Raw genomic sequence first — 109,596 nt, forward strand, 5'->3', positions numbered from 1 at the left:
GACGAGGATCAGGAGGATGCGCCCGAGCGCCTTGCCGAAGGTTTTCATGTGGTTGCGTCCAGAATATCGGTGATGGCGTCTTCGATCAGGCCGAGGCAGGGGCCGTCGGAGAAGCGGTGGTCGGCGTCTTTGACCAGGTTCAGATGCATGTCTGGACAGTCGGCGTGGTTCAGAAGGCGGATGGCGGTTTCGGTCGTGACCGCGGTGTCGGCGGTGCCTTGGAGGCAGCGGACAGGGAACGGCAGCGGCAGCCGGCCGCGTAAGACGAGGTTGTTACGTCCGTCTTCGATCAGGCGTTTGGTGATGATGTAGGGTTCCATGTAGTCCGAGGGCATGGCGATCTGGCCTTCAGCTTCCAGAGTTGCCTTCTGCGCGTCAGTAAACGAGGCCCAATAGCCGTCCTCGGTGAAGTCGGGGGCGGCGGCAATGGTTACCAGTCCCACCACCCGCTCCGGGTGAGAACGTGCGTAGAGCAGAGATTGCCAGCCGCCCATGGAGCTGCCCACCACGATCAGCTTGCCGTTCGTCAGGGTGTTTAGAGCGTGGGCCGTATCCTCGGCCCAGTCACCAATACACCCCTCTTCGAAGGTGCCGGAGCTTTCACCGTGGCCGGAATAGTCGAACCGCAGGAACGCGCGGCCTTGGGCGCGACACCAGGCTTCGAGGTGGATGGCTTTGGTCCCTTCCATATCAGACTTCAGCCCACCTAGGAACACGACCCATGGCCCTGTTCCCTCGCTCCGATGATAGGCGAGCCGCCGCCCTTGTGGCGTGTCGAGATAGTCTGGTCCGCTCATGTCCCCTCCCCTTCGTTTGGCGGATCATCTGCAAGCACGCCGCATCTGTCCATCCTGACGCTGGGGGATTTTTATAAGTGACTATCTTGTCACGTGACTAAAGAATCACATATAGAACTCCCATGGATGATCTGTTCAAAGCCTTGTCAGACCCCGCCCGCCGCACGCTGCTGGACAGCCTACGGGATCGAGACGGTCAGACCCTACAGGATTTGCAGGGGCTGCTCGACATGACCCGGTTCGGGGTCATGAAGCATCTGGGTGTTCTGGAAGAGGCCGGATTGATCACCACAAAGAAGGTGGGGCGCTTCAAGCACCACTACCTCAACGCCCTGCCCTTGCAGGAAGCGATTGACCGTTGGATCGACCCGTATCGGGTGAAACCTGCGGCCCGAGCGGTACTCGACCTCAAATATCAGCTTGAAGACGAAGGAGACCCCGAGATGTCGAAACCCGATTTCGTGATGGAGACGTATATCAAGACCACGCAGGACCGTTTGTGGGACGTGCTGCTGGATGAAGATGCAATCCCGCATTACCACTTCATCTGCAGCAAGGCGACGCGCAACGGCGATGCCATCACCATGCACTTTCCCGACGGTTCACCCATGCTGACCAATCGGCTGCTGTCATCCGACCCCAAAAGCCGTCAGGAATGGACATTCGAGCCGCATTGGGATCCGACAACCGACATTCCAGCCAGCCGCGTTATCTATCTGCTGAAAAACGAAGGCGAGTTCATCCGCCTGACAGTCGAGCATTATGAACTGGGTGAACCTGCCGTACCCGGCGAGGGTGTCGCCGATGGGTGGGTGCGTTGGGCCGCGGGCCTCAAAACCTGGATTGAGACGGGTGAAGACGCCCATATCGGCCCGATGGACGGGGCGGAGGCGTAGAACATGCCAACCGAGCTTGTCATTCTAGGTGTGTTGGCAGTGATGGCCGTCTCGCTCTGGATTCCATACATCGTTGGGGTCAACACAGCGCCCGAGGGTTCAATCCCCGCAGACGCGCCGGACGGGTTCATAATACCGCCTGATCCGAATGTGCACCGTCCCTGGGTTCGGCGTGCGTACCGGGCACATCTGAACCTTCTGGAACAATCCGTACCCTTCGCCATCTTAGTGTTTCTGGTGGACCGGGCGGACGGGTTCACGGCGCTCACCCTTTGGGCCAGCATCGCCTTTCTGCTGCTGCGTATCGCTCATGCCGTGGGTTACATCACCGGAACAGCCCGTTTCCCAGCGCGCCCATTGATCTTTACCGCCGGATGGATCTGTTGCCTGTTGATGGCGTGGGCATTTTTTGCCGCTTGATGCCAATCCGCGCCCTTGACGGGCGCGGATTTGCCGGTTTCAGTGTGCACATGAGCAACCGCATTGCACATCGCTATTACTTTGGCACGCATTCCTTGCGTGCTTTTGGTGTGCCTGCATAGACCACCCAAAGCCGCGTTCGAGCGGCTTTTCCCCTGCCTCCCCGAACGCGGCGCGTTTGAAAAAGGAGGCAGAGATGCCCATCACCATACGAAAGATGACCGAGGCCGACGTGCCGCAGGTCGTGACGATGATCAACGGATTGGCCGCGTGCCACGATGACGTGCCGGATATTGATGCTGAACGGTTGGCACGTGATGCGTTGGGGCCCCATCCCTGGGCCACTGTTTTGGTGGCCGATGGTGGATCGCAGCTGTTGGGCTATGCCGCTCTTTTGCCCATGGCGCAGCTGCAATTCGGGGTGCGCGGGATGGACATGCACCATCTGTTCGTCTGTCGGCATGCGCGTGGCAACGGCGTGGGTGCGGCCCTTGTGCGCGCCTGTCAGGCAGAGGCACGGGCGCAAGACTGCAGCTTCATGACCGTGGGCACACATCCCGACAACCGGAAGGCTGGCAAGTTCTATGAACGAGAAGGGTTCCTGCGCCGCAGCGGCACGGGGCCGCGGTTCAGTCTGCGGCTGGATCAGCCGCCGACATAGGGCCCTTTGGCGGGGCGGTAGAACGTCTTTTGATTGTGCAGCCGCCCCAGCAGATCATGGATCTGGCGAACATTGTCATTGGCGGCCTTTTCGGCAAGGTCGTCATTGATGGCAGCGTTTTTGGACGCGCGCAGCGCATCCTCGATCAGGTCCAGGTCTTCAACGGACAGTTCAAACGTCTTGTTGTACTTGGGCACTGCGCGTTCCTCTCGCGATCAGAAGTTTCCGATAGTGAACACCTCTTTAATTATGGATTCGCGCGGGCGCGTCCAGTGCAAATAGTCGCAAATCGACAGTTTTTTGTCGCTTTTTCGGCATGCCTTTGTATGCCGGACAATGGGCGCCTCAAAATCTGGCAACGCATGTGCCATGCGCCTTGACGATATGGGTCCGCCCTGTCACATCGCACGTACACATACCCTAGCAACCGGGCGTTCCGTGGGCGCCAAACTGACGAGGATGCCGATATGGCCAAAGATCAGCACCAGATTTCCCTTACTTTTCCCGACGGCAATGCGCGCGCCTTTGACGCGGGCATCACCCCTGCCGCCGTGGCAGAGAGCATTTCCAAGAGCCTGTCCAAGAAAGCCATCAGTGCGACCGTAGATGGCCAGCACTGGGATTTGCAGTGGCCCATTGAGTCCGATGCACAGATCGCCATCCACACCATGCAGGATGAGGAACAGGCCAATGAGTTGGTCCGCCACGATCTGGCCCACATCATGGCCCGCGCCGTGCAGGAGATCTGGCCCGACACCAAGGTCACCATCGGCCCGGTGATCGAGAACGGCTGGTATTACGACTTTGACCGGGAAGAACCGTTTACCCCCGAAGACCTCGGCCTCATCGAGAAGAAAATGAAGGAGATCATCAACAAGCGTGATCCAGTCACCACCGAGGTGTGGGACCGCGATGTGGCGATCAAGTGTTATGAGGACCGGGGCGAGCCGTACAAGGTCGAGTTGATCGAGAGCATTCCGGGTGACGAGCCGCTGCGCATGTACTGGCATGGCGACTGGCAAGACCTGTGCCGTGGTCCGCACCTGCAGCACACCGGACAGGTGCCGGGTGATGCGTTCAAGCTGATGTCCATCGCAGGTGCCTATTGGCGCGGAGATTCAAAGCGCGCGATGTTGCAACGAATCTACGGCGTGGCCTTTACCGGCAAGGAAAAGCTGCGCGCGCATCTGAACATGCTGGAGGAAGCGGCCAAGCGCGACCACCGCAAGCTGGGCCGCGAGATGGACCTGTTCCACATGCAGGAGGAGGCGCCCGGCCAGATCTTTTGGCACCCGAACGGGTGGACCATCTACACCGAGCTGCAGGACTATGTCCGTCGCAAGCAGAAGGTTGGTGGTTATGTGGAGGTGAACACCCCGCAGGTGGTGAACCGGAACCTGTGGGAAAAGTCGGGGCACTGGGAGAAGTACCAGGAAAACATGTTCATCGTCGAAGTGGACGAGGACAATGCCCGCGAGAAGGCCGTCAACGCGCTGAAGCCGATGAACTGCCCTTGCCACGTGGAAATCTTCAAGCACGGGCTGAAGTCCTACCGCGACTTACCGCTACGCATGGCCGAGTTCGGGTCCTGCGCGCGCTACGAGCCTTCTGGCGCGCTGCACGGCATCATGCGGGTGCGCGGCTTTGCACAGGATGACGGGCACATCTTTGCGGAAGAAGGCCAGATCGGCAGCGAATGCGCGCGCTTCATCACCTTCCTGACCGACATGTACAAAGACCTCGGGTTCGAAAGCTTCTCGGTCAAGTTCTCGGATCGCCCCGAGACGCGTGCGGGGTCGGACGAAGTTTGGGACAAGGCCGAAGAAGCCCTGTTGACCGCAACCCAGGCGGCGGGCGTCGAGCCCGAGTTAAACCCCGGCGAGGGCGCCTTCTATGGTCCGAAGCTGGAGTTTGTTTTGACCGACGCGATCGGTCGCGATTGGCAGTGCGGCACCTTCCAGGTGGATTTCGTGCTGCCCGAGCGGCTGGACGCAACCTATATCGGTGCGGACGGGGCCAAGCACCGCCCCGTGATGCTGCACCGCGCAACCCTTGGGTCGTTCGAACGCTTCATCGGCATTCTGATCGAGGAACACGCGGGCAAGCTGCCCTTCTGGCTGGCCCCGCGCCAGGTGGTCGTTGCATCGATCACATCGGAAGCTGATGACTACGTGGCGGAGGTTGTAGAGACCCTGCGCGCCGCGGGCGTGCGAGCCGAACCAGACACGCGGAACGAAAAGATCAACTACAAGGTCCGCGAACACTCGGTCGGCAAGGTGCCGGTCATTCTTGCCGTCGGCGCGCGCGAGGTCGAAGAAAAGACAGTGTCCGTAAGGCGCTTGGGTGAGAAGCGGACAAGTGTGCATCCTCTCACAGAGGTTGCGGCAGAGCTTGGCGTTGAGGCCACCCCGCCGGACCTGCGCTGACGCAGAGCTTTGCAACATCTGCACACTAGTTTGCAACAATTGGGCCGAAATTCGCGTGGATTTCGGCCCTTTTTCTAACAACTGATAACGGCTCTGTGACACACGCGCTCGTGGGTGGTAACTTACCATCAGGCCGACCTATGTAAGGCTCACGACCGTACTGTAACCGATATCCGAAAGGGACGTTGAAGATGTCGAAGACCATGAAATCCGTTGCGATTGTTGGCGCAGTTGCCGCTGCAATGACCGCACACTCCACAACCACTGCATCCGCTGCGGGCAAAGAGAAATGCTATGGCATTTCGTTGGCTGGTGAAAACGACTGCGCCGCAGGCGCTGGCACCACCTGCGCCGGCACGTCGACTGTAGACTATCAGGGCAACGCCTGGACACTTGTTGACGCAGGCACCTGCGCCGAGATCGAACTGCCCGCACTGGCGGACGGCACGCCGCGTCAGGGTTCGCTGGAAGAGCTCGACCGCGACCTGCCCTCTGCATAAGGCGACGTCACACGCCTGCGCCGGACCCCACGCGGGCCCGGCGCACTATTTCCCAAAGACGCCCCGGAGGGCAAGACATGCTCGATGCGACATTGACACCGCCTCGCCTGCCGTCAGCCCCCGGCGTTGGGTACAAAGCCCAGCATTTCACCGAATTGCGGGCCGATCCCGGTCCGGTCAAATGGCTGGAAATTCACGCAGAAAACTACATGGGCGACGGTGGTCGACCACACGCGCAATTGGGCGCGCTGCGTGATGATTTTGCCATTTCTGTGCATGGCGTCGGTCTGTCGATCGGTGGCGAAGGTCGCCTTGATCCGGATCACCTTGCCCGTTTGCAGCACCTTGTTGGTTGGCTGGAACCCGCCAGCTTTTCCGAGCATCTGGCCTGGTCCACCCATGGCGCCGAGTTTCTGGATGACCTGCTGCCCCTGCCCTATACCGACGCGACCCTGACCCGCGTTGCGGATCACATAGACGAGGTGCAAGAGGCGCTCGGTCGTCGGATGCTGCTTGAGAACCCATCAAGCTACCTGGCTTTTGCCGAAAGCACGTGGTCCGAGACGGATTTCCTGGCCGAATTGGTGCGCCGCACAGGCTGCGGCCTATTGCTGGACGTGAACAACGTGTTCATCTCGGCCACCAATCTTGGCTACACGCCGCAATCCTATCTGGATGCCTATCCCCTGTCCGCCGTCGGTGAAATCCATATTGGCGGCCATGACGAGGATGAGGATGACCATGGCGCGCCGCTGCTGATCGACAGCCACGGGCGCGAAGCGGCCGAGCCCGTCTGGGCCTTGCTGGATCATGCGCTGGCGGGCACCGGTCCTGCCCCCGTTCTGGTCGAATGGGACAACGATGTTCCAGACTGGCCCACCCTGCGTGCCGAAGCTGATCGCGCTGCGGCCGCGCTGGCCACGATCAACGCCGGATAGCGCCATGGCAGCCTCGCAATCCGACTTTCGCGCGGCCCTTCTTGACCCCGACCGCCCCGTTCCGGACGGCCTGACGGACGGAGACGGAAACCCCACGACCCGCCGATTTTCTGTCTACCGCAACAATGTGACGGTCGCCCTGATCGACGCGATGCGCACAGGCTTTCCAGTTTTGGCGAAACTGTTGGGCGATCAGAATTTTGATCAGTTGGCCCGGCTTTTTGCGCGCGCCCATCCGCCTGCATCCCCGCTGATGATGCACTATGGAGAGGCGCTGCCTGCCTTTCTCGACGGGTTCGAGCCGCTGGCCCATATCGGCTATCTTTCGGATGTCGCACAACTGGAATTGGCGGTGCGCCAATCCTATCACGCGGCAGACAGCACACCGCTGGATGCGGCCCGGCTTGGCGCAGTTGCCCCCGATGTGTTGATGCGCACCCGCCTTCGGCTGGCCCCTGCCGTGCAATTCTTGTCGTCCCGCTGGCCGATCGTGGATATCTGGCGGTACAACATGGAAAACGGCGCGCAGAAGCCGCGTGGGATTGCGCAATCTGTCTTGATCACCCGCACGGAATTCGACCCCGAGCGCCATGCTATCTCGGACGCACAATTTGCATGGCTCAGTGCCATTCTTGCTGATGCCACATTGGAAGAGGCCGGAGATGCGGCCACGGAGATGGACCCCGAGTTTGACCTTGGCCCGTTGCTGACACTTCTGATCCAGCACAACGCCCTTACTGACATGATCACCCCAAAGGAATGACCCAATGACCGCCCTTTCCCGTGTGCACACCGCAATCTTTGGCCCAATTGAACGCGCTGACTGGTTGCTGCCGACCCTTGCCCGTTTTCTGTTTGCCGCAGTGCTGGCGGTCTATTTCTGGGTGTCCGGCATGACAAAGCTGGGTGACGGGATCTTTGGCGTGTTCCAACCGTCGTTGGGGGCCTATGCACAGATCTTTCCCAAGGTGATGGAGAATGTGGGCTATGACGTTACCCAGCTAAGCCTGTATCACTGGGCGGTTGTCACCGCCGGGACTGTGGCCGAGTTCATCCTGCCCTTGTTGATCATCATTGGTCTGTTCACGCGCCTCGCTTCGCTGGGCATGATCGGCTTCATTGTGGTGCAGTCGCTGACCGACTTGAACGGGCATGACAAATGGGGTGATGGGCTTGTTTTGGGCGCGTGGTTCGACGCGCCGTCCAACAGCCTGATCATGGACCAGCGTTCGTTGTGGGTGTTCCTGCTGCTGGTGCTGGTGGCCAAAGGGGCCGGGCCGCTGTCTTTTGACCGTGCCCTTGCCCCGAAACCTGCGTCTGACGCCGCTTAGGTCACGCCAAGCGCGGTCTGCACGTCCTTGGTCCAACCAAGATGCAGGCTGTCGCCATCCGCAACCAGCGGCCGTTTCATCAGTGTGGGGTGCACTGCAAGCAAATCCTGCGGTGCGCCTTGCCGCTCAGCATCGGAGAGGCCGCGCCACGTGGTGGACCTTGTATTCACCAGTTTGACGCCAAATGTCGCAAGGGCCGCGGCCATCACATCCGCGGGTACACCATCGGCCCGAACGTCCACAAAACGCGCCTCTGGCAACGCCTTGATTGCCTTGCGACAGGTGTCGCATGTTTTCAATCCGTATATTTCCATATCCACCTCTGCCGTTTGCGTTGAATTAAGCGGCAACCCGCGCGGATTACACCCCCCAACCTTGAATTTCGCGCCATAAGTGCAATCTCATTAAGTGGCGGCAGCGTCTGGATATTGCTGGCGTCATGACGGCCCCTGGCACGACGTTCCGCGTCGGGGGAGACTGCAAGGTAAAGGAGGCACGGGAACATGCCAACTGGCACCGTGAAGTGGTTCAACACCACTAAAGGCTACGGATTTATTGCTCCGGATGAGGGCGGCAAAGACGTTTTTGTACATATTTCAGCCGTCGAACGGTCCGGGCTTACCGGGCTGGCCGACAATCAAAAAGTCAGTTTCGAACTGCTGGAAGGCAGGGATGGGCGCCAGATGGCTGGCGAACTGAAACTGCTCTGACCCCCTGAGACACGCGATAAAGCGGCGCACGACCTTATCCTGCGCCGCTTGCATTGGTGAGCGTGGTGATCAGTTGAACGAGCAGCCCTTGGCGCCGACCGGGCAGCTGCTGTGGCGCGCGCGATGCCGTTTCTTGGCCGCTGCGTGAGCCAGTGCCTGTTGATAGCTGATGCCTTGGTTGGGACGACCACAGCAGATGGTGCCATCGATTGTCACGGGTTGCAGCCCGGTCGGGCAGTAATTGTGCTTGCTGTGAAAGGCGTAGATCTTGGGACCCGCCTGATCCTGCGCCAAGGCCGCCCCAGCCCCGAGAAGCGCAAAGGCCGCAGCGGCCGTCATCACTTTGGTGAATGGCATATCTTCCCTCATTCCTTCAACACACCACGAAATCTATGCAAACGATGCCGTTTGGCTGGTCACAAGTCCAGTTTTTTTGGCGGATCACACCACCGCACGCATGATTTACTCGGAATTTGCCGGTTTGTGGCTAGGCTGGAAACAGTCACCACAACCCACGGGTATACCGATGACCGAATTGATGCGCCTGCTGTCCCTCTACTACGCGTGCGAAGTGTCGGCGGAAACACAGTTCCCGTCGCCCAGCGAGTGGGCGCGCTGCATGGGGCATTACCACGCAGTGAAGGCGCATTTCGCGGGTGATTTGACGGGTCCACAGGCGCAGATCGAAGGGTACCGGGCGTGGAAAATGTGGGAAGAGGACAACGGCGCGCTGGTGGCCCAATTGCGCGATCGCGCAGCGCCCTAGGCCGGGTTTTTCACCTCGGACCAATGTTCGCCCATGGCCACGATGCACGACGTGCCGCTGGCATAACGGACCACCATGGTCCAGTCGCCACGGCTGTCCGTCCACACCTCCATCATCTCTTCGGGGCTACGCATGCCAGTTGCGGTGCGCGTGGTGCCGAATTGCTGTTTCAGCCTGGCTTGCATCTGGTCGGTTGGGGCGCAGATCACCTCGGCAATCGGGCTGGCGGCGAGGGGTGCGCCGAGCAGAAGACGAGGGATGATTTTCCACATATCCCAAAGATAGCAGCTTTCAGGCCATGTGACAGTTTTATGACGTGCTGTGGATAAACCGCTTTCAGCCGCGCGTGCAATCGAGACAGCGTGGAATGGTCGGATCCGCCATCAGGCGCTTTGCTTCGACGGGCTCACCACAATCGGTGCAATAGCCATATTCATAGTCATCGAGCCGTTTGAGGGCGGCAAGGATGCGCTGGCGTTCGGCATTGCGCATCCGGGCTTGGGCCTGCGCCATGGCCTGGTTCTGGAGCGCATCCATGCGGGAGAGACGCCCGACGGCCTGCTGGTCGAGTTCCACGGTGGCCTGGGCGTGTACGCCTGCGGCGTCCTCGGCATCGAGGGTTTCGAGGCGGGCGTGGAGTTGGGTGCGCGGGTCCATGGGGGAGCGTAGGCTTTGGAAGGTCCATGGCGCAAGGCCATCCCCCGTGGTGTGATATGCAGCGCATTTTGTGGAAGGTGCGAACGAGCGGCGCCCCGGGGCGCATTTCAATTGAGCGCTGAGCCGTGACAGCGCCGGACCGCGGGTTGGCGCGGCGACGGTGCTGCGGCGCGGTTTATGGTTGTCGTGTGAGTGAGTTTGGTGGGGCGGTGCGCTGGTGGGGATGTAGCGCCGGCCCGGGGGGCGGTCCGGCGCTGGCACGGCGGCCTTTGGCCTTGATTCCGTGCTTGGGGCGTTGATGGCGTCACAACATGATGCGGTACGACACGCTGTGTGCACCCTCCCTAGATGCGGCAGCTTGACGCAGCGTGAGGTATGTGTTACTCTTACTCAAAGCAGGGAGGAGGAAAATTTAGCGAGGAACAAAGCGTGAAAGGCGTTTTGTTCTCTCTTTGGACTCGAAAGGTTCATTGTTGAAGTCTGCATCTGCAAATACAGTAAGCAAAACTGACACCGTAACACTCCGGGACAAACCGTCTCCCAACATGATAGCTTCGTTTAAGGATCATGTCAGGAAAACTGGGCAACCCGAGACATATAGCCTGATTACCACCAAACAAGCCTTTGACTTAGACAACGCAGAGATCCTTGCTGAATTTCAAGTTGATCGGAAAAAGCGCGAAGACCTGCGGGCCGTTCCTTGCCCGATTTGTTCACCAACCTCCCCAAAGTATTTGGCCGGATACCTAGTTTGGTTCCCTCAGGAAAGGGTTATTCGTGCTATTGGCCGTGAGTGCGGCAAGCGAATAAATGAAAAATGGGATAGAGAGCAATACGCTTTCAAGAAACGACAGCAACAGGAAGCTCGAGAGGAGTACTTAGAAGCCAATCTTCATTTACTTCCAAACCTGCTGTTGGACTATTCCGCTGAATTAGCGCGTGCTGATGCACAAGAAACAGTTTGGCTCGCGATGCGCCGCGAAAATCCGGCGATAGCTCAGTACCTACGTTCGGGAATGCGTTCAGGTTACTTGTCGGTATCGGAAAGGTTAAATTCACGTTCCGGAATAGCGATGACGACCAGTGCGGGTGCGTCGAAATTTCGCGAAGTTCGCATCGGTTTTTGCGTTGGTCAGAGCTTCGTCGCATCCAAGAACGAACTAGCAAAAAAGCTTAAACAGCAATTGGAGATGCTTAGTCTCTTTGATTTTGGGAATGAACCAAACCGCTGTTTTCTGGCAATTTGCGATATGACAACGGCAGAAATGGAAAAAGCTGAGCGCGCGATTAAGCGGTCCAAAGTTGTGCTCGATCAGGCAAGAAGCAGACTCGATGACTTCGAAAGCTTTTTTTCTTCCCAAAACATTGATCTGATCAATCAATGGGCTGGGCATCCGAGTTCCGAGCTAAACTTTCAATTGGAGATCGCCAATAACGGGAACCGCTTTAAGGTTCGGAGTCATGAGTTTGGATATACAGAGATCGACTTGACAACAATCTCACTCACCCAATAACCCCTATAAACTCCCGCCATTCCCCCTTGGACATGCCGGAATTCTCCTGCGTGACCTCTTCACCTTTCAACATTCTCTGAATACACGCAAGAGCTGTGGCGCTTAGCGTCGCACCACCCATACGGTAATCCTCGAACGCCTTATACGCCGCAGGCACCCAATCCTTGACCATTTCGCAGATCGCATCCGCATAAACGCGGATTTCGTATTGCGCGTGCGCATCCGCCCGCAGCCGCAGGAAATGGAACAGATTGTGCAGGTCCACTTTCCAATACCATTGGGTATAGATGTTCGCGGGCAGGTTCATGCGGGCGAGTTCGCGGGCGAGGCCGGATTGACCGTCCTGACTGATCATCGCCTCGTAATTGTCATAGGCGCGGGTGCTGTCGGCCTTGAGGATTTCGAGGACGCGGGCGGCTTCTTCGCCCTGCAGCATCTCTCCCCTGCCTTGGTTGTTGACGACCGATTGGGCGGCGAGCGCGTCGGGCTCGGGGATGTAAAATTCGCGGTCGAGGATCGAGTAGCGGGCCGAGTATTCGTTCACGTTGGCGGTGCGGTGGCGGATCCACTGGCGTGCAACGAAGACGGGCAGTTTGACGTGCAGCTTGATCTCGCACATCTCGAAGGGCGTCGAGTGCCAGTGGCGCATGAGGTAGCGGATCAGCCCTTCGTCGTTCTGGACGGATTTGGTGCCCTTGCCGTAGCTGACGCGCGCGGCCTGGCAGATGGCGCTGTCGTCGCCCATGTAGTCGATGACGCGGACAAAGCCATGGTCGAGCACGGGTTGGGCTTTGTAGAGATGCGCCTCCATCCCCGGGACGGTGGCACGGAGCGTGGGCTGCGTGTGGCTGCGCAGCTCTTCGATTTCGGCAAGCTGTTCGGGGCTGAGCGGCATGGGGCGCGTCCTTTATCCACAGAATCTATCAGGACTACACCTTATATTGTGGATTGGCCGATGAGAACCGCTAGATCGGGGTCGTTTTTTGGCAACGGTTCACGGGCGGCGCGAATCAGTACGGTCACGAAAGCGTTGACTTTTGGGGGGTTACGGCGCTTTCTTACCACAAAAGAGGCAGGACATAGACCGCAAAGGTTTTCAGGCATGAAACGGATAGTAGCAGTGTGCACACTGACCGCTCTGGTCGCGGCGTGTGGCAATGGACCCCGTAGCGACGAACCGGATTCGGGAGGCGACCCGGCCCCGGAAGACAACACGCCGGATCCAAACACCGGCACGCGGTCGGTGTTTTTTGGCGACGGCACCAGCAGCAGTAACTTGACCGTCAACAATGTCGTGTTTGATCCAGCGTCGGACACGTTGGTCATCAACAACATTCCCTTTGATGACCCAGACAACCAATATGTCCGGATCACAACGGAGAATTTCGTTGGCAGCGGCTTTGACGCTTATCAGAGTGACCCTGCCCCGGGCACTGGTGAACAACAGTATTTCGCGATTTTCCGCAGGTCAGATACAGGCAACTCGCAGGTCACCGCGGCCACGTCGGCCGAATTCATAGGCTTCGGATTTGGTGGCGCGGGCGCTCAACGTTTGGGCGCGGATCCGACACTGCCCTTGAACGGTATCCTCACTTACAATGGCGAATATGGTGCCGTGCGCACGGTATTGAATGGTGTCGGGAATGGGGACCGCGTGGAATACGTAACCGGTGATGCGCAGTTGACCGCAGACTTTGGCGACTTTGACGAAGTGGGGGCTGTCGAGGGCCGCGTTACGAACCGAGTTCTTTATGATGATACCGGCGCTCAGATTGCCACTCTTTCGGATTCGATCAGCTTGGCGAACGGTGAAATCGACTTTGACAACGGTCTTATCCTGTCTACCGACGCGGTTTTGCTAGATGCCACAGGTACAATCGCTGGAAACGGCAACTGGGAAGGCGTATTCGCTGGCCCCAATGGCGAAGAGATCGCAGGTATTGTCGTATTGGAGACGACGGACAATACCACACGTGAGATCGGCGGCATCGTCGCGAACCGGTGAACCGCGCCCTTGTGCTTTCAGTTGCGGTTGTTGGGGCCTTTTATGCACAGGCCCCTTCGACCGCACAAACGGTGGTCAAGCCGGATGAGGCGCGAGTACTTGCTTCGCGTCTGATCAACTCTGGCCAACCTGGTGCAGCGCTGTCTGTTCTGGACGCATTGATCGAGCGCGACGGCGCGGACGCGCAGTCGCATATCCTGAAGGCACATGCCTTGCGCGCAGCCGGAGACTATAAAGAGGCCCATGCATCCGCCCGTGAGGGTTGGAAACATGCGGATACGCCTGAATTCAAATATCACGCGGCCATTGCAACGGCACAGGCCCTGTCCAAGGACAACAAGAAGTCGCGCGCACAGCTCTGGCTGAGACGTGCGGCGCATGTGGCACCGAACGACCACGCACGCGCGCGGGCCATTCGAGACCATAGTTTTGTCCGCAAAACGAACCCATGGTCAGTGCGGTTCAAATTTGGGATTTCCCCCAGCGACAACGTCAACAACGCCCCCCGAGACAACAGTGTCATTTTGGGTGGCTTGGTGTTTGTTGATGAGGCTGCAGTGCCGCTGTCTGGCATTGAAATCACATCTGGGGTCGATTTGCGCTACAACTTCAGCATCAAAGCACAGAGTCAGAATTTTGCATCCTTCGAGTTCGACCAAAAGAACGTGGTTCTGACCGAAGAAGATGCGAACATCCCGGCAGGTGTCGAAGATTCGGACTTTGCCTTTACACGCGCTCAGGCATCGATTGGACGAGATTTCCAATCGGGTCCGAATGCGCCAAAACACACTGTCAAACTCAGCTTTGGACGTGTTTGGTATGGCCGCGACCACCTTTCGGACGAAACAACCCTTCGGTATCGACAGTCACGCGTTTTGCAGGGCAAGTCTCGCCTCATCTGGCACGGCAGCGTGGGTTATGCGGATCGCCAAGATTCCGAGACACGATCCGGTTTCACAACCGGTGTCGGTGCAACCTGGATCAAGCCGCTGGCGAGAGGTGACTATCTTTCGCTTAATGCCAGCCTGTCGCGCAGCGAAGCAGACAGTGCATTTGTCACCCACACAGGTCTACGGGTCGGGGCAAGCTACACGTTGGGCAAGCCCATCATGGGGGCAACTGCAACATTCTCGGCTTCCGGCGTGATAAGGCGCTATGATGATACACTGTTCGGGTTTGACGAAGCCCGTGACGACGAAGGTGTGACACTCTCGACATCGTTACTGTTCAAGGATTTTGACACCCACGGCTTTGCGCCTAAAGTCTCTTTCACGGCTGAACGTACAAACTCGAACATCAGCCGATATGAAACGCAAAATTTTGGGGTCAGCATCGGATTTCAATCCTTGTTCTGACCCAGTCAATCAAGGACAAACAGCATGGGCTTAACCTATCTGCACACAATGGTTCGCGTGAAGGACCTGGATGCCTCGATGGCATTCTACAAACTGCTGGGACTTGAGGAGACACGGCGCCATGACAGCGAAGGCGGGCGGTTTTCGCTGATTTTCATGGCACCACCGGACCAACCGGAATGCCCTGTTGAGCTGACATATAACTGGGATGGCGATGAAGGTTTGCCGGATGACAGCCGCCATTTCGGGCATCTCGCCTACCGCGTGGATAACATCTATGAGACATGCCAGCATCTGATGGACAATGGCGTGACGATCAATCGTCCGCCGCGTGATGGGCACATGGCCTTTGTCCGATCCCCCGACAACGTGTCGATCGAGTTGCTGCAGGCGGGCGATGCCCTGCCCCCGGCCGAACCCTGGGCCAGCATGGAAAACACAGGCCATTGGTAAGAACTGCAGCCGTTCTGGCCGCCTGCGTCGCCGCATCCCCTGCGGCGGCGTGTCGGTTGGCACTTTTGCTGGCGCTTGATGTGTCATCATCCGTCGACGCGACCGAGGACCAGTTGCAACGGGGTGGCCTTGTCGCCGCCTTGACAGCGCCCGAGGTCCGCGCCGCCTTCTTTGCTGTGGATGCGCCCGTTGCGCTGGCCGTGTATGAATGGTCGGGGCGCTACAATCAGGAGGTCGTGTTGGACTGGACCCTGATTGACAGCCCTGGCGCTTTACTCGACGCGGCAGAGACTGTCGCCGCCAGCAAACGCTCCCACAACGAGTTCCCCACCGCAATGGGCTATGCCTTGGGTTTCGGGGCCGAGATGTTCGAGCGAGCGCCATCATGCCTGTACCGGACCATTGATATGGCGGGAGATGGGCAGAACAACGAAGGCTTTGGACCCCAACTGGCCTATCGCGAGTTTGCTTTTGACGAGGTGACGGTGAATGGTTTGGTTGTGAATGCAGCGGAATTTACGTCGGAGACCATGTTGATCGAGTTTTATGAACACGAGGTATTGCGGGGCCCCGGTGCATTTTTGGAGGTTGCGCAAGGTTTCGAGGATTATGAACGCGCGATGCGCCGGAAGCTTGAACGGGAGCTGACGCCGCCAATTATTGGTGCGCTTGACGTGCACATCGGCGGCGGATGATCCGTGCGCTTCTGATCTGCGCCGCGTTATTGGCGGCAACAACTGCAAGGAGCGAATCCGCTTGTCGCCAAGCTTTGGCCTTGGGGCTGGACGTGTCCGGGTCTGTCGATGTCCGGGAATACCGTTTGCAGATGGATGGGCTGGCGGCCGCCTTGGACAGCGGAAAGGTTCGACAAGCCTTATTGCAGGTGCCATCGGCGCCTGTGCACCTGCTTGTATACGAATGGAGCGGCCCGGAAGACCCGGAAGTGATCCTGCCGTGGACGGCGATAGATAGTGCGGCAGTGCTCAACGGCGTGATTGGTCAGTTGCGAGCGACCGAAAGACGACAGGCGAGTCCCGGCACCGCCCTTGGTCTGGCGATGCGTGAGGGCGCGGCGCATTTGGCACAGCGTTCGGATTGCTGGAAGCTCACTTTGGACTTGTCCGGAGATGGCAAGTCGAACCTGGGTATCCGCCCAATAGATGTAAAGCCGGAGTTGGAAGATACCGGGATCACGATCAACGCCCTTGTGATCGGTGCGGACACTGTTGGCATGGGGGACCTACAGCAGGGCGAAATTTCAGCACTGTCCGCCTATTTTCAGAATAATGTGATTGTCGGATCAGACAGTTTCGTTGAAACCGCGCTGGGGTTCGAGGACTACGCCGCCGCCATGGCGCGCAAGCTAGAACGAGAGTTGGAGACGCTGATCCTTGGAGAAGTGTTTCCTGCGCCGAACCCTGGGCTTCCAGCCAGTGCTGATCAGTAGATATAGCGAATTTGGTCCGTCCAATACCGTTCCATACGCTTGAGTGATGCGGTGATATCGATGATACCTTCAGGTCCCAGCACACCTTTGGATTGCAATCCATCTGCATGGCGCAGGAACAACTCGTTCACCACGTCGCGGATCTTGCGCCCCTTCTCCGTAAGGCGCACGCGCACCGACCGTCGGTCAATCTCGCATCGCTGGTGGTGCATGTACCCCATTTCCACCAGTTTCTTGAGATTGTAACTGACATTCGAGCCTTGGTAGTAGCCGCGGCTTTTCAACTCGCCCGCTGTCACCTCGTTGTCGCCGATGTTGAACAGGAGCAGCGCCTGAACTGCGTTGATTTCCAACACGCCTACCCGTTCAAATTCATCTTTGATCACATCAAGCAACAAACGGTGCAGCCGTTCGACGAGCGACAGCGCCTCAAGGTAACCCAACATGAAACTGGCGTTGGCGGTCGATTTATCGGCCATGCCTGGGACCTGGCCAATAGGGTCCTGAATGCTCATCCGTTTTCTCCGACGTCATCTGTTCTTGCCAGAAGATGCGGTTGATTCGGAAATATTCAGTTAAATGCGCCGAAGCAGCTAGTTTTCGGGCTGAAACGTGCGTGAGACAGCGTGAATCAGTTCGGAAAGGTGGGCTGGAGGCGTTTCTTGCCCCGTCACCCACCGATACAGATCCTGATCGTTTTCATTAAGCATCGCGTCGTACACGTCCAGTTGGGCATCCGTCATGTCCACAAGATGCCGCCCGGCATAGGTCGACAGGATCAGGTCCATTTCTTTGATCCCGCGGCGCATGGATCGCATATGCAGCCGCTTTAGCCGATGTTCGCGCGGCTCATCAGACATCGGTTGGAGTCTGCATGGCGACGCGCAACTTTTTCTCGAGCCGCCCCAGTTGTTCAGCGCGCGCCAACATGTCCGAACGCATGTCACGCACCTCGGTCAATAGATCGCGCATGTCGGCGGTCAAAGGTTCCTCGGTCACGGGGGCATCAAGGCCTTCGCCCTCGCCATTGATCAGCCACATCATTGAAACGTTCAACAATCCGGCCATCATCGACAAACGGTTGGCACGCGGTTCGCTCAGATCGTCTTCCCAGGCGCGCAGTGTTGCCAGCCGCACTCCCAAACGCTTCGCAAGTTGTTTCTGAGTCATCCCGGCCTGTTCGCGTGCGCCCGCCACACGGTCGCCGAATGTCGCCGCTTCTGCGCTGTACCAGTCTTGCAGATCATCCATGGGATTGCTCTCCTTCTCGGCGCTGGCGCTTGATCGCGCGAGGTACGCCGCCTATGAGGGTCTGGATACCGTTCTAACGCCCCGAGGCCAACATGACATTCCTTTCCGCGACACTCGACCGCGTCAAACCGTCCCCGACTGTTGCCCTGACAGGACAGGTCGCTGCCCTCAAAGCGCAGGGCAAGGACATCATCGGCCTGGGTGCTGGTGAGCCAGATTTCGACACGCCGCAGAACATCAAGGATGCCGCCGTGGTTGCCATTGCACTTGGTAAGACGAAATACACCCCGGTTGACGGAATTCCAGAACTGAAGCAGGCCATCGTTGAAAAATTCAAGCGCGACAACGGCTTGGACTACAGCCCGGCACAAGTCACCGTCGGAACTGGTGGCAAACAGATCCTGTACAACGCGCTGATGGCGACGCTGAATGAAGGTGACGAGGTTGTAATCCCTGCCCCCTATTGGGTAAGCTATCCGGACATGGTTCTGCTGGCAGGCGGCACGCCTGTGATCGCCGAGGCGTCGTTACAGACCGGGTTCAAGCTGACCGCAGATCAGCTGGAATCCGCCATCACCGACAAGACAAAGTGGCTGATTTTCAACTCTCCATCGAACCCGACGGGCGCTGGTTACACCCGAGAAGAGTTGAAAGAGATCACCGATGTGCTGATGCGCCACCCGCATGTCTGGGTGATGACGGACGATATGTACGAGCACCTTGTATATGATGATTTCGAGTTCACAACTCCTGCACAGATCGAACCACGTCTCTATGACCGCACACTGACCGTCAACGGCGTCAGCAAGGCCTACGCCATGACCGGTTGGCGCATTGGCTATGCGGCGGGACCCGAAGAGTTGATCAAAGCAATGCGCAAGGTGCAGTCACAATCGACATCGAACCCCTGCTCCATTAGCCAGTTTGCTGCCCTTGAGGCAGTGAACGGCACGCAAGAGTTCATAGCCCCCAATAACGAGATATTCAAACGTCGCCGCAACCTGGTGGTCGAGATGCTGAACGCGGCAGAGGGCATCGCATGCCCGGTGCCGGACGGTGCATTCTACGTCTATCCATCGATCGCGGGCTGCATAGGCAAGACTTCAGCCGGCGGTACGAAGATCGAAAATGATGAGGATTTCTGCACGGCCCTGCTGGAAGAGACCGGCGTAGCCGTGGTTTTTGGCGCCGCCTTTGGGCTATCGCCAAACTTCCGCGTCAGCTACGCTACGTCAGACGAGGCCCTGAAAGAGGCCTGCACCCGCATCCAGTCCTTCTGTGCGGGGCTGACATAACGAGGGTGGTTTACTATGGGCGCGGAGCTTCCTGACTATTACTTCCGTGTGCGTGAAAACGGTGCGGCCGTGTTTCGAGTGGATACCGAGAACCGGCAACGCCGGATCGAGATGGACCAGATCGCGGTCGTCAACATTCGGAACGGCGAAATCAAACCGCACGGTGATCGGACCTTGTCCGCCGATGATCTCGCGCGGATTGAAGCATGGATGGAAGAACGCGCAGAAGTGCTGGCCCATCGTGACATCGACGATATTCACCGGGCGATCGACTACCTGAACCTTACTACGCATTGGGCGCAAAGCCGCGCGACAGAAGATCAGTTGGAAGACGTGACGGACGCCCTTCTGCTGGCCATGCACGACTTACGGTCCGTGCTCGTGCGCAAGAAGGCTGACCGCCTGATGAAGGGGGCAAAGGGCTGATACCCTCTTGAACACCAGTCGGCGGATGGGCACTCAAGTTATGTGATTTTTCGAGACCGATTTGTTCACTTTCCGCCTATGACATGCGGTGGTGTACGTCGTGCTAGGCAATGAGGCGGCTTAGCGGCACTGGCTGAAGTGATCAAACAGCCAGGAGACATGCAGATGCCCCAGCCACCCATTGCACCCATCACACCAAACGGATTGGAGACCATCGCAGAACTGGTCGAAACCGAACCGGGGCTCATTGCCAATATCTATCCAGCCGATATCGAAGGCGGCGCCGCTGCGGCGCGCCAAATGAACCAAGTATTCGAAACGGCCATGTCAGCCACCGGTGTCAACAACGAAGGCCTGCTGACACCAGGCGACATGTATGTGCTGTCGTCGTTCATCCAGAACGACCCAGCTCTGTATGAGACCTTTCTTGAAGGTCACGGCGACGATGAGGGCAATGAGGAAACCGGGTTCCACCTTGTGCAGGGTGATGGCGGCGCACTTCAATTCCGCGGTCGCGACTTCATCGATACGGTCGCGGATGCGATTTATCACCTCGGCTTCGACATCGTGGACGGGCGCTTTGAAAACGAGGACGGCAATGAAAACGAGCGTGTAACTGATGTTGCCGGTTGGATGAATTACTTCGTCAACGGCGAAAGCCGGGTTTACGGCACGAACGAGAGCGAAACGCTGCGTTCAGGCAACTACAGTTTCGTTTTGGCCGGGGCCGCCAACGAAATTTTCAACGCAGGTGGCGGTGATGACCAGATCTGGGCCGGGATCGGGAACGATACTGTGTTCGGGGCCACGGGCAACGACACCGCAGGAGGCGGTGAAGGCAATGATTACCTCAACGGTCAGGCTGGCAATGACCGTATGTGGGGCGAAGAAGGTGATGACACCGTTATCGGTCAGAGCGGAAACGACACGCTGAGCGGCGGCGAAGGGCACGATTTGGTGAATGGCGGAGGCGGCCATGACACCCTGTATGGCAACGAAGGGAATGACACGTTGTGGGGTGGCGCGGGCAATGATCGACTGTCTGGCGACATTGGAAACGATGTAATGCGCGCAGACAACGGTGATGACACGCTGTGGGGCGACGAAGGAAACGACGCTCTGTTTGCTGGTGCAGGCGCTGACGAAGCATATGGCAGTGCGGGCAATGACACCGTGTTTGCCGGTGCCGGAGACGACAGTACAACCGGCGGTGACGGCGATGACGCATTACGCGGCGAAGACGGCAATGACACGCTGCGCGGCGATGATGGCGATGACACGTTGAATGGCAATGCGGGAGACGATTCAATCACTGGCGGCGCAGGCAACGACTTCATCATGGGCGCAGATGGCCAGGACACGTTGCGCGGCGAAGACGGCAATGACACGGTGTTTGGCCATGATGGCAATGACAGCCTGCGAGGTGGCGGTGGAGAGGACCGCCTGGTAGGGGGCGCGGGGATGGATGACTTGCATGGTGGCGACGATGCAGACTACGTGTTTGCCGGGGACGGTAACGACACAGTGTCCGGCGGAAACGGCGAAGATCGTGTGATCGGAGGCGCAGGTGCCGACGAGATTCTCGACTACGAAGACATCGAGGCCCGGGACGTCTTTGTCTTCAACCCAGGTGACAGCGGGACAACCGTAGCCACTATGGACGTGATCCGCGGCTTTACGTCGATCATCGACAAGCTCGATTTGCGAGGGTTTGGCGGGCTGACCTATGTTGAAGGTGCCTCATTCTCCGGCACGCAGGCAGAAGTGTTGTTCGACGGCGACTTTGTGCAGATCGACAGTGATGGCGATGGCGCCGTTGACGAAATGATCGAGTTGGTCTGGGTGAACGCGGTCGAAGCCGGGGACTTCATTCTTTAGAAATGACCATGGCTTGGAACGGGCGGGACAGTCCCCTGCCCGTTCTTTGTCATATCGCGGACGCAGCGCCCTGTCCGGCGGTGCGCCCCAGTTTCGGCACCGACACCATCCAGAACCGCAGCATGAGTGCCACCCCGGCGCAGGCGAGTCCCAGCACAAGGCCGAGCCAGATGCCCGGCGCGCCCCACTCCAGAACGAACCCGAGGACATAGGAGGCGGGCATTCCAACCAGCCAATAGGACACTCCTGCAAGCACCATCGGTATCGTTGTATCCTGCACGCCGCGCAACAAGCCCAACGCGATAACCTGTGCCCCGTCCACCAGCTGGAACAGTGCCGCCAGGGCCAGCAGCAATACACCAATTTCGAGTATCTGATCCCGGGCCGGTTCGTCCTGATCCATGAAAAGGGAAATCAGCGGTTCCGGAAGCGTTATGAACAAGATGATTGTGGCAACAGCCATCGCAAGGCTCATCGCAATCACCGTGCGAGCGCCGCGCAGCATATGATCCAGATCTCCGCGACCGTACGCATTGCCCGCCCGGATCGTTGCGACATTGCTGAGCCCGAGATGTACCATGAAGGTGATTGCGGCCAGTTGCAGCGCAATGTTATGTGCAGCCAGCGGAATGGTTCCGAGCCAGCCCATCATGACGGCGGAGGCTGCGAACAATCCGACTTCGCTCAGGTTGGTCAGGCCGATCGGCAGACCGAGCCGGAACACTTTGCCCAGCATCTCCCAATCCGGACGCCAAAGCCGCCTGAGCAACTGGTGTTCAGGCAGCACGATCAGGGCATAGCTCACGACACCGATCAGCATGACAAGTTGCGTTACAACCGATGCAACAGCTGCACCCGCGATACCCCAGGCAGGGGCGCCCCAATTCCCGAAGATAAACGCGTAATTTGCAAGCCCATTGGCCAGTGCCGCCGCCAGAGTGATCCAAAGTACAATCTGGGTGCGTTCAAGCGCCGCCAAGTAGCTTTTGAAAGTCATCACCAGCAAGGCCGGAAGGATGCCCCAGCCCGCGATTCTCAGATAATCGGCTCCAAGCGCTGCAATCTCTTCGGTCTGTCCCAGCGCCAGCAGCACGCGTTCGGCCATCACCATGAGAGGAATCGCCAGAAATGCGAAGCCGAGGCTCAACCACAATCCCATGCGCGTTGCCCGACGGAGGTTGGTTTCGTCCTGTTCAGCATGGAATGATGCCACCATGGGCATCACGGCCCAGGCAAAGCCTGACCCCATCAGAAACAGAACAAAGAACAGGCTGCCTGCAACCCCCTGGGCCGCCAGCTCCTCGATTCCATACCAGCCCAGCATGACCGTGTCGGTCACGCCGATCGCAATCTGTCCGAGATGCCCGCCAATCAACGGCAGACCAAGCGAAAGGATTGCACGCGCATGCGCGCCATATGACATTTTACGGGTGGACATTCCCCACCCTTACGCCTGCTTTTTGAGCAAGAAAAGCCCCAGTGTACTCCGGGCGGCGAGATGCCACCCGGACCCGCTAAAGCAGGGGCAGAACGAGGGTCGTTGCCACCAGTGCAATCAATGCACCGGCCATGATCTCGATAACACCCATGGCGCGGACACTGCCCGCCCCCGACCAGCCGGAGAACGCTGTTTGCCGGGCTGTCACTGCAACAAGCGCAACAAGGACCGTCACGCTGGCTGTGCCCAACCCCATGACAAACGCACCTGCGACGCCCGCCCAGGGAATGCCGAAGCCAAAGCAAAGAATCAGCAGGAACACAGCACCGGTACAGGGCCGCATGGCGATCGAGCCAATTATGGCGATCGCATCCCGCCAGGACGATACCGATGCCGCTTGCTCGACACTTGGTCCATGCGCGTGACCACAACTGCTGCAATGTCCTTTCTCGTCCACATCATGGACAACGACATTCCGCGTACGGCGCACCCCTCTCACTATGAGCCAAAGGCCCAAGAGCGCTATTGCAATATAGCTGGCGGGTGCCAGCACCTTCTCAGCTGCATCGGTCAATTCATTGCGGCCCCACCCAAGAACCCATGCCCCAAGGGCAACCAGCAACACCGCTGTAAATGCCTGTGCGAGGGAAGATGCGATGGCGAGCCATGACAAACGCCACGCGGTCACCTGTTCTGCTGCGCCGTAGCCACCAATCACGAGCTTGCCATGGCCCGGCCCGGCAGCGTGAAAAAACCCGTATGCAGCGCAAACTCCCATCAAAGCGAACCACGCGCCCGGCTCGCCTGCCCGCACCGCGCGTAGGCCACTTGCAAGAGCCGCCTGGGTTTCACGCTGCTGGGCAGCAGCCCATTGGCCGATATCTGTCACCCCGCCAAAGCCAAAGAGCCACAGCGTTGCTGCGGCAACAGCCAGAAGGACGCCAATCCTTAGCCCGCGCATGACAGCGTGACAGTATCCGCAAAGGATTCGCCCACTTCCGGATAGGAGTCTTCTGCCTCCGCCGCTGGCGTGGCGTAAAGCAGCTCTTCGACCAGGGTGTAGGCCGCATCGAGATCGGCAGGCTGGATCGTGGCAGAGCAAGGCCCGTCTGTAGCGACCGGACCAATCAAATGATAGGCCGTGTAAAAGGTCGGATCATATGCCTTGATAACGACACCCGCCGCAGGTCCCTGCGCACGTCGGAAATGCGCCGAGGTGATCCGACCATCCTTGACCGAGATCCCCCGTCCAGAGGGTTTGCCAAGCGCAACAGGTTTGCCGTTGCGCGCGACATAACTATCCCCTTCAAACCCTTCGATCCATTGCAGGTCGAAGCCATTCAACCGGGCCAGTTCGCCGTCCGTCAGTTCGCCGTCACCATCGGGGTCCAGACCGAGGTCAGCCATCAGGAGCAAGGAATAGAATTCATCATAGGTCCAATGCACCTCGACCCCTTCGAGCGTACCATCCGGGCTGACAACGACCTTCAGCTTTGTATCGACGAACACGTGCGGATGGGCAGACGCCACGTGGGCTGACAGCGCCACAGCTGCAATAGCAATTAGAGATCGACGAAAGGACATTGCCAAGATTTAGGCAAGCCATCGCGTTGCCTCAACCCCGATCTTCATTTTGCGCAACCGCCCGCCCGAAGAGAAGGCGTTGCGACACAGATCAACACTTGCACCTCCGGGCGGCTCTGTCACAGTAGGGGATGCATTACCATAGGTTGAATCTATCCAAAGGATGCCGCTATGACTGTCTCACGTGCACTCGGTCCGGCACTTGCCGCAACCCTGACCGCAGCAGGTGCTTGGGCGAACTCGATTGACCAAGTTCGCCCGGATGCGCCAGAATTGGCAAAGTACGGTGCCTTCCCAATCGGTGTGCAAACCCTGGAAGTCACGATTCCCGACAGCATCGACGTCGTAAATGTGAAGGGCAAAACCATGCCCACTTATGATCGCCCGCTGACCCTGGAAGTCTGGTACCCGGCTGCGGAGGGAACCGAACCGGGCGGCACATACACCGCCATTCTGCGTGACGGTACAACCGAAGTAACACTGAACGGTCGTGCGGCGCGAGATGCGCAGCCTGCAAGCGGCAGCCGGTTTCCATTGGTGATCATCAGCCACGGGTATCCCGGGAACCGCTTCCTGCTGAGCCATTTGGGCGAAAACCTGGCATCCAAGGGCTATGTCACCGTATCGATTGATCATACGGACAGCACCTATTCCAACCAAGCCGCTTTTGGGTCGACCCTGTACAACCGTCCTTTGGATCAGGCTTTTGTCTTAGATCATATGGCCGAATTGCAGGGGTCACTGGGTGAGATCGTTGATGCGGATCACACCGGCGTCGTGGGCTATTCCATGGGTGGCTATGGTGCGTTGATCTTTGGCGGTGCCGGAGTCACGCAGGCCTCGACCGAGTTCAGCTGGGGTGCTCCAAATGATCTGCTGGAGGCACATCTGGCCATGTCCGAAAGTCACGAGGCACTAATGGACGATCGTGTCAAAGCGATCATCGCCATCGGGCCTTGGGGAAACAATGCAGGGTTCTGGGATACAAGCGGGGTAGCTGGCCTGCGCGTACCTACGATGTTCATGGCCGGCAGCGATGACGATGTGTCGGTCTATGATGCCATGCGCGAGCTCTTTGTTGGTGCTGTGGGTGCGGACCGTCATCTTTTGACGTTTGACTACGCCAATCACAACGCTGCGGCGCCCATCCCTGCCCCAAAGGAAAGCTGGGAGCCTGTTGACGGGCTCGATTTCCACCCCTTCGAGCACTACGCTGATGCGGTGTGGGATACGACCCGGATGAACAACATCGCGCAGCACTTCGCCACCGCGTTCTTTGATCTGCACCTCAAGAGTGATACGGCAAAGGCGGAGTATCTGGAGCTGGTACCGGATTCCCGCAATGGGCTGGTTGATCTTGATGAGGCCGGCAACCCGACCGAGGATCACACCTATTGGAAAGGCTTTGCGCCGCGCACTGCCAAGGGTCTGCGCTTCGAAACGCTGCCAAAGGGTCAATGATGGACGTTACCACACGCGATTTGGGCGGACATGACTTCACGGTGCGGTCATGGGGAGACCCAGCGCATCCGATGATTTTGATGCTGCACGGGTTTCCCGAATATGGCGGCGCGTGGGACGAAATCGCCACGCGCCTGTCCGACCGCTACTACTGCGTTGCCCCCGATCAACGCGGATATGGCGCCAGTTACGCCCCGAACGATATCGGGGAATACGCGACATCGAAGCTGGTTGGCGACATGGCGCACCTGATCGGGGACCGCGGTTCGGTCATCGTGATGGGCCATGATTGGGGCGCATCCGTTGCTTATGGTCTGGCCATGTTCCGGCCCGAGTTAGTGGCGCACCTGATCATTGCCAACGGTGTGCATCCAGTCCCCTTCCAGCGGGCGATGGCGGCAGGTGCTGCGCAGTCAGAGGCGTCGCAATACATCAACTTCCTGCGCAGCGCGGGGTCCGAGGATATGTTGTTGGCTGACGATTTCGGCAAACTTCTCAAGATGTTCTCGGCCAAGATGGACATGAGCTGGCTGGCAGGTGAGCGGCTGGAGGCCTACAAGGCTGCGTGGCGGCAATCCGGGCTGCGTGGCATGATCAACTGGTATCGCGCTTCCCCCCTGATCGTCGCCGATCCTGGCAAGCCGGTAGACATGCCAGACCTGCCCCTGGACCGGCTGCGTGTGACCTGTCCGCATCTGTTGATCTGGGCGGATGGCGACACGGCGTTGCTGCCCGTGTCGACCGAGGGTTTGGAAGAGTTTGCCCCGTCACTGACCCGCGCCCATGTGTCGGATGCTGACCATTGGCTGCTGCACCAACAGCCCGACGCCGTTGTGGAGATCGTAAACAACTGGCTTGGCTGATGTCTTCCCAAGTGGCTTTGACCGCGGCATAGTTGTCGCATTTCAAAGTACGGAGACATTTTCATGACCCATAGATATGATATCAAGCTGGCCGCAAAGATGGCCGAAGCCTCCTATAAAGGCAGAAGCAACGCCTCATTGGCGAACGCTTGGCGGGACGGTCTGGACGAAAATGATGTGCAGGCGATCTTCCTCAAGGGGGACATTCTGCTGATCCCCGGCTCCAATTCGGTGATGGACTACCTCAAGTACAATTTGCGGGTTCTGAACATCGGCGGCAAACGGTACCGGCTGGCTGACGATGACACTGAAAAAGGTGCGTCCGGCACGGTTTGGCATCAGGGTTTCCTGGCCCACGCCAAGGTGATCTTTGACTGGTTGGAGCGGAAAAACCACCGCCCGAAATACGTCATTGGTCATTCGTTGGGGGCCGCTGCGACGCAAATCCTTGTGCGTACCTATGGTGTGCCGGGCATCGCGTTTGCTGCCCCGCGCCCGCGACGTAATCGCGGTGCCATCAAGCATTCGAACCTGTGCCTGTGCATCAATCGGGACGATGACAGCGTGTGCGATCTGCCAGGATCGTTTCACCACATGGGTCATGTGCACAAGGCCCGCGCGCGCCGGTCCGTCTTTGGCCCGGATCACAGCATGAAGCATTACCGCAAGGTGATCGACGAACAGCAGACGGTGGGCAAACTCGGAGCACATTGGCCGGGATGAGCCACGATCGTGTTCACAGATCCCCGGCATATTGTCAGCGACCGGAAACCGCACAAGAGCGCTGGCGTGGAAGTAGCCACCCGCCAACCCGACCACGTCTCATCTCACGCTTAATTAACAAAAGGACCGAAACTTGAGACACTTCCCACTAACCATCATGCTGTTTTGCATTGGCACATCTGCATACGCACAGGACATTCGTTGGAAGCTCGAAACCTTTAAGTCCGGAGACTATGTCAGCATAGATCAGAGCCAGAACGGGCTGATCCACCATGTTTTCAGAGGCAAAGTGGGACCGTCCTTTGTTCTCGAGAGTTTTTCGGGGCCGGCCCCACAAGGCACACCAGTTTTTACAACGTACTTGGACAGGGATGGAAATCACGTTCGTTGGGTCAGAAAAGATGGGTTTGAGGTCGCATACACGCCGCACGATTGCAGCCGCACGCAAGGTCGTTGCCAATACACATCCATCGACACCGAGGGAAAACGGGAAGTTCGATTGCGGATAACCAAGCCAACCCGCAAAGGGTTCGCATTTGATGAATATGATGCCGACGGGAAACGTCTGTCTGGTGGTCGTTTTGCGCTGGATGGCCGCGGAACTGCGGGGAACGGGACGATCACCGGTAACCGAGGCACCAACAGGTATCGTCTTATCAGGCAAGTGTATCAGTGAAACTGTAGGGCACCGGAGGTTTCAGAGAGGAGGTGATCTGCAAGAAATGGCGGTTCGCCTGTTACCCGATTTGCTCACTACATCCATTTTTTGGACGATGGCAGTTCCGCTCGCCTCTTCCCTGCTTCCTACGGCTCTGGCATAGTGCGCTCCAACCAACAAAGAGCAGCTGCCATGTCCGATCTTCTTGCCGGGGCCAATGGGCCCTCTGACTACGATGCCTCCTCCATTCAGGTGCTCGAGGATATGGAGCACGTGCGCCTGCGCCCGGGCATGTATATCGGGGGCAAGGATGACCGCGCGCTGCATCACATGGTGGCTGAGATCATCGACAACTCGATGGACGAAGCGGTCGCGGGACATGCTACGTGGATCGAGGTCGAGCTGCACGATAACGGCCATGTGTCAGTGCGCGACAACGGGCGCGGCATTCCGACCGATCCTCACCCAAAGGACCCGTCAAAGAGCGCGCTTGAAATCATCTTTTGCACGCTGAACGCAGGCGGCAAGTTTTCCGGCGACAGTTACGAGACATCCGGCGGTCTGCACGGGGTTGGGTCATCCGTGGTGAACGCTCTGTCCGACCATTTGCGGGTCGAAGTGGCGCGCAATCGCGAACTGTCTGCCATGGAGTTTTCACGCGGTGTGCCGCAGGCGCCGTTGGCCAAGGTGGGTGCCGCCCCGAACCGGCGCGGCACTTCGGTCACGTTCCATCCGGATCCTGAAATCTTCGGCTCGCTCAAACTGAAACCTGCGCGCCTGTTCAAAATGGCGCGGTCCAAGGCATACCTGTTCTCGGGTGTGGAAATCCGCTGGAAGTCGGCCATTGCCGATGGGGACACGCCACAAGAGGCAACGTTTCACTTCCCCGGCGGTCTGGCCGACTACCTGACCGAAGCCATGGGCGGAGCGACCACTTATTCCGAAGCGCCCTTTGCCGGGTCGGTGTCGTTCGAGAAATTCAAGGTGCCAGGCAAGGTGGAATGGGCGATCAACTGGACGCCCAGCCGCGACGGGTTCATCCAATCCTACTGTAACACCGTGCCCACGCCCGAGGGTGGCACGCACGAGGCCGGGTTCTGGGCGGCGATCCTTAAAGGGATCAAAGCTTATGGCGACTTAGTGAACAACAAAAAGGCCGGCACGATCACGCGCGAAGACCTGATCACGGGGGCAGGCGCGCTGGTGTCGTGCTTTATTCGTGAACCTGAGTTCGTGGGTCAGACCAAAGATCGCCTTGCCACGGTTGAAGCACAGCGGATGGTCGAAAACTCGGTCCGCGACCACTTTGACAACTGGCTGGCCGCCGACACCAAGTCTGCCGGGGTCATCCTTGATTTCCTGGTTCTGCGCGCCGAAGAACGGCTGCGCAGAAGGGCCGAGAAAGAAACACAACGCAAATCCGCCACTAAGAAACTTCGGCTTCCCGGCAAATTGGTGGACTGCTCTTCATCAACACGCGATGGTACGGAATTATTCATTGTCGAGGGCGACAGTGCGGGGGGCTCGGCGAAAATGGCCCGGGATCGCAAGACCCAGGCGTTGCTGCCCCTGCGCGGCAAGATCCTGAACGTGCTAGGTGCGGCCTCGTCCAAGCTGGGGTCGAATGCCGAGATTTCGGATTTGACGCAGGCGCTTGGTGTGGGTCTGGGGGCCAAGTTCAACATTGATGATCTGCGCTATGACAAGGTTATCATCATGACCGACGCGGATGTGGATGGCGCGCATATCGCGGCGCTGTTGATGACGTTCTTTTACACCCAGATGCGACCGATGATTGATGCAGGGCATCTGTATCTGGCGTGCCCGCCCCTGTTCCGGCTGACGCAAGGGGCGCGCCGTGTCTATTGCCTGGACGAAGTTGAGAAGAATGAGTTGATGGAGAGCGGTCTGGGCGGCAAGGGCAAGATCGACGTGTCCCGCTTCAAGGGTCTGGGCGAGATGGACGCGAAGGACCTGAAAGACACCACCATGAACCCGGCGACGCGCAAGCTGATCCGCGTGTCGATTGACGAGGATGAACCCGGTGAGACCGGGGACCTTGTGGAGCGTTTGATGGGCAAGAAGCCGGAGATGCGGTTTCAGTATATTCAAGAAAATGCTAGATTTGTAGAAGAATTGGATGTGTAGTGTATCGGCGTATTTAGCCGAGACCATTCATGATTGAGTTTTTCAAAGAAAAAATCGAACCCGTATTAACACCAATCGCATCACTGCTTACCGTTGTATCCATCGTGGTTGCAGGCGCTTTTTGGATATCGAACCTACAAACGCGAGTGAATACTTTGGAAGAGCTCGTGCGTGATGCACGGCTGAACTCGGTCGCCGAAGAAAAAACCATAGCCATTGCTGACATCAATCAACGCGCAGGTGAGGTTTTTGATGCATTTACAAGCAAGGAAGTCGAGATACGTGGTCTCACAGCCAAAATTGACACCAACTATTCCAGCACTCTCGAACGCATCAATGCAGCTGAAAATCAGCTGAGGGAGGAACAGGAGGCCAACTTGAACACGTTCCAGGTTCAATTGAGAAACGAGATTTCGCTGAGCGAAGCCCGTTTCAATACGTTAATCGTTCAAAAGAGCCAGGAGTTCTTGTCCGAGATCGAAGCGATCACGGAAATCAAATCTCAAGTTGAGACAACGGCCTCAAAGGCTGAACAGACTGTGTCTGGAATAGAAACACAACAGAAAGAGCTTGCGGAAAGAGTCCAAGACTTCGAGGCGCTTATTCGCACCTATCAGAAGTTTTCCGAAGACAGAATTGACGAAGCGGCTCACCCAGATCGTTCCATTCTGTTTCTGGCTTCAGATGAAAGGTGCCCAACTCATTTTAGTGAATATGCCAGAACACTGTTCTACGTTTACGAAGATGATCTTCCACGCGTTGATTCAGACAAAAGCTTCCTGGCCGAATCCACATTTGACTTTGGGATTCGGAGCGTCAACGGACAAAAAAGTATTGGGTTTGTAAATCCACGAGCAAGCGGTCAGACCCGTTCGTATGACGCATATCAGATCAAAACCTGCATCAAGACCGGTTAAAAAGCGGAGGCTTTCGCCTCCGCTACTACTCGATACACGAAGCGGAGCACATCTTTATCCGCTTCGTCTTTTATATGCCCGCATCAGGTTAAGGACCCTTTACCCAACAAAGGCGCTTTCTGGGCGTTCAAAGGGCGGCGGGGGCCGCATGTGTTAAAGGGGGAACCAAAGAGGCCCTCCGCCGCGCTGCTCCATCCCCGGGACGTCCAGAAGACCGAGGCTGGAACCCTTTTAAACCGTGGTGCCGACGATGACCCACAAGCTCATCATGGCAGCAAATCCAAACACGGTTGGAATGATAACCTTTTCCATATCTACTCTCCTTTCCAGGCAGGCCGGGAACACGTGAGTGGTGGCCTGCGGTGCAGTCCGCGAGGGTGATCCCCGCGATGATGAGAAAGACGTGGGTGCGACAACCTGACACAAAAACCCCCTGCCCCATCACCTCTGATCACGGAGATGCGACAACGGCGCGAGGATCCACGCGGTTTCAAGCCTTGATCCCGCCCCCGTTCTGCCCCCTACTGCGGACATGATTTTACGCCTGTTTCTGATCCTGACCCTGTTGGCCGCATGTGGCCGTCCGTTGACCGATGCCGAGCGTGAATTTGCGAGCACCATCCATGGCGATCAGTTGAACACGGACCGTGTGCGCTTGATTGACGGCGCACCGACCCGCGCCGTCACGTTCAAGCGCAAGGCGCGGCCCCGGACCACCTGCCGGGAACGCATCCTGCCGCCACCAACCACGGACGTCATCACGGCCAAGCCCGCAGCCGTGGCCCTCTGGCAGAACGTGCTGTTCGACAAGGACTGGTATCTGGACGATTACGTGCCCGCCTACCCGGACGAGATCAACCTGATTGCCGCCATGCTGTTAGCCCATGAACTGACCCATGTGTGGCAATGGCAGAACCGCGAGGTGACCGGATATTCCCCGCTCAAGGCCGCGCGCGAGCATCGGTTCAGCGACGATCCCTATCTTTTTGACGTGTCAGCGGACCGGAAATTCCTGGATTTCGGATTTGAACAGCAAGGCTCCATCGTAGAAGAATTCGTGTGCTGCCGTGCGCTGGACCCGCAAGGCGGACGCACACAGCGTCTGCATGCCTTGATATCGCAGGCGATGCCCGTATCCCCCCTTCCGCAATCCCGGCAGCACGATGTCCGCCTGCCATGGGATGGTGTACAGGTGAATGGAATTTGTGCCTGACCCAAGACCAAATGATGGAGGTGCCGGAATGGCCCAATATGCCGTGATCATGCTTTTGGCCGGTATCGGCATCCCGATCCTGGCCGCGCTGAATGCTGCGCTTGGCACGCGCTTGGGCAGTCCAGCCGCAGCCGCAACGGTGCTGTTTGTCATCGCCTTTGGCACGGCGGTGGTCGTTTTTGTACTGACGGGCGCGCAGGGTATGTCCAAGCTATCCGCCGCGCCGAAACATCTGTTGCTCGCCGGTGTTCTGATCGCGTTCTATGTACTGAGCATCACCTATATCGCCCCGCATTTTGGCATCGGGAACGCTGTTTTCTTTGTTCTGTTGGGCCAATTGATTTCGGCCGCCGCGATCGACCATTTCGGGTTATTCGGCGCGCAGGCAACGTCTCTGGGACTGGCGCGCATAGGGGGCATCGCCCTTATGGCGGTGGGCGTCTGGTTAACCCAACTGGCCTGAGCTAGCCCGAGATACCGGCCAACTCTTGCGCTTGGGCCCATGCTGTCGGGTCAACGTCCACCGGATCAGCCAGAACACGGTTTTGCCCGGGCATCCGACCTGCGCTGTCTTCGGCGAGGAACGCTTCGAACTGCGCAAGGCGATCCGTAAAGGCACCGGATGTGCTGGGGTCGATCAGGATGTAATATTGCCCGAGGTCATGGGGTGGCCCTTCGGGCGCTTTCAGAGGCTTCACCTCCCGGCTGAGCACACCACCTGTCAGACCGGCGGTCAGCAACTCGACCATCAGTCCAAAGCCCCAGCCTTTGTATCCGCCGGTCGACACGAGCGACCCGGCCAGAGCGGCCTCAGGGTCCGTTGTCGGGTTGCCATTTGCATCAAGCGCCCATCCTTCCGGGATGGCTTCACCTGCGGCCTTGGCCATGGTGATTTTGCCCAAGGCAACCGTTGTGGTCGACTGGTCGAACTGCATGGAAAGACCGCCCTTTCCGTCAGGAACGGAAAACGCAATCGGGTTAGTTCCGATCATACGCGTTTTGCCGCCAGGAGGTGCCACAATGGGCGATGCATTGGTCATGCCCAAGCCAATCAACCCGGCCTGCGCGATCTGTTCCGTAAAGTATCCCAATGCGGTGCACGTATGCGCGTGACCGATGGCTAGGCTTGCAATGCCAAATTGCCGCGCTGCATCCAAGGCCGGTGCCAATCCGTATGCAAAAGCGGGTTGAGCAAACCCCATTAAAGCATCCACATGGATGGCAGCAGGGCGCGGCGCGGTCACAACTGGCACGGCGTCGCCTTTGACGCGCCCTGTGCGCAGTTGCTGACAATAGCTTTCCAGATAATAGAGGCCGCAAATTCGGTTCCCAGACGCTTCGGCCTGTGCGACTGCACGCGCCACTTCTGCCGCCGGAAAGGCCGCTGCGCCATGCGCCATCAGTGCCGCTTGCACCGTGCGCTCAATCTCTGCCGTGGATATCTCCGGCATTGTTCTTCTATCCCCCCACGGTCATTGCCGCGAGGTCAAGAAAGAGCAAACCGGAACGCAGCCGTCAAGCTGCGGATTTCGTATCAGGTCAGGAAAACCATTTTGAGAGATGTGATCGGTCGTTCAGATCATGGAAGAAAGGTCAAGAAAGAGCAGCTAAATGGCCTGCGTCCAGACGGACTGTGCGATCCATGCGTGCAGCAAGATCGAAATTGTGCGTTGCAATCAGCGCAGACAGCCCCGTGTCCCGCACAAGTGACATCAGTGCATCAAAAACCTGATCAGACGTCGCGGGGTCGAGATTGCCAGTCGGTTCGTCCGCCAGCAGCAGGGCTGGCGCATTGGCCAGAGCACGACAAAAGGCGACGCGCTGTTGTTCTCCGCCAGACAATTCTGCAGGGCGGTGCGTCGCGCGATCAGCCACCCCAACCTTTTCAAGAAGGGACAGCGCACGCGCCTCTGCATCCGCCTTGGAAATGCCCGCCGCCAATTGGGGCAACGCAATGTTTTCGATAGCTGAGAATTCGGGCAACAGATGGTGAAACTGATAGATAAACCCCACATCGGCACGGCGAGCCAGAGTTCTAAGCCGATCTGATTGGCCGGTCATATTCTGACCATTCAAGGTGACGTTCCCGGCATCAGGCGTGTCCAACATGCCTGCGATGTGCAATAGAGTCGATTTCCCGGCTCCCGAGGGCGCAACGAGGGCAACGACCTCACCCCGTTTCAGATCAAGGTCCACACCGCGCAGGACATCCACCTGCCCGGGCAGGCCCGCATTGTAGGTTTTGGTGATGCCACTGAGGGACAGAACGTGATCATTCATAGCGCAGCGCCTCGACCGGGTTCATGCGCGCAGCACGTCGCGCCGGGAACAGGGTGACAAGCCAGCTCAGCGTCAGGCTCAGTGCCGCAGCGGACAGCACGTCGCCCGCGGACAGGACAGCTGATGGGAAGATGAAACCGCGGCCTTCCAGATCGGTGACACCGTTGCCCGTCAACGTATTCACGAGGCGGTAGACATGTTCGATATTGGCGGAAAAGAGCGCCCCCAACACGATGCCCAGGATGGTGCCAACAGTGCCGACCCATGCCCCGCACAGGAAGAAGATTCGCAGGATTGAACCCTGGCTCAGCCCCATTGTGCGCAAGATACCGATGTCGCGCCCCTTGTTCTTGACCAGCATGATCAGCCCCGACACGATATTGAGTGCGGCGATCAGGACGACAATGGCGAGCACGATGAAGATCGCATTGTTTTGCAGCTCAAGTGCGCGCAGCATCCCGCCAAACCTGTCCTGCCACGTCCAGCTATAGGCCCGGTCGCCTGCCACGCCGCGCAGTGCGTCCACCACCGGCGTCAGGTCTTCGGGATCGGCGAGGCGCAGGTCGATCTGGTCCACCACGCCTTCGCGGTTGAAAAAGCTTTGGGATTCAGCCAGCGGGAGGTAGATGCGGGACTGGTCCATGAAGGGTTGGCCGGTGGAAAAGATATAGACCACCTCATAGGCCGAAATACGGGGCGTGATGCCAAGTGCGGTCCGCGCCCCATCGGGTGAGATCAGTTTGACCCGGTCGCCGATACCCACGCGCAGTTGCGAGGCAAGCTGCGATCCCACAGCTATGCCTTCGTCAAAGCGGTCAAGCGAGCCCTGTTGCCCCTCGGCACTTGCCACAAGCGGGTATTCGAGAAGATCGGCGCGACTGATCCCGTAGACATCCGCTGGCGCATTGCTGCCCCGAAAGCTGCCCATGACCTGGGCACGGACCAGCGGTGCTGCATCGGTGACACCTGACAGTGCCTCGATGCCGGGCAGGATGTCGTTGTAGTTGGGGATGGTGGTATCTGGCGCGCGCCCTTCCTCTTGCACCGCGACGTAGCGCAGTTCGATATGGGCATTTCCGCCCAGCATCGCGTCAACGAAATCCGCACGCAGACCGGCGCGCACCGCAAGGGTGGCCACAAGCGCGAAAACGGCCAGCGTAATGCCGATCAGGCTGATCCACGTCATGGTGCTCACCCCGCCTTCGGCCCGACGGGCGCGCAGATAGCGCCATGCGATCATCCACTCGAAAGGGGCAAAGGGGGCTGTGGGTTTGGCCATTTACGGCTCCTGCTCGGGTTCAGGGAGATGTGGCGGGGTCCGTCCCCGAGGTCAAGTCCCGCGCGCAGGTTGCCGCCGTCCAAAGGGCCATAGCAGGAGCTTGAGCGCCGCCCAAACCGTCAGGAGTCCGGCAAAAAGACCGGTTGTGGCAAAGATGCCCCCCGCCATCGTCAGAGGCACCGCCGGTTCGAAACTGGACAGCGCGGCGGCGGCCACTTCGGTATCTCTTGACCGCGCCACGTAATACGTGCGCAAGAGCGGCCCGGCGCCGTTCAGGGTGATCAGGTCCATTTGCAACTGATCATAGCGCGCAAACGTGCGGGTCATGTCCGCCCTTCTACGATCCAGAAAGGCTGTACCGTGCATCTGCGCCAGGGCTGCCGTGCGGGTCAGCCCTTCGGCCTGGGCCGACGCATCGAAATCAGCCACCACTTCTGAAAGCGCATCCACAGCACCGCCAAGGCGTTGCCGATATTGTTGCGAAAATTCGGGCAGTTGCGATGCCAGCGCGCCACCAAACAGACCACCCGCAAGCACAATAGCGCGCAGGATCATGGACGCTTTCCGTAGACAGCAGCGCTGAGCGCCGCGTCCAGCCCCCCCATGGCATCACCGTCGACACATTGATCATACAGGGCAATCACACTGACTTTGCCCTCCCAGATGACCGCGAAGCTCCCGATGTTCAGGCGCCCGGGAAAACACAAGGCACCAAAATGCCAGAAGTTGAAACTGTCCTGATAGGGACGGAACACCATGCCCATGCCGTAATAAGCACCGCCGCCCAGCGCGACATGTGGCAAGTCAAACGGATCACGGGCAACCCGGCTGCCCGGCCCAAAATGGGTCTGAAGAAACGAAAGGTACCCTTCGGCATCTGACACCAACCCTCCCCAGGGTTGGAACATGCCTGTAACTGCGCCGGGCTGAATGCTGGCCGGCAAGTCCAGCACGTCACTGCATGCATCGAAATAGGACATGTCGGTGACGTGCTCGATCACGAGCGCCAGCAAGGCGTAGTTTTCGTTGTTGTAGAAATATTCACCAACAGTGGCAGTTTGTTCGGGCCGCGCGTTGACCAGATCCAGCACCTGTGTACTGAAGTGGCTGTGCTCCGCCCCAGCCTGACCTAACCATCCGAACATGGCAAATTGAGTGACATCCGGGGCGAGCCCGGACGTATGTGTGACCAGTTCGCCCACCGTCACGTCCGGTGCAGGATTAACGAAGTCCCGCAGAGAGTCGGACCAGTCAAGACGCCCCTGATCAACCAGATGAAGAGCGCACACGGCCGTTACGGACTTCGATACACTAGCGAGTTCTGCAGACTTGTCCGCCGCACCGTCATAAGCATCGACAATCCAACCGTAGTCCGCCTGAAACACGCCTGACGCCATACTGCCGGATGCATCTTGCGCAGCAAGCCAGTCCGCAAATGCGGCTTCAAGGTTACGATGCTTGTATGCCGGCGTTGTTTCATCCCCGCTTGCAAGCGCGGGCAGCGCTATTGACGCCGCACATAAGATCAATCTGAAAAGAGCCTGCATTTGCATCAGGTTACTACAACCCCGCGTAAATCTCCGCCACTTTCTTCACTGCTTCTTCTGGCGGCAACTCTTCGCTTTCGCCTGTCCGGCGCGACGTGAGTTCCACAACACCATTCTTGAGGCCGCGCGGCCCAACCGTGATCCGCCATGGTAGACCGATCAGGTCCATGGTAGCAAACTTGCCCCCTGCCCGTTCGTTGCGATCGTCATAGAGTGGCTCAAGCCCCAGTGCCGTTAGGCTGGCATAGAGCGCGTCGCAGGCGGCGTCCGCCTCGGCATCGCCCTGTTTCAGGTTAACGATCCCGCAGTGGAAGGGCGTCACGCCTTCGGGCCAGATGATGCCGTTGTCATCATGGCTGGCTTCGATGATTGCACCCAGCAAGCGGCTGACCCCGATCCCGTGCGACCCCATGTGGACCGGCACCTGTTTGCCATCCGGGCCTTGCACGACCGCGTTCATCGCCTCGGAATACTTGGTGCCGAAGTAGAAGATTTGCCCGACTTCGATCCCACGCGCTACGCGGCGGCGTTCTTCAGGGATTTCGTTGAACAGCGCCTCTTCATGGGTTTCATCAGTGCGGGCATATTTCGAAGTAAACTCCTCCATGATCGCAGCACATTGTTCGACACTGTCATAGTCGATGTCCCGATCGCCAAAGGTCAGATCGGTGACCGCGCTGTCGTAAAACACCTCACTCTCGCCCGTGTCGGCCAACACTAGGAACTCATGCGTGTCATCGCCGCCAATCGGACCACTGTCCGCGCGCATTGGAATGGCCTGCAGCCCCATCCGTTCGTAAGTGCGCAGGTAGCTGACCAGGTGACGGTTGTAGGCGTGCAGCGCATCCTCTTTTGTCAGGTCAAAATTGTACCCATCCTTCATGAAGAATTCGCGGCCCCGCATCACACCAAAGCGCGGCCGGATTTCATCCCGAAACTTCCACTGGATTTGATAGAGCGTCAGCGGCAAGTCCTTGTAGCTGCCCACATGGGCACGGAAAATGTCTGTAATCAACTCTTCGGCCGTGGGCGTAAACAGCATGTCGCGATCGTGGCGATCCTTGATGCGCAGCATCTCGGCACCATAGGCGTCATAGCGTCCACTTTCCCGCCACAAATCCGCCGACTGGATCGTGGGCATCAGCATCGGCATGTGACCGGCGCGCACCTGTTCTTCGTGCACGATATCCTCGAGCTTGCGCAGCACTTTGAAGCCCAGAGGCAGCCACGAATAGATGCCCGCGCTGGATTGCTTGATCATGCCCGCGCGCAGCATCAGGCGGTGGCTGACGATCTGCGCCTCGCTGGGGTTTTCCTTTAGCACGGGCAGAAAATAACGGCTCAAACGCATATGTGCGCTCCCTCACAAGATTTCGTCCTGATTAGGACAAAGGCGGCACACCCGCAACGGCCCTTCCGCAGGCCACCAGCATTCCACCAGATAGAGCCAGGGCGGACCCATCGTTTCAGGCCTTGCCGGATCGGGAGTGATGTTTTGACCTGCGAAGCGAACATAGCCCCCTTGAAGAAGCCAACAAAACTCCGCATCAGTTAGGGCAAGCAATGATTGGACTGTAGATGGCACTGCCCGTTGGTGATCAACTTAAGTATTGGGGAATTGCAGCCGCGATTTTCTTTCTACTTCTCTATGCGCTCGGAGATCAGCTTCTTCCCTTCTTCCTTGGCGCTGCGATCGCATATTTTCTGGACCCCGTCGCGGACTGGCTTGAGGCGCATGGGTTCAGCCGTGCCATAGCGACCGCGATCATAACCATCGGTGCAATCATCGTCTTTGTTGTTCTTGCGCTACTCGTGATCCCGACACTGATCGAACAGGCCATCCAGCTGTTTAACGCCGTTCCGCAGCTTGCTCGTGACCTGGGCGCATTCCTGACCGAGCGTTTCCCCAGCCTGCTTGATGAAACATCGACGGTACGCCAAAGCTTGAATTCCCTGGGTCAGACGATTTCCGAACGCGGTGGCCAGCTGCTTGAGACGGCCCTCACGTCGGCTGCCAGCCTGATCAACGTCATCGTCCTGTTTGTCATCGTGCCTGTGGTCGCAGTGTACCTGTTGCTGGATTGGGACAGGATGATTGCCCGCGTTGACGAGCTACTGCCGCGCGATCATGCCCCCGTGATCCGTCGCCTTGCTGGAGAGGTGGACAAGACTCTTGCCGGTTTCATCAGAGGAATGGGAACCGTCTGCCTGATCCTGGGCGCCTACTATGCCATCGCGCTGATGCTGATTGGTTTGCAGTTTGGTCTGGTCGTGGGGTTTGTTGCAGGCCTTCTCACATTCATACCCTATGTTGGCGCTCTGGTTGGGGGGTGTCTTGCCGTGGGTTTGGCCCTTTTCCAGTTCTGGGGAGAATGGTGGTGGATCGTCGCGGTCGCCGTTGTGTTCCAGATCGGCCAGATCGCCGAGGGCAACTTCCTGACCCCCAAACTTGTGGGCAACAGCGTCGGTCTGCATCCGGTATGGTTGATCCTTTCACTCTCTGTATTTGGCGCGCTGTTTGGCTTTGTAGGCATGTTGGTCGCGGTACCAATGGCAGCCGCACTGGGTGTCCTGGTTCGCTTCGTGATCGAGCAATATCGCGGCAGCCGCCTCTACACCGGCATCAGTGGTGCATCCAAATCGGAGGCCGAGGACTAGTCCAATGGCCGAACAACTTGGATTTGACCTGCCCGTGCGTGTTGCGCTGGGGCGCGACGATTTTCTTGTCGCACCATCCAATGCGGTCGCATTGTCGATGGTCGATGCGTGGCGGAATTGGCCACTCGACAAACTCGTCCTGACGGGACCCGAGGGTTCTGGCAAAACCCACCTGACCCATGTGTGGGCCGCAGACAGCGGTGCGCGCATCATTTCGGCGAGCAAGCTGGAAGACAAGGATATCGAAGCGCTTTTTAACGGACCCGTCGCTGTCGAAGACGTTGACCAGATAGCGCGAGACATGGACCAGCAAACCGCGTTGTTTCACTTGCACAATGCATTGCAGGCAGCAGGCCATCCGCTTTTGATGACAGGGGTGATTGCCCCCAATCTGTGGCGTTTGTCTCTGCCTGATCTGCAAAGCCGCGTGGATGCGGCGGGACATGCAGCCCTTGATCCACCGGATGACAGCCTGCTTGGTGCGGTTCTGGCCAAGCTCTTTTCCGATCGTCAACTGACGCCGCGCGCCGATGTGATCCCCTATCTCGTGACACACATGGAACGTAGCTTTGCTGCTGCCCGTCGCATCGTTGCCGACATTGATGGCGCAAGTCTTGCGCAGAAAAAGCCCATTACACGAAACCTTGCGTCCGGGTGTCTGGACAATCAGGTGTGATCCGGCGGATAGTGTCACCCATCCTTTACACTCCGCCGACATAACCCGCGCATGACGAACGCCGATTTCCTCGGCTCGGACTTTCCCGAGCCTGTTTCCTTGCCAGACCTGGATACAACCGGCCCCGGCCGTTTCTTCAATCGTGAGCTCAGCTGGTTGGGATTCAATTGGCGCGTTCTGGAAGAGGCCGAGAACCCACGCGTTCCGCTGCTGGAACGGTTGCGCTTCTTGTCGATTAGCGCGGGCAACCTTGACGAATTCTACACCGTTCGGGTGGCCGGTCTGCGTGAACTGTCCATCGCAGGCAACACGACGCCAGCGGCCGATGGTCTGACACCCGCCGAGCAGCTGGTTCTCATCAACGAAAACGCGCGTCAGTTGATCCTGCGGCAAACCCGGGTTCTGGCCGACCTAAAGGCCGAAATGGAAGAGCGCGCGATCTCTATTCTGACGGCCGACGATCTGACACCCACTGACACCAAGTATCTGTCCGAGGTGTTTCTGAACCGTGTCTTTGCTGTCTTGTCGCCACTCGCGATCGACCCGGCCCATCCCTTTCCATTCATCCCGAACACGGGTCATGCCCTCGCCCTTCAGCTTGAACGGGTCAAGGACAAGCGCCCCCTGCAGGCGTTGCTGCCCATTCCGGGGCAGATTGACCGGTTTGTCGCGTTGCCCGGTGAGGGGCATCGTTTTTTGCCGCTTGAAGAACTGCTGGTCCTCAATATCCCAAGCCTGTTTCCGGGCTACAAGCTGAAGTCCCACTTTGGCTTCCGGGTCCTGCGTGACAGCGATCTGGAAGTCGAGGAAGAGGCAGAGGATCTGGTCCGCGAATTCGAGGTTGCCCTCAAACGCCGCCGCCGAGGCGAAGTGGTGCGGCTTACTCATACGGCAGGTGCTCCCAAAGCCCTCAAAGCAGTCATCATGGAAGAATTGGGCGTCAGCGACGCCGAGGTTATTGAGGTCGAGGGCATGCTGGGTATGTCTGACCTGAGTGAGCTGGTGCTTGATGATCGGCCCGACCTGCTCTGGCCATCCTTTACTCCGCGTGTACCGGAACGGGTCACCGATTTCGAGGGGGATATGCTGACAGCAATCCGCCAAAAGGACATGTTGCTGCACCACCCTTACGAAACCTTCGACATGGTTGTGCGCTTCCTTCAACAGGCTGCGCGGGACCCGAATGTCGTCGCGATCAAACAGACGCTCTACCGAACGTCCAAGAAGTCCCCCATCGTCGAAGCACTGTGCGAGGCGGCAGAAGACGGCAAATCCGTCACCGCGCTGGTCGAGTTGAAAGCCCGCTTCGACGAAGCGGCCAACATCCGTCAGTCTCGCCGACTAGAACGTGCTGGTGCCCACGTCGTTTACGGTTTTCTCGACCTCAAAACCCATGCCAAGATCAGCACCGTGGTCCGGCGCGAAGGCAAAGAGCTGGTCACCTATACCCATTACGGCACGGGCAACTACCACCCAATCACGGCCCGCATCTATACCGACCTGTCGCTGTTTACCTGCGATGCCAAGTTGGGGCGCGATGCCACCAAGGTGTTCAACTATCTCAGTGGCTATGCCCCGCCCGAAGGGCTGGACAACCTTGCCATTTCCCCAACGACCCTGAAACCGCGGCTTCTGGAAATGATTGCTGCAGAGGCTGAGCATGCCCGCGCGGGCAAACCCGCGGAAATCTGGGCCAAGATGAATTCACTGATTGATAGCGAGGTGATCGACGCGCTCTATGCAGCCAGTCAGGCAGGCGTGAAAATCAGCTTGGTGATCCGGGGCATCTGCGGCCTGCGCCCAGGCATCAAGGGGTTTTCTGACAACATCCGGGTGAAATCCATTGTCGGTCGTTTCCTCGAACACAGCCGCATTGTCTGTTTTGGCAATGGTCACGGCCTGCCCTCGAAAAAGGCGCGCGTGTTCATCTCATCTGCGGACTGGATGGGGCGCAACCTGAACCGCCGCGTCGAAACGCTTGTGGAAATCGAAAACAACACCGTCAAAGCCCAGATTGTAAGCCAGATCATGGCAGCGAACCTGGCCGATGTTGCACAAAGCTGGATCATGGCCGCGGACGGCACATTTAAGCGGCCGGAATTGCCAGCCGGCACCTTCGCGTTCAACTGCCACAGGTTCTTCATGGAGAACCCGTCTCTTTCGGGAAGGGGATCAGCAGGCGCGGCTGATGTACCAAAGTTGACACACACCGAAGATTGACGCCGCCTGGGTCGGTGGGTGGGCACATTTTGGCGCCAGCCAAAACAGAGCCGCACAACCGACCAGATCATTGACCCACGCCACAGGCTGGTCCATCAACGGACAAACAGATGCCACGGGGGGTCCATGAACGTTTCTGTTTCGCCAGAGCACGGCGATGGCAGCCTCTTTGGGCGCCCGCTCTTTGATGACCCGTCAGTCCGTGCGTTGTCACGTGTGGGTGTCGTCGATGTGGGGTCAAACTCCGTTCGGCTTGTTGTGTTTGATGGGGCTGCCCGATCCCCTGCATACTTTTACAATGAAAAGATCATGTGTGCACTTGGCGCAGGGCTATCGGACTCAGGACATCTGAACCCGGAAGGCCGGGTGCGCGCGTTGGAGGCGCTTCGGCGCTTTCAGCGCCTCGCCGAAGGCATGGGGTTGTCCGATTTGTCCGTGGTTGCGACGGCCGCAGTAAGGGATGCAACCGACGGACCCGATTTCTGTGCCGACGTCCTTCGGGAGACCGGGCTGCACGTTCGCGTCATTGACGGTCGTGAAGAGGCACGACTGTCTGCACAAGGCGTGCTTCTGGGCTGGCCCGGTTCCTACGGCCTCGTTTGCGATATCGGCGGCTCTTCGATGGAATTGGCTGAAATCTCGGATGGTATCGTGGGCAGACGGGTCACGTCTGACCTTGGGCCCTTGAAACTGCAAACTGTAAAAGGCGGAAAGAAAGGGCGGCGTAACCACATCAAGGCCGCTATGGAACACCTGAAGACGGAAATGGGACCACAACGCGACCGCCTGTTTCTTGTCGGCGGGTCATGGCGGGCGATTGCGCGCGTTGACATGCACAGACGTGGCTACCCATTGAACGTGCTTCACGAATACCGGATGTCGCCGCAATCGGTTCAACGCACCGCAAAATACATCAAGGAACATGACAACCATGAAGCCTTGCGGGGTGCGTGCGGTATCTCATCCGCCCGGATGGCTCTTGTGCCATTGGCCGCCGAAGTTCTTGCCCGATTGGTCAAAACCTTCCGTCCTCAGGACATTGCCGTATCCAGTTACGGCATCCGTGAAGGTATGCTCTATGAACAAATGCCCCAACGTTTGCGTGACCGTGATCCCTTGATCGAAGCCTGCCGCTTTGCCGAAGCCAAGGACGCGCGCATGCCGGGTTTCGGCAAGTTACTGTACCAATTCATCGAGCCCATATTCAAATCAGCACCCCTGCCTCGCAAGCGGCTGATCAAGGCCGCCTGCCTGCTCCATGACGTCAGTTGGCGTGCGCATCCTGATTATCGGGCCGAGGTTTGTTTCGACAATGCAACCCGCGCCAATCTTGGCGGTCTCAAACACTCCGAGCGTATCTTTTTGGGCCTCGCCCTCTTGCACCGCTACACCAACAAACGTGAAGGCACCCATTTCGAAGAGCTATACGACCTGATTGACCAAAAAATGCAACGCGAAGCCGAGGTTCTGGGTAAGGCCATGCGTTTCGGTGCAATGCTGTGGATGGAAAAAGACGCCGAACGGGGTGAATTCAGATGGTTCCCGAAGAAAAGAGAACTGGAGCTGCGCCTGTCCCCAGATGCCATGCCTCTGTTTGGCGAGGTGGCCGAGGCGCGCTTGAATTCGCTTGCCTCGTCCCTAAACGCCAGTGTCATCGTTAAAAAGCGGCGACGGTCCTAGATGTCGATCTGATTGTCTGCGTCAGGTTCACTCTCGAGTTCCTGAGGTGTTTTGCGCCGGATAATGATATCGCCGTTTTCCAGAAGTTCGGGCGGGTGGTAAACACTCCAATCCTCAACCTCTTCCAGAAGGTTGCGCAACGCCGGACCCATCTGCGACGTGAACTCGCGCAGCGCCGGACCAAACTCCTCAGCCATATCCTGTAGCCCGTCCATGGCAGGCTCCATCTCGCGCATCAGCCCTTCCATCAACATTTGCGCGCCGCGTTCCATCAACGAAAGACCCTGCTCTTGTTCATCGTCTTGCGCCGAAACCAAAGTGGTCATCGCGAGCAGGCAAAGGGCAGCAGCTATCTGTTTCATAGGCCTCATATGGGCACTATAGCACGATATCCAAGCTCACCGGAAAATGATCGGACGCGGTAACAAGGGCATCGCGCAATGCAGGCTGTTCCCAACACGCCGGATCATCAAGCGGGTGCCAGATACGCCAAACTGGTTCGCGCCCAGTCAGATCGGGCGAGATCATGATGTAATCCAGCAGCGCCTGAAGAAACCGTTGTTCCGGCCTGATCCAGAAGCGGGCTGTTGTCGGCGTCGCGCCCAATCGGCGTTGCAAAGCCTGCCTTGCATGCGGATCAAAAAGCGCAGTTTCGCCATCCCCCATGATGATTTCGACCGAAGAGCGTCCAAACAGGTTCTCGTACTCATCCAGTCCCGGGCCGTCGTTCAAATCGCCCATCAGGATCACCGGATGCCCATCCGCCAGCAAACCGTCGACACGCGCGCGCATCCAAATGGCCTGTGCCAACTGTTTGCGCCGGTTCGCAATCGAGATGCGCATGACCTCGTCCCGATTGTTGGCGCCGTGTGGGGCTTTGGATTTCAAATGAGCCCCGATCATGCGCAACGACAAGCCTTGGACCGTCTCAACTTCAAGCTCCAGAGGAGGCTTGGAAAAAACAACCTCGTCCTGGGTCGCATCAATATCCAGGTCGATCCTAAAGCGTTCGTTGAAGCGAGGCGCATCCTGATGGATCAACGGATCGTGCAAAACTGTCAAAACATCGGGGTCATATAGCAAAGCAATCTCTTGCTGCGTGTCATTCGAAAAGCCGATAACGGCCTCACGGGCGCGCAAACTTGCAAAACTGGCAAAGTTCTTGAGTGCCTGTACCGTGTCCCGGTTCCGACTGTTGTCGGGGGCTTCGATGATCATCACTGCATCTGCATCAAGGGCTTGGAACACCATGCGCAAAGCATCCGTTTGCGCCGTGCGGGTGACATCATAGCGTGATGACCATCCGGTGTCGTTCAGAAGCGCGCCCTCATCATTGAAAAGGCTGTTCATCCACTCGACGTTATAAGTTGCAAAACGCATTAACTGCTGCTGCCCAAGATTTCTTCCCAAGCGCGATTGATGTCGATCATACGCTTTTCAGCCAATCGTACAGCCTCTTCGGGAACACCGCGGGCCATCATGGCATCGGGATGGTTTTCACGGACCAGCTTGCGCCACGCCTGGCGGATGTCTTCGAGTGCCCAATCCGGATGAACGCCAAGGACCGAGTAAGGGTCGGGCGTCGCATCTGGAACAAAGCGTGCCCGCAATGCACGGAAATCAGCGTCCGAAATATCAAAGATATGCGCCACCTCTTCGAGGAACGCGTCTTCGTTCGGGTGATAGAACCCGTCCGCCATTGCAATGTGGAACAAGCCTTCGATCAAGTCGGTCAGCGTTTCGGGCTGGCTTGAGAACATCGCGTGGATACGCGTGGCATAATCTTCGAAGCCCGCCACGTCCTGTCGTGCAAGGTTGAACACTTTGGCCGCGCCCGCTTCGTCCTTGGCCGCGATATGGAACACTTCGCGAAAAGCTGTGACCTCGTCCCGCGTCACTTGCCCATCCGCCTTGGCCATCTTCGCCCCAAGCGCAATCACCGCAATGGCAAAGGCCACACTGCGTTCGGGGGGCGCGCGCAATTTGTCGAACACCTCGGCCAGGCTTTCACCTGCGGTCAGCGCTGCCAGCGCATCTGATATGCGGGCCCAGAGGGACATTCGTTGAACCTATACACTATCCCGCGACTTGGCGCTGGCACTCTCCGTCGCACCCAGTTGTTTCTGCATAAGGATCAGATCCAGCCAGCGACCGCCCTTGCGCCCCACCTCGGGCATTTCAGCAACCGTGTCGTAGCCCATGGCTTTGTGAAATGCGGCCGCCTCCTGGTTTTCACTGCTGATCGCTGCCACCATCACATGATGGCCGGCGTCTCCTGCCTGGCCTTCCAAAGCGGACAGCAACCTTTTGCCCTGGCCCTTGCCGCGCGCATGTTTCGCGAGAAAGATGGTGTGCTCCACCGTCGCAACATAGCCCAGACCTCTGCGAAACGCGCCATAGGTCGCAAACCCACCTTGGTCCGGAAGCACCAGAAATACACGATCGCGGATCATCGCTTCGATCTCGGGCACCGTTTTGAGTGTCGTGGTGAACGTTATGTGCGTGTGGGCAATAACATCGTTCCAGATGTCTGCAATCCAGCTTGCATCGTCTGGTGCAGCGTCTCGGATCACAGCGAACGCGCGCCGTTCGGGGTGTCAAAGGTAGCGTGCAGAGCAACGGGCCCAACCTCAACCGAGACCCGGTCATCTGTCAAATGGTGCGCAAGTATCGCTGCAAATGCATCGCCATTGGGATGTACCAGAGTGAAACGGCGCAGCCGAACGCCGGTCGGTTTCAGGTTTGTAGCCGGGTGTACGCCCTTAGGCCACTCGATCAGGGCAGGCCACAAGTTGTCAAATGGGGTTGTGCCGTCAGCCGACACGGCCATGCGCCATGACAAGGCGTCGCGGCGGACCCCCACCGGCGATCCCGCACCATCCGGCATGTCCGCAAGGGCAGCATCCATATCCTCGACCGAACAAGCCCAATTGGACAGGGCCGCATCGCCCGCATACCGGTCCAGATCGTACCAGCGCGGGCGCGTGGGTGCGGGCACCGCTGGATTCGGCGCGATGGCCTCAAGATAAAGACCATCCTCCAGTCCCATCAGCGCGTTGTGCGTCTGAAACACTGCATGTGCCCCGCCGGGCTGCATGGAGACGCCCAGCGCATCCTCGACACGGGCGCGGGCCGCGTCCAGATCGGTTGATCCAACAACAAGATGGTCGAACAGCACGGGGGCCTCCTGCTCCAAGCTTTCATGCGCTGCACATCGGGTCCTGAAACGCGAGGTACCGCGGTCCAGCCTATAGAACTGAAGAGGCCCCGATGGTCAACGCACACTGCTACCAGAGATGGAAGACGAGCTGCCGAGATTCAGGCAGCCCGCAAGCATCAGGCAGCGGCCTCGTCACCACGCAGGATGTTCAGAATGTGTTGTGCAGCATCCGGAATATTTGTGCCGGGTCCAAAGATTGCCTTGACGCCCGCATCGTAGAGGTACTGGTAGTCCTGCTGCGGGATTACGCCGCCACAGATTACGATGATATCTTCTGCCCCCGCGTCCTTCAAAGCCTGCACCAATTGCGGGGCGAGCGTTTTGTGTCCCGCAGCCTGAGACGAGATGCCAACCACGTGCACATCGTTGTCAACGGCATCTTGTGCAGCCTCGGCAGGCGTCTGGAACAGCGGGCCGACATCGACGTCAAAGCCAATATCCGCGAAGGCGGTGGCGATCACTTTGGCACCACGATCATGCCCGTCCTGGCCCATCTTCACCACCAGCATCCGGGGGCGACGACCTTCGGCCTCGGCAAAATCCTCGACCGATTTCTGGATGGCGGCAAAGCCTTCGTCGCCCTCGTAGGCGGCCCCATACACACCAGCGAGCGTCTTGACCTCTGCCCGGTGGCGCCCGAACTCTTTTTCCATTGCCATGCTGATTTCTCCCACCGTTGCACGTGCCCGCGCGGCTTCGACTGCGGCCTCCAACAGATTGCCGTCCGCTGCAGCAACCGCACTCAGGGTCCTAAGGGCCGCTTGGCACGCCTCTTCATCCCGCTTGGCCCGAATGCGGGTCAGGCGCGCAATCTGACTATCGCGCACAGCGGCGTTATCGATGTCGAGGATGTCAATCTCGTCTTCTTTTTCGAGGCGGAACTTGTTGACGCCCACGATCACCTCGTCACCGCGATCAATCATCGCCTGACGCTTGGCAGCGGCTTCCTCGATCCGCAACTTGGGCATACCGGAGCCGACGGCTTTGGTCATGCCGCCCATTTCCTCAACCTCTTCGATCAGCTTCCAGGCTTCCTCGGCAAGATCATGGGTCAGCTTTTCGACGTAGTAGGACCCGGCCAGCGGATCGACCACATTGGTCACACCGGTTTCATTTTGCAGGATCAATTGTGTGTTGCGCGCAATCCGGCTGGAAAACTGCGTGGGCAACGCGATGGCTTCGTCAAAGCTGTTGGTGTGTAATGATTGTGTGCCACCCAACACGGCGCTCATCGCCTCGAACGCGGTGCGGACCACGTTGTTGTATGGGTCCTGCTCCTGCAGGCTTACGCCGCTGGTCTGGCAGTGGGTGCGCAACATGGAGGACTTGGGGTTCTTCGGTTCGAACTCGGACATGATGCGGTGCCAGAGCAGACGTGCAGCCCGCAGCTTGGCCGCTTCCATGAAAAAGTTCATGCCGATGGCAAAGAAGAATGACAAACGGCCTGCGAACTTGTCGACATCCATGCCGCGTGCGATGGCCGCGCGCACGTATTCACGACCGTCAGCGAGGGTGAAGGCAAGCTCCTGCACCAGGTTCGCGCCAGCCTCCTGCATGTGGTAACCGGAGATGCTGATCGAGTTGAACTTGGGCATCTCATTGGACGTATATTCGATGATATCCGCAATGATCCGCATGCTAGGTTCAGGCGGATAGATGTAGGTGTTGCGCACCATGAACTCTTTGAGAATGTCGTTCTGAATGGTGCCTGACAGCAAGGCTTTGTCCACGCCCTGCTCTTCACCCGCCACGATGAAACTTGCGAGGATCGGGATTACCGCACCGTTCATTGTCATGGACACTGACACCTTTTCGAGCGGGATACCGTCGAACAGGATTTTCATGTCTTCCACACTGTCGATGGCGACGCCTGCCTTGCCAACGTCCCCGACAACCCGCTCGTGGTCGCTGTCATAGCCGCGGTGCGTCGCCAGATCGAACGCCACTGATACACCCTGTTGCCCCGCATCCAGAGCGCGACGGTAAAAGGCGTTGGATTCCTCGGCTGTGGAGAACCCTGCATATTGCCGGATAGTCCATGGGCGACCCGCATACATGGTCGCCTTGACACCACGGGTGAACGGAGCCTGACCTGGAATGGTACCCAGATGATCTACACCAGCCAGATCCTCTTCAGTGTAGATCGGGGCAACGTTGATCCCTTCGAGCGTTTCCCACGTCAGGTCATCGACTGGACGGCCACGCAGTTCGCCTTCAGCCAGGTTCTGCCAATCGTCTTTCTTGGTCGTCATGTCCTTGTCCTCTTGTCAGCGGACCATGCGGCAGGGTTTGCCCCGCTCCTCTTTGGCCCAAATCCTCTGTCAGTGTTGCCAGTCCGTCGCCACCAGCGGTGAGCCAGTGTATGTCGTCCAGATATGCCTCGCGCAGCGCTGCTGCCGCGGCTGGGTCAAAAGGTGCCCATTTGTTTAATGGCCCACCGATCACATCTTGATGCTCACCGCGCTCGGCAATTATGCCGCGTAGCTCTTGCAAAGTGGGCGAGCGATTTGCCCATATCTCCGCCGCATTTCGTGGGCCACCAAGGCCTGTCGTCGCCAGGAACATAGCGTCAGGACGGCCCGATGTACGCTCGAACGGCACAACAACAAGCTTGGCGTCTGGCACCGCACAGGCCACATCAGAAACGACGTCTCGCCATGTTCGTGGACTATTCGCAATGCGGTTCATGTGATCTGGATCGGGCATCGAATGCCCGCGCGTGACGCAGAAAGCCGCGGCAGATCTCCAATAGTGACTCAGTTCGCGTACAGAAAGCACGACCGTATCGATCCGCCCATCAAATGCCGCCGCAGTCCGCGACATCCGTTCACCCACATCATCATAAAGAGACAGGTTGCGCAGATTACGCCGCATCATGCCCAGCATGTTTTCCTCGGACACAATCAGGGTCTTGATCCCATTGCGTTCAGACTTGTCCATTTGCAACATAATGCGCCCGCGTGCGCGCCGTGCTGCTTCGGGTCCAACTCCGGGCTCAGGCTGGATGCCCGCGAACAGGCCTTTGCGCGTTCGCATAGGGCCCCAAAAACCGATACGTCGCGTGCGCATGAAATCCGAATTTTTTCGAATATAGGCCTGAAAAGATGTTGTTCCGGTGCGATGCGCTCCGATATGCAAGATGACTTTCATGCCAGTTTTACCCTTCACCATAGTCGCGCATCGCGGGGTTAACCCCATGCGATCATGGTTAAGGCGTCGCACACAAAGGCTTGCCGAGCGATTAAAGCTAAAATTGACGCGAGCAGCCGTCGTAATTGCCGAAAAAGCCGCTACATTGGGGAAGGCAGGAGGGCAGATGAAACACCTATTACCCATTGTTCTGGTTGGCCTTTTCAGCGGCTCAGTCGTCTCTGCGGAAAGCGGAGATACTGCAACTTCATCCATCTTCATCACGACGGATGTGCAGGATTTGAACGAATTCGTCTGGGAAAATCGGCCCATCGTCGTGTTTGCTGACAGCCCGAATGACCCGAACTTCCGACAACAGATAGAGTTTCTGGAAGAGCGTGCGGACGAGCTCGCCGAACGCGATGTGGTTGTCCTCACGGACACCGATCCATCAAAAGACAGCGCACTGCGCCAGAAATTACGCCCTCGTGGGTTCATGATGGTTCTTGTCAGCAAGGATGGCAGCGTGTTGCTGCGCAAACCTTTCCCGTGGAGCGTCCGCGAACTGATGCGGTCCATCGACAGATTGCCGAGCCGCCAGCGCGAAATCCGCGAAAGGCGGAGCTCTGACGGGTGAGATATTTGGTCCGTTGATGTGATCGAGTAAACGTCACAGCCAACGGACCTGCGGAAAGCATGGGCATCCCACCGCTTGGCCGAAGATAGGCCAGATATGTGGGACGCGAAACTCACTCGAATTCCATGATCACATCGTCGACAGCGAGGCTGTCGCCTGCGCCCGCGTTGATCTTGGACACGACACCCTTTTTCTCGGCGCGGAGAATGTTCTCCATCTTCATCGCCTCGATAGTGCACAGGGCCTGTCCCTCTTGCACTTCGTCGCCTTCGGCCACGTCTACCTTCACGACAAGACCAGGCATCGGGCAGAGCAGCATCTTGGAGGTATCCGGTGGTGTCTTCTCTGGCATAAGCCGGGCCAGTTCGGCCTGACGTGGTGAGCGCACGTGAACCTTGAGGTCCGCCCCGCGGGTCCGGATGCGGAAACCGCCCGACACTTTGCCGACTTTCAGCACCAAAGGTGCCCCGTCCACCGTCATCTCGGCCAGTTGATCGCCTGGTGTCCAATCGCCTGACACGCGCAGGGCCGCTCCGCCATCGAACGTCACCGTGGCGCCTTCGTGATCCGCATCGATCACAACGTCATAGGATTGCCCCTGAAGCGTGACGTTCCAGTCCTTGCCGACCTTGCGTTCGTGATTGTCCATACGGCCCGACACGCGCGCGCGCCGAATCTCGGCCACGCGGTGCATCGCGGCGCAGGCCGCTGCGACACGGCGCAGATCCGCTTCTGCCAATTCCACACCTTCGAAACCATCCGGGTATTCTTCAGCAATGAAGGCGGTTGTCATATCACCCGAAACAAATTTCGGGTGGTCCATGACGGCGCTCAGGAAGGGCAGGTTGTGACCGATGCCTTCCACCTCGAAGCTGTCCAGTGCAACACGCATCGCCTCAATCGCTGTGGCACGATCAGGGCCCCATGTGCAGAGCTTGGCAATCATCGGGTCATAATACATGCTGATCTCGCCGCCTTCGTAGACGCCGGTATCGTTACGGACCACGATGCTCTCCGGCGTCACACCGGGGCTGTAGCTTTCGGTTTCGGCTGGTGGACGGTAGCGCGTCAAGCGACCGATGGACGGCAGGAAGCCGCGATAGGGATCTTCTGCGTAAAGCCGATTTTCGATGGCCCAGCCGTGCAGTTTGACGTCATCCTGTGTGATCGACAGCTTTTCGCCGGCAGCGACGCGGATCATCTGTTCCACAAGGTCAACGCCGGTGATCAGTTCCGTCACCGGGTGTTCCACCTGAAGGCGGGTGTTCATCTCAAGGAAATAGAAGTTCTTGTCGCCATCCACGATGAACTCAACCGTGCCGGCACTCGCGTATCCCACGGCCTTAGCGAGAGCCACAGCCTGTTCGCCCATGGCCTTACGAGTGGCTTCGTCCAGGAAAGGCGACGGCGCTTCCTCGACCACCTTCTGGTTCCGGCGCTGGATAGAACATTCACGTTCGCCCAGATAGATGCCGTTACCATGGCTGTCGCACAGCACCTGGATTTCGATATGGCGAGGTTGGGTCACGAACTTCTCAATAAAGATCCGGTCGTCACCAAAGCTGTTGGCCGCTTCGTTCTTGGACGATTGAAAGCCTTCGCGTGCCTCCTCATCGTTCCAAGCGATGCGCATCCCCTTGCCGCCACCCCCGGCGGAGGCCTTGAGCATGACAGGGTAGCCAATCTCGGTCGAGATTTTCACAGCCTCATCAGCATCCTCGATCAGGCCCATATAGCCGGGCACGGTGCTGACCCCAGCATCCTGCGCGATCTTCTTCGAGGTGATCTTGTCCCCCATCGACTCGATTGCCCCTTTGGGCGGACCGACAAAAGCAACGCCAGCGGCATCCAGCGCTTCGGCGAACTTGGCGTTCTCTGACAAAAAACCATAGCCAGGGTGCACCGCTTCGGCACCCGACTGCTTGATCGCATCCATGACCTTGTCGATGACGATGTAAGACTGGTTTGCCGGGGGCGGACCGATATGGATCGCTTCATCCGCCATCTCGACATGCAGCGCCTGCGCATCCGCGTCGGAATAGATCGCAACAGTGGGAATACTCATCTTGCGAGCTGTCTTGATCACGCGGCAGGCGATCTCGCCCCGGTTGGCTATCAGGAGTTTCTTGAACATGGGGCCTCACTTCCTTGGGTCCTGGAACGCAAAACACCGCCCTGCCCGAAGACAGGACGGCGTTCCGCGTGTGATCTGAAACCGCGCGCGCAGCGCGGGGAAAACTTAACAGCGGCTGGGGTATCGGTCGCAATAAAGGATGTTTGCACCAGCACCGACGGCTGCACCGGCAACTGCGTTGCCACCAAGTACTGCACTTCCGACACCGCCCGCGGCGCCGCCGAACACAGCCTGCTCGCCGACCGTGTCGCCGCATGCCGCGAGCCCAAGGGCCGTTGCCGTCGCAAGAACAAGGGTTTTGATACACATATCGATCTTCCTTTGTTTGACACCTTTTTGGTGTGGCAAACGACCAAAGGGATCAACAATTCCGGGATGGAAACGGAAGAATGCGCACCGCATCGCCGAAATGCGCGCAGGATGGCACGAGGTTGCCGAAGACCGGATGCACTTGTTTTGTACTCGGCGGGGTCATGCGCCATTTTCGCGCGCCAAGGCAAAAAAAAGGTGGGCAGCATAATATCTTGCGACATTCGCTGCCCACCAGGGGAAGGGGTACGGAAATGGTACACGTCGCCGCAGATAACCTGGGGAAGCGGCTCCGTAGTTGTACGGTTGCATGCTTTTTCGCCGCGTAGAAAGAGCAAGGATCGCTCTGGGCGGAAATGAGCCGGGTTTCGCCCATAGCGGGAATCTGACGGCGGAAAAGCGCCGAAAGTTGCATGATTACCCATCCCAATCCTCCCCGAACGCATCAGGAAAGGACGCACGTGCGAGACCTTCATCAATCTGTAAAAGTGCTTCATAATCAGCAGGATCGAAGGGATCTGTGGCAGGGATCACCTCGCGACCAAACAGCCAAGACAGCCGGCCTGCATCCAGATTGCCACGTTCGAACGGTTCACCCCCGAAATGCGTCCAGAGGGCGGCCATAAACGCCGCATCTGCCCGCCGATCAGCAGGCTTGCGATCGGCAAAACGCTCGCGCCGCTGCAGCGGCGTGACCCCCTTGGGGTTCGGGCGGCGGATTGTGAATTGAAAATCGGTGCCGGTCAGGCGACCTGGGAAACCGCGGTGTTTCAGCATATGCTGTCCCCCGCGGCAAAGGGGGATGTCAGGGCGGGCTGAAACGCCCGCCCTGTGGAATTACTTGAACTTGCCGGTGTGGACAGGCTCTTGGCTGATGGGCTCAGGCTCGACAACCACGAAATCGTCGTCGTTGTTGTTGCGGCCGCAGGCTGCAACCAGAACCATGAGGCTAACCATGCCCAAAACTTTGATGCTCTTCGACATCTGTCTCTCCTGTAGTCAACTTCCAGGCACGCGAAAAGACGCACCCGATGCGAGGTAAGGCGGTCTTGGGGACCGCTCATTTCGCCTATACGTGATTTTCCGGGGGAAAGATATGGGCCCACACAGGCTTGCGCGGGTTGTGGCCTCAATGCCTCATATGCAAAAAACCGCCTGCGCATCAAAACGCCTCCCAAACACAACCGTTTGTCTCTGGCCGGAACGCCTCGAAGAACTGTGTTGCCTCTGGATCAGACGTCCCAAACGGCACGGGACGGTCCATCAGAGAAATCACCACGACATCCACAGCCAATTCGAAATCAATGATGTAGGTCAGTGCAAAACCGTCGCACAAAGCCTGAAAATCACCTTCGGCCTCCGCATAGCTGATTGTGCCTGCACCCTTGGCAATTTCAGGCGCAATAAACCGGAAACGGACCCAGCTTTCAGTTCCAACGGCATCCAAAAGCACCTCGGACAATGACACCGGTTGGCCCGATGGAACCTCTTGGGCAATCGCGCATGTTGCAGACAGACAGAAAACGGATACGCAGCCCCGGACCCATCCCCGCATGCGGGTCCGGGCTCCTCCCTCCGGGGCTGCTGTGCGTGCGGTGATAACCCGTCGCACTGTGCTATTCGGCGAAGTATGCAGCCGTTCGCGCATCATCGTGCATCTTCTTCTTGCGTTGTAAAGTCTGCAGGAGACGTGATTTCAATCAGTTCAAGGTCGTCCGAGTGCCGAACTTCCCGGTGCACGATGCCCGGCGGCTGCAATACACAAGAGCCCGCGCGCAGCACATGCTCACCCTGCCCTTCATATTCAAAGACAACCCAGCCTTGGGTGACATAGACCATCTGGAAGTCCAGTTCATGACTGTGCCACGTGCCCGGACTTTCCTTGCCCGGCACAGCGCGAATGACATGCGCGCCATAGGCACCCTTCGTCGCCTCGGCGATACCAAGCTGACGATATTCAAAGAACGGGCGCAGCCCTGCGCCTTCGAACGCACGGCTGTCGGCATGGCTGATGGTGAACGCCTGGTTTTCAAATACAGATCTCGCGCCTTTTCGACGCCAATGCTCCCGCACCAAAACCATTTCGACAACTTCGGTTGGATCCAAGTCCTTTCGAGTTTCGATCAAGTCTGATGCGATTTCATGATCTCTAAGTTTCCAAAAGCCTTCTTCAACTTTTGCAAATAGATCTTTCTTTAACTCACCGCCCGCGTCAGAGGAGTTTTCGTAGATGCGACCCCGAATGCCTGCGCGCCACGTCTTGGGCAACTCTACGTCAACCGTTTTTTCAAAGTAAGCGTAGACATCAGGCAACCTTGCTGCACCGCCCAGCTTCCTAAAAACATCAACGACCTGTTCAACCCTTTTCATTGCGACCATTGCCCTGTCATACGAGCAGCATTGACCCATCTGGCACGATTGCGTCGGCTGTTAAGCACATCTTCAGCGGTCGCGACCATTGCCTCAGTAACCGGCCCTAAAACACGCCCACCTGCCATCACGTGCCAACATTCGGCAATCCACTCCAAGCGCACAACGGGCGAAAACCCCCGCAGCGTCTGAAGCGCGCGCCACAGATCTTGCCGGATCTGATGCGCCAGACGCAGAGCTTGACCGCCCGGCAGCACCGTATACACCACGAAATCAAAACGTGGTGGCAGGTGACGACAGAGAGTCAACCCGGTGTCATCCTTCAGGATATGCCAACCAGACCGAGACATCAGAGCGGGATGTTGTCGTGTTTCTTCCACGGCATCGGCGTCTTCTTGTTGCGCAGCGATGCAAAGGCGCGGCTGACCCGCTTTCGGGTGCTACGCGGTTGGATCACCTCGTCGATGAACCCGCGTTCTGCAGCCACAAACGGATTGGCGAACCGGTCCTCGTAATCAGCCGTATGCTGCGCAATCTTGTCGGCATCCCCCAGATCGGCCCGGTGAATGATCTCGGTCGCACCTTTTGCGCCCATCACCGCAATCTCGGCCGTTGGCCAAGCATAGTTGAAGTCAGCCCGCAAATGCTTGGACGCCATCACAACATATGCGCCGCCATAAGCCTTGCGTGTGATGACTGTGACCTTAGGTACCGTCGCCTCGCCATAGGCAAAGAGCAGTTTCGCGCCGTGTTTGATCACGCCGCCATATTCTTGCGTTGTGCCGGGCAGGAAGCCGGGCACGTCAATCAGGGTCAGGATTGGAATATCAAAGCAATCGCAGAAGCGAACAAAGCGGGCCGCCTTGCGGGCGCTGTCGATGTCCAGCACGCCCGCCAACACCATCGGCTGGTTCGCAACCACGCCAACGGTGCGACCTTCAAGGCGAATGAAGCCGGTGATGATGTTCTTGGCGAACTCTTCCTGCAGCTCGTAAAAATCGCCCTCGTCAGCCATCTTCACGATCAACTCTTTCATGTCGTAGGGCATGTTCGGATTGTCTGGCACCAAAGTGTCCAGACTGCTTTCAATCCGGTCAGGCTCATCAAAGAACGGACGAACAGGTGGCTTTTCGCGGTTGTTCAGCGGCAGGAAGTCCACGAGGCGACGCACCTCGGCCAGCGCCTCAACATCATTGTCGAATGCAGCATCAGCAACCGATGATTTCTTGGTGTGGGTCGATGCCCCACCCAACTCTTCCGCCGTGACCTGTTCGTTGGTCACGGTCTTGACAACATCTGGGCCCGTCACGAACATGTAAGAGCTGTCTTTGACCATGAAGATAAAGTCGGTCATCGCCGGAGAATACACCGCACCACCCGCACACGGACCCATGATCACGCTGATCTGCGGCACCACGCCCGAGGCCATGATGTTGCGCTGGAAAACCTCACCATACCCTGCAAGGCTGTCGACACCCTCCTGAATACGCGCGCCACCGGAGTCGTTGATACCGATGACGGGTGCACCGTTCTCAACCGCCTTGTCCATGATCTTGCAGATCTTGGCCGCATGGGTCGCAGAGACCGAACCGCCCAGAACGGTGAAGTCTTGCGAAAAGACATAGACCTGCCGCCCGTTGATGGTGCCCCACCCGGTCACGACACCGTCGCCCGCGGGTTTCTGTTTCTCCATGCCGAAATCGGTGCAACGGTGGCTGACAAACATGTCGAACTCTTCGAAAGAGCCTTCATCCAGCAACAGATCAATCCGCTCGCGTGCGGTGAGCTTGCCACGCCCATGCTGCGCATCGATGCGCTTTTGTCCGCCACCCAGACGCGCATCTACACGCCGTGCTTCCAATTCGGTCAGAATATCTTTCATGCTGTCCCCGCTGGTGATTTCTGGCCTTATACAAGCGCAGCAGCACATGGTTGAAGCGACTTTCGGCATATTTGCAAACTTTTCGCAACTCACAAGTTGCAAATTGCAAATCCGCAAATCACAGCACCCTGTGCACAGCTGCACTGGACAGTTCACTTTTGCACGCATACCTCAGCAATCATGCAAGCGCCGCACCAGGTCCGCTTTCTGGACCGCACAACCCCGCCTCATATCGCAACGCTGATCCTGCTGGCCGGGGTCTCGGCCATGGTCATGAACATGTTCCTGCCCAGCTTGCCAAATATGACGGAGTATTTCGACACCGAGTATCGCCTCATGCAGCTGTCGGTCGCACTGTATCTTGCCGTGTCTGCGGTCATGCAAACGATCATTGGACCAGTCTCGGACAATCTCGGACGGCGCAAGGTGCTGATGTGGGGCATCGGGCTGTTCATGCTGGCAACGCTTGGCTGCATTTATGCTCCGAATGCCGAAGTCTTCCTGTTCTTCCGCATGTGTCAGGCCATCATTGCCGTCGCCATGGTGCTGAGCCGTGCCATCATCCGCGACCTCTACGATCAGGATCACTCAGCCTCGATGATTGGCTATGTGACGATGGGGATGGCGGTGGTTCCTATGATTTCCCCCGGCATTGGCGGCGTATTGGACGAGGCCTTCGGGTGGAAATCAGTCTTCTGGTTTTTCTTCCTGACCGGTGCGTTGCTGCTGTGGCTCGTGCACCAGGATGTCGGCGAAACGGCACAACCCTCCTCCAAATCCCTCATGGGCCAATTCAAGGAGTACCCCGAACTGCTGCGCTCACCGCGCTTCTGGGGCTATTCGCTGGCTGCAGCCTTCTGCTCGGGATCATTCTTTGCCTATCTGGGAGGAGCCCCCTTTGTCGGGACCGAGGTGTTCGGCATGTCGCCCGCAACGCTGGGTTTCTTTTTTGGCGCTCCTGCCATCGGATACTTTGTCGGCAACGGGCTTAGCGGTCGGTTTGCCACACGGTTCGGTGTGAATCGACTGGTCCTTTGGGGGACGGTGGCTAACGCGATAGGCACATTCCTGTCACTGGCCATTTTCCTCGCGGGCGCGGGCACGCCCGTGTCTTTCTTCGGGATGATGACCTTTGTCGGCCTCGGCAACGGCCTGGTGATCCCCAACGCGACCGCCGGCATGCTCTCGGTTCGGCCTCACCTCGCCGGAACAGCATCAGGTCTGGGCGGGGCGATCATGATCGGTGGCGGCGCCGCGCTGTCTGCACTTGCGGGCTTCCTTCTGACGCCCGAAACCGGCGCATACCCGTTGCTCTACATCATGTGCATCACCGGCGTCTGCGCGTTGATCGCCATCGGCGCGGTTTACCGTCGTGAGCGTCGCATGGCCCACGCATAGTGGTTGCGTCGGGCGCTTTGCAAAACTAGCCTGCGCTCACTGCAAAACTGCAAAACGGACGCATCATGGCCGCCCCAAAACTCTATGCCGGAGCAAAGCTGCGCGAGGTGCGCACGCGCGTCGGCCTCACGCAAAAAGATTTCGCCAGCAAGCTGGGCGTGTCCCTGCCCTATCTGAACCAGATGGAGAACAACAACCGGCCGGTCAGCACAACAGTCCTGCTGAACCTCGCGCAGGAGTTTGGGCTGGATGTGACCGAACTCAGCTCGGGCGATGGCGAGCGGTTGGTGTCAGACATGCGCGAGGCCTTGGCCGACCCTGTCTTTTCCGGAGACATACCGCCCCTCGCCGACCTTAGACTGGCGGCTTCCAACGCCCCAGCGCTGGCGCACGCCTTCCTCGACCTGCACCGCGCCTACCGCCAAACGCATGAACGCCTTGCCTCACTCGACGAAGCACTTGGCCGCGAAGACGCACGCGCCCGCCCCTCTCCTTGGGAAGAAGTGCGCGATTTCTTCCACTACTGTGACAACTATATCGACGCAGTCGACCGCGCGGCTGAACATTTCGCTAGCACGGATGGGAAACATCACAACATCAGGCAAGTCGCCATCACCGCCCTTTCAGATATGGGGGCCAATGTCGCCTTTGAAGGCACTGACACGCTGCGCCACTACGATACCGACAGCAAAACCCTGACCCTTTCTGACCGGGCCAACCAGGAAACTCAAACCTTCCAGATGCTGCTACAAATCGCCCTGCTGCAACAGGACAAACTGCTGGAAGCAACACTCGACTTCGCTCGTTTCCAGACTGACGAAGCCCGCTCCATCGCCAAGATCGGACTCGCCAATTACTTCGCGGGTGCCGCTCTCATGCCCTACAGCCGCTTCCTGCAAGCGGCACAGGAGACACGGCACGATCTTGAGCAACTTGCGACACGGTTCGGGGCCTCCATCGAACAGGTCTGCCACCGGCTTTCAACGCTGCAAAGACCGGGGGCCAAGGGGGTGCCCTTCTTCTTTGTGCGGGTCGATCAAGCCGGGACAATCACCAAGCGGCACTCGGCCACGCGCCTCCAATTCGCGCGTTTCGGCGGGGCCTGCCCGCTCTGGAACGTGCACCGCGCCTTTGAACAACCCGGTCACTTCCTGCGCCAATTGGCCGAAACACCAGACGGGGTGCGCTATATCAGTCTTGCGCGCGATGTTTCCAAGACCGGGGGACGGTTTGGAGCTCCAACACGCCGCTACGCCATCGCTCTGGGATGCGAGGTCAAGCATGCAGGACAACTGGTCTACGCCGACGGGATGGATATCACCCGCACCGAGGCGTTCGAACCCATTGGCATTTCCTGCCGTATCTGCGAACGCAAGACCTGCCATCAGCGCTCCGTGCCACCGCTTGAACGGCAATTGTCGGTTGATCCGGATACGCGCGGTCTGCTGCCCTATACCGTGAGCTAGGAACGATGAACCCAGGCACTCAGTGCGATGATGGTCGCCAGCCGGCCCGCATCGCCTCAGCTTCGGAACAAAACCACCGCTCACCACTGGCTTCCTGTATCTCTGTCCGCTGGTAAAACTTCTGACCCGGCACATGGAAGACACGACCTTTATCTGAAATATTGCCCTTGATGGTACAAGACGGATGCGGTGGCACGCGCCCTTTGACCTGTGCCTGCCGAAACTGCGTTGGCGATTGCAACTGGAACGCATGCAATCCCCGGCCCGCAACATAGGCGGTCTTTTCCTCTAGATCGTAGTCCAGGCCATAGCGACGATAGGCAAAGGCCCACCCCTCGCGCACGATATGCTGGCCCATGTCCACGCCCTGCACCGCACATTTGGCCACCAAACGTCCATAGCGGTCGATGTCCAACTGATGGCACACCGCGCGTTGCCCACCAAACGCATCGACAACCCGCTCTGTCGCCCACACACCGCAGGCAAAATCAGCCCCTTGATCAGTTTGGCACAGTTGGTCTTGCTCCGGTGCATCAATGGCATGCAAGCGCACCCGAGTCTCACCCACATCCACTGTGTCCGCATCAATGACGCGGATCACACCGCGCAGATCGGCCCATGCCATCGCGGGCAACACCAAAAGAACAAGCACCGAACAAAGTCTTAACATTCCCTTTACTTGGAGACGTCGAGGCCAGACTTCAAACGGTTTGTTAAAGGAAGCTTAACGTTGCGCGGTCTCCCACTCAGGATGCACCCATGGCACGTCGTTGCTGCGCGGCAAATGACGCCCCAGAATGTGATCGCTCATCTTTTCGCCGGTCATGATGGACGGCCCATTCAGGTTGCCATTGGTAATACGCGGAAAGACCGAACTGTCGACAACCCTCAAGGCATCAACACCAATGACACGCCCTTCCGGATCCACCACGCTCATAGGGTCGTCGGCACGCCCCATCCGGCATGTCCCGCAAGGGTGATAGGCGCTTTCCGCATGTTCGCGGATCACATCATCCAGTTCGTCGTCACTCTGATAGGACGCGCCCGGCTGGATCTCGTGTTTGACAAAGGGGGCAAAGGCCTCCTGCGCAAATATCTCGCGCGTCAGGCGGATACAGGTACGGAATTCCTCCCAATCCTGCTGGGTACTCATGTAGTTGAAACGGATCACCGGATCATCGGCAGGGTTGGCAGACCGCAAGGTCACAGCACCACTTGATGGCGACCGCATCGGCCCGACATGGGCTTGAAACCCGTGCCCCTCGGCCGCTGCCTGCCCGTCATAGCGCACGGCCATCGGCAGGAAGTGGTACTGAATATCCGGATATGGAATGCCCGCCCTGCTGCGAATAAAGGCCGCGCTTTCAAACTGGTTCGACGCGCCCAGCCCGGTACCGGTGAATAGCCACTGTGCCCCAATCATCGCCTTTGAAAACAAGTTCCAGTGCTTGTACAGCGTAATTGGCTGTTTTGAAGCGTACTGGATATACATCTCCAGGTGGTCCTGCAGGTTGGCCCCGACACCCGGGCGGTCCGCAACAACTTCAACCCCATGCTCAGCCAGATGCGCAGCCGGACCAATCCCGGACAGCATCAGGATCTTGGGCGAGTTGATGGACGACGCAGCCAGGATCACCTCGCGCCGGGCCTGCACCACCTTGCCCCCCGCCAGGGCCACGCCGACAGCACGCCCTTCCTCCATCACCACACGCTCGACCAGCCCGCGCACCAGATCGCAGTTTGGCCGCTTCAAAGCAGGTTTCAGATAGGCATTCGCTGCCGACCAGCGGCGTCCCTTGTGCACCGTCTGCTCCATCGGGCCAAAACCTTCCTGCTTTTGGCCATTATAGTCATCCGTCACCTCGTATCCGGCCTGCCGCCCAGCGTCGACAAAGGCTTGATAGAGCGGGTTCCTGCGCGGTCCGCGCGTGACATGCAGCGGGCCGTCAGTGCCGCGCCACGCCGGATCGCCGCCATGGCCGTTGCCGTCCCAATGCTCCATGCGCTTGAAATACGGCAGCACATCGGCATAGCCCCAACCGTCGGCACCGCTCTCGGCCCAATGGTCATAATCCATGGCATGACCGCGGACATAGACCATGCCGTTGATGGACGACGATCCCCCGACAACCTTGCCGCGCGGACAGACCAGCTGCCGCCCGCCAAGATGCGGCTCTGGCTCAGACTTGTAGCCCCAATCATACCGCTTCATGTTCATTGGATATGACAACGCTGCAGGCATCTGGATAAACGGCCCTGCATCCGTGCCGCCATGCTCAATGACAAGAACCGACTTCCCGGCCTCGGCCAGCCTGTAAGCCACGGCACATCCCGCCGACCCGGCCCCTACAACTACATAATCCGCTTCCATCTTCCACCTTCCGTGAGTCCGCGGTGGGTCAAGGATGCGCAGCACCGCGCGCACGCGCGGCTTGTCCTTGAGGCATCGCGGAATCGCATCTCATCATCAAACAGGTGCCCTGAGGCGCAGATCGCGCCCTCAAGCACCTCTCAGCAAAAAATCCCTAAGCTAAACGCATGCGCCCACGGCGCCCCCTGTCCGCCCTTTTTCGGAGTGCGGGGTGGGCGGGTGGGCGCGCTCCGGAAAAGGGCGTCCTGCCCTCTCAAAACGGCGCCTCCAGATCGCCCATGCGCACATAGACGGACTTCACCTGGCTATAGTGCTCAATGGCGGCTTTGGAATTCTCACGCCCCACACCCGACGCTTTCACCCCGCCAAAGGGCGCCTCGACAGGCGCGTCATTATAGCTGTTGATGAAACAGGTGCCCGCCTCGAACCCGGCCGCCACACGGTGCGCACGGGCCAGATCACGGGTAAACACGCCAGCCGCCAGACCAAACTCGGTTTCATTGGCGCGGGCCATCACATCGCCTTCGTCCTCGAAATCCAGCACCGCCATGACGGGGCCAAAAATCTCTTCGCGGGCAATGGTCATGCCATCGGTCACATCGGCAAAGACGGTCGGTTCCAGAAAGAACCCATCACGCTCCAGCCGTTTGCCACCCGTGACCAGCCGCGCGCCCTCGTCCAGCCCCTTGGCGATGTAGCTCTGCACGATCTCCATCTGGCGCTCGCTGACCAAGGGACCAAAGCTCGTCTCGGGATCTTGCGGATCGCCAATCACCGCCTGCCCAAGCCGTTCCGACAAACGCGCCAGAAACGCGTCCTTGATACCCTTCTGGACAAACACCCGCGTCCCGTTGGAACACACCTGTCCTGATGAATAGAAGTTGCCAAGGATCGCGCCGGACACCGCATTCTCAATGTCCGCGTCATCAAAGATGATCAGGGGCGACTTGCCGCCCAACTCCATCGTGACATGCTTCATCTCTGCGGCAGCAGCGGCATAGACCTTGCGACCGGTCGGCACCGATCCTGTCAGCGACACCTTGTCGACGCGGGCGTCAGACACCAACGCCGCACCCACGTTACCCAAGCCTTGAACCACGTTGTACACACCTGCGGGCGCACCGGCCTCATACAGGATCTCCGCCACCTTCAACGCGCAGAGCGGCGTCGTCTCGGACGGTTTGAACACCATCGTGTTGCCGCAAGCCAATGCAGGCGCGCCTTTCCAGCTGGCAATCTGGGTGGGATAGTTCCACGCCCCAATGCCCACACACACCCCCAACGGCTCGCGACGGGTGTACACCCAATCCTCACCCAATTGGATATGCTCGCCCGTCAGAGTCGCAGCCATACCGCCGAAGTACTCCAACGCATCGGCGCCTGAGGTCGCGTCGGCAACGCTCGTCTCCTGATAAGGTTTGCCCGTATCGTAGGTTTCCAGCACCGACAGCTCGTGATTGCGTTCGCGCATGATGTCGGCAGCACGGCGCAAAACACGGCCGCGCTCGGTCCCTGTCATGGCAGCCCAAGCGGCCTGCGCCGACCGCGCCGCCCCGAGCGCCCGATCAATGATCGCAGGCGTCGCGGAATGGACACGGCCAATCACCTCTCCCGTCGCGGGATAGATCACGTCGATCGGTGTACCGGCCGTGTCCTCAACATATTCGCCGCCAATGAAATGGCTCGCTGTCGGTTGGGTTTGCATTCAAATCCTCACGTGTTGAATGGGGCGACAGAAGAGACCCGCCGCCCCAGCGATGTCTATTCTGCCGGGGCGGCGTGTACGCTGCGCAGGTCGCCCAGCGTGTCACGGCGCATCAGCACCCATGCGATACAGGCCACGTACATGCCGATGACGGCGGTCCCGACCCACTGGATCTGCAACCACTGACTTTGGAACAGCAGGGTCAGCACGAACAGCAGGGCAGCGTTGCCCAGCACGTATTGCACCTTGCCAAACCGGTCGGCGGTGACATTCAGGTTGTCGGTGTACAGCCGGATCAGCGAGTCAAACGAGTTGATCACGAACAGGATACCCACAACGGTCATCGACCAGTTGACCAATCCGGTCATGTCAATGCTGTTCAGGTGATACCAATAGGCCACCGTGAACCACACGCCCAAGGGGATCGATGGGAAGATCAGCAGAGCTGCCAGCAGCTGCCACGTGGTCAGTCCGCCGACAAAGCGCGAGGTAAACTGCCCGATCATGATCGACCACGCAAACCACCAGAACAGGTAGAACTCGTGGTAGTCCGTCAATGGAATGATGAACTTGTGGATGTTGGCAAAGTAGCCGCCGATGTTGCTGCCCGTAGACAGGAACTCGCCAAAGCCCATTCCGCCATTGATCCACATGCCCGCAATCAAGGCAAAGAACACAAGGGTCGAGGCCACGGACAATACTTTGACGTATTTGATGTCGGTCGAGGAATAAGACGCTGCCAGGATCACCAGGAAGCAGATGACGTAGAAGGCTGGTATCACCGTCTCGCCATCACCCACTTCCGGGATGTAGTATGGCATGTAGATCAGGAACAACGCGCCGGTGAAGGCGCAGGTCGTGATGATAACCATATTGTTGATCAACTTGACCAGCCCGTTCTCAAAGAACTTCACGCGTGGCTCAATCGCACAGAAGTAAAAGGCGGTCAGGAAGTAGAACGCCCAGATCAGGAAGCCCCAAAAGCCAAACTCCAACGCCAGCGGGTTGGTAAAGGCATAGGCCGGTTCGGTCGCCGTATCGGCATAGAGCGGGAAGTCAAAGGCGATCGGGAACATGATCAGACCCACATCAAGGCCCGATGTGAACAGGATCGCGACAAACACAAACAGGCTGACGGGCTGCGGCCCGGTGAGTCTTACGTTCCAGTATTTAATGGTGACGTATGCGACCAGCACAAAGGCCAGTATCACCCCAAACGAGATAATTGTTGTAAGCATAAAGAAGGTCCCTCCATGTTGACCCATTGGCTTCGGTGCTTTCTTGTTGATCCATCGCTGCCCTGCACCTAGCGGCTTCATACGATGGTTTATTCTCCGCGCGGAAAGCGCTGATTTTCCTCTAAAACATTCAAGTCCATGTGATTGCGCATATATCGCTCAGACGCTTTTTGAAGCGGCTGGTAGTCCCATGGGTAATAGCCACCTTCGCGCAACGCCTCATAAACCACCCAGCGCCGGGCCTGGCTGGCGCGCACATCCGCATCGAAACGATCAAGGTCCCAGCGCGCATCAGCTTTGGCCTGTAGCTGGATCAAGGTCCCCTGATGGGCAGGCACATCCGCAAGATTGGTCAACTCGTGCGGGTCGGCCTCAAGATCAAACAGTTGGTCAGGGTCCAGAGCACAGCGGTTGTACTTCCACTTACCATAGCGCAGCGACACCATCGGGGCGTAAGACGCCTCTGCCGCATATTCCATCGCCACAGGCTCGGTGCGCTCCACGCCCTGTCCTTGCGGCACCAGTGATTGCCCAGCCGTCCACGGCATCACCTCGGACATATCCACGCCCGCAAGGTCACAGAGCGTCGGACACACATCGATATTGCTGACCGGATCGGTCACCAGCCCCGGCTCCATCGACGGGGCCGCAATCATCAACGGCACCCGCGAAGACCCGTCATAGAAGGACATCTTGAACCATAGCCCCCGCGCACCCAGCATGTCACCATGATCGGACACAAACAGGATGATCGCCTCCTGGCGTGTGCCTTCCAGCGCTTCCAATACATCACCGATCTTATCGTCCAGATATGAGATGTTCGCAAAATACGCCCGCCGAGAGCGGCGAATATCCTCGTCGGAGATGGTGAAGTTGTCCCGGTCATTCGCATCCAGAATGCGCTGCGAATGCGGGTCCTGATCATTATACGGGATCGGGCCAACCTCGGGCATCAGGTGCTCGCAATCTTCGTAGAGATCCCAGTATTTCTTACGCGCCACATATGGATCATGTGGATGGGTGAAGCTGACGGTCAGGCACCACGGGCGCGGATCATGGCCCCGGCCCAGATCGTAAATCTTGCGGGTCGCGTGATAGGCGACCTCGTCATCGAACTCGAGCTGGTTGGTGATCTCGGCCACGCCCGCACCGGTGACCGACCCCATGTTGTGATACCACCAGTCGATGCGCTCACCGGGTTTGCGGTAATCCGGGGTCCAACCGAAATCAGGTGGATAGACATCGGTGGTCAGACGCTCTTCGAAGCCGTGCAACTGATCCGGCCCAACAAAATGCATCTTGCCCGACAGGCAGGTCAGATACCCCGCGCGGCGCAAATGGTGCGCATAGGTCGGGATCGACGAGGGAAACTCGGCCGCGTTGTCATAGACGCCCGTGGCACTTGGCAACTGGCCAGACATAAACGCAGCCCGCCCCGGCGCACAGAGCGGCGAGGCGGTATAGGCATTGCGAAACCGGGTCGACCGGGCAGCCAGTTTCTTGAGGTTGGGCGCATGCAGCCAATCCGCAGGCCCATCCGGGAACAGCGTACCGTTCAACTGATCCACCATGAAAATCAATATGTTGGGCTTGCTCATTGATGTCGTCCTGTTAGCGTATCAAGGGCCCGCAGCGCGGTCATCTTGGCAGAGTCGCCCGATTCATCCTTGGCCAGTGCCGCACGCAGATACAGGCCGTCTATCAGCGCCCCCAGCATTTCCGCATCGTTGCGTGGATCCGTGCTGATCCCGCGCAAGGCATGGGTCAGGTTCGACCGCAGGCGCTTCTGATACAGCATCAAAAGACGGTGCGTCTCCGGGTGTGTCGTGGCATGGGCATACAGCGTCATCCACGCAACAACTGTCGCAGGTGCAAAACTGGACGGTGCAAAGCTAGCTTCAATCAGGGCTTCCGCCCGCGCACGCGGCGTGCGGGCCTTGGACAGGGCCTCCAGCACCTCGGCCCTGTAATCGAGTAGGATCTGCCCCATGGCAGCAAGGAAAATCTGGTGCTTGCCGCCGAAATAGTGGTGCGCCAGCGCCGTCGACATGCCCGCCCGTTTGGCGATCTGTCCCACGGTCACATCCAGCGATCCGGCCTCGCCAATCTCGGCAATCGTCGCCTCGACCAGTGCCGCCCGACGGATCGGTTCCATCCCCAGTTTCGGCACACGCACCCCCTTTTCCAAAGATGCGGCGCACGTTGCCGGTTTTTTATTGATCAGTCAATCAATAATAACATCAGAGCTTGGTTGCAGGGCTTGGCGGGGTGATCGGGCGACGCTTCAACACGGCCTCGCGCCACGTGATGAACGACACGGCTGCCAGGATCAGCGCGCCCCCGAAGATCACCCAAATGTCCACGGGCTCGGCAAAAACGATGGCCCCCAACAACACGGCCCACACAAGCTGCAGGAAGGTCACAGGCTGCGTCACGGTCACGGGCGCCGCAGCAAAGGCCATGGTCATCGTGTAGTGCCCCGCGGTCGCAAAACAAGCGACCAGAAACAGCAATCCCAACTCGGTCGCCGTGGGCATCACCCAATTGGCCAAAGCAAAGGGTGCAAGACAAATCGTCACCACGATCGACAGCATGGCAACAACCACGGCTGGCTTTGCCTCATCCGCCATAATCTTGGCCAACAGATACGAGCCTGCAAAGCTTACCGCACAAAACAGCATGGCGATGTGGCCCGGCGCGACCTCGCGAAATCCGGGGCGCAGGATCACAGCTGTTCCGATCAGGGCCACGACAATGGCCGCGATCCGGCGCAGGGCGAGACGCTCACCCAGAAACAGCGCCGCACCGATGCTGACATAAACGGGGGCCAGATAGTTCATCGCGGTCACTTCGGCGATGGGAATGCGGGTCATGGCAAAGAACCACAGGATCACACCGCCGGTGTGAAAAATGCCGCGCAAGGAAAAGAGCCGCCACTGCCGGGCCGTCAACCGCGCCTCCCGCAGGGCGGGCAACATCGGCAGCAGAAACACAAGACCCAGCAGATAGCGCAAGAACGCCGCCTCGGCCGGTGGAATGCCGTCGCCCATATACTTGACCAACGCGGTCACCGCGACAAAGCAGAACCCGGTCACCAGCATCCAGAAGATGCCGACCAGCGGACGAGAGGGGGCAGAGGTCATTTGCGCATGAACCCCGAAACCTGTCCCAAGGGCAAGCCGCTAAAGCAGCAAAAGCTTGAGCGCGATGGCCCACATGGTCAGAGCGATGATCCCGTCCAACACCTGCCACGCGCGCGGGTTCGCAAAAAGCGGCGCCAGCAACCGCGCGCCGTAGCCCAGGGAGAAAAAGAACACAAAGCTGGCCAGCACGGCACCGATCCCAAAGATCAAGCGGTCCGGATACTGGGACGAGATCGACCCAATCAGGACAACCGTATCCAGATACACATGCGGATTCAGCCAGGTCAGGGCCAGGACGGTCAGAATGGCGGCACGCAGGCTTTGGGTGTTGTCACCCGCCGCGTCCAGCACGGCACCGCCCTTCCATGCGGACCGCGCATTCTGCCAGCCATACCAGATCAGGAAGGTGGCTCCGCCATATCGCATCAGCGGTTCGAACCACGGCACTGCCTCTGCCAACGCACCAAAACCGGCCACCCCGGCGGCAATCAGAACCGCATCACAGGTGGCACAGGTCAGGCACACCCAGAACACGTGCAGGCGCCGCAAACCCTGCCGCAGCACAAACGCATTTTGTGCGCCAATCGCCAGGATCAGGGACAAAGACAGAAAAAAACCGGGAAAGAAGGACGCCATGACACTGCTCAAATTGCAAGGCGTTTAGACGTATCCAAATCAACTGCAGTGCGCAAGCCTGCCCGAGCTATACATTTTTTGCACATCAGCCTTGCAAAAATGTGCAGAGCATAATGGCCAAACACTCCCTATATCGCGTCGACCAGCATGCAACGACATGCCTCACTACTGCCAGCGGGTGTCAACTGACGCAGGTATCACGTTGATCTGATCTTTGATGATTGGCGTATGACCTTACAGACCCCATATGCTGGTCAACGATAACAAGGATGAAATCCGATGCTTGACGATACACATACCGTCGATCTGACCAAGCAGGACCTCGAATTGATCGAGGCTGCGCTGCAAACACAGGAAAAGATCCTGTCGGTGCAAAGCCGCGCCGGCGGTGCTGCCGCGCGCACGCGCTTGAATGATCTCAAAGGGTTGATGCGCCGCCTGCGCCGTCAAACCCCGGCGCCACACGCCGACAGCTCACAAAGCTGGAGTCAGGTCGCCCGCCAGCTGTTCTTCTGATCCGTCCGAGAACAGCCCAAACGGCACACGAACAACGCCGCCCCAGCGACAGGGCGGCGTTTTGCTTTTTCGAGGGGGGGGGGTACACAGGTGAGTGCCAAAACACGCTACGTCTCATGATCGGCAGGCCGTTACGCGGCCTTCTCATTCACGGGCAGGACATCCACTCCTCTCACCAATATGATCTCGCATCCCCCGACACCTGTGCTGTCATCCCGTCGCGTCGATGATCGCCAGGGCAAGATCCCCTCTCTTGTCACTTCAATCAGATAGCCGCTGATCCTAACACGGGCACCTACCTCAATCGCCAGCAATTCCGCGCTAACCGCCTGGCTGGCGGGAACAAGATGGTTGTTGGTGACCTGCTCAAGCCACTTGTCCGGCAGTTTCGCATCGGCAGAAGGGGCGACCCACACAATCCTGTGGCCCGCCTTGAATGCCAAACCATCCACAGCGCCGGGTGCACTCAGCTCTCCCCAGACGATACCCAGGTCAAGCGGAGAGATCGCGCTCGTCGTGTCATGCCGAAATTCGCGACGGGTCACGACCAGTCCCTCAAGAACGTAGCCATACATCAGCCGTGCACTGAATCCGTCCCCCAACGCGACATGCATTTCGGTGACCTTCGACTGCGTCGGCGCACCATTCCAAGATGCGATGGGTGGCAACGGAGGAAGGTCTGCGCTGTCTACGACAGTCGTGAGTTCGGCACGCGGCGCATAATGATCAGACGCCATAGTTATCAGCGCAGCAGCCACAACCACCACAAACACAGCGATCTTCGTGCCTTCGTCGAACATCCCGAACGCGATCCCTTGAATGATGTCACAGCACACATGTAACAACTCAAAGTGGCAAGATTTTGTCCGGCACGCCTACAGAATGGATTGTTTTCCCACGGGTGGCTGCACCCGCCGCTGGCAATGCGTTGACAACGACTGTCTCAGGGTGCTGCCTAAGGTTAAGTCTTGCAGAACCCATTGCTGGAGAAAGCCCGGACACGTCTCTTCTCGAACAAAGACTTTGGTGTCACTCAGCCGCATAGGGATCGGCGCAAACAAACGTTCTCGCTCGCACCGCAAGACGCGATTACACTTGAGGGCTTGCGTCTATCCCTCCAGCTGCGCCATCACCTCGTCACTGGCTTCGAAGTTGGTTGTGACGTTCTGCACGTCATCATCATCTTCCAGCGCATCAATCAGCCTCATTAGCTTCTGCATGCCTTCCAGATCCATCTCGGTCGTGGTGGTTGGGCGCCAGATCAGCTTGGTGGACTCAGATTCGCCCAGATCCCCCTCCAGCGCGTTCGACACCTCGTTCAGGTCGGTGTCGGCACACCAGATCACGTGACCGTCCTCGGTGCTTTCCACATCCTCGGCCCCAGCCTCGATGGCGGCCATCATGACTGTATCTGCATCCCCCGCCTCAACCGGATAGCTCACAGCACCCTTGCGCTCGAACATGAAGCCCACGCTCCCGGTCTCGCCGAGGTTCCCGCCATTCTTGGTAAAGGTCGAGCGCACGGTTGATGCCGTCCGGTTGCGGTTGTCGGTCATCGCTTCGACAATGACGGCAACACCATTAGGGCCATAGCCCTCATAGCGGATTTCTTCATAATCTTCGCCCTCGCCCGCAATCGACTTCTTGATCGCGCGATCAATGTTGTCCTTGGGCATCGACTGCGACTTGGCCTCTTTCACGGCCAGACGCAGGCGCGGGTTCTTGTCGGGATCCGGGTCGCCCATCTTGGCGGCGATGGTGATCTCTTTCGATAGTTTCGAAAACAGCTTGGCGCGCAGCTTGTCCTGACGCCCCTTACGGTGCTGGATGTTTGCCCATTTTGAGTGGCCGGCCATGCGCGCCTCCTGTCTCGCAAATTCGGTGGTCCGGGCGTCTATAGGACATTGCGCGCGGGCGGGGCAAGGCCACCCTGTGCACCCGCCCAGCCCGCCCGTGCGTGGCGCGCGCGGCGCGCTCTGCTAGCTTACCCTCAAACGGGACGGAGACGACGATGGGCGTGATGATAGAAGGCGTGTACGAGGCCGAAGACCCCGGCCCCGGCACCACGAAAAACGGCGCCTATGAACGGGCCAAAAGCACGCTGCGCAACTGGATCACAACAGGCGGCCCCATCACCCCTGACGCAGGCCGTTACCACCTCTTTGTTGCATGGAACTGCCCATGGGCGCACCGCACGCTTCTGGTGCGGGCCGTGTTGGGCCTGCAGGACGCCATCAGCATCAGCATTGCAAAACCGCGCCGCACGGATCAGGGATGGGTGTTTGACGCTGAAGGAGAATACGCCGACCCCGAATTGAAAGCGCAGGCGGTGCATCAGGTCTACGCCCGCCAATGTCCGGCCTATACGGGCCGCATCACAGTACCGGTGCTCTGGGACAAACAGGCCCAGCAAATCGTCTCGAATGAGAGCGCCGACATCGTTCGGATGCTCAGCCTCGCCTTTGACCCTGACCGCCGGCTCTGCCCGTCACAACACGAGGCCGACATCGACCGCTGGAACACCCTGATCCACGCAAAGGTCAACAACGGCGTCTACCGCGCCGGGTTTGCCCGCACGCAAGAGGCCTATGATGCGGCCGTGACCGACCTCTTCAACACACTGGACGATCTGGAACAGCACCTGTCTGCCTACCCAACGCTCGTAGCAGACCAACTGACCGAGGCCGACTTGCGCCTCTTCCCCACCCTCGCCCGCTTTGACGTCGCCTACCACTACGCATTCAAGTGCAACCTCGCCAAACTCAGCGACTATCCCGCACTCTGGGACTACGCCCGCGCGCTCTATGCCCTGCCCGGCGTGGCAGAAACGGTCAAACCGGACATCTACAAGGCGGGCTATTTTTCCCCGTCCGAACTGAGAAACCCTCTCGGCATCGTCCCCGCAGGACCAAGGATCGACTGGTCGCAGCCCGCAAAACGCACCATCAACAAACCCATATAATTATGTTACATAACTATTTCGTTTCTTCTGACTGAAAATACCACGGGGGTTTGGGGGCAGCGCCCCCATTCACTCATGAAACGCGTCGCGCAGCGGCCTTTGGATGTTTCCGAAAGTCTTGAATCGAAAGTACCCTGCCGCGCTCCGCGCTCTCGGGACATTTTCGATTGGAGATTTTAAATTGATTTCGGAAACATCCGAGATCATCGCACGTTGCGTTAACTGCCAAACATCCGCCCGATGGGGGTGCACAGGGGGTGTACGTGTGCTGCACGTGGGGTGACACCCTATGTTCGGCGTCAATCTACATGAATACAAGGTAAACACGCGCATCGAATCGCGTCCTTCAGAAACAACTGGCACCCCCGCCCGCGCATCCCTAACGTGCGCGATATGACGACAGACCAGATTATCCTCTTTTCCCTGTTCGGCGCGGTCTTCGGACTGCTGCTCTGGGGCCGCTTCCGCTATGATATCGTTGCTTTCTCCGCCCTCATGCTCGGCGTCGTGTTGGGGGTCGTCCCAAGCGATGATGCCTTCTCGGGCTTCGGCCATCCGGCCACGCTGGTGGTGGCTCTGGTCCTCGTTGTCTCCGCAGGCCTGGTCCGCTCCGGCGCGGTCTTCCTGATCACCCGCACGCTTGTTGATGCCAGCCGCTCACTTGGCGCGCATATCACGCTCATGGGCGCCATCGGCGGCGTACTCTCAGCCTTCATGAACAACGTCGCAGCGCTCGCCCTGCTCATGCCCGTGGACATCCAGACGGCACGAAAAGCCGGGCGTTCCCCGGGCCTTAGCCTCATGCCTTTAAGCTTTGCCACGATCCTTGGCGGCATGGTCACCCTGATCGGTACACCGCCCAACATTATCATCGCCTCCATCCGCGAGGACAGCCTCGGCGAACCTTTCCGCATGTTCGATTTCGCCCCCGTGGGTGGGGTGGCCGCCATCGCGGGGCTTGCCTTTGTGGCCCTGATCGGATGGCGCCTGATCCCGGCCCGGGCCGATGCCACAGCCGAGCTTGAAGACCTCGCCAGCTACATCGCCGAGCTGGTTGTGCCGGAGGGCAGCAAGCATATCGGCAAGCGCCTGGCCGAGTTGGAGGAAGACGCCGAAAAGGCAGACGTTGCCATCGTCGGCCTCTTGCGCGATGGCAAGCGCCGCTATGGCCGCGCCCGCAATTCCGAACTGCGCGCAGGCGATGCGCTGGTCATCGAGGCCACACCGGATGCGCTGGATGAATTCCGCACGGCGACGGGTCTCGCCGTCGCCGATGCCGTCCGAGAAGAGAAGTTGAACGCCGCCGGAGAGGGCGTTGAAATCATTGAGGTTGTCGTCACCGACAGCAGCCGCCTTGTGGGTCGCACTGCGCAAACCGTAGGACTCTCTTGGCGGCGGAACACCGTCCTTCTTGGCGTGTCACGCGCTGGGGTGCGCATCACCCGACAAATCCGCCAGACCGAAATCCGTACCGGCGATATCCTTCTATTGCTGGTGCCCCGCGACACCGGCAGCGATGTCACCAGCTGGCTGGGCTGCCTGCCGCTGGCCGAACGGGGATTGTCGGTCACAGCAGATGACAAGGTCTGGCTTGCCATCGGGCTATTTGTCGGCGCAGTCGCTGCCGCCAGCGTCGGCCTGCTTTACCTGCCCATCGCACTTGGACTTGTCGTCGTCGCGTACGTGCTGTCCCGGATCATCCCCCTGTCAGAACTCTACACGCATATCGAATGGCCCGTTGTTGTGCTGCTGGGCTCCATGATCCCGCTTGGAGCGGCCCTAGAAACCTCGGGAGGCACGGAACTGATTGCGGGATGGCTGGTCGCTTTGACCGAAGGCCTGCCCGCCTGGGCCGTTCTCACGGTGCTGATGGTGGTGACGATGAGCCTGTCGGACGTGCTCAACAACACGGCGACAACCATCGTTGCTGCACCCGTAGGCATTCAGATGGCACATACGCTCGGCGTGTCGCCTGACCCGTTCCTGATGGCGGTGGCCGTGGCTGCATCCTCCGCTTTCCTCACCCCGATTGGACACAAGAACAACACGCTGATCCTTGGCCCCGGTGGCTATCAATTCGGGGACTACTGGCGCATCGGGCTGCCGCTGGAAGTGATCGTGGTGGCCGTATCCATCCCAGCCATCCTCCTGTTCTGGCCGCTTTGAGCAGACTCCGATGCTGCAACGGTCCCGAGCAGCTTTTCGTCCCGAACAACGGCTGACCAAGGGTCAATATTGCACGCCGACAATTCCGGCGTCTAACGTGGCCCGCAGGGAGAGAGATTATGGACATACTCATTAACGTGGTGCTGCCACTATCGCTGGCCATCATCATGCTGAGCCTCGGCATCGGCCTGACATTCGGGGATTTCGGGCGAGTGCTACGTACGCCCAAAGCCTTTGCCATCGGTGCAGTCGCGCAGGTCATTCTGCTGCCCGTGGTGACCTACGCTACTGTTCGCGCCTTCGGCCTCGGGCCAGAGATCGCCGTGGGGTTCACGTTGCTCAGTTTCTGCCCCGGTGGCGTGACCTCGAACATGATTTCGCGTCTGGCCAAGGGGGATGTTGCCCTGTCGGTGTCGCTGACCGCCGTGATCAGCCTGCTGAGCATCATCACGGTGCCTGTTTTGGCCGCATGGTCTGTGGTCCACTTCATGGGGGATACCGCGCCCGATGTGTCCGTGACCTCACTTGCTCTTGCGATGTTCCTGATCACGACCCTTCCGGTGCTCATTGGTATTCTAACCCGCCACTTTGCCACAGGTTTTGCGACCCGGATCGAACCGCTGCTGACCAAGATCGCGTCCGTCCTGTTCATCGTTATCGTCCTTGCCGCCCTTGCTGGTAACTGGAGCCTGTTCATCTCCAACCTCGGCACGCTGGGTCCGGCCCTGATCATCCTGAACGCGCTCCTGCTGGCCCTAGGCCTTGTCCTTGCGCGCGCGGGCGCCTTGCCCTGGGACCAGTCCAAAACCATCTCGATTGAAACAGGCATCCAGAATGCCACCCTCGGCATTACCTTGGCGGCCCTGATCTCAGGCCAGTCCGAGGGCTTCAGCGCCATGGCATTACCCTCTGCCGTTTATGGCATCACAATGTACATTGTCGCTGCGCCCTTCGTGGCGTGGTTTCGCAGCAGCTAAGGGAGAGTGTGATGGACCAGGCTGACGCCATTGTCGTGGGATCGGGCCTTGCCGGTCTGGCCGCCGCCGCCGAGCTTGGGGACCGCGGCAAGCGAGTGATCATCGTCGATCAGGAACCGCGCAGTTTCCTGGGCGGTCAAGCCTTCTGGTCCCTGGGCGGCCTCTTCATGGTTGATACGCCCGAACAACGGCGCATGGGTATCCGCGACAGCCGCGAGCTGGCCTTGAACGACTGGATGGGCAGCGCACAGTTCGATCGGGACGAAGACGCCATGCCCCGCAAATGGGCCGAGGCCTATATCGACTTTGCCGCGGGCGAGATGCGTACGTGGCTGCATGCCATGGGGTTACGCTGGTTCCCCATTGTGGGCTGGGCGGAACGGGGTGGCAGCTATGCCGACGGTCACGGCAATTCCGTGCCCCGCTTTCACATCACATGGGGCACTGGCCCCGGCATCATCGAACACTTCGTGCGCCGCTGCGAAGAGCATGAGAAGGCGGGCCTGATCCAGTTCAACTTCCGCCACCAGGTGGACCGGATCGAGATGGAAAACGGCACAGCCAAGGGCGTAAGTGGCACATTGCTGGCCGAGGACGGGGCTGAACGCGGGCAGAAAACCAACCGGGATGCGGTCGGTGAATTTACCCTACACGCACCATCCGTGATCGTCACATCGGGCGGCATAGGCGGAAATTTCGACATGGTCCGCAAGGTGTGGCCCACAGATCGCCTTGGCCCGGCGCCCAAGGACATGGTGGCGGGCGTGCCTGCCCATGTGGATGGCCGCATGATCGGCATATCAGAAGCCGCCGGCGGCCATGTCATCAACGGCGACCGCATGTGGCACTACACCGAAGGGGTCAAGAACTGGGATCCGATCTGGCCCAGCCACGGCATCCGTATCCTGCCTGGCCCGTCGTCGATGTGGTTCGACGCCAAGGGCAACCGCTTTGCGCCCCCCGCCCTGCCCGGCTTCGACAGTATGTCGACCCTGCGGGACATATTGGCGACCGGGTATGACTATAGCTGGTTCGTGCTAACCCAGAAGGTCATCAAGAAGGAGTTCGCGTTGTCAGGCTCCGAACAGAACCCGGACCTGACATCCAAGAAATGGTCCGAAGTGATCAAACAGCGCGTCCTGTCCGGCAAGAACGCGACCGCGCAAGTCGAAGCGTTCAAGGAAAAAGGCGAAGACTTTGTCGTTGCGAACGACCTTGGAACGCTCGTGCGGGGAATGAACCAGGTCGCGGGTGGCAACCTGATAGACGAGGCAAAACTGCGCGCCCAGATCGAAGCCCGCGACGCCCAGATCGACAACCCGTTTTCCAAGGATGCGCAATTGATGGCGATCCATGCCGCGCGCAACTATCGCGGTGATCGGTTGCTGCGCACGGCCAAACCGCACAAGTTCCTTGATCCGGCCAACGGCCCACTGATTGCAGTCAAGCTACACGTTCTGACGCGCAAGACTTTGGGCGGCTTGCACACGACACTCGACAGCCAGATGATCGGCGCGGACGGACAACCAGTACCTGGCCTCTTCGCCGCGGGCGAAGTCGCAGGCTTTGGTGGCGGGGGCTATCACGGCTATAACGCGCTTGAGGGGACATTTCTGGGCGGTTGCATCTTCTCCGGACGCAATGCCGGACGATCAAAGTCAATCGGCTGACGGCCCACCCAGGCGAGCCTGACGCGCTGGCTCCAGATGCACCGGCGCTTCACCAAACAGATGCGCGACACCTGCGTCATCGAACATGGCCCAGCGGGCGGCGATCAGCTGAAAATACCGCGTCTCGCACCCCCATGCGTCGCGCGCAAACCGCGACCGCCAAACGCCTTCGACCCGCATGGGCAGTTGGATCGTATCGATCCCCTCATCACGCCACCCCGCCGTTTTGGACCGCGCTTGGAACAGCATTGACCGAAGCCGCGCCTCAAGCCCCTTCGCCTGTTTGGCGCGCCGCCCGGCAAACAGCACCTGAATGGCAGTCCCATCGCGCACAAAGCCGCGCACAACCAAATCCTGGCGGTTGTTACGGTGAATCTGAGGCACCAGCCCAACGGTGATTCGCCGCACCGGTGAGCGGAACAATCCGTTATCCTCGTAAGCGGGGGTGACAAGATGCGCAGGGCGGCGAAGGTCGGGCATGGCATGTGCTGAGGTTGACTTTCCCTCGGCATAGCAGCGCCGTGTTAACGGAATATTGCCGTCATAGGGGCCAAATAAATGGAATAATGGCAGAGGCCAGAAGTCCAACACTCAGGTTCAGCGGAATGCCTACACGCATGAAATCCGTGAACTTATAGCCGCCCGGGCCATAGACCAGCATGTTGGTTTGATAGCCGATGGGGGTCGCGAATGAAGCGGAGGCTGCCACCATCACCGCAACGACCAAGGGACGCGGATCAATGCCGAGCGCCGTCGCAAGACCGATCGCAATCGGCGTGACAACAACCGCGACGGCATTGTTGCTGACAAGCTCGGTCAGAACTGATGTCAGCAAGTACACCGCCCATACAATCAGGAAGGGCGGCAAGACCATCAGACCCGGCGCAATTGCATCAACAATCAACGACACAGCCCCTGTTGCCTCCAATGCCGCGCCAATTGCCAGCATGGAGAAGATCAACGCCAACAGGCGACCGTCGACAAATGAAAACGCCTCATCAGCGTCGATGCAGCGGGTGATCAGAACAAGTGCAACAGCCAGAACAGACAGCATCAAGATGGGCGCAACACCAAAAGCTGCAAGGATAACGATGCCCAACAAAGCGCCCAACGCAATCGGCGCATGGCTGCGTCGAAACTCACGTTGGGACGGTTTGGAAACATCCACCATGTCCATGTCTGCCGCCAAACGCTGAATGTCCTCAGGCGCCCCTTCCAACAGCAAAGTATCACCCACCTTGACCACCAATTCGTCAAGCTGCCGGCCGATGTTCTGGTTCCGGCGATGCACGGCCAAAGGATAGACACCATAGCGGCGGCGCAAGCGCAGTGTGCCCAATGACCGGCCCACCATTCTGCAGCCCGGCGTGATCAGCACCTCAACTGTTGTTGTCTCGACCGCGCCAACTTGGTCAATGCGCTTGAGTTCTTTGTTGCGCTGCAAGCTCAAGAGTTCAGTCATCTGGGTACGCAGAACCACACGATCCCCAACCTGTAACTCCACCCCCTGCATGTTGCGGCGCAAAGACTCGTCGCCGCGGATCACATCGACGAGACGCACGCCATCACGCTTGAACAGCTGAACGCCCGTGACCTCTCGTCCAACAAGGTTCGAATCCGGCGGGATCACTGCCTCGGTAAAAAATTTCATGCGGCTCCGATCGCTGAGAAGACCGGCCATACTATCCCGGTCCGGCAGCAGCATCGGTCCGAAAAAGCGCAGATAAATCATGCCCCAAATGACAAGGATGATCCCGAGCGGTGTTACTTCGAAGATGGTAAAAGGCTCCATCCCCTGGGTTCGAGCCACACCATCCACGAGAAGGTTGGTCGACGTCCCGATCAGGGTCAGCGTCCCTCCGAGAATCGCGGCATAGCTGAGAGGGATCAACATCTTTGACGGGCTTAGCCCCATGGTCTTGGCCAGTTGGATAATCACGGGGATCATCACCACCACCACCGGTGTGTTTGAGACGATGGCCGAACTGAAAATCACGAAAGTCATCAACAAGACAACGGCGATTGCCGGATTCGTGCGGGCCTTTCGGTCGGCCAGCCCCGTGAATGCGTCCAGCGCACCCGTCCGCACAAGGGCTCCCATGATGATAAACATCGACGCAATGGTCCACGGCGCAGGATTCGACAACACTGCGAGGGCGTCGTCGTAGGGAAGCGCGCCCGTGGCCAGCATCAGCGCCGCCCCGCCAATCGCCACCACCTCGGTCGGAAAGACTTCGCGCAGAAACAGCACAAACATCACGCCGACCACCACCAATGTCAGAATTGCATTTCCTGTTTGCGAAAGCTCGATCAGCCCCATGGGCGTGGCCCTTGTTTATGCGCACTTTGGCGCACATTTTCTCCCAATGGTTCGGGGCCTGCAACCCGAGCGCGACGCGGTTGGACCAGAAACATACCCACCATCATCAAGGCGAGCGCGCCCCACACCGTCGGTGCATAGGCTTCACCAAGGATCAGTCGGGCCCAAAACACGCCGAAAAGAGTAACCAGAAAGCTAACCTGAACGGCAAAGACCGGCCCTGCACGCCCCACCAACCAGACATATCCCGCATAAACCAGCACATGCGTCGTTGCACTGATGGCGAGTGCGATGTCCGAGGGACCAAAGGGCGGGCGCGGATCGATCCACTGACCACTGAACAGGGCAAGTGGCAGGGCAATGATGGCACCGACAATGGAGCCCCCCCACAGGACCTGAATAGCGTCCAAACCAGCCGTGCCCCAACGCGCGACGTAGTTGCCCTCGAACGCATAGAACAGGCCTGAAATCAGCCCCACGCCGACCCAGATGACGGGAAACGCCCCGGCCAGTGCAGCGTTCGGCAGCACAATCATCAACACGGCGGTCAAGCCCACCAGCAACCCAAAGAACCGCCGCCATTCAAACCGGTCCAGACCAAGCGTCAGCGCGATGGGAAAGGCCCAGATCGGAATCGTCGACAGCAGGATCGACATGATGCCCGCAGGCAGATGCACCGCGGCCTGATAGCTGGCCGAGTTCGGCAGCACAGATCCAATAAAGGCAATGACAAGATAGACGCGAAGATGCGCCCGGCCCCAGGGCAACCGCACACCTTTCAGCAGGGCCAGTGCCGTCATCACGACAGCCCCGATCACCAATTGCCAGAACAGGAGGCCGAAATGCTGATAACCCGTGCTGACCGCGATCTTGGTCAACGGCATGGTCAGGCCCCACCCCGCCCCCAACAGGATCAGCACGACAGTAAAGTCCAGCGCGGCTTCGCGTGTCATGGACCAGAGGTTTGCAACAAACCACATTCGCGCACCATTTCAATGCGCGTGGCCCGACCGTCATCCCCGGTCTCAACATACACGCCGGACAGGGTTGCAGGACCAAAGGCGGGTTGGAACCGTTCTTTGGGCATGCCTGTGATAAAGCGGCGTAACGGTTCGTCGCGCTGCATGCCAATGACCGAATTGTAATCGCCACACATGCCCGCATCAGTCAGATAGGCGCAGCCCTTGGACAGGATCATGGCATCAGCGGTCGGTACATGGGTATGGGTCCCAACCATCAGGCTCGCCCGCCCGTCACACCAGTGGCCCATGGCCATCTTCTCAGAGGTGGCCTCGCAATGGAAATCCACGATGATCGCATCAGCCTGCCCACCCAGCGGATGGGTGCGGAACACGGTTTCAAGCGCCGAAAACGGATCGTCAAAGGGGCGTTTCATAAACACCTGCCCGAGGGCCTGCGCCACCAGCACTTTCTTCCCGTTACGTGCCGTGAAGAGGCGCGCACCCTTGCCCGGCGCCGCCTTGGAAAAGTTGAGCGGACGGATAATGCGTGGCTCTTCCTCGATGAACCGCAACATATCCTTCTGGTCAAAGGCATGATCGCCCAGGGTCACGCAATCCGCACCGGCCTCAAGCAACAGCTTTGCATGCGCGCCGGACAGCCCCATGCCGGAGGTGGCATTCTCTCCGTTCACCACAACAAAGTCGAGGTTCCAGTCGGCGCGTAAACGCGGCAGATGGTCGGTAATCGCCTGTCGGCCGGCCCGGCCCATGACGTCACCCAGAAAAAGCAAATTCATACTGCCCCATATGCCTCCTCGCAGGACAACGGCAAGTCCAAAGCTGCGCCAGTCCCCTTCCCTGTTTCCAAAATCCCGGGGGTAGCGCGTCAGCGCAAGGGGGCTGGCCCCCTATCGACGTCAATCACTTCCGTATCCGTGACGATCATATTGAGCGTTTGATCAGTCGGCTCCAAGGGCAACTCCGCCATCTCCTGCGCGCCATAGGCAAACCCAATGGCCAAGGTCGCACGTTGGGCGCGCAGCCCTTCCAAAGTGCGATCATAAAAGCCGCCGCCATACCCCAAACGCCCGCCCAAGCGGGTAAAGGCCACCAAAGGCACGATGACAATCTCCGGCTCAATCAGCTCTTCGGTGGCCGGCACTTGCGCCCCAAATGGGCCATCGGTCATGGCACAGCCCGGAGTCCATTGCGAGAATACCAAAGGCAGACCCGCGCCCCGGATCACTGGAACGGCCACATGCCCATGCGCGGATGCCTCGGCCATCACGGGCAACGGGTCAATCTCGGACCGGATCGGCATGTAACCGGCCAACGGCACGCCGCGATAGCCTGCCAACACGGATGACAACAGGCCACTTGCGCCTCCCGCATCCAGATCACACGCAGCCTTGCGGGCAGCAAACGCCTGTTTCCGGATTGCAGCCTTGTCCTCGGTCAACGACATGAATGACCTCCTTCGGGACGGCGGGCGGGGCGTCTTTGCCGCAGGCAAACAGCGTCCGCCCCCGTCACAGCAAAACCAACGCGGCCAGCCCAAGAAAAGCAAAGAATCCGACCACGTCCGTCACGGTGGTCACAAACGCCCCCGACGCCAGCGCCGGGTCGATGCCGACACGGTCCAGAATGATCGGAATGCCGGTCCCGGCCAAACCCGCGACCACCATGTTCACCACCATGGCCGCCGCAATCACGTAGCCCAGCGCAGGCGATCCGAACCAGATCACGCCAACGACCCCCATCACAACGGCGAAGACCGCGCCGTTGATCAGCCCGACCAGCACTTCGCGCCGGATCACGCGCCAGACATTGGCTCCGGTCAAGTCCTTGGTGGCAATGGCCCGCACCGCCACCGTCAGCGATTGGGTTCCCGCATTGCCACCCATAGAGGCCACGATCGGCATCAGCACAGCCAATGCTACGATCTGCGCAATCGCCATCTCGAACTGAGCGATGACAAGCGATGCAAGGATCGAAGTCACGAGGTTCACTGCAAGCCAGGGGATGCGCCGCTTCGTGGTCTCGCGCACGCGGTCGGACAGAGCAGACTCTTCACCCACACCCGCAAGACGCAGGATGTCCTCCTCATGCTCCTCATCCAGCACGGCCATGGCGTCATCAATGGTGATCAGACCAATCAAGCGCCCCTCGTCATCGACCACAGGGGCCGAGATCAGGTGATACTGGTTAAACGCATAGGCCACGTCGCTTTCATCCTGACTGGCCGGGATCACCTGAAAGGTTTCTTCCACCAGATCGGCCAGCGGCACCTCGCGACGCGATCGCATCAGCTTGCCAAGGGTCACGTTGCCCACGGGATGCAGGCGCGGGTCTATCAGAACGATGTGGTAGAATTGCTTGGGCAGTTCGTCTTCGTCCGCGCTCCGCAGCCGGTCAATGGCCTCGCCCACCGTCCAATGCTCGGGTGCCATGACAACCTCGCGCTGCATGAGACGACCGGCAGAGTATTCGGGAAAGGTCAGCGACTGCTCAACCAGTGCTCGGTCCGTGTCTTCCAGCACGTCCAGGATCTGTTCCTGCTGCGCGTCGTCCAGATCCTCGATCAGGTCAACCACATCGTCGCTGTCCAGATCACGCACCGCATCGGCGAGAACGGTGGGCTTGAGGACACCAATCACTTCTTCCCGGATCGACTCGTCCAGTTCCGACAGGATGTCCCCGTCGAACTCCCGGTCATAGAGGCGGATCAACCGCGACCGGTCAAAGGCGTTGATCTGTTCCAGAAGGTCGGCGATGTCCGCCGCGTGCAGCGGCTCCATCAACTTGGTCAGCTGGTCGCGATCTTCGATATCAACGGCATAGAGGATCGCGGAAACGTCCTTGCGTTCAAGGACATAGGCATTGTCATCTGCGGCGGGATCGGTCACGTCGGTCTGATCTGACATGGCGTGCGTCTCCCTTTCCGTCGCGTCGTGGGCGACCATAGGGCGCGGCCCCTGTGCTGACAATGGGCCGGATTTCGCTTTGCGCCCCCAGCTGCCCCCCGGCATAAGACCGCCATGACAGATGCGTATCTTTTGACCGGCCACGTGCTGACCTTTGACGGCGATCCTTTCGTTGAGCCGTTGGACACAGCGGTCCAAATCTTGGAAAACAGCGCCGTTCTGATCGAGGACGCGGCGATTGCCGCTGTCGGAAACGCTGCATTGGCGCAAGGCGCTCAGGCAACGCGCCACGACTATACCGGCCATCTCATCTGCCCCGGCTTCATCGATGCACACGCGCACTATCCACAGACCGCCATCATCGCATCTTGGGGCAAACGCCTGATTGACTGGCTGAACACCTATACTTTTCCCGAAGAAATGCGGTTCGGCGATCCCGTCTATGCCCAGGCAACGGCGGAGCGGTATCTGGACCTTTTGCTCGATCACGGCACCACCTCTGTGGCGAGCTTCTGCACGATCCATCCCGAAAGCGTTGACGCCCTGTTCAATGCGGCAGCCACGCGCAACATGGCTGTGGTCGCGGGCAAGACCTGCATGGACCGCAACGCTCCTGACGGTCTGCGCGACACCGCGAAGTCAGCCTATGACGACAGCAAAGCGCTGCTGGAGAAATGGCATGGTCAGGGTCGTGCCCGCTATGCCATCACACCCCGCTTCTCGCCCACCTCGACCGAGGATCAACTGGCGGCTCTTGGCGCATTGTGGGCCGAACACCCCGATACATTGATGCAAACCCATCTGAGCGAACAAGTGGACGAGATCGAATGGGTGCGTGGTCTTTATCCGCAGGCCCGCGACTACCTCGACACATATGAACAGCACGGGCTTTTGGGCGAACGCGGCCTCTACGGTCACGCCATCCATCTTGAGCCGCGAGAGATCGACCGGTTGCGTGAGATAGGCGCCGGACTGGTTCACTGCCCAACGTCCAACACCTTTATCGGCTCGGGCCTGTTCGATCTCATGCGGCTCGCAGCTGGCAATGTGCGCACCGGCCTCGCCACAGATACCGGCGGCGGTTCTTCCTTTTCCATGCTGCGTTCCATGGCAGCCGCCTACGAAATTGCACAACTTCGCGGCACCGCCGTGCATGCCGCACAGCTTTTGTGGCTCGCCACGGCAGGGTCCGCCCGCGTTCTGCACCGCGCAGATGAGATTGGGAGCATCGCCCCCGGGCTGGCCGGGGACCTGTGTATCCTTGATCTTGCTTCGACCCCGGCGATCACACAGCGCCATGCCCGCGCCGAAAACATCTGGGACTCAGTGTTCCCGACGCTCATAATGGGTGATGACCGGGCTGTCGCGGATGTTTGGGTGGGCGGCCAGCGCCGCAGCTAGCAGGGCGCGGCTAGCACCATGACCCAAGTGTTGCCCGGCGCGCGCGCCAGTCCGACGGCTTCCGCCTTGCGATGCAGGATATTCCGTCGATGCCCGCGCGATCCCATCCAGGACGTCATCACCTCGGACAGGCTGCGTTGGCCTGCGGCTATGTTTTCCGCGCCAAAGCAGTACCGATACCCAACGCGGTCCAAACGTTGACCAATGTCAGATCCGTCCGATCCTGTATGCGCAAAGAATCCAGCGCGTACCATGTCTTCGGCATGGGCACGGGCCGCAGCCTCCAGCTTGGCATCGTAAACAAGCGGCACACGGTTCTGCGCGGCACGCTCCGCGTTGATCGCTGCCAGTGCCGTTGGATCGGCTGCCGCAGCGTTCGCCATCAGGATCAGGGAAAAGGACAGCAAAACCTGTTTCATAAGGCAGCGCTCAGATTTTGGGCCATCTCGTTCTGGCGTGCGATAACCTGTGACAGATCAATGGTCGTCAGCTGACCGTCCCGCACAATCTGCCGCCCTTCCACAAACAGATCCCGCACTGTCGTTGGACCAGCCAGCAACAAGGCCGCCGGGTCCCAACTGCCCGCAGCCTCGAGCCCGCTGACATCCCAGATGGCCACATCTGCCCGCGACCCCACTCGCAGACGCCCACACTCAGGACGACCGAGAATGTCGGCCCCGCCACGCGTTGCAATCTCCAGCGCTTCCTGCGCGCTCATCGCATCCGCCCCGTTGGCAACACGTTGCAGCAGCATTGCCTGCCGCGCCTCGGCCACAAGGTTGCCTGCATCATTGCTGGCAGAGCCGTCAACACCCAAGCCAACCGGCACACCCACATCGCGCATGGCACGCACTGGCGCGATGCCAGAGCCAAGGCGGCAGTTCGAACACGGGCAATGCGCAACGCCGGTGCCCGTCCGGGCAAACAGGTCAATGTCTTCGGCATCCAGCTTCACGCAATGCGCATGCCACACGTCCGATCCGACCCAGCCTAGATCCTCGGCATATTGCCCGGGACGGCATCCAAACTGGGCAAGTGAATAGGCGATATCCTCGTCATTCTCCGCCAGATGGGTGTGCATCATCACACCCTTGTCCCGCGCCAGCAGAGCCGCGTCACGCATCAACTCACGACTGACCGAAAACGGCGAACACGGCGCGACACCAACCCGACACATTGATCCGGGTTCAGGGTCGTGAAACCCATCGATCACCCGCACCATATCCTCCAGAGTGGCCGCTTCATCCTCAACCAGCCCGTCCGGTGGCAACCCACCCGCACTCTTGCCAATACTCATGGCCCCGCGCGTCGGATGAAACCGCAACCCGACCTCTTGCGCGGCAGCGATCGTGTCTTCGAGCCGGACGCCATTGGGATAGAGGTACAGATGATCCGAGGACAGGGTGCAGCCGGACAGGGCCAACTCGGCCAACCCGATCTGAGCAGACGTGAACATATGATCAGGTGTGAAGCGCGCCCAGATGGGATAGAGAGTCTGCAGCCATCCAAACAGCAGCGCGTCCTGCGCCTGCGGCACAGCGCGGGTCAGAGTCTGGTAGAGGTGATGATGCGTGTTGACCAACCCGGGAGTGACAACACAGCCCGCCCCGTTAACGACCTCAGCCGCTGCCTCCAGCCCTTGCCCAATCTCGGCTACCTGTCCGTCCCGCAGCAGAACATCGGCATCACGCAGAATACGACGGTCGTCGTCCATCGTCACGACATATGCCGCGCGCCGGATCAGGGTTGCCGTCACAGATGACCCGCCAGAATGTCCAGCGTCGCGCGGTGAATATCGGCATTCGCGGCAGCAACCACGCGCCCGCCATCATGAACCGGCCGACCGGACCAATCCGTCACAACCCCTCCCGCCGCTTCAATGAGGCCGATGGGTGCCTGAATGTCATAGCTGTTCAAACCGGCCTCAATCACCAGATCGATCTGACCCGCCGCCAAAAGCGCATAGGCATAGCAATCCATCCCGTAGCGCACCAGCTTGACGTGCCCGGCCACGGCCTCGAAACCCGCGCGTTCTGATTGAGTGCCAACCTCGGGAAAAGTTGTGAACAAAGTGGCGTCAGCCAATGGGCGCGGCGAACGGGTTGCAAGCGGGTGCTCACCCAACGGGCCGCGCATTACAGCATAACTGTCCGCTCCCCAGAACCGCTCCTGAATGTAGGGTTGGTCAATCATGCCAAGGACCGGACCTTGATCGCCACCGACTGCGATCAAAACGCCCCAGGTCGGGGTGCCTGCCACGAAACCTCTGGTCCCATCGATAGGATCCAACACCCAGGTCAGTCCACTTGAACCAAGTTGGGCACCGTATTCTTCACCCAGAATTGCGTCGTCCGGGCGCATGTCGGCCAAGACCGCGCGCATGGCTTTCTCTGCCGCGCGATCCGCTATCGTCACTGGATCATAATATCCGTCTGACGCTTTGTTCTCGGCATTCAGGTCGTTCCCACGAAAGTGCGGGAGGATGGCTGCGCCGGCTGCGTCTGCCATGGCGTGGGCAACTTTGGTCAGGTCAGAAATCAGAGCATTCATACCAACCGGGTGCCAGAATGACATCGGTGGTGCAAGCCCGCATGACCAAACACAACTTAGGCGACGTCGCTCAGCACCCGTGCGAGTTCAAAAAGGCGGCGGCGTTGTGCTTCTGGAATGGCGTAATATGTCCGCACCAATTCCATGGCCTCTTTGTCACCGAGCATATCCGTGGGGGCGGCGCCCGCCGCGGCGATCTGCGACACGTCATCTTTCAGACCTTCAAAGAAAAAGGCCGCCGGAACGCCCATCGCCTCACCAATGTCCCAAAGTCGAGACGCGCTGACGCGGTTTGCACCTGTCTCGTACTTCTGAATTTGCTGAAACTTGATACCAACCATGTCCGCCAGTTTTTGCTGGGTCATTCCGATAAGCCATCTGCGCTGCCGGATACGCTTGCCGACATGTACGTCAACCAAATGTGCCATGTGATCCCAACCTCATGATGTCGCAACGGGCGCATCTTGCGCCTTCAGGAATGGAGCGTGCTGTTCAGCAGCGCCGTGTTCAGTGCCAATACACTAGGTCTAACGGCTGAAATTTTCAACGAAAGATACCCGCTTGACGGGAACTGCATGCGCGACTTTCAGCCATAAGGCGTATCGCGTCGGATCAAATCTGGAGCTTAATGGACCTGTGCACCCAAGGCAGGGGAATACCTCGATATCAATGGAAGGCAAAATTATAACATATATTTCAACGCATTAGACCACAGCAAAAGCAAAATCTGCGCAATAGATCGCCCAACATCGCATCGTGAGGAACAAAGTAACCGTAATTTTATCGAGGTCAGCAGGCGCTTGCAGCACGTCCTTCGATTGGCCGGATTCCGCCCAACCGTTTGCGTTTGATTGCCGACATCAGCGGTTTACCACTGCGCGCAGCCCTGCTCCATCTTGTGTTGCAAAGGCACGTCGCAGGAAACCGACAAGCGCATCATGCACTTCATTGACCGCGCCACCTGCGCCATACAGGTTGATGCTGTGCATCGGCAGATCAGGCAATGCGCCACCGTGTTCGATTCGATCCAGATGGGGTGGTTCAGTGCCTTCAATCATCGTGTGAACGGCAAGATCCGCGCTGACGGTCGCCTCGATCGTGCGGTCACTTTCGGTTTCGACAACGACGTCCCAGGGGATATCGGCAGCGTCCAAACGTTCGACAACACGTGGGCGGAAGGTGCATTGCCGACCGAAGGCCAGTTTCAATGGCCGTTGCCGCCAGGCCGACCCTCCGGGGGCACCCACCCAGCACAGCGGTTTTGTGCATAGCTGCTCTCCCCCAACATCCATACCCGTTTCCGTCGTAAGGATGATGTCACAGGCCCCTTTCGCGAACTCGGCCTTCAACCGTCGTGTGTATGAACTGTCCAGCTGCACCTTCACACGGGGGAAAGCCGCGTGAAACTGCTTCAATACGCGGGGAATGGCCGGGTAGACGATATCGTGCGGCACACCCAGTGTGATCTCACCTTCATAGGCCTGATCGGTCAAACGGGTGATAACCTCGTCGTTCAACGCCACCATGCGGCGGGCAAAGACCAGCAACTGCTCGCCCGAAGCCGTCAGCGCAATGGTTCGACCGGATCGGTCGAACAGATCGAGGCCCAATAGCTCCTCCAACCGCTTCAACTGCATCGAAACCGCCGACTGGGTCAGGTGCAAAAACCCGGCAGCACGGGTGACGCCACCGCTTTCAGCGACTGCAACAAACGACCGAAGCGTCGTGATGTCCAAGTTCCTCACATCACACTCCCTGATACTTAACATCAAAAACATTCGTTTTAAGAATGTGCCACATTCCCCCATATACATCAAGAGAGTTGATTTGACCTTGGTCAATCATCACAGAATTAGAAAGGACAGTCCGATGGCATTTACCGACATCACCACCCGTCATACCAATATGAAATCTGCGGCACGCCGTTTTCCGACGCTCGGCATGCTGTTTGACGTCTGGAAATCCCGTCGCGCGCTGGCGCGTCTGGACGTCCGGCAGCTGGACGACATCGGCATCAGTGCAGACCGCGCTGAACGCGAAAGCGCAAAACCGATCTGGGATGTCCCTGCCACCTGGCGTGACTGAACAATCGGCGTTGCCTGCGTGCACTGTGCGGCATTTATGACAAAACTGGTCGGAATGTCGCACCGAACCAATGCGAAAGCCCTGAAAAACCCTTGAATGACAGGGGAACTGACCCGATATTTAGCCCAATGCGGGCGTAAATCCGCGACCGGCGGATAAGCCGCCGGGAATGGTATCAATTTGGAGGTCAATCATGGCTGAGTTGAATACGATCCGGTCCGCGGCCGGTACACGCGCCGCCCAGATCGATGCGGGCCTACGCGCGCATATGAACAAAGTGTATGGGACCATGTCGGTCGGCATGCTCATCACTGCACTGGCAGCCTGGGCCATCGCTGGCCTCGCTGTCACATCCGACCCGACAGGGGCCACCGTCGCACTGCGCGAAGGCCAGTACCTGACAGGCCTCGGCACCGTGCTGTACACCACACCGCTGCGCTGGGTCGTGATGTTTGCACCCCTTGCTTTCCTGCTGTTTGGTTGGGGCGCTCTGATGCGTCGTGGCTCCGCAGCCGCCGTGCAGCTTGGGTTCTTCATCTTCGCCGCCGTCATGGGCGTGTCGATGAGCTCGATCTTCCTCGTGTTCACCGCATACTCGATCACGCAAACCTTCCTGGTCACTGCGATCGCGTTCGCGGGTCTGAGCCTCTATGGCTACACCACCAAGAAAGACCTGAGCGGCATGGGCACCTTCCTGATGATGGGTGTGATCGGCCTGATCGTGGCGATGATCATCAACATCTTCCTGCAGTCGCCGGCTATGATGTTCGCGATCTCTGCCATCGGCGTTCTGATCTTTGCCGGTCTGACAGCGTTCTACACGCAGGACATCAAGAACACCTACGTGGCACACGCCGCGCACGGTGATCAGGAATGGCTGGAGAAGGCCGCCATTGATGGCGCGCTCAGCCTCTACATCTCGTTCCTGAACATGTTCCAGTTCCTGCTCATGTTCATGGGTCAGCAGGAATAGTTTGCACACAAAGACACACGAAAAGGCCGGTCCAAGCGACCGGCCTTTTTTGTTTCGGAAAGGGGTATACATGACTGTGATCAAGCGCGGCACAGCCCGCACGGAAAGCGGCAAGGCCGACGATCGACTAGGCCCTTACAAAGCCGAACGGATCAGCGACACCGGTGACCTCAGCCAGTTTGGGGCGTTCATTGAAACGCTGCCGCCCGGCTCCGCGTCATCCTTCAATCACTGGCACGAGGCCGTGGATGAAATGATCCTGGTGCTTTCCGGCACAGTCACGTTGGTGGAAGATGGTATCGAAACCGTACTCGAACCCGGCGACGCAGCAACATGGGCCGCTGGTGTGCCCATCGGCCACAATCTGCGGAACGACAGTGACAGCGACGCACGCTATCTCGTGATCGGAACTCGGGCGCCCAGCGACCGCGTGACCTATCCAACCCGGAACCGCGTTCTTATCTTCGACCGAACCACGGACGACCGCCGGTACGAGACGCTGGACGGTCGCCCGAGCACCAAGCCGGGCTGACCGATCAAAGCTCCTGAATCATCCGCAGGGACGGAAACACAATCCCTCCGGCCAGCGGCACATCTATGGGCCCAATCACCCGAAAGCCGACCGCTTCATAGAACGGAACGGCCGTTCGGGTGGCCCAACACTCCATGCGCGCCACGCCACGCCTCCGCGCCACATCGAAACTGCACTCCATCAGGGACCGCCCTACGCCGCGCCTCAGCGCCCGGTCATCCGTGACCACATGACGGATATGACCCAGTGACCGGTCAGCCTTGTCTGGTGTCCAGCCGCCAGCCCCAAGAATACGATCATCCTCTTCGACCACATAATACGTACCACAGGACAACAGTTCAGGTCGCGCCCGGCTGATGATCGGCAGGGCCGTGACCAAAACAGAGGGCGGATAATCCGCCTTAAGCAGCTTCGGATATGTGCGTGACAAAAGTGCATCCACCGCCGCCAAGTCGCGCGAGGTGCTTGGGCGAACAATCATCACAGCCCCTCGAGAAAGCCGCGCACCGCACGCGGATGTGTCAGATGATGCACCGACAACGTCGCCGGGGCGTCAGCAATCAACCGCTGCAACCGTGTCCGCCCACTGTGACGTGTACGCCAGATGAAATGGTAAAACTCAGCCGTCCCACCATGAATGCGTTCGGTGCACCCTTCGGCCATATCCGGGCGCCGTTGCCCCCAGTACTGAACCAAACGCTTCGTCACACGCCACAGCCGCAAACCCACCGGCAAATCCAGCCAGATCAGTGTGTCCGCGCGGCTGATACGGTGGTCGTAAGTGGTGGAAAATCCGCCTTCAAAGATCCACGCATCGCCACGTTCGACAGCTATCGCCATCTCACGACGCAGATCGCGCGGGCGTTGTATCCAGCCGGGCATCCAATGGATGTGATCCATATGATGCACCGGGAGCCCCGTCCGTTCACCCAGCAGGCGCGCCAAAGTGCTCTTGCCGGACCCCGGCCCACCCACAATCATCACACGTTTCATTCTGTCGCCTCGCGCGTCGCATCGTAGATATAGCTTTTGTTCAGCTTTGCGGTGAACCACATTCCTATCGGCGGCGGCACGTTAGATTGGTCGGCAAGCGCAACTTCCCAAGCCCTGCCCACCAACGCACCGCTGACCGGGTCACGCATCACCATCCATATGCCGCCTCCCGTGTGATGGCGAGGTCGGGCCGATCCCTGCGCAAAAACCGGCGAACGGACATAGGATCACGGGCAAAGTGATACACCAGCACATCCACCCGTCGCGTCAGCTTGAACCTGTCCATGATGCTCCTCAACAACGAAAAAGGCCGCGTCCCGATGGGCGCGGCCTTGGAATTCGAAAGAAAGCTGGTCTTACTTGATCTTGCCTTCCTTGTATTCAACGTGCTTGCGCGCCACGGGATCGTACTTCCGTACGACCATTTTCTCGGTCATGGTGCGTGCGTTTTTCTTGGTCACGTAGAAGTGGCCGGTGCCTGCGGTCGAGTTCAGGCGGATCTTGATCGTGGTTGGCTTGGCCATCTGCTGTCTCCTGCATCGCCAAATAAGCCAAGTGGGCCCGCTGGCGGGAAATTCGTGTAGAGCCGCGCTTTTACCCGCGTGCCCCCCCGAGTCAACCCCGCGCGCACCGGGATCGTCAGACGAAGACGGATTTTTCCGTCTTGTTTGATTTCAACCCTGCGATCTCAACTGATTCCACGGGAAACGCCGCCCATACATTCACTTTCCTGTGCCGATCGTTCCGAATACTGGACAGACAGCCTGCTGCATGCACATCTCCAACCCATGCTTGATCCACTCAGCGATATCCTGACCCGACTCACGCTCAAGGGCACCTTGTACTTTCGCACATCCTTCACCCCACCCTGGGGTGTAGCCGTGCCCACGCATGAAAAGGTGGCGCGCTTTCACTTCGCCCATCGTGGGGAATGCCGCGTCCGGATCAAACCGTCAGACACAGTGGTGTCCCTGGCCCAGGGTGACCTGATCATTATCCCCCACGGCGCGGCGCACGACCTGTTCAGCGGGCGGCACGAAGAGGACACCGTTCTACCGCTCGAAACAGTTCTGGAAAGCTCCGGCTACAGTGGCGAAGGGGTGCTGGTCTACGGCGGCGCCGAAGATGACCGTGACACGCAGCTGATATGCGGCCACTTCTCACTGGCAGATCATGCCACGCACATGTTGCTGAACCAATTGCCCGACTACATCCTGATTCCCAATTACGGAGAAAGCGCAGGCCGATGGATGGAAACGTCGCTGCGGCTGATCGCGGACGAAACCGGGCAAGACAAGCTCGGTAGCGATCTGATTGCCCAAAAGATCTCGGAAGTGATCTTTGCCCAGGCCCTGCGCACCTTCATCGAAACAGATGCTGCGACACAAACCGGGCTGGCAGGGTTTGCAGATCCGCATATCTCGCGCGCGCTGATGGCCTTTCACAAGCAACCCGCCGAAGGGTGGAGTGTCGAAAGCCTCGCGCGCGCGGCAGGACAATCACGCACTGGTTTCGCGGTGCACTTTGCGCAAAAGATGGGAATGACCCCGCTTCAATATCTAACGGAATGGCGGATGCAGATCGCACAACAGGATTTGATCGCGCAAACCAAACCGATAGCCGAGATTGCCCGCGATGTCGGATACGCCTCGGATTCAGCATTCGCACGAGTCTTCAAGCGTGAAGTCGGTCAAAGCCCAGCGGCTTTTCGGAACGATCACAGCGGAAAAGTGTCTCTAGCGACAAAGTAATCCGAAAGTTCGAACGATCGGTCAAGAAAGCTGAACGTTCGAAAATGGAACTTACACGCAAAGACGCACATCTTTCTTTCATCACAGCGGCGCAGATCGCCGCATCGATTTCGAAAGGAAAACTTATGTCATTGCGTTTTGTCAGCAAGGAAATCCACGCCTGTCTCGACTACCCCGTCGCCATTGGCCTGATGGCTATGCCCGGCCTCTTGGGCCTGGGGCAATCGCACCCCATGGCCTTCTGGCTCTCGGTTGTCACCGGTGTGGCAGCCTTTGTCCTGACGGTGCTGACCGATCACCATCTCGGCCTGATCCGGGTCCTGCCCTACAAACTGCACCTCGCCGTTGATGGTGTCGTTGGCGGCGCGTTCCTCGTCGCACCGTTCCTCTTCGGGTTCTCGGGTCTCGATGCCGCCTACTACTGGGTCCTGGGCGCAACTGTGGCTGTGGTGGTGTCACTGCATAAGGCTGACACGGCCGAGCCAAGTCTGCTCTAAGCACCCCGCCCAAAACCTTCTCTCCCTCCAAGAAACCTCCTCTTTGACGTGGCAACTGCGGCGTCAAACCAACCGGGCTTTGCCCAAACCCCCTCGAAACGAAAGGAAAATCCATGTTTCGCACTCTCACTCTCGCCACCATCGTCGCAGGTGCAGCAGCGCTGTCCTTCACCTCGCAGGCCATGGCCGCAGATGAATACAATGTCTCGACCGGTATCACGGCTGCTGGTGCCCCCCTGGGCCTGCACGGTGTCGATCCCGTGGCCTTCATCGCATCGAGCAACCCGGTCGAAGGTGTTGCGGCGCACACGGTCGTCCATGACGGCGTTGCGTACCGCTTTGCGTCCGAAGACAACCTGAAGACATTCAAGGCTGCACCAGCCGAGTATCTGCCGCAAAACGGTGGCTTCTGCACCTTCGGTGTGTCCGTGGGCAAGAAATTCGATGGCGACCCTGACTATGCGGCCGTGATCGACAATAAGCTGTATGTCTTCCTGAATGCCGACATCTTTGATGCGTTCAACAAAGACCGCGCCGGAACAATCACGAAGGCGGCAACGCAGTGGACTGACATCCGCAGCACGCCTGTCGAAGAGCTCTGATAAAGCGTTCAACTCCGTTCGGACCCGGTCGTGCTCGGATTGGATTGAAAGCGGGGCAAGTGCAGGTGCGCTTGCCCTTTTTTCGTGATGGATGGTCGTGCGCGGAGGGGCTGTAAGCCGGATTCTGTCTAGGCAAGTTGCCCTGCCCGAGATGACCATTCATCTTGCGACACTGTTGCCAGTGCCGCTCTAGCTGCCAACCCGGACCTGCTGGGGCAGAAGCAGCCCCGCTGGTTGCCCAGCGCGCGGTCCCTATTTGGCATTGCTCCCGGTGGGGCTTGCCGTGCCCGGTCTGTTGCCAGCCCGGCGGTGGGCTCTTACCCCACCGTTTCACCCTTACTGCGGCGTGCCGCAGCGGTCTGTTTTCTGTGGCGCTGTCCGTCGGGTTGCCCCGCCCGGGTGTTACCCGGCACCGTTGCTTCTGGGAGTCCGGACTTTCCTCGACATCTCTGCCGCGGCCATCCGCCCCTCCGCGCCCGCTGCCCTTACGTGTGCGACCGGGGGCGCGTCAATGGGGATCGCTGCGCCAGTGGTGAGCAAGGGAGCCTCCGGCGGGGATTTTTTGAAACAGGGAAGGGTTGGGCCTGTGCATCAGGCAAAAGACGCCGCCCCAGGCAGAACGGTAAAATCTGCTTCATCAAGGGGGCCGCTGGCATATGGGCGGTGCCGCAAGCGGATGGCGGCCAACAGATCGTTGTCCGATGCCTCGGCAGTGTAGCCAGCCCCACGCGCCGCGGCCCGAAATCTGTCCATAGAGACATGGTTAGGCGCCGCAGATTCCACCGTAGCAGCGGCAAGCCCTTGTGACGCAAGGCGCCGCCAATCAAACCGGGGGCCGGGATCAAACTTGCGCCCCGGTGCCATATCCGAATGCCCGATGACATTGGTGCACGGGATATCCCACGCGCGCAGGATTGTGCCCAACAGCACCTCGAGGCTTTCCATCAAGGGCTCGGCAAACGGGCTTGCCCCATCATTGTCGAGTTCAATGCCGATGGAGCGTGAGTTGATGTCAGACAGGCCCCGCCATTCCCCTGCCCCCGCATGCCACGCACGCAGCCCTTCTGGCACCAGCTGCGTAACGCGCCCGGACTTGCACACAACATAGTGCGCAGACACTTCGGCTTCGGGGTCGCAAAGCCGCTCAATGGCAGCTTCTGCCGTCTCCATCGCCGTATAGTGCAACACCACGAAGCGCGGCGTCAGACCATCACGCCGCGGGCCGCAATTCGGCGAAGGATACCAGTGGCGGATCAGTTGCCAGCCGCCCGGCGGAACGGAGCCGGATCCCAACCACAGGCATAGCCATCCCCATCTGGGTCAATGCCACGGCGGTCACGCTCGGGTCCACCACGGGCCAGAAAGTCGATCTGCGCCTCGTCAGCCGAGCTATATTCCGCGCAATTGCGCTGGAACTTCGCGGCAGAGCCAACACCGAAACGGCGGTGGACGCGCGTGCCCTTGGGGTGCCGGGTCTGGAGCGCGTATTGCACCACGTTCGGCTGCGCATTGCCCGTGCGGGACGGCAAAGCCGTGGGCTGAACCACCTGGTATTGCTGACGGTTCGCCTCCAGACGGGCGGCATCGCTTTCGATACTCTGGCGCGACGACACAGCGTCAAAGTTATTCTCGTCCGAAATACCCGGATTGTTCAGGATAACGGGCGCCGCATTCGATGGGCTCGCATTAAGCACCGCCTGCCCCGAGTTTCCGCGTGCGGCGGCAGCATCATTCTCGGCCGCAATCTGCGCCAACTCTGCATCTAGGCTTGCAGGATTTGACACCGCCCGAGGTGTTGCACGCCCCTGAGCCGTGGTCGCGGGGACTGCAGGCTGGGCCTGAGAAGCAGGTGGCAAGGATTGCGTTCCCACCGACGGCGCAGCAGGCACCGCTGCCGCCGCCAATTGGGTGTCACGCGCTTCACGCGCCGCCAGGGTGTTGGGATTGTCGAAACCAACACCGCGCCCCGGATCGACAACACCACTCCCGCTGTCGGGAACAACGGGTTGGCATGCCGATACGGCGGCCACTGCACCGATCATCAGGAAACTGCGGAAACTCAACATCTGCTCTACACTTCAGTTATTCAGGTCGGACAGAATTACCACCATTTGCCGGGTTTTGCTACAAACCCAACCCGGGCCTCCAGCGCATAAGCGGTGTTCAGCAAATCACCCTCTTCCCATGGGCGGCCAATCAACTGCAGACCCAGCGGCAATCCATTCGCATCCGTCCCTGCGGGGACAGCGATCCCCGGCAGGCCCGCCATGTTGACGGTGACCGTGAACACGTCGTTCAGGTACATTTGCACCGGATCGTCCGATGCCTCACCCAGACCAAAGGCGGCAGACGGCGTCGCAGGGGTCAGGATCGCATCGATCCCTTGGGCGAACACGTCCTCGAAATCCTTCTTGATCAGCGTCCGCACCTTGCGCGCGCGGTTATAGTATGCGTCGTAGAAACCAGCAGACAGCACGTAAGTGCCGATCATCACACGACGTTTCACCTCGTCGCCAAACCCTTCCGCACGGGTCTTTTCATACATCTCGGTGATGCCGTCGCCCTGATCCAGCTTTGCGCGGTGGCCATAGCGCACCCCATCGTAGCGGGCGAGGTTCGACGACGCCTCCGCCGGCGCAATCACGTAATAGGCGGGCAAAGCGTATTTCGTATGAGGCAAGGAGATATCGACAATCTCCGCCCCGGCATCGGCCAGCATCTCGCGGCCCTGCGCCCAAAGCGTCTCGATCTCTTCCGGCATGCCATCCATGCGGTATTCCGCCGGTATGCCGATCTTCTTGCCCTTGATGTCACCGGTCAGCATTGCCTCGAAATTCGGCACCGGCAGATCTGCGCTGGTCGAATCCTTGGGATCATGGCTGCACATGGCCTCAAGCATGATGGCGGCATCGCGAACCGATTTGGTCATCGGCCCCGCCTGATCCAAGGACGAGGCAAAGGCTACCACACCCCAGCGCGAACACCGGCCATAGGTCGGCTTGATGCCTGTGATTCCGGTGAAGGCGGCAGGCTGGCGGATTGACCCGCCGGTATCTGTCCCGGTCGCAGCCAGACACAGGTCAGCCGCCACGGCAGAGGCCGAGCCACCCGACGAACCACCAGGGGTCAGGGCGGCCTCATCATTGCCACGGCGCCACGGATTCACGGCATTGCCATAGACAGACGTTTCGTTGGACGAGCCCATGGCGAACTCATCCATGTTCAACTTGCCCAGCATGACCGCACCGGCATCCAGCAGGTTGCCACTAACGGTGCTCTCATACTCCGGCAAAAACCCTTCCAGAATGCGGCTCCCGGCCTGGCTCGGCACACCCTTGGTGCAGAACAGGTCCTTGATGCCAATCGGCAACCCACACATGTCGGGCGCATCACCCGCCTTGATCCGCGCATCCGCGGCCTTGGCCTGATCGCGCGCAATCTCGGGCGTGTTGTGGACAAAGGCGTTCAGCGCCCCCGCCCCTTCGATCTCGGTCAGACACGCCTCGGTCAACTCGACCGAGGTCACATCGCCTTTGCGCAGCGCGTCACGGGCCTCTGCCAGCCCCAACTTGTTCAATTCAGCCATTACTCAACTACCTTCGGCACGGCAAAGAACCCTTCGCGGGCATCCGGGGCGTTCGCCAGCACCTTGTCCTGCTGACCACCATCGGTCACCTCATCCACACGGCGCTTCAAACGTTGCGGCGTGACCGAGGTCATGGGCTCCACACCCTCGACATCCACTTCACTCAGCTGCTCGATGAAGCCAAGGATCGTGTTGAATTCGGATGCCAAGGCCGGAAGCTGGTCTTCCTCGACCTTGATCCGGGCCAGTTTCGCCACGCGGGCGGCGGTGCTTTGATCGATGGACATGAAACCCCTCGTGTTCTCGTCTGGTCGGGCAATAGCGAAGGGATGGGCCACCTTCAAGCCTTGGCCCTTGCCCCATCGGGCTGATCGCCACAGATTTGAACAGGAAGGAGGACCCATGAAGCTGAAACTACACCATGTGAATCTTGTGACCGATGATGTGGCGCGGATGGACGCCTTCTATCGCGATGTGCTGGGACTGGACCGGGAAAGTGATGGCCTGCCCACGCTGGAAAAGAAAAAAGGATATGCAAGCGACGTAGCCTTTGTCACGGACGGGGCGATCCAGACGCATCTGGCGCAAAAGGACCCGCTGGCCGGCTTTCGGTCAGGGCAGATGGTGAACCCGGTCAGCCATGGGCACATCGCCTACCGCACCGATGACCTGGCTGCGTTCAAAAAGCATCTGGAGGCGCAAAGCATCCCTTATGCCGATTGGGGCAACCGGGCTGTTGCGGGCTGGGACCAGATCTTTTTTTATGACCTGGATGGCAATGTCATCGAAGTGCATCAGGTGTCGGACACGACTTGATTGCGTTCAGGTACGGACGACAGGTAACGCCGATACACCTCGATCATCCAGCCCAGCATGATCCCGTTCAGGATGTGCCACAGGAAATGGGTTCCCATCGGGAACTGGGCGCATAGCATTTCATCCACGGACCGGGCTGTCAGCGACACGAACAGGATGACGGCCCCAATGACAAATCCCCGCGCCAAGTCTGGTGCACGGCGTCGAAGCAGCACGGCGTAAATCAGGATCAATACCGGAACAGGCAGATACCCGGCCGACACGCTCAGAACCGGAACATATTGAAACAACGGGATCGTCGCCACCGCATAGGGAAAGAACAACGCCGTTGCCCCCAAGGCCCATCCGGTGCGCATGCCCCATACATCGCGGTTGATGGCGAAGATATAGAGCAGGATGAACGCCGCGATCGGCGCAACATCGGCAATGGCCGACCAGACCTGTGCGTGGGTGTGAAAAAGATAGCTGCCGATCCCGATCAGCCCCAGAACAACCGACAGCGCCCGCGCCATGGGCACCCCGGTACTGCGCCGCCATATCCACAGCGCAACGATCACAAAGGCCGCATTCGTCACGGCATTCACCGGCTCGGCCCAATACTCCGGCCCCAGCCGTTCGCAATACCCGTCGATCTCGCGCAACAATTCCATGCCACTCACCTACGCTGCCCCGCGCCGGTATCAAGGTCCGTACGTTGCGTTAACCTCACCTCGACCGCCCGTTGGGTGTGTACAGGAGGTGTACGGATGCTGCACGGGGGGTGACACCCTGTCATACGCGCTTAACCTCCCTGAATACGGGGTAAATCTCCGCACGAATCGTCTACCCCTTCACTTTGCCAAAAAAACTCCCGCCGGAGGCTCCCGCACTCTGCAACCTGCGCTACACTGGCCCAAAGGGAGGAACGATATGAACATCATCTGGCTCGGCCACGGCAGCTTCCGCATCGAAATCGGGGACCAGATCCTGCTGATCGACCCATGGTTCAATGGCAACCCCATGCTCGAAGACACCCAACACGACGCCGCCATCAAGGACGCAACCCACATCCTCGTTACCCACGGCCATTTCGATCACACCGCCGATATCGTTGGGATCAGTCAGAAGACAGGCGCGCCGGTGTCAGCGATCTACGAGCTGGGCAAATTGCTCTTTGCCCAAGGTGCAATCGAAGGACATGCCTTTGGCCGCGGTGGCACAATCAGCCTTGGGGATGTCACGGCAACCCTTGTTCCGGCCTCGCACTCCTCGTCTATCGGGTCGGACGACACAATGCGGTACGCGGGCCAGGAATGCGGGTTCATCCTGCGTGGCGAAGGCAAAACCATCTACGTCTCGGGCGACACGGACATCCATGCCGACATGGGCTGGATCGGGGACTACCACAAACCTGATATCGGCATCCTGTCAGCGGGCGGATACTTTACCATGGACATGGCCGGTGCTGCATATGCCGCACGCAAGTATTTCCACTTCGACACCGTAATTCCCTGTCATTACAAGACATTCCCACTTCTTGAACAATCGGCAGACGTGCTGCGCGACAGCCTGCCAGGGGTCAAAGTGATTGAGCCGGAGGTGATGCAGCCCATCACACTCTAAGCCGGACCGTACCTAGCGGCGCGACGCAAAAAAGTCCTTCAGCAAGGCTTCGGCCTCTGCCGCACCAATGCCGTCATAGACCTCTGGCACATGGTGCGCCTGGCTGTGTGAAAACACCCGCGCACCATGGGCAACCCCGCCAGATTTGGGATCAGACGCCCCGTAATACACACGGCCAATCCGTGCCGCCGCAATGGCCGCCGCACACATGGCACAAGGCTCAAGCGTGACGTACAGATCGTGCCCCACCAAACGCTCCGATCCCGCATCTGCACAGGCCGCGCGGATCGCCAACACCTCTGCATGGGCCGTGGGATCCGACATCTCGCGGGTCCGGTTCCCGGCCCGCGCCACGATCTGTCCCCGCGGGGACACCACAACAGCGCCCACGGGGACCTCGCCCCGCACACCTGCCGCGCGCGCTTCTTCCAGCGCCTGATCCATGAATGACCGAAACTCCATGCCTTCCCCTGCCACGCCGCTTGCCTGCCGCGCAACCCACCGCTATGGCCTGCCCATGACCCAAGACACTCCCAAGGGCGACCGCATCGCCAAGGTTCTGGCCCGCGCCGGCATCGCCAGCCGCCGTGGCGCAGAAGAGATCATCACTGCCGGACGCGTCAGCGTAAACGGCAAGCGTATCGACAGCCCGGCCCTGAATGTCACGCACGCCGACAAGATCACCGTGGACGGCAAACCGCTGAACGCGCCTGAGCCGGAGCGGCTGTGGCTCTACCACAAGCCTGCGGGTCTTGTGACGACAACCAAGGACGAACAGGGACGCAGCACCATCTTTGATGCCCTGCCCGAAGACATGCCACGGGTGATGAGCGTCGGCAGGCTCGACCTCAATTCCGAAGGGCTTTTGCTGCTGACCAATGATGGCGGGATCAAGCGCAAGCTTGAACTGCCCTCAACCGGTTGGATGCGCCGCTACCGCGTGCGGGTGAATGGCCGCCCCACCGACCCGCAACTTGAACCACTGCGCAAGGGCGTGACGGTCGACGGGGAACGGTTCCAGCCCATGCAGGTCACGCTCGACCGGCAACAAGGCGCCAATGCGTGGCTGACGGTTGGCCTGCGCGAGGGCAAGAACCGCGAGATCCGGCGTGCCATGGACAGTATCGGCCTTGCCGTGAACCGCCTGATCCGGGTCAGCTACGGCCCGTTCCAGTTGGGAGAGTTGAAGCAAGGCGCCGTTGAGGAAGTACGCCGCCGCGTCATACGGGATCAACTGGGCTTGGAGCCGGAATCGGCAGCACAGCAGGTCAAACCAAGCGGCAAACCGCGCCGAACACGCAAACCGCGATAAAGGCCATCCATCTGCCCAACCTCAATTTTGACGCGAAACGGGAAAAATTCCCCTTGCGCCTGTCATTTGCGCGTCACACCTCTATTGCAATGAAGGACATGCGCGCGCCTCTAGTGCTGCATCCGCAAACCGGCTATATGTGTCATAGCCAACAGGGACTTACGGGATGGAGCCAACCGCTTTTCAAAAAATCGCATTCGCGGTTCTGATTGCGCTGATGTTCGGCGTGACAACCGGATTGCTTGGGGGGCTGTAGGATCGTGCGTCGTGGCATCCGTTTTTGGCGCTCTCTTGCCATGCTGAGCGCGATTGGTCTGCTCAATGGCGGCTGGGCATCCGAACCAGCCCATGCGCAAGGCATTGGCAAGTTAATCTACCCCAAAGGCGCGCCAAAGATCGCATCGGATTTTCGGTCGCGCAAAGGGGTAAATGGCCTGCGCCGTCCGGCCCGTCACCAAGGCATTGATATCAAGGGCCGCAACGGCACACGCATTATCGCTGCTGCCGACGGGCGCGTTCTGGAAACCGACGTAGGATCATGCTGGGGACCGACGATCGTAGTCGATCACGGGACCGGCTCTGACGGAAAACGGCTGATCGCAGCATACGGGCACCTCGACAAGATGACGGTCAAGGCTGGTCAATCCGTGAAGCGTGGCCAAGTTATCGGCACACTTGGCAACAACTTTCGCAAATTTGACTGCATCGTCGGCGTGCGGCACCTGCACTTCCAGTTGGGGCGTGCGTGGCGCGGTCCTGAGAAGGGCACATTCTGGGGCCACGTTCGATATCTCCGTGATGGCAAACGCGGCACCAATCCGCATGCCTATTGGGCCGATGGCCCCAACCGCATCACCTGTTTTGATGCGTCCCGCAGTTATCCAGCGGGAACGCTGACCTACCCTGTACCCTGCGCCGAAGGAACCTGAGCCAATGGCCAAACGCTTTGGTGGAAAATACAGCCCCGACGGCCAGAAAGAACCGGTAAACGGATCGCGCCCCGCCTTTGAGCGGGCGCGGGTTGACCCGGTTGGCGCGCGCGCGAACCTCATGTTCCTGCCTGCGGTCCCAATGGTGTTCCTGGCCCTCAATGATGGCGCCACTGGCCTGATCACCGCTCTCGTCTCTGCCGCTGTGCTGACCGGTGGCGCATTCATGCTACGCGAAGGGCTCAAGGCCGAGGCCGCATACGTCGCCCGTAAAGTGGCGCGTCGCCCCGCACTGCCCCGCAAGATCATTGCCGCGCTTCTTGTTGGCGTTGGAATCGCACTCGCCGCCTATAGGTCCGAACCCGGACTTGTTGCGCCCGTGCTCTACGGCCTTGCAGCACTTGGTCTGCATCTGGCAGCGTTCGGCATTGATCCGCTGAAATCCAAGGGCATGGAGGGCGTCGACACATTCCAGCAAGACCGCGTGGCCCGCGTCGTCGACGGCGCCGAAGAGTTGCTGACCGAAATGCGCGATGCAATGAAACGCGCGCAGGATCGCAAAATGGAGTTGCGTTTGGACCAATTTCAAACCACCGTGCGTGATCTGATCCAGACGGTCGAGGAAGACCCCCGTGATCTTACCGCTGCGCGCAAATATCTGGGCGTCTACCTGATCGGTGCGCGCGATGCGACGGCCAAGTTTGCCGACATCTACGGCCGCAGCCGCGACACGCAAGCCCGCGTCGACTATGCCGCGCTGCTGGATGACCTTGAGGAGAATTTCGCAGCCCGCACACGCGCGCTGCTCACCGAGGATCGCACCGACCTCAACATCGAAATCGACGTGCTGCGCGACCGTTTGCAGCGCGAAGGCGTACGCGTGTCGCGCGCCGAAGACATATAAAACCAAGGGGGGGCAAACATGTCCGAAACAGTCCGTCAAAAAGCCGAAGCAGCACTTGCGCAGGTTGAAGAGGTGACAGCCGTCGTGCTGCCTGAACCGGCAGAGGCCACCGCCATCGTGCCGCTGGATCAGGCCGATGCGCCCGTGGGCGCCGAAATCCGCGCCCGTATGGACGAAATCGACATGGAGGACACGCAGTCCATCGTGTCCTTCGGGTCTGCCGCGCAAGCCGAGTTGCAGGAAATCAGTCAGGCCATGTTGCAGGACGTCCGCAATAAGGATGTAGGCCCCGCAGGGGACAGCCTGCGCACCATCGTCACCACGATCCGCGGCTTCTCGGTGTCGGAACTGGATGTGCGTCGCGAGCGCAGCTTTTGGGAAAAGCTGATCGGCCGCGCAGCACCGTTTGCCAAGTTCACCGCCAAGTTCGAAACTGTGCAGGGTCAGATCGACAAGATCACCGATGACCTGCTGGCGCACGAACACACGCTGCTGAAGGATATCAAGTCGCTTGATCTGCTCTATGAAAAGACGCTGCAATTCTATGACGAACTGGCGCTCTACATCGCGGCGGGCGAAGAGAAGATCAAAGAACTGGACGAGACGATCATTCCAGCGAAAGAGGCCGATGTTCAGGCTGCAGCCGAGGATGATCAGGTCATGGTGGCGCAAGAACTGCGCGACCTGCGCGCCGCCCGCGACGATCTGGAGCGCCGGGTGCATGACCTCAAGCTGACACGCCAGGTGACCATGCAGTCCCTGCCCTCGATCCGGCTGGTGCAGGAAAACGACAAATCGCTGGTGACCAAGATCAACTCGACCCTCGTCAACACCGTGCCACTGTGGGAAACGCAACTTGCACAGGCCGTCACCATCCAACGCAGCGCCGAAGCGGCAGCAGCCGTGCGCGACGCCAACGATCTGACCAACGAGCTGTTGACCGCCAACGCGGCCAACCTGCGCGAAAGCAACAAGATGATCCGCGAAGAGATGGAACGCGGGGTCTTTGACATCGAAGCGGTAAAGCAAGCAAATGCCGACCTGATCGGCACTATAGAAGAGTCGCTGCAGATTGCCGACGAGGGCAAGGCCAAGCGCGCTGCGGCCGAAGAAGAGCTCAAGAAGATGGAGACCGAACTGCGCGACACGTTGGCGTCGGCCAAAGCCCGAAAAGACGGTGTCGGCGACAATGCCGGCACTGCGGTTCCGGGCTGATCTCGCCAAGATGGCAGAGACACGAACCAAAAGCAGGATCAAAGCGTGCGGCGGCCTTGCCGCCCTTGGCTTGCTTGTGGCCTGCGACATGTTCGTGCCCGTAGAGCCGGTGCTGACACCCAAGGTGCGGCCTGCCGGTCTGGTGCCCCCACCGGTGCCGGACGTGCAGGCCACGTCGCAAGAAAGTGCGGCCCTGCGTGCATATCTTGCGCAGGTGCAATCCAGCCAGTTGACCACCGGATTGCTACGGCAGGACGGTGGTGGCCCCGACACCCCCTTCACGTCGAGCATGCTGGCACGCAACTTCGAAGAGATCGTGTTTTTCAACGAATATGCAGGCCCCGGACTGCGCCCAGGTTCATCCAGCGCCCTGCGCCGATGGTCCGCCCCCGTGCGCATCGGGATCGAATTTGGGGCCTCAGTCCCGCCCAGCCAGCGCACACGCGACACCAATGATGTGATCGCCTACGCGCGCAGACTGTCGCAGGCTACTGGCCATCCTGTCTCGGTCTCCAACAACCCGAACTTCCTCGTGTTCTTCGTCTCCGAAGATGACCGGGCGGCCACTCTGAATGCCCGCGCAACGAACTTACCCGGAGTGAACCGGGTCAACCTCGGACCGGTGCGCGACCTGCCCAATGACGCCTATTGCGCGGTTGCGGCTTATGCCAGCGGAGCTGAGCGGTCGACCTACACCGCCGCCGTCGCCGTGATCCGGTCTGAAAACCCCGACCTGCTGCGCTTGTCCTGCATCCACGAGGAACTGGCCCAAGGGTTGGGCCTCGCCAATGACAGCCCCGACGCGCGCCCGTCAATTTTTAACGACGACGACGAATTCGCGCTGCTCACTGACCACGATGTACACCTGCTGGGTATGCTTTATGACGACCGTCTGCGCCCCGGCATGAGCTTGACCGAGGCACGCCCGATCGTGCGCACCCTCGCCGACGAGGCCACCAATCCAGGCCCGTCCTGACGACTATAGGAGACCCAACATGGGCATTTTCGACTTTCTTTCCGGCGAATTCATTGACGTCATCCACTGGGTCGACGACAGCCGCGACACCATGGTCTGGCGGTTCGAACGCGAGGGTCACGAGATCAAGTACGGTGCCAAGCTGACCGTGCGCGAAGGGCAGTCCGCCGTCTTTGTCCACGAAGGACAGTTGGCCGATGTCTTCACCCCCGGTCTCTACATGCTTGAGACCAACAACATGCCCATCATGACGACGCTGCAGCACTGGGATCACGGCTTCAAAAGCCCGTTCAAATCCGAGGTCTATTTCGTCAACACCACCCGTTTCAACGATCTGAAATGGGGCACCAAGAACCCGATCATCTGCCGCGATCCCGAATTTGGCCCAGTCCGCCTGCGCGCCTTCGGCACCTATTCGGTCAAGGTGGCCGACCCAGCCCGCTTCCTTGTTGAAATCGTCGGCACCGACGGCGAATTCACCATGGACGAGATCAGTTTCCAAATCCGCAACATCATCGTACAGGAAATGTCGCGCAGCCTTGCCAAGTCTGGCATTCCCGTGCTCGACATGGCTGCCAACACCCGCGAATTGGGGCAACTGGTGGCCAAGGAAATCAGCGCCCAGATCGCCGAATATGGCCTGACACTGCCAGAACTCTACATCGAAAACATCTCGCTCCCGCCAGCGGTCGAGGAAGTGATGGACAAGCGGTCCTCCATGGGCGTGATCGGAAACCTGAACGAATACATGCAGTTCCAAGCGGCCGAGGCGTTGGGTCGCGACGGTGGCGACGCCAGCGGTGCGATGCAGGCGGGTCTGGGCGCGGCAATGGGCATGCAGATGGGCCAGATGGCGTCCAGCGGTCCGTGGGGCGCGCGTCAGCCTGCAGCGGCCACACCGCCCCCACCACCGGTCGAACATGTCTGGCACGTGGCCGAGAATGGGGAAACCAAGGGGCCATTTTCCAAGGCGCAATTGGGCCGCATGGCAGCGGCAGGAGAGTTGAGCCGTGAGACATATGTCTGGACGGCAGGCCAGGATGGCTGGATGAAGGCCGAGGACGTGACCGAGCTTGCGCAACTCTTCACCATTCTGCCGCCGCCGCCACCACCCGGCGCATAAGGCGCGGCCCTAGCCCCGACTGGCAACACTGGCCTGATAAGCGTCAAGTTCGCGGATCAGACCCAGGCTGGTTGGGCGGTCGCTGCGACGGCAGAATTCGGACCAGACATCGCCAAATGGAAGGTCCTTGAACTCTTCTGTCATGGTCAGCCGCGTTGTGAAGTCCAGCGCGGTTTCCGCCTGCCGCAATCGGTCGAGCGGTGTCAGCAACGCACGCAACAACGCCTTTTGCATGTTGCGTGTTCCAATAATCCAGGCTGCCGTGCGGCTGATCGTGGCGTCAAAGAAATCCAGCCCGATATGCGTTCGCCCCAAAAGGTCGGCACTGACCAGTTCGTGGGCCATGTTCAGAATGTCGTCATTCAGCAGGATCACATGGTCACTGTCCCATCGCATCGGGCGCGAGACGTGCAAAAGGATCTCATCCAACGACAGGGCCACCGCACTCAGCTTGTCTGCGATATTCTCGGTCGGGTGAAAATGCCCCATGTCCAAACACAGCAGTGTGCCCTTGCGGATCGCATAGCCAAGGTAAAACTCGTG

Annotated in this window: 123 protein-coding genes and 1 other RNA gene (2 of these 124 only partly in view); 55 read left to right on the forward strand and 69 right to left on the reverse strand. The window is 59.0% G+C overall.

The window, feature by feature from the left end; all coding sequences use genetic code 11:
- Positions 1 to 48, reverse strand: partial view of an alpha/beta hydrolase gene (locus IE087_RS08985; RefSeq protein ID WP_189368971.1) — the 5' portion only. 933 nt of this gene lie to the left of the window's left edge; the window shows 48 of its 981 coding nt (coding positions 1-48); it begins with the start codon at positions 46 to 48; its stop codon lies beyond the left edge, outside the window.
- Entirely contained in the window at positions 45 to 797 is a 753-nt protein-coding gene (locus tag IE087_RS08990) for an alpha/beta fold hydrolase (protein WP_189368972.1), read from the reverse strand. Before IE087_RS08990 ends, IE087_RS08985 begins: the two co-directional genes overlap by 4 nt.
- 122 nt (positions 798 to 919) lie before the next feature.
- Between IE087_RS08990 and IE087_RS08995 the strand changes: the two genes are divergently transcribed.
- The 4 genes from IE087_RS08995 to IE087_RS09005 all read left to right on the forward strand — a co-directional run bounded on the left by IE087_RS08995 (position 920) and on the right by IE087_RS09005 (position 2,774).
- Positions 920 to 1,693, forward strand: a complete 774-nt coding sequence (locus tag IE087_RS08995) for an ArsR/SmtB family transcription factor (RefSeq protein ID WP_189368973.1) — start codon at positions 920 to 922, stop codon at positions 1,691 to 1,693.
- Between the two features lie 3 nt (positions 1,694 to 1,696).
- Positions 1,697 to 2,113, forward strand: a complete 417-nt coding sequence (locus tag IE087_RS09000) for an MAPEG family protein (RefSeq protein WP_189368974.1) — start codon at positions 1,697 to 1,699, stop codon at positions 2,111 to 2,113.
- Positions 2,113 to 2,235, forward strand: coding sequence for a hypothetical protein (locus tag IE087_RS23675; RefSeq protein WP_268244639.1), 123 nt, complete (start codon positions 2,113 to 2,115; stop codon positions 2,233 to 2,235). The genes IE087_RS09000 and IE087_RS23675 overlap by 1 nt, the downstream gene beginning before the upstream one ends.
- Before the next feature lie 74 nt (positions 2,236 to 2,309).
- The gene (locus IE087_RS09005) at positions 2,310 to 2,774 is read left to right on the forward strand and encodes a GNAT family N-acetyltransferase (protein WP_189368975.1); all 465 of its coding nucleotides are present in this window, start codon (positions 2,310 to 2,312) and stop codon (positions 2,772 to 2,774) included.
- Here the strand turns inward: IE087_RS09005 and IE087_RS09010 are convergent.
- The gene (locus IE087_RS09010; protein WP_189368976.1) at positions 2,759 to 2,971 is read right to left on the reverse strand and encodes a hypothetical protein; all 213 of its coding nucleotides are present in this window, start codon (positions 2,969 to 2,971) and stop codon (positions 2,759 to 2,761) included. The genes IE087_RS09005 and IE087_RS09010 overlap by 16 nt on opposite strands.
- Before the next feature lie 270 nt (positions 2,972 to 3,241).
- Here IE087_RS09010 and thrS point away from each other — a divergent pair, with 270 nt between their 5' ends.
- From thrS to IE087_RS09035, 5 genes are all read left to right on the forward strand, one after another.
- Positions 3,242 to 5,200, forward strand: coding sequence for a threonine--tRNA ligase (gene thrS / locus IE087_RS09015; RefSeq protein WP_189368977.1), 1,959 nt, complete (start codon positions 3,242 to 3,244; stop codon positions 5,198 to 5,200).
- 191 nt (positions 5,201 to 5,391) lie between these two features.
- Positions 5,392 to 5,700 carry a BufA1 family periplasmic bufferin-type metallophore gene (locus IE087_RS09020; RefSeq protein ID WP_189368978.1) on the forward strand — a complete coding sequence of 103 codons (309 nt, stop codon included), beginning with the start codon at positions 5,392 to 5,394 and terminating at the stop codon, positions 5,698 to 5,700.
- 77 nt (positions 5,701 to 5,777) lie between these two features.
- The gene (gene bufB / locus IE087_RS09025) at positions 5,778 to 6,638 is read left to right on the forward strand and encodes an MNIO family bufferin maturase (RefSeq protein WP_189368979.1); all 861 of its coding nucleotides are present in this window, start codon (positions 5,778 to 5,780) and stop codon (positions 6,636 to 6,638) included.
- 4 nt (positions 6,639 to 6,642) lie between these two features.
- Positions 6,643 to 7,401, forward strand: coding sequence for an HvfC/BufC N-terminal domain-containing protein (locus IE087_RS09030; protein ID WP_189368980.1), 759 nt, complete (start codon positions 6,643 to 6,645; stop codon positions 7,399 to 7,401).
- A 4-nt stretch (positions 7,402 to 7,405) separates the two neighbouring features.
- Positions 7,406 to 7,969, forward strand: a complete 564-nt coding sequence (locus IE087_RS09035; RefSeq protein ID WP_189368981.1) for a DoxX family membrane protein — start codon at positions 7,406 to 7,408, stop codon at positions 7,967 to 7,969.
- On the opposite strand, the gene IE087_RS09040 is transcribed toward IE087_RS09035, so the two are convergent.
- Complete coding sequence (locus tag IE087_RS09040; protein WP_189368982.1) at positions 7,966 to 8,283, reverse strand: arsenate reductase family protein; 318 nt, start codon at positions 8,281 to 8,283, stop codon at positions 7,966 to 7,968. The genes IE087_RS09035 and IE087_RS09040 overlap by 4 nt on opposite strands.
- Before the next feature lie 189 nt (positions 8,284 to 8,472).
- Here IE087_RS09040 and IE087_RS09045 point away from each other — a divergent pair, with 189 nt between their 5' ends.
- On the forward strand, positions 8,473 to 8,679 hold the full coding sequence (locus tag IE087_RS09045; protein ID WP_039682550.1) for a cold-shock protein: 207 nt from the start codon (positions 8,473 to 8,475) through the stop codon (positions 8,677 to 8,679).
- A gap of 69 nt (positions 8,680 to 8,748) precedes the next feature.
- On the opposite strand, the gene IE087_RS09050 is transcribed toward IE087_RS09045, so the two are convergent.
- Positions 8,749 to 9,036: a hypothetical protein gene (locus IE087_RS09050; protein ID WP_229801315.1), complete on the reverse strand. Its 288-nt coding sequence runs from the start codon at positions 9,034 to 9,036 to the stop codon at positions 8,749 to 8,751.
- Between the two features lie 169 nt (positions 9,037 to 9,205).
- On the opposite strand from IE087_RS09050, the gene IE087_RS09055 reads away from it, so the two are divergent.
- A complete protein-coding gene (locus IE087_RS09055; protein ID WP_189368983.1) occupies positions 9,206 to 9,445 on the forward strand; it encodes a hypothetical protein in 240 nt (79 codons plus the stop codon).
- Here IE087_RS09055 and IE087_RS09060 read toward each other — a convergent pair.
- Together IE087_RS09060 and IE087_RS09065 are read right to left on the reverse strand one after the other, a co-directional pair.
- Positions 9,442 to 9,717, reverse strand: a complete 276-nt coding sequence (locus IE087_RS09060; protein ID WP_189368984.1) for a hypothetical protein — start codon at positions 9,715 to 9,717, stop codon at positions 9,442 to 9,444. The two genes, IE087_RS09055 and IE087_RS09060, sit on opposite strands and share 4 nt — an antisense overlap.
- A gap of 64 nt (positions 9,718 to 9,781) precedes the next feature.
- Positions 9,782 to 10,102, reverse strand: a complete 321-nt coding sequence (locus IE087_RS09065) for a TraR/DksA family transcriptional regulator (protein WP_189368985.1) — start codon at positions 10,100 to 10,102, stop codon at positions 9,782 to 9,784.
- A gap of 473 nt (positions 10,103 to 10,575) precedes the next feature.
- On the opposite strand from IE087_RS09065, the gene IE087_RS09070 reads away from it, so the two are divergent.
- The gene (locus IE087_RS09070; protein WP_229801316.1) at positions 10,576 to 11,616 is read left to right on the forward strand and encodes a hypothetical protein; all 1,041 of its coding nucleotides are present in this window, start codon (positions 10,576 to 10,578) and stop codon (positions 11,614 to 11,616) included.
- On the opposite strand, the gene thyX is transcribed toward IE087_RS09070, so the two are convergent.
- Positions 11,606 to 12,511: an FAD-dependent thymidylate synthase gene (gene thyX, locus IE087_RS09075; RefSeq protein WP_189368987.1), complete on the reverse strand. Its 906-nt coding sequence runs from the start codon at positions 12,509 to 12,511 to the stop codon at positions 11,606 to 11,608. The two genes, IE087_RS09070 and thyX, sit on opposite strands and share 11 nt — an antisense overlap.
- 207 nt (positions 12,512 to 12,718) lie before the next feature.
- Between thyX and IE087_RS09080 the strand changes: the two genes are divergently transcribed.
- The 5 genes from IE087_RS09080 to IE087_RS09100 are packed head-to-tail and all read left to right on the forward strand — an operon-like array spanning position 12,719 to position 16,876.
- On the forward strand, positions 12,719 to 13,621 hold the full coding sequence (locus tag IE087_RS09080) for a hypothetical protein (protein WP_189368988.1): 903 nt from the start codon (positions 12,719 to 12,721) through the stop codon (positions 13,619 to 13,621).
- Positions 13,618 to 14,976, forward strand: a complete 1,359-nt coding sequence (locus IE087_RS09085; RefSeq protein WP_189368989.1) for a surface lipoprotein assembly modifier — start codon at positions 13,618 to 13,620, stop codon at positions 14,974 to 14,976. The genes IE087_RS09080 and IE087_RS09085 overlap by 4 nt, the downstream gene beginning before the upstream one ends.
- A 24-nt stretch (positions 14,977 to 15,000) precedes the next feature.
- A complete protein-coding gene (locus tag IE087_RS09090) occupies positions 15,001 to 15,429 on the forward strand; it encodes a VOC family protein (protein WP_189368990.1) in 429 nt (142 codons plus the stop codon).
- A complete protein-coding gene (locus IE087_RS09095; RefSeq protein ID WP_189368991.1) occupies positions 15,423 to 16,124 on the forward strand; it encodes a DUF1194 domain-containing protein in 702 nt (233 codons plus the stop codon). Before IE087_RS09090 ends, IE087_RS09095 begins: the two co-directional genes overlap by 7 nt.
- Positions 16,121 to 16,876 carry a DUF1194 domain-containing protein gene (locus tag IE087_RS09100; RefSeq protein ID WP_189368992.1) on the forward strand — a complete coding sequence of 252 codons (756 nt, stop codon included), beginning with the start codon at positions 16,121 to 16,123 and terminating at the stop codon, positions 16,874 to 16,876. The genes IE087_RS09095 and IE087_RS09100 overlap by 4 nt, the downstream gene beginning before the upstream one ends.
- On the opposite strand, the gene IE087_RS09105 is transcribed toward IE087_RS09100, so the two are convergent.
- The 3 genes from IE087_RS09105 to IE087_RS09115 all read right to left on the reverse strand — a co-directional run bounded on the left by IE087_RS09105 (position 16,870) and on the right by IE087_RS09115 (position 18,127).
- Entirely contained in the window at positions 16,870 to 17,391 is a 522-nt protein-coding gene (locus IE087_RS09105) for a MarR family winged helix-turn-helix transcriptional regulator (RefSeq protein WP_373296496.1), read from the reverse strand. The two genes, IE087_RS09100 and IE087_RS09105, sit on opposite strands and share 7 nt — an antisense overlap.
- 78 nt (positions 17,392 to 17,469) lie before the next feature.
- Complete coding sequence (locus IE087_RS09110) at positions 17,470 to 17,736, reverse strand: succinate dehydrogenase assembly factor 2 (RefSeq protein WP_189368993.1); 267 nt, start codon at positions 17,734 to 17,736, stop codon at positions 17,470 to 17,472.
- Positions 17,729 to 18,127 carry a helix-turn-helix domain-containing protein gene (locus IE087_RS09115; protein WP_189368994.1) on the reverse strand — a complete coding sequence of 133 codons (399 nt, stop codon included), beginning with the start codon at positions 18,125 to 18,127 and terminating at the stop codon, positions 17,729 to 17,731. The genes IE087_RS09110 and IE087_RS09115 overlap by 8 nt, the downstream gene beginning before the upstream one ends.
- A gap of 92 nt (positions 18,128 to 18,219) precedes the next feature.
- Here IE087_RS09115 and IE087_RS09120 point away from each other — a divergent pair, with 92 nt between their 5' ends.
- From IE087_RS09120 to IE087_RS09130, 3 genes are all read left to right on the forward strand, one after another.
- Positions 18,220 to 19,422, forward strand: a complete 1,203-nt coding sequence (locus IE087_RS09120) for a pyridoxal phosphate-dependent aminotransferase (protein WP_189368995.1) — start codon at positions 18,220 to 18,222, stop codon at positions 19,420 to 19,422.
- A 15-nt stretch (positions 19,423 to 19,437) separates the two neighbouring features.
- Positions 19,438 to 19,848, forward strand: a complete 411-nt coding sequence (locus IE087_RS09125; protein ID WP_189368996.1) for a hypothetical protein — start codon at positions 19,438 to 19,440, stop codon at positions 19,846 to 19,848.
- Between the two features lie 165 nt (positions 19,849 to 20,013).
- Positions 20,014 to 21,726 carry a calcium-binding protein gene (locus IE087_RS09130; protein ID WP_189368997.1) on the forward strand — a complete coding sequence of 571 codons (1,713 nt, stop codon included), beginning with the start codon at positions 20,014 to 20,016 and terminating at the stop codon, positions 21,724 to 21,726.
- Positions 21,727 to 21,775: 49 nt separating this feature from the next.
- Here the strand turns inward: IE087_RS09130 and IE087_RS09135 are convergent, their stop codons facing one another.
- The 3 genes from IE087_RS09135 to IE087_RS09145 all read right to left on the reverse strand — a co-directional run bounded on the left by IE087_RS09135 (position 21,776) and on the right by IE087_RS09145 (position 24,748).
- Positions 21,776 to 23,164 (reverse strand): MATE family efflux transporter, encoded by a 1,389-nt coding sequence (locus tag IE087_RS09135; protein WP_229801317.1) that lies wholly within the window; start codon positions 23,162 to 23,164, stop codon positions 21,776 to 21,778.
- A 76-nt stretch (positions 23,165 to 23,240) separates the two neighbouring features.
- The gene (locus IE087_RS09140) at positions 23,241 to 24,125 is read right to left on the reverse strand and encodes a nickel/cobalt transporter (RefSeq protein ID WP_189368998.1); all 885 of its coding nucleotides are present in this window, start codon (positions 24,123 to 24,125) and stop codon (positions 23,241 to 23,243) included.
- Positions 24,113 to 24,748 carry a DUF1007 family protein gene (locus IE087_RS09145; protein ID WP_189368999.1) on the reverse strand — a complete coding sequence of 212 codons (636 nt, stop codon included), beginning with the start codon at positions 24,746 to 24,748 and terminating at the stop codon, positions 24,113 to 24,115. Before IE087_RS09145 ends, IE087_RS09140 begins: the two co-directional genes overlap by 13 nt.
- A 171-nt stretch (positions 24,749 to 24,919) precedes the next feature.
- Here IE087_RS09145 and IE087_RS09150 point away from each other — a divergent pair, with 171 nt between their 5' ends.
- The 8 genes from IE087_RS09150 to IE087_RS09185 all read left to right on the forward strand — a co-directional run bounded on the left by IE087_RS09150 (position 24,920) and on the right by IE087_RS09185 (position 33,194).
- Positions 24,920 to 26,209, forward strand: a complete 1,290-nt coding sequence (locus tag IE087_RS09150; RefSeq protein ID WP_189369000.1) for an alpha/beta hydrolase family protein — start codon at positions 24,920 to 24,922, stop codon at positions 26,207 to 26,209.
- Positions 26,206 to 27,072 carry an alpha/beta fold hydrolase gene (locus tag IE087_RS09155; RefSeq protein ID WP_373296497.1) on the forward strand — a complete coding sequence of 289 codons (867 nt, stop codon included), beginning with the start codon at positions 26,206 to 26,208 and terminating at the stop codon, positions 27,070 to 27,072. Before IE087_RS09150 ends, IE087_RS09155 begins: the two co-directional genes overlap by 4 nt.
- A 63-nt stretch (positions 27,073 to 27,135) precedes the next feature.
- The gene (locus IE087_RS09160; protein WP_189369002.1) at positions 27,136 to 27,795 is read left to right on the forward strand and encodes an alpha/beta fold hydrolase; all 660 of its coding nucleotides are present in this window, start codon (positions 27,136 to 27,138) and stop codon (positions 27,793 to 27,795) included.
- Positions 27,796 to 27,928: 133 nt separating this feature from the next.
- Positions 27,929 to 28,471 carry a hypothetical protein gene (locus tag IE087_RS09165; protein WP_229801318.1) on the forward strand — a complete coding sequence of 181 codons (543 nt, stop codon included), beginning with the start codon at positions 27,929 to 27,931 and terminating at the stop codon, positions 28,469 to 28,471.
- Positions 28,472 to 28,645: 174 nt separating this feature from the next.
- Complete coding sequence (locus IE087_RS09170) at positions 28,646 to 30,601, forward strand: DNA gyrase/topoisomerase IV subunit B (RefSeq protein WP_189369004.1); 1,956 nt, start codon at positions 28,646 to 28,648, stop codon at positions 30,599 to 30,601.
- 29 nt (positions 30,602 to 30,630) lie between these two features.
- Positions 30,631 to 31,518 carry a hypothetical protein gene (locus IE087_RS09175; RefSeq protein ID WP_189369005.1) on the forward strand — a complete coding sequence of 296 codons (888 nt, stop codon included), beginning with the start codon at positions 30,631 to 30,633 and terminating at the stop codon, positions 31,516 to 31,518.
- Between the two features lie 532 nt (positions 31,519 to 32,050).
- Positions 32,051 to 32,731: a hypothetical protein gene (locus IE087_RS09180; protein ID WP_189369006.1), complete on the forward strand. Its 681-nt coding sequence runs from the start codon at positions 32,051 to 32,053 to the stop codon at positions 32,729 to 32,731.
- A 28-nt stretch (positions 32,732 to 32,759) separates the two neighbouring features.
- A complete protein-coding gene (locus IE087_RS09185) occupies positions 32,760 to 33,194 on the forward strand; it encodes a DMT family transporter (RefSeq protein WP_189369007.1) in 435 nt (144 codons plus the stop codon).
- 1 nt (position 33,195) lies between these two features.
- On the opposite strand, the gene IE087_RS09190 is transcribed toward IE087_RS09185, so the two are convergent.
- From IE087_RS09190 to proS, 6 genes are all read right to left on the reverse strand, one after another.
- Positions 33,196 to 34,182 carry an Ldh family oxidoreductase gene (locus tag IE087_RS09190; protein ID WP_189369008.1) on the reverse strand — a complete coding sequence of 329 codons (987 nt, stop codon included), beginning with the start codon at positions 34,180 to 34,182 and terminating at the stop codon, positions 33,196 to 33,198.
- 142 nt (positions 34,183 to 34,324) lie between these two features.
- The gene (locus IE087_RS09195) at positions 34,325 to 35,011 is read right to left on the reverse strand and encodes an ABC transporter ATP-binding protein (protein WP_189369009.1); all 687 of its coding nucleotides are present in this window, start codon (positions 35,009 to 35,011) and stop codon (positions 34,325 to 34,327) included.
- Positions 35,004 to 36,290 (reverse strand): ABC transporter permease, encoded by a 1,287-nt coding sequence (locus tag IE087_RS09200; RefSeq protein ID WP_189369010.1) that lies wholly within the window; start codon positions 36,288 to 36,290, stop codon positions 35,004 to 35,006. Before IE087_RS09200 ends, IE087_RS09195 begins: the two co-directional genes overlap by 8 nt.
- A 51-nt stretch (positions 36,291 to 36,341) precedes the next feature.
- Complete coding sequence (locus IE087_RS09205) at positions 36,342 to 36,845, reverse strand: DUF2937 family protein (protein WP_189369011.1); 504 nt, start codon at positions 36,843 to 36,845, stop codon at positions 36,342 to 36,344.
- A complete protein-coding gene (locus IE087_RS09210; protein WP_189369012.1) occupies positions 36,842 to 37,837 on the reverse strand; it encodes a serine hydrolase domain-containing protein in 996 nt (331 codons plus the stop codon). Before IE087_RS09210 ends, IE087_RS09205 begins: the two co-directional genes overlap by 4 nt.
- A gap of 13 nt (positions 37,838 to 37,850) precedes the next feature.
- Complete coding sequence (gene proS, locus IE087_RS09215) at positions 37,851 to 39,188, reverse strand: proline--tRNA ligase (protein WP_189369013.1); 1,338 nt, start codon at positions 39,186 to 39,188, stop codon at positions 37,851 to 37,853.
- Between the two features lie 227 nt (positions 39,189 to 39,415).
- On the opposite strand from proS, the gene IE087_RS09220 reads away from it, so the two are divergent.
- The 4 genes from IE087_RS09220 to IE087_RS09235 all read left to right on the forward strand — a co-directional run bounded on the left by IE087_RS09220 (position 39,416) and on the right by IE087_RS09235 (position 45,071).
- Positions 39,416 to 40,495, forward strand: coding sequence for an AI-2E family transporter (locus IE087_RS09220; RefSeq protein ID WP_189369014.1), 1,080 nt, complete (start codon positions 39,416 to 39,418; stop codon positions 40,493 to 40,495).
- 4 nt (positions 40,496 to 40,499) lie between these two features.
- On the forward strand, positions 40,500 to 41,171 hold the full coding sequence (locus IE087_RS09225) for a P-loop NTPase family protein (protein WP_189369015.1): 672 nt from the start codon (positions 40,500 to 40,502) through the stop codon (positions 41,169 to 41,171).
- Positions 41,172 to 41,222: 51 nt separating this feature from the next.
- A complete protein-coding gene (locus IE087_RS09230; RefSeq protein ID WP_189369016.1) occupies positions 41,223 to 43,391 on the forward strand; it encodes an RNA degradosome polyphosphate kinase in 2,169 nt (722 codons plus the stop codon).
- 126 nt (positions 43,392 to 43,517) lie between these two features.
- Positions 43,518 to 45,071: a Ppx/GppA family phosphatase gene (locus IE087_RS09235; RefSeq protein WP_189369017.1), complete on the forward strand. Its 1,554-nt coding sequence runs from the start codon at positions 43,518 to 43,520 to the stop codon at positions 45,069 to 45,071.
- On the opposite strand, the gene IE087_RS09240 is transcribed toward IE087_RS09235, so the two are convergent.
- The 7 genes from IE087_RS09240 to IE087_RS09270 form a co-directional block, all read right to left on the reverse strand.
- Entirely contained in the window at positions 45,068 to 45,397 is a 330-nt protein-coding gene (locus tag IE087_RS09240; protein ID WP_229801319.1) for a hypothetical protein, read from the reverse strand. The genes IE087_RS09235 and IE087_RS09240 overlap by 4 nt on opposite strands.
- A gap of 52 nt (positions 45,398 to 45,449) precedes the next feature.
- A complete protein-coding gene (locus IE087_RS09245) occupies positions 45,450 to 46,451 on the reverse strand; it encodes an endonuclease/exonuclease/phosphatase family protein (RefSeq protein WP_189369019.1) in 1,002 nt (333 codons plus the stop codon).
- Complete coding sequence (locus tag IE087_RS09250) at positions 46,451 to 47,131, reverse strand: molecular chaperone DjiA (protein WP_189369020.1); 681 nt, start codon at positions 47,129 to 47,131, stop codon at positions 46,451 to 46,453. Before IE087_RS09250 ends, IE087_RS09245 begins: the two co-directional genes overlap by 1 nt.
- 9 nt (positions 47,132 to 47,140) lie before the next feature.
- Entirely contained in the window at positions 47,141 to 47,644 is a 504-nt protein-coding gene (locus tag IE087_RS09255) for a GNAT family N-acetyltransferase (RefSeq protein WP_189369021.1), read from the reverse strand.
- The gene (locus IE087_RS09260) at positions 47,641 to 48,249 is read right to left on the reverse strand and encodes a VOC family protein (RefSeq protein ID WP_189369022.1); all 609 of its coding nucleotides are present in this window, start codon (positions 48,247 to 48,249) and stop codon (positions 47,641 to 47,643) included. Before IE087_RS09260 ends, IE087_RS09255 begins: the two co-directional genes overlap by 4 nt.
- Before the next feature lie 158 nt (positions 48,250 to 48,407).
- Complete coding sequence (gene scpA, locus IE087_RS09265; RefSeq protein WP_189369023.1) at positions 48,408 to 50,543, reverse strand: methylmalonyl-CoA mutase; 2,136 nt, start codon at positions 50,541 to 50,543, stop codon at positions 48,408 to 48,410.
- The gene (locus tag IE087_RS09270) at positions 50,506 to 51,327 is read right to left on the reverse strand and encodes a hypothetical protein (RefSeq protein WP_229801320.1); all 822 of its coding nucleotides are present in this window, start codon (positions 51,325 to 51,327) and stop codon (positions 50,506 to 50,508) included. The genes scpA and IE087_RS09270 overlap by 38 nt, the downstream gene beginning before the upstream one ends.
- A 280-nt stretch (positions 51,328 to 51,607) precedes the next feature.
- Here IE087_RS09270 and IE087_RS09275 point away from each other — a divergent pair, with 280 nt between their 5' ends.
- Positions 51,608 to 52,057, forward strand: coding sequence for a DUF4174 domain-containing protein (locus tag IE087_RS09275; RefSeq protein WP_189369025.1), 450 nt, complete (start codon positions 51,608 to 51,610; stop codon positions 52,055 to 52,057).
- A gap of 112 nt (positions 52,058 to 52,169) precedes the next feature.
- Here IE087_RS09275 and IE087_RS09280 read toward each other — a convergent pair whose 3' ends face one another.
- The 8 genes from IE087_RS09280 to IE087_RS09315 all read right to left on the reverse strand — a co-directional run bounded on the left by IE087_RS09280 (position 52,170) and on the right by IE087_RS09315 (position 58,752).
- On the reverse strand, positions 52,170 to 54,191 hold the full coding sequence (locus IE087_RS09280; RefSeq protein ID WP_189369026.1) for an acetyl-CoA carboxylase biotin carboxylase subunit: 2,022 nt from the start codon (positions 54,189 to 54,191) through the stop codon (positions 52,170 to 52,172).
- Positions 54,192 to 54,296: 105 nt separating this feature from the next.
- Complete coding sequence (locus IE087_RS09285) at positions 54,297 to 54,500, reverse strand: hypothetical protein (RefSeq protein WP_189369027.1); 204 nt, start codon at positions 54,498 to 54,500, stop codon at positions 54,297 to 54,299.
- Between the two features lie 417 nt (positions 54,501 to 54,917).
- Positions 54,918 to 55,277, reverse strand: coding sequence for a hypothetical protein (locus IE087_RS09290; RefSeq protein WP_189369028.1), 360 nt, complete (start codon positions 55,275 to 55,277; stop codon positions 54,918 to 54,920).
- A gap of 60 nt (positions 55,278 to 55,337) precedes the next feature.
- The gene (locus IE087_RS09295) at positions 55,338 to 55,484 is read right to left on the reverse strand and encodes a hypothetical protein (RefSeq protein WP_189369029.1); all 147 of its coding nucleotides are present in this window, start codon (positions 55,482 to 55,484) and stop codon (positions 55,338 to 55,340) included.
- Positions 55,485 to 55,662: 178 nt separating this feature from the next.
- A complete protein-coding gene (locus IE087_RS09300; RefSeq protein WP_189369030.1) occupies positions 55,663 to 56,055 on the reverse strand; it encodes a DUF6497 family protein in 393 nt (130 codons plus the stop codon).
- A 92-nt stretch (positions 56,056 to 56,147) separates the two neighbouring features.
- Entirely contained in the window at positions 56,148 to 56,870 is a 723-nt protein-coding gene (locus tag IE087_RS23515) for a cupin domain-containing protein (RefSeq protein WP_229801321.1), read from the reverse strand.
- The gene (locus tag IE087_RS09310) at positions 56,867 to 57,220 is read right to left on the reverse strand and encodes a hypothetical protein (RefSeq protein ID WP_189369031.1); all 354 of its coding nucleotides are present in this window, start codon (positions 57,218 to 57,220) and stop codon (positions 56,867 to 56,869) included. Before IE087_RS09310 ends, IE087_RS23515 begins: the two co-directional genes overlap by 4 nt.
- Entirely contained in the window at positions 57,220 to 58,752 is a 1,533-nt protein-coding gene (locus IE087_RS09315; protein ID WP_189369032.1) for an acyl-CoA carboxylase subunit beta, read from the reverse strand. Before IE087_RS09315 ends, IE087_RS09310 begins: the two co-directional genes overlap by 1 nt.
- Before the next feature lie 180 nt (positions 58,753 to 58,932).
- On the opposite strand from IE087_RS09315, the gene IE087_RS09320 reads away from it, so the two are divergent.
- Both IE087_RS09320 and IE087_RS09325 read left to right on the forward strand, forming a co-directional pair.
- The gene (locus IE087_RS09320) at positions 58,933 to 60,150 is read left to right on the forward strand and encodes a multidrug effflux MFS transporter (protein WP_189369033.1); all 1,218 of its coding nucleotides are present in this window, start codon (positions 58,933 to 58,935) and stop codon (positions 60,148 to 60,150) included.
- Between the two features lie 65 nt (positions 60,151 to 60,215).
- Positions 60,216 to 61,616: a helix-turn-helix domain-containing protein gene (locus IE087_RS09325; protein ID WP_189369034.1), complete on the forward strand. Its 1,401-nt coding sequence runs from the start codon at positions 60,216 to 60,218 to the stop codon at positions 61,614 to 61,616.
- A 19-nt stretch (positions 61,617 to 61,635) separates the two neighbouring features.
- On the opposite strand, the gene IE087_RS09330 is transcribed toward IE087_RS09325, so the two are convergent.
- The 8 genes from IE087_RS09330 to IE087_RS09365 form a co-directional block, all read right to left on the reverse strand.
- Complete coding sequence (locus IE087_RS09330) at positions 61,636 to 62,286, reverse strand: thermonuclease family protein (RefSeq protein ID WP_189369035.1); 651 nt, start codon at positions 62,284 to 62,286, stop codon at positions 61,636 to 61,638.
- Positions 62,287 to 62,340: 54 nt separating this feature from the next.
- Positions 62,341 to 63,987, reverse strand: coding sequence for a choline dehydrogenase (betA, locus tag IE087_RS09335; RefSeq protein WP_189369036.1), 1,647 nt, complete (start codon positions 63,985 to 63,987; stop codon positions 62,341 to 62,343).
- 253 nt (positions 63,988 to 64,240) lie between these two features.
- Complete coding sequence (gene betB, locus IE087_RS09340) at positions 64,241 to 65,692, reverse strand: betaine-aldehyde dehydrogenase (RefSeq protein ID WP_189369037.1); 1,452 nt, start codon at positions 65,690 to 65,692, stop codon at positions 64,241 to 64,243.
- A 56-nt stretch (positions 65,693 to 65,748) separates the two neighbouring features.
- Complete coding sequence (locus tag IE087_RS09345; RefSeq protein ID WP_189369038.1) at positions 65,749 to 66,930, reverse strand: BCCT family transporter; 1,182 nt, start codon at positions 66,928 to 66,930, stop codon at positions 65,749 to 65,751.
- A gap of 89 nt (positions 66,931 to 67,019) precedes the next feature.
- Positions 67,020 to 68,528: a choline-sulfatase gene (betC, locus tag IE087_RS09350; RefSeq protein WP_189369039.1), complete on the reverse strand. Its 1,509-nt coding sequence runs from the start codon at positions 68,526 to 68,528 to the stop codon at positions 67,020 to 67,022.
- Complete coding sequence (gene betI / locus IE087_RS09355; protein ID WP_229801322.1) at positions 68,525 to 69,085, reverse strand: transcriptional regulator BetI; 561 nt, start codon at positions 69,083 to 69,085, stop codon at positions 68,525 to 68,527. Before betI ends, betC begins: the two co-directional genes overlap by 4 nt.
- Positions 69,086 to 69,170: 85 nt before the next feature.
- Entirely contained in the window at positions 69,171 to 70,073 is a 903-nt protein-coding gene (locus tag IE087_RS09360; RefSeq protein WP_189369041.1) for a DMT family transporter, read from the reverse strand.
- 39 nt (positions 70,074 to 70,112) lie between these two features.
- The gene (locus IE087_RS09365; protein WP_189369042.1) at positions 70,113 to 70,709 is read right to left on the reverse strand and encodes a LysE/ArgO family amino acid transporter; all 597 of its coding nucleotides are present in this window, start codon (positions 70,707 to 70,709) and stop codon (positions 70,113 to 70,115) included.
- Positions 70,710 to 70,988: 279 nt separating this feature from the next.
- Between IE087_RS09365 and IE087_RS09370 the strand changes: the two genes are divergently transcribed.
- The gene (locus tag IE087_RS09370; protein WP_189369043.1) at positions 70,989 to 71,225 is read left to right on the forward strand and encodes a hypothetical protein; all 237 of its coding nucleotides are present in this window, start codon (positions 70,989 to 70,991) and stop codon (positions 71,223 to 71,225) included.
- A 131-nt stretch (positions 71,226 to 71,356) separates the two neighbouring features.
- On the opposite strand, the gene IE087_RS09375 is transcribed toward IE087_RS09370, so the two are convergent.
- Together IE087_RS09375 and IE087_RS09380 are read right to left on the reverse strand one after the other, a co-directional pair.
- Entirely contained in the window at positions 71,357 to 72,025 is a 669-nt protein-coding gene (locus IE087_RS09375; RefSeq protein ID WP_189369044.1) for a hypothetical protein, read from the reverse strand.
- 309 nt (positions 72,026 to 72,334) lie between these two features.
- On the reverse strand, positions 72,335 to 73,081 hold the full coding sequence (locus IE087_RS09380) for a YebC/PmpR family DNA-binding transcriptional regulator (protein ID WP_189369045.1): 747 nt from the start codon (positions 73,079 to 73,081) through the stop codon (positions 72,335 to 72,337).
- 155 nt (positions 73,082 to 73,236) lie between these two features.
- On the opposite strand from IE087_RS09380, the gene IE087_RS09385 reads away from it, so the two are divergent.
- The 4 genes from IE087_RS09385 to IE087_RS09400 all read left to right on the forward strand — a co-directional run bounded on the left by IE087_RS09385 (position 73,237) and on the right by IE087_RS09400 (position 79,000).
- The gene (locus IE087_RS09385) at positions 73,237 to 74,187 is read left to right on the forward strand and encodes a glutathione S-transferase family protein (protein WP_189369046.1); all 951 of its coding nucleotides are present in this window, start codon (positions 73,237 to 73,239) and stop codon (positions 74,185 to 74,187) included.
- Positions 74,188 to 74,580: 393 nt separating this feature from the next.
- A complete protein-coding gene (locus IE087_RS09390) occupies positions 74,581 to 76,353 on the forward strand; it encodes an SLC13 family permease (RefSeq protein WP_189369047.1) in 1,773 nt (590 codons plus the stop codon).
- 119 nt (positions 76,354 to 76,472) lie between these two features.
- Positions 76,473 to 77,330, forward strand: coding sequence for a bile acid:sodium symporter family protein (locus tag IE087_RS09395; protein WP_189369048.1), 858 nt, complete (start codon positions 76,473 to 76,475; stop codon positions 77,328 to 77,330).
- Positions 77,331 to 77,341: 11 nt separating this feature from the next.
- Complete coding sequence (locus tag IE087_RS09400; protein WP_189369049.1) at positions 77,342 to 79,000, forward strand: FAD-binding dehydrogenase; 1,659 nt, start codon at positions 77,342 to 77,344, stop codon at positions 78,998 to 79,000.
- Here IE087_RS09400 and IE087_RS09405 read toward each other — a convergent pair.
- The 6 genes from IE087_RS09405 to mgtE form a co-directional block, all read right to left on the reverse strand.
- On the reverse strand, positions 78,989 to 79,480 hold the full coding sequence (locus IE087_RS09405) for a hypothetical protein (protein ID WP_189369050.1): 492 nt from the start codon (positions 79,478 to 79,480) through the stop codon (positions 78,989 to 78,991). The two genes, IE087_RS09400 and IE087_RS09405, sit on opposite strands and share 12 nt — an antisense overlap.
- Before the next feature lie 61 nt (positions 79,481 to 79,541).
- Positions 79,542 to 81,320 carry an SLC13 family permease gene (locus tag IE087_RS09410; RefSeq protein ID WP_189369051.1) on the reverse strand — a complete coding sequence of 593 codons (1,779 nt, stop codon included), beginning with the start codon at positions 81,318 to 81,320 and terminating at the stop codon, positions 79,542 to 79,544.
- Complete coding sequence (locus IE087_RS09415) at positions 81,311 to 82,273, reverse strand: DMT family transporter (protein ID WP_189369052.1); 963 nt, start codon at positions 82,271 to 82,273, stop codon at positions 81,311 to 81,313. The genes IE087_RS09410 and IE087_RS09415 overlap by 10 nt, the downstream gene beginning before the upstream one ends.
- The gene (locus IE087_RS09420) at positions 82,270 to 83,079 is read right to left on the reverse strand and encodes a TIGR00282 family metallophosphoesterase (RefSeq protein ID WP_189369053.1); all 810 of its coding nucleotides are present in this window, start codon (positions 83,077 to 83,079) and stop codon (positions 82,270 to 82,272) included. The genes IE087_RS09415 and IE087_RS09420 overlap by 4 nt, the downstream gene beginning before the upstream one ends.
- A gap of 89 nt (positions 83,080 to 83,168) precedes the next feature.
- Positions 83,169 to 83,747 carry a 5-formyltetrahydrofolate cyclo-ligase gene (locus tag IE087_RS09425; RefSeq protein ID WP_189369054.1) on the reverse strand — a complete coding sequence of 193 codons (579 nt, stop codon included), beginning with the start codon at positions 83,745 to 83,747 and terminating at the stop codon, positions 83,169 to 83,171.
- A 64-nt stretch (positions 83,748 to 83,811) separates the two neighbouring features.
- Complete coding sequence (gene mgtE / locus IE087_RS09430; protein WP_189369055.1) at positions 83,812 to 85,206, reverse strand: magnesium transporter; 1,395 nt, start codon at positions 85,204 to 85,206, stop codon at positions 83,812 to 83,814.
- Between the two features lie 114 nt (positions 85,207 to 85,320).
- Here mgtE and guaD point away from each other — a divergent pair, with 114 nt between their 5' ends.
- The gene (gene guaD / locus IE087_RS09435) at positions 85,321 to 86,607 is read left to right on the forward strand and encodes a guanine deaminase (RefSeq protein WP_189369056.1); all 1,287 of its coding nucleotides are present in this window, start codon (positions 85,321 to 85,323) and stop codon (positions 86,605 to 86,607) included.
- On the opposite strand, the gene IE087_RS09440 is transcribed toward guaD, so the two are convergent.
- The 5 genes from IE087_RS09440 to IE087_RS09460 all read right to left on the reverse strand — a co-directional run bounded on the left by IE087_RS09440 (position 86,604) and on the right by IE087_RS09460 (position 90,902).
- Positions 86,604 to 87,026: a CAP domain-containing protein gene (locus tag IE087_RS09440; protein WP_189369057.1), complete on the reverse strand. Its 423-nt coding sequence runs from the start codon at positions 87,024 to 87,026 to the stop codon at positions 86,604 to 86,606. The genes guaD and IE087_RS09440 overlap by 4 nt on opposite strands.
- A complete protein-coding gene (locus tag IE087_RS09445) occupies positions 87,023 to 88,363 on the reverse strand; it encodes an 8-oxoguanine deaminase (RefSeq protein ID WP_189369058.1) in 1,341 nt (446 codons plus the stop codon). Before IE087_RS09445 ends, IE087_RS09440 begins: the two co-directional genes overlap by 4 nt.
- Entirely contained in the window at positions 88,360 to 89,157 is a 798-nt protein-coding gene (gene hisN / locus IE087_RS09450; protein ID WP_189369059.1) for a histidinol-phosphatase, read from the reverse strand. The genes IE087_RS09445 and hisN overlap by 4 nt, the downstream gene beginning before the upstream one ends.
- 56 nt (positions 89,158 to 89,213) lie before the next feature.
- The gene (locus IE087_RS09455; protein ID WP_189369060.1) at positions 89,214 to 89,585 is read right to left on the reverse strand and encodes a helix-turn-helix domain-containing protein; all 372 of its coding nucleotides are present in this window, start codon (positions 89,583 to 89,585) and stop codon (positions 89,214 to 89,216) included.
- 432 nt (positions 89,586 to 90,017) lie between these two features.
- On the reverse strand, positions 90,018 to 90,902 hold the full coding sequence (locus tag IE087_RS09460; protein WP_189369061.1) for a LysR family transcriptional regulator: 885 nt from the start codon (positions 90,900 to 90,902) through the stop codon (positions 90,018 to 90,020).
- A gap of 124 nt (positions 90,903 to 91,026) precedes the next feature.
- On the opposite strand from IE087_RS09460, the gene IE087_RS09465 reads away from it, so the two are divergent.
- The 3 genes from IE087_RS09465 to IE087_RS09475 all read left to right on the forward strand — a co-directional run bounded on the left by IE087_RS09465 (position 91,027) and on the right by IE087_RS09475 (position 92,747).
- Positions 91,027 to 91,242 (forward strand): DUF1127 domain-containing protein, encoded by a 216-nt coding sequence (locus IE087_RS09465; protein WP_229801323.1) that lies wholly within the window; start codon positions 91,027 to 91,029, stop codon positions 91,240 to 91,242.
- A 193-nt stretch (positions 91,243 to 91,435) separates the two neighbouring features.
- The gene (locus IE087_RS09470; protein WP_189369062.1) at positions 91,436 to 92,215 is read left to right on the forward strand and encodes a Bax inhibitor-1/YccA family protein; all 780 of its coding nucleotides are present in this window, start codon (positions 91,436 to 91,438) and stop codon (positions 92,213 to 92,215) included.
- 70 nt (positions 92,216 to 92,285) lie between these two features.
- The gene (locus IE087_RS09475) at positions 92,286 to 92,747 is read left to right on the forward strand and encodes a cupin domain-containing protein (protein WP_189369063.1); all 462 of its coding nucleotides are present in this window, start codon (positions 92,286 to 92,288) and stop codon (positions 92,745 to 92,747) included.
- A 4-nt stretch (positions 92,748 to 92,751) separates the two neighbouring features.
- Here the strand turns inward: IE087_RS09475 and IE087_RS09480 are convergent, their stop codons facing one another.
- The 5 genes from IE087_RS09480 to rpmG form a co-directional block, all read right to left on the reverse strand.
- Positions 92,752 to 93,228 (reverse strand): GNAT family N-acetyltransferase, encoded by a 477-nt coding sequence (locus IE087_RS09480; protein ID WP_189369064.1) that lies wholly within the window; start codon positions 93,226 to 93,228, stop codon positions 92,752 to 92,754.
- Entirely contained in the window at positions 93,228 to 93,740 is a 513-nt protein-coding gene (locus tag IE087_RS09485; protein ID WP_189369065.1) for a P-loop NTPase family protein, read from the reverse strand. Before IE087_RS09485 ends, IE087_RS09480 begins: the two co-directional genes overlap by 1 nt.
- On the reverse strand, positions 93,737 to 93,895 hold the full coding sequence (locus IE087_RS09490; RefSeq protein ID WP_189369066.1) for a hypothetical protein: 159 nt from the start codon (positions 93,893 to 93,895) through the stop codon (positions 93,737 to 93,739). Before IE087_RS09490 ends, IE087_RS09485 begins: the two co-directional genes overlap by 4 nt.
- Positions 93,889 to 94,026 (reverse strand): hypothetical protein, encoded by a 138-nt coding sequence (locus IE087_RS09495; protein ID WP_189369067.1) that lies wholly within the window; start codon positions 94,024 to 94,026, stop codon positions 93,889 to 93,891. Before IE087_RS09495 ends, IE087_RS09490 begins: the two co-directional genes overlap by 7 nt.
- Before the next feature lie 70 nt (positions 94,027 to 94,096).
- Entirely contained in the window at positions 94,097 to 94,264 is a 168-nt protein-coding gene (gene rpmG, locus IE087_RS09500) for a 50S ribosomal protein L33 (protein ID WP_039682682.1), read from the reverse strand.
- A 264-nt stretch (positions 94,265 to 94,528) separates the two neighbouring features.
- Here rpmG and IE087_RS09505 point away from each other — a divergent pair, with 264 nt between their 5' ends.
- From IE087_RS09505 to IE087_RS09515, 3 genes are all read left to right on the forward strand, one after another.
- Positions 94,529 to 95,491, forward strand: coding sequence for an AraC family transcriptional regulator (locus IE087_RS09505; RefSeq protein ID WP_189369068.1), 963 nt, complete (start codon positions 94,529 to 94,531; stop codon positions 95,489 to 95,491).
- Positions 95,492 to 95,616: 125 nt separating this feature from the next.
- Positions 95,617 to 95,988 carry an SPW repeat domain-containing protein gene (locus IE087_RS09510; protein ID WP_189369313.1) on the forward strand — a complete coding sequence of 124 codons (372 nt, stop codon included), beginning with the start codon at positions 95,617 to 95,619 and terminating at the stop codon, positions 95,986 to 95,988.
- 113 nt (positions 95,989 to 96,101) lie between these two features.
- Positions 96,102 to 96,590 (forward strand): YHS domain-containing (seleno)protein, encoded by a 489-nt coding sequence (locus IE087_RS09515; RefSeq protein ID WP_189369069.1) that lies wholly within the window; start codon positions 96,102 to 96,104, stop codon positions 96,588 to 96,590.
- A gap of 97 nt (positions 96,591 to 96,687) precedes the next feature.
- On the opposite strand, the gene rnpB is transcribed toward IE087_RS09515, so the two are convergent.
- The 5 genes from rnpB to gatC form a co-directional block, all read right to left on the reverse strand.
- An RNA gene (rnpB, locus tag IE087_RS09520) (RNase P RNA component class A) lies at positions 96,688 to 97,064 on the reverse strand.
- 117 nt (positions 97,065 to 97,181) lie between these two features.
- Positions 97,182 to 97,883 (reverse strand): N-acetylmuramoyl-L-alanine amidase, encoded by a 702-nt coding sequence (locus tag IE087_RS09525; protein WP_229801324.1) that lies wholly within the window; start codon positions 97,881 to 97,883, stop codon positions 97,182 to 97,184.
- Positions 97,844 to 98,656 carry an excalibur calcium-binding domain-containing protein gene (locus IE087_RS09530; protein WP_189369070.1) on the reverse strand — a complete coding sequence of 271 codons (813 nt, stop codon included), beginning with the start codon at positions 98,654 to 98,656 and terminating at the stop codon, positions 97,844 to 97,846. Before IE087_RS09530 ends, IE087_RS09525 begins: the two co-directional genes overlap by 40 nt.
- 35 nt (positions 98,657 to 98,691) lie before the next feature.
- Positions 98,692 to 100,176 carry an Asp-tRNA(Asn)/Glu-tRNA(Gln) amidotransferase subunit GatA gene (gene gatA / locus IE087_RS09535; RefSeq protein ID WP_189369071.1) on the reverse strand — a complete coding sequence of 495 codons (1,485 nt, stop codon included), beginning with the start codon at positions 100,174 to 100,176 and terminating at the stop codon, positions 98,692 to 98,694.
- Positions 100,176 to 100,463 (reverse strand): Asp-tRNA(Asn)/Glu-tRNA(Gln) amidotransferase subunit GatC, encoded by a 288-nt coding sequence (gene gatC / locus IE087_RS09540; RefSeq protein WP_189369072.1) that lies wholly within the window; start codon positions 100,461 to 100,463, stop codon positions 100,176 to 100,178. Before gatC ends, gatA begins: the two co-directional genes overlap by 1 nt.
- A gap of 115 nt (positions 100,464 to 100,578) precedes the next feature.
- Here gatC and IE087_RS09545 point away from each other — a divergent pair, with 115 nt between their 5' ends.
- Positions 100,579 to 100,992, forward strand: a complete 414-nt coding sequence (locus IE087_RS09545; RefSeq protein WP_189369073.1) for a VOC family protein — start codon at positions 100,579 to 100,581, stop codon at positions 100,990 to 100,992.
- On the opposite strand, the gene IE087_RS09550 is transcribed toward IE087_RS09545, so the two are convergent.
- On the reverse strand, positions 100,971 to 101,642 hold the full coding sequence (locus tag IE087_RS09550) for a ceramidase domain-containing protein (protein ID WP_189369074.1): 672 nt from the start codon (positions 101,640 to 101,642) through the stop codon (positions 100,971 to 100,973). The two genes, IE087_RS09545 and IE087_RS09550, sit on opposite strands and share 22 nt — an antisense overlap.
- Before the next feature lie 259 nt (positions 101,643 to 101,901).
- Here IE087_RS09550 and IE087_RS09555 point away from each other — a divergent pair, with 259 nt between their 5' ends.
- Positions 101,902 to 102,594, forward strand: coding sequence for a metal-dependent hydrolase (locus tag IE087_RS09555; protein ID WP_189369075.1), 693 nt, complete (start codon positions 101,902 to 101,904; stop codon positions 102,592 to 102,594).
- A gap of 12 nt (positions 102,595 to 102,606) precedes the next feature.
- Here the strand turns inward: IE087_RS09555 and IE087_RS09560 are convergent, their stop codons facing one another.
- Positions 102,607 to 103,056, reverse strand: a complete 450-nt coding sequence (locus IE087_RS09560) for a nucleoside deaminase (RefSeq protein ID WP_189369076.1) — start codon at positions 103,054 to 103,056, stop codon at positions 102,607 to 102,609.
- A gap of 55 nt (positions 103,057 to 103,111) precedes the next feature.
- On the opposite strand from IE087_RS09560, the gene IE087_RS09565 reads away from it, so the two are divergent.
- From IE087_RS09565 to IE087_RS09590, 6 genes are all read left to right on the forward strand, one after another.
- Positions 103,112 to 103,906, forward strand: a complete 795-nt coding sequence (locus tag IE087_RS09565; protein ID WP_229801325.1) for a pseudouridine synthase — start codon at positions 103,112 to 103,114, stop codon at positions 103,904 to 103,906.
- Between the two features lie 296 nt (positions 103,907 to 104,202).
- Positions 104,203 to 104,835, forward strand: a complete 633-nt coding sequence (locus tag IE087_RS09570) for a M23 family metallopeptidase (RefSeq protein ID WP_189369078.1) — start codon at positions 104,203 to 104,205, stop codon at positions 104,833 to 104,835.
- 4 nt (positions 104,836 to 104,839) lie between these two features.
- On the forward strand, positions 104,840 to 105,739 hold the full coding sequence (locus tag IE087_RS09575) for a 5-bromo-4-chloroindolyl phosphate hydrolysis family protein (RefSeq protein ID WP_189369079.1): 900 nt from the start codon (positions 104,840 to 104,842) through the stop codon (positions 105,737 to 105,739).
- A gap of 18 nt (positions 105,740 to 105,757) precedes the next feature.
- On the forward strand, positions 105,758 to 106,954 hold the full coding sequence (locus IE087_RS09580) for a toxic anion resistance protein (protein ID WP_189369080.1): 1,197 nt from the start codon (positions 105,758 to 105,760) through the stop codon (positions 106,952 to 106,954).
- A 10-nt stretch (positions 106,955 to 106,964) separates the two neighbouring features.
- Entirely contained in the window at positions 106,965 to 107,930 is a 966-nt protein-coding gene (locus tag IE087_RS09585) for a DUF2927 domain-containing protein (protein WP_189369081.1), read from the forward strand.
- A 19-nt stretch (positions 107,931 to 107,949) separates the two neighbouring features.
- Complete coding sequence (locus tag IE087_RS09590; protein WP_189369082.1) at positions 107,950 to 109,053, forward strand: SPFH domain-containing protein; 1,104 nt, start codon at positions 107,950 to 107,952, stop codon at positions 109,051 to 109,053.
- A gap of 9 nt (positions 109,054 to 109,062) precedes the next feature.
- Here IE087_RS09590 and IE087_RS09595 read toward each other — a convergent pair whose 3' ends face one another.
- Positions 109,063 to 109,596, reverse strand: partial view of an L-rhamnose isomerase gene (locus IE087_RS09595; protein ID WP_189369083.1) — the 3' portion only. The gene runs 699 nt beyond the window's last position; only the last 534 of its 1,233 coding nucleotides appear in the window; its start codon lies off the right edge, out of view; its stop codon occupies positions 109,063 to 109,065.

The organism is Tateyamaria omphalii, assembly GCF_014651375.1.
GTDB classification, from domain to species: Bacteria; Pseudomonadota; Alphaproteobacteria; order Rhodobacterales; family Rhodobacteraceae; genus Tateyamaria; species Tateyamaria omphalii.

What these genes read in the sequence shown, in the direction of transcription:
- IE087_RS08990 (WP_189368972.1), bottom strand. Translation starts at nt 797, where the DNA reads ATGAGCGGACCAGACTATCTCGACACGCCACAAGGGCGGCGGCTCGCC.
- IE087_RS08995 (WP_189368973.1), top strand. Translation starts at nt 920, where the DNA reads ATGGATGATCTGTTCAAAGCCTTGTCAGACCCCGCCCGCCGCACGCTG.
- IE087_RS09000 (WP_189368974.1), top strand. Translation starts at nt 1,697, where the DNA reads ATGCCAACCGAGCTTGTCATTCTAGGTGTGTTGGCAGTGATGGCCGTC.
- IE087_RS23675 (WP_268244639.1), top strand. Translation starts at nt 2,113, where the DNA reads ATGCCAATCCGCGCCCTTGACGGGCGCGGATTTGCCGGTTTCAGTGTG.
- IE087_RS09005 (WP_189368975.1), top strand. Translation starts at nt 2,310, where the DNA reads ATGCCCATCACCATACGAAAGATGACCGAGGCCGACGTGCCGCAGGTC.
- thrS (WP_189368977.1), top strand. Translation starts at nt 3,242, where the DNA reads ATGGCCAAAGATCAGCACCAGATTTCCCTTACTTTTCCCGACGGCAAT.
- IE087_RS09020 (WP_189368978.1), top strand. Translation starts at nt 5,392, where the DNA reads ATGTCGAAGACCATGAAATCCGTTGCGATTGTTGGCGCAGTTGCCGCT.
- bufB (WP_189368979.1), top strand. Translation starts at nt 5,778, where the DNA reads ATGCTCGATGCGACATTGACACCGCCTCGCCTGCCGTCAGCCCCCGGC.
- IE087_RS09030 (WP_189368980.1), top strand. Translation starts at nt 6,643, where the DNA reads ATGGCAGCCTCGCAATCCGACTTTCGCGCGGCCCTTCTTGACCCCGAC.
- IE087_RS09035 (WP_189368981.1), top strand. Translation starts at nt 7,406, where the DNA reads ATGACCGCCCTTTCCCGTGTGCACACCGCAATCTTTGGCCCAATTGAA.
- IE087_RS09040 (WP_189368982.1), bottom strand. Translation starts at nt 8,283, where the DNA reads ATGGAAATATACGGATTGAAAACATGCGACACCTGTCGCAAGGCAATC.
- IE087_RS09045 (WP_039682550.1), top strand. Translation starts at nt 8,473, where the DNA reads ATGCCAACTGGCACCGTGAAGTGGTTCAACACCACTAAAGGCTACGGA.
- IE087_RS09050 (WP_229801315.1), bottom strand. Translation starts at nt 9,036, where the DNA reads ATGCCATTCACCAAAGTGATGACGGCCGCTGCGGCCTTTGCGCTTCTC.
- IE087_RS09055 (WP_189368983.1), top strand. Translation starts at nt 9,206, where the DNA reads ATGACCGAATTGATGCGCCTGCTGTCCCTCTACTACGCGTGCGAAGTG.
- IE087_RS09060 (WP_189368984.1), bottom strand. Translation starts at nt 9,717, where the DNA reads ATGTGGAAAATCATCCCTCGTCTTCTGCTCGGCGCACCCCTCGCCGCC.
- IE087_RS09065 (WP_189368985.1), bottom strand. Translation starts at nt 10,102, where the DNA reads ATGGACCCGCGCACCCAACTCCACGCCCGCCTCGAAACCCTCGATGCC.
- thyX (WP_189368987.1), bottom strand. Translation starts at nt 12,511, where the DNA reads ATGCCGCTCAGCCCCGAACAGCTTGCCGAAATCGAAGAGCTGCGCAGC.
- IE087_RS09080 (WP_189368988.1), top strand. Translation starts at nt 12,719, where the DNA reads ATGAAACGGATAGTAGCAGTGTGCACACTGACCGCTCTGGTCGCGGCG.
- IE087_RS09090 (WP_189368990.1), top strand. Translation starts at nt 15,001, where the DNA reads ATGGGCTTAACCTATCTGCACACAATGGTTCGCGTGAAGGACCTGGAT.
- IE087_RS09100 (WP_189368992.1), top strand. Translation starts at nt 16,121, where the DNA reads ATGATCCGTGCGCTTCTGATCTGCGCCGCGTTATTGGCGGCAACAACT.
- IE087_RS09105 (WP_373296496.1), bottom strand. Translation starts at nt 17,391, where the DNA reads ATGAGCATTCAGGACCCTATTGGCCAGGTCCCAGGCATGGCCGATAAA.
- IE087_RS09110 (WP_189368993.1), bottom strand. Translation starts at nt 17,736, where the DNA reads ATGTCTGATGAGCCGCGCGAACATCGGCTAAAGCGGCTGCATATGCGA.
- IE087_RS09115 (WP_189368994.1), bottom strand. Translation starts at nt 18,127, where the DNA reads ATGGATGATCTGCAAGACTGGTACAGCGCAGAAGCGGCGACATTCGGC.
- IE087_RS09120 (WP_189368995.1), top strand. Translation starts at nt 18,220, where the DNA reads ATGACATTCCTTTCCGCGACACTCGACCGCGTCAAACCGTCCCCGACT.
- IE087_RS09125 (WP_189368996.1), top strand. Translation starts at nt 19,438, where the DNA reads ATGGGCGCGGAGCTTCCTGACTATTACTTCCGTGTGCGTGAAAACGGT.
- IE087_RS09130 (WP_189368997.1), top strand. Translation starts at nt 20,014, where the DNA reads ATGCCCCAGCCACCCATTGCACCCATCACACCAAACGGATTGGAGACC.
- IE087_RS09135 (WP_229801317.1), bottom strand. Translation starts at nt 23,164, where the DNA reads ATGTCCACCCGTAAAATGTCATATGGCGCGCATGCGCGTGCAATCCTT.
- IE087_RS09140 (WP_189368998.1), bottom strand. Translation starts at nt 24,125, where the DNA reads ATGCGCGGGCTAAGGATTGGCGTCCTTCTGGCTGTTGCCGCAGCAACG.
- IE087_RS09145 (WP_189368999.1), bottom strand. Translation starts at nt 24,748, where the DNA reads ATGTCCTTTCGTCGATCTCTAATTGCTATTGCAGCTGTGGCGCTGTCA.
- IE087_RS09150 (WP_189369000.1), top strand. Translation starts at nt 24,920, where the DNA reads ATGACTGTCTCACGTGCACTCGGTCCGGCACTTGCCGCAACCCTGACC.
- IE087_RS09155 (WP_373296497.1), top strand. Translation starts at nt 26,206, where the DNA reads ATGATGGACGTTACCACACGCGATTTGGGCGGACATGACTTCACGGTG.
- IE087_RS09160 (WP_189369002.1), top strand. Translation starts at nt 27,136, where the DNA reads ATGACCCATAGATATGATATCAAGCTGGCCGCAAAGATGGCCGAAGCC.
- IE087_RS09170 (WP_189369004.1), top strand. Translation starts at nt 28,646, where the DNA reads ATGTCCGATCTTCTTGCCGGGGCCAATGGGCCCTCTGACTACGATGCC.
- IE087_RS09175 (WP_189369005.1), top strand. Translation starts at nt 30,631, where the DNA reads ATGATTGAGTTTTTCAAAGAAAAAATCGAACCCGTATTAACACCAATC.
- IE087_RS09180 (WP_189369006.1), top strand. Translation starts at nt 32,051, where the DNA reads ATGATTTTACGCCTGTTTCTGATCCTGACCCTGTTGGCCGCATGTGGC.
- IE087_RS09185 (WP_189369007.1), top strand. Translation starts at nt 32,760, where the DNA reads ATGGCCCAATATGCCGTGATCATGCTTTTGGCCGGTATCGGCATCCCG.
- IE087_RS09190 (WP_189369008.1), bottom strand. Translation starts at nt 34,182, where the DNA reads ATGCCGGAGATATCCACGGCAGAGATTGAGCGCACGGTGCAAGCGGCA.
- IE087_RS09195 (WP_189369009.1), bottom strand. Translation starts at nt 35,011, where the DNA reads ATGAATGATCACGTTCTGTCCCTCAGTGGCATCACCAAAACCTACAAT.
- IE087_RS09200 (WP_189369010.1), bottom strand. Translation starts at nt 36,290, where the DNA reads ATGGCCAAACCCACAGCCCCCTTTGCCCCTTTCGAGTGGATGATCGCA.
- IE087_RS09205 (WP_189369011.1), bottom strand. Translation starts at nt 36,845, where the DNA reads ATGATCCTGCGCGCTATTGTGCTTGCGGGTGGTCTGTTTGGTGGCGCG.
- IE087_RS09210 (WP_189369012.1), bottom strand. Translation starts at nt 37,837, where the DNA reads ATGCAGGCTCTTTTCAGATTGATCTTATGTGCGGCGTCAATAGCGCTG.
- proS (WP_189369013.1), bottom strand. Translation starts at nt 39,188, where the DNA reads ATGCGTTTGAGCCGTTATTTTCTGCCCGTGCTAAAGGAAAACCCCAGC.
- IE087_RS09220 (WP_189369014.1), top strand. Translation starts at nt 39,416, where the DNA reads ATGGCACTGCCCGTTGGTGATCAACTTAAGTATTGGGGAATTGCAGCC.
- IE087_RS09225 (WP_189369015.1), top strand. Translation starts at nt 40,500, where the DNA reads ATGGCCGAACAACTTGGATTTGACCTGCCCGTGCGTGTTGCGCTGGGG.
- IE087_RS09230 (WP_189369016.1), top strand. Translation starts at nt 41,223, where the DNA reads ATGACGAACGCCGATTTCCTCGGCTCGGACTTTCCCGAGCCTGTTTCC.
- IE087_RS09235 (WP_189369017.1), top strand. Translation starts at nt 43,518, where the DNA reads ATGAACGTTTCTGTTTCGCCAGAGCACGGCGATGGCAGCCTCTTTGGG.
- IE087_RS09240 (WP_229801319.1), bottom strand. Translation starts at nt 45,397, where the DNA reads ATGACCACTTTGGTTTCGGCGCAAGACGATGAACAAGAGCAGGGTCTT.
- IE087_RS09245 (WP_189369019.1), bottom strand. Translation starts at nt 46,451, where the DNA reads ATGCGTTTTGCAACTTATAACGTCGAGTGGATGAACAGCCTTTTCAAT.
- IE087_RS09250 (WP_189369020.1), bottom strand. Translation starts at nt 47,131, where the DNA reads ATGTCCCTCTGGGCCCGCATATCAGATGCGCTGGCAGCGCTGACCGCA.
- scpA (WP_189369023.1), bottom strand. Translation starts at nt 50,543, where the DNA reads ATGACGACCAAGAAAGACGATTGGCAGAACCTGGCTGAAGGCGAACTG.
- IE087_RS09270 (WP_229801320.1), bottom strand. Translation starts at nt 51,327, where the DNA reads ATGCGAACGCGCAAAGGCCTGTTCGCGGGCATCCAGCCTGAGCCCGGA.
- IE087_RS09275 (WP_189369025.1), top strand. Translation starts at nt 51,608, where the DNA reads ATGAAACACCTATTACCCATTGTTCTGGTTGGCCTTTTCAGCGGCTCA.
- IE087_RS09280 (WP_189369026.1), bottom strand. Translation starts at nt 54,191, where the DNA reads ATGTTCAAGAAACTCCTGATAGCCAACCGGGGCGAGATCGCCTGCCGC.
- IE087_RS09285 (WP_189369027.1), bottom strand. Translation starts at nt 54,500, where the DNA reads ATGTGTATCAAAACCCTTGTTCTTGCGACGGCAACGGCCCTTGGGCTC.
- IE087_RS09290 (WP_189369028.1), bottom strand. Translation starts at nt 55,277, where the DNA reads ATGCTGAAACACCGCGGTTTCCCAGGTCGCCTGACCGGCACCGATTTT.
- IE087_RS09295 (WP_189369029.1), bottom strand. Translation starts at nt 55,484, where the DNA reads ATGTCGAAGAGCATCAAAGTTTTGGGCATGGTTAGCCTCATGGTTCTG.
- IE087_RS09300 (WP_189369030.1), bottom strand. Translation starts at nt 56,055, where the DNA reads ATGCGGGGATGGGTCCGGGGCTGCGTATCCGTTTTCTGTCTGTCTGCA.
- IE087_RS23515 (WP_229801321.1), bottom strand. Translation starts at nt 56,870, where the DNA reads ATGAAAAGGGTTGAACAGGTCGTTGATGTTTTTAGGAAGCTGGGCGGT.
- IE087_RS09310 (WP_189369031.1), bottom strand. Translation starts at nt 57,220, where the DNA reads ATGTCTCGGTCTGGTTGGCATATCCTGAAGGATGACACCGGGTTGACT.
- IE087_RS09315 (WP_189369032.1), bottom strand. Translation starts at nt 58,752, where the DNA reads ATGAAAGATATTCTGACCGAATTGGAAGCACGGCGTGTAGATGCGCGT.
- IE087_RS09320 (WP_189369033.1), top strand. Translation starts at nt 58,933, where the DNA reads ATGCAAGCGCCGCACCAGGTCCGCTTTCTGGACCGCACAACCCCGCCT.
- IE087_RS09325 (WP_189369034.1), top strand. Translation starts at nt 60,216, where the DNA reads ATGGCCGCCCCAAAACTCTATGCCGGAGCAAAGCTGCGCGAGGTGCGC.
- IE087_RS09330 (WP_189369035.1), bottom strand. Translation starts at nt 62,286, where the DNA reads ATGTTAAGACTTTGTTCGGTGCTTGTTCTTTTGGTGTTGCCCGCGATG.
- betA (WP_189369036.1), bottom strand. Translation starts at nt 63,987, where the DNA reads ATGGAAGCGGATTATGTAGTTGTAGGGGCCGGGTCGGCGGGATGTGCC.
- betB (WP_189369037.1), bottom strand. Translation starts at nt 65,692, where the DNA reads ATGCAAACCCAACCGACAGCGAGCCATTTCATTGGCGGCGAATATGTT.
- IE087_RS09345 (WP_189369038.1), bottom strand. Translation starts at nt 66,930, where the DNA reads ATGCTTACAACAATTATCTCGTTTGGGGTGATACTGGCCTTTGTGCTG.
- betC (WP_189369039.1), bottom strand. Translation starts at nt 68,528, where the DNA reads ATGAGCAAGCCCAACATATTGATTTTCATGGTGGATCAGTTGAACGGT.
- betI (WP_229801322.1), bottom strand. Translation starts at nt 69,085, where the DNA reads ATGGAACCGATCCGTCGGGCGGCACTGGTCGAGGCGACGATTGCCGAG.
- IE087_RS09360 (WP_189369041.1), bottom strand. Translation starts at nt 70,073, where the DNA reads ATGACCTCTGCCCCCTCTCGTCCGCTGGTCGGCATCTTCTGGATGCTG.
- IE087_RS09365 (WP_189369042.1), bottom strand. Translation starts at nt 70,709, where the DNA reads ATGGCGTCCTTCTTTCCCGGTTTTTTTCTGTCTTTGTCCCTGATCCTG.
- IE087_RS09370 (WP_189369043.1), top strand. Translation starts at nt 70,989, where the DNA reads ATGCTTGACGATACACATACCGTCGATCTGACCAAGCAGGACCTCGAA.
- IE087_RS09375 (WP_189369044.1), bottom strand. Translation starts at nt 72,025, where the DNA reads ATGTTCGACGAAGGCACGAAGATCGCTGTGTTTGTGGTGGTTGTGGCT.
- IE087_RS09380 (WP_189369045.1), bottom strand. Translation starts at nt 73,081, where the DNA reads ATGGCCGGCCACTCAAAATGGGCAAACATCCAGCACCGTAAGGGGCGT.
- IE087_RS09385 (WP_189369046.1), top strand. Translation starts at nt 73,237, where the DNA reads ATGGGCGTGATGATAGAAGGCGTGTACGAGGCCGAAGACCCCGGCCCC.
- IE087_RS09390 (WP_189369047.1), top strand. Translation starts at nt 74,581, where the DNA reads ATGACGACAGACCAGATTATCCTCTTTTCCCTGTTCGGCGCGGTCTTC.
- IE087_RS09395 (WP_189369048.1), top strand. Translation starts at nt 76,473, where the DNA reads ATGGACATACTCATTAACGTGGTGCTGCCACTATCGCTGGCCATCATC.
- IE087_RS09400 (WP_189369049.1), top strand. Translation starts at nt 77,342, where the DNA reads ATGGACCAGGCTGACGCCATTGTCGTGGGATCGGGCCTTGCCGGTCTG.
- IE087_RS09405 (WP_189369050.1), bottom strand. Translation starts at nt 79,480, where the DNA reads ATGCCCGACCTTCGCCGCCCTGCGCATCTTGTCACCCCCGCTTACGAG.
- IE087_RS09410 (WP_189369051.1), bottom strand. Translation starts at nt 81,320, where the DNA reads ATGGGGCTGATCGAGCTTTCGCAAACAGGAAATGCAATTCTGACATTG.
- IE087_RS09415 (WP_189369052.1), bottom strand. Translation starts at nt 82,273, where the DNA reads ATGACACGCGAAGCCGCGCTGGACTTTACTGTCGTGCTGATCCTGTTG.
- IE087_RS09420 (WP_189369053.1), bottom strand. Translation starts at nt 83,079, where the DNA reads ATGAATTTGCTTTTTCTGGGTGACGTCATGGGCCGGGCCGGCCGACAG.
- IE087_RS09425 (WP_189369054.1), bottom strand. Translation starts at nt 83,747, where the DNA reads ATGTCGTTGACCGAGGACAAGGCTGCAATCCGGAAACAGGCGTTTGCT.
- mgtE (WP_189369055.1), bottom strand. Translation starts at nt 85,206, where the DNA reads ATGTCAGATCAGACCGACGTGACCGATCCCGCCGCAGATGACAATGCC.
- guaD (WP_189369056.1), top strand. Translation starts at nt 85,321, where the DNA reads ATGACAGATGCGTATCTTTTGACCGGCCACGTGCTGACCTTTGACGGC.
- IE087_RS09440 (WP_189369057.1), bottom strand. Translation starts at nt 87,026, where the DNA reads ATGAAACAGGTTTTGCTGTCCTTTTCCCTGATCCTGATGGCGAACGCT.
- hisN (WP_189369059.1), bottom strand. Translation starts at nt 89,157, where the DNA reads ATGAATGCTCTGATTTCTGACCTGACCAAAGTTGCCCACGCCATGGCA.
- IE087_RS09455 (WP_189369060.1), bottom strand. Translation starts at nt 89,585, where the DNA reads ATGGCACATTTGGTTGACGTACATGTCGGCAAGCGTATCCGGCAGCGC.
- IE087_RS09465 (WP_229801323.1), top strand. Translation starts at nt 91,027, where the DNA reads ATGGCATTTACCGACATCACCACCCGTCATACCAATATGAAATCTGCG.
- IE087_RS09470 (WP_189369062.1), top strand. Translation starts at nt 91,436, where the DNA reads ATGGCTGAGTTGAATACGATCCGGTCCGCGGCCGGTACACGCGCCGCC.
- IE087_RS09475 (WP_189369063.1), top strand. Translation starts at nt 92,286, where the DNA reads ATGACTGTGATCAAGCGCGGCACAGCCCGCACGGAAAGCGGCAAGGCC.
- IE087_RS09480 (WP_189369064.1), bottom strand. Translation starts at nt 93,228, where the DNA reads ATGATTGTTCGCCCAAGCACCTCGCGCGACTTGGCGGCGGTGGATGCA.
- IE087_RS09485 (WP_189369065.1), bottom strand. Translation starts at nt 93,740, where the DNA reads ATGAAACGTGTGATGATTGTGGGTGGGCCGGGGTCCGGCAAGAGCACT.
- IE087_RS09490 (WP_189369066.1), bottom strand. Translation starts at nt 93,895, where the DNA reads ATGGTGATGCGTGACCCGGTCAGCGGTGCGTTGGTGGGCAGGGCTTGG.
- IE087_RS09495 (WP_189369067.1), bottom strand. Translation starts at nt 94,026, where the DNA reads ATGGACAGGTTCAAGCTGACGCGACGGGTGGATGTGCTGGTGTATCAC.
- rpmG (WP_039682682.1), bottom strand. Translation starts at nt 94,264, where the DNA reads ATGGCCAAGCCAACCACGATCAAGATCCGCCTGAACTCGACCGCAGGC.
- IE087_RS09505 (WP_189369068.1), top strand. Translation starts at nt 94,529, where the DNA reads ATGCTTGATCCACTCAGCGATATCCTGACCCGACTCACGCTCAAGGGC.
- IE087_RS09510 (WP_189369313.1), top strand. Translation starts at nt 95,617, where the DNA reads ATGTCATTGCGTTTTGTCAGCAAGGAAATCCACGCCTGTCTCGACTAC.
- IE087_RS09515 (WP_189369069.1), top strand. Translation starts at nt 96,102, where the DNA reads ATGTTTCGCACTCTCACTCTCGCCACCATCGTCGCAGGTGCAGCAGCG.
- IE087_RS09530 (WP_189369070.1), bottom strand. Translation starts at nt 98,656, where the DNA reads ATGTTGAGTTTCCGCAGTTTCCTGATGATCGGTGCAGTGGCCGCCGTA.
- gatA (WP_189369071.1), bottom strand. Translation starts at nt 100,176, where the DNA reads ATGGCTGAATTGAACAAGTTGGGGCTGGCAGAGGCCCGTGACGCGCTG.
- gatC (WP_189369072.1), bottom strand. Translation starts at nt 100,463, where the DNA reads ATGTCCATCGATCAAAGCACCGCCGCCCGCGTGGCGAAACTGGCCCGG.
- IE087_RS09545 (WP_189369073.1), top strand. Translation starts at nt 100,579, where the DNA reads ATGAAGCTGAAACTACACCATGTGAATCTTGTGACCGATGATGTGGCG.
- IE087_RS09550 (WP_189369074.1), bottom strand. Translation starts at nt 101,642, where the DNA reads ATGGAATTGTTGCGCGAGATCGACGGGTATTGCGAACGGCTGGGGCCG.
- IE087_RS09555 (WP_189369075.1), top strand. Translation starts at nt 101,902, where the DNA reads ATGAACATCATCTGGCTCGGCCACGGCAGCTTCCGCATCGAAATCGGG.
- IE087_RS09560 (WP_189369076.1), bottom strand. Translation starts at nt 103,056, where the DNA reads ATGGAGTTTCGGTCATTCATGGATCAGGCGCTGGAAGAAGCGCGCGCG.
- IE087_RS09565 (WP_229801325.1), top strand. Translation starts at nt 103,112, where the DNA reads ATGACCCAAGACACTCCCAAGGGCGACCGCATCGCCAAGGTTCTGGCC.
- IE087_RS09570 (WP_189369078.1), top strand. Translation starts at nt 104,203, where the DNA reads ATGCTGAGCGCGATTGGTCTGCTCAATGGCGGCTGGGCATCCGAACCA.
- IE087_RS09575 (WP_189369079.1), top strand. Translation starts at nt 104,840, where the DNA reads ATGGCCAAACGCTTTGGTGGAAAATACAGCCCCGACGGCCAGAAAGAA.
- IE087_RS09580 (WP_189369080.1), top strand. Translation starts at nt 105,758, where the DNA reads ATGTCCGAAACAGTCCGTCAAAAAGCCGAAGCAGCACTTGCGCAGGTT.
- IE087_RS09585 (WP_189369081.1), top strand. Translation starts at nt 106,965, where the DNA reads ATGGCAGAGACACGAACCAAAAGCAGGATCAAAGCGTGCGGCGGCCTT.
- IE087_RS09590 (WP_189369082.1), top strand. Translation starts at nt 107,950, where the DNA reads ATGGGCATTTTCGACTTTCTTTCCGGCGAATTCATTGACGTCATCCAC.